Annotated in this window: 123 protein-coding genes and 1 tRNA gene (2 of these 124 running past the window's edge); 66 read left to right on the top strand and 58 right to left on the bottom strand. The window is 74.4% G+C overall.

Going from position 1 to position 110,023, the window contains the following annotated elements:
* Positions 1–459 carry the 3' portion of a bifunctional DNA primase/polymerase gene (locus ACYX4T_RS17535; RefSeq protein WP_476010578.1) on the top strand. The gene continues 186 nt to the left of window position 1, outside the view, so 459 of the gene's 645 nt are visible here — the last part of the coding sequence; the start codon falls outside the window, past its left edge; its stop codon occupies positions 457–459.
* 494 nt (positions 460–953) lie between these two features.
* Here the strand turns inward: ACYX4T_RS17535 and ACYX4T_RS17530 are convergent, their stop codons facing one another.
* Positions 954–3,296, bottom strand: a complete 2,343-nt coding sequence (locus ACYX4T_RS17530) for a DEAD/DEAH box helicase (protein WP_476010577.1) — start codon at positions 3,294–3,296, stop codon at positions 954–956.
* A 222-nt stretch (positions 3,297–3,518) separates the two neighbouring features.
* Here ACYX4T_RS17530 and ACYX4T_RS17525 point away from each other — a divergent pair, with 222 nt between their 5' ends.
* The 3 genes from ACYX4T_RS17525 (at position 3,519) to topA (ending at position 10,207) form a co-directional block, all read left to right on the top strand.
* On the top strand, positions 3,519–5,837 hold the full coding sequence (locus ACYX4T_RS17525; RefSeq protein ID WP_476010576.1) for a sodium-translocating pyrophosphatase: 2,319 nt from the start codon (positions 3,519–3,521) through the stop codon (positions 5,835–5,837).
* A 136-nt stretch (positions 5,838–5,973) separates the two neighbouring features.
* Positions 5,974–6,936 carry a hypothetical protein gene (locus ACYX4T_RS17520; RefSeq protein WP_476010575.1) on the top strand — a complete coding sequence of 321 codons (963 nt, stop codon included), beginning with the start codon at positions 5,974–5,976 and terminating at the stop codon, positions 6,934–6,936.
* A gap of 205 nt (positions 6,937–7,141) precedes the next feature.
* A complete protein-coding gene (gene topA, locus ACYX4T_RS17515; RefSeq protein ID WP_476010574.1) occupies positions 7,142–10,207 on the top strand; it encodes a type I DNA topoisomerase in 3,066 nt (1,021 codons plus the stop codon).
* Positions 10,208–10,258: 51 nt separating this feature from the next.
* Here the strand turns inward: topA and ACYX4T_RS17510 are convergent, their stop codons facing one another.
* Positions 10,259–10,918 carry an FMN-dependent NADH-azoreductase gene (locus ACYX4T_RS17510; protein ID WP_476010573.1) on the bottom strand — a complete coding sequence of 220 codons (660 nt, stop codon included), beginning with the start codon at positions 10,916–10,918 and terminating at the stop codon, positions 10,259–10,261.
* A 100-nt stretch (positions 10,919–11,018) separates the two neighbouring features.
* On the opposite strand from ACYX4T_RS17510, the gene ACYX4T_RS17505 reads away from it, so the two are divergent.
* The 3 genes from ACYX4T_RS17505 (at position 11,019) to ACYX4T_RS17495 (ending at position 14,892) form a co-directional block, all read left to right on the top strand.
* A complete protein-coding gene (locus tag ACYX4T_RS17505) occupies positions 11,019–11,507 on the top strand; it encodes a MarR family winged helix-turn-helix transcriptional regulator (protein WP_476010572.1) in 489 nt (162 codons plus the stop codon).
* 202 nt (positions 11,508–11,709) lie between these two features.
* Positions 11,710–13,641, top strand: a complete 1,932-nt coding sequence (locus ACYX4T_RS17500; RefSeq protein ID WP_476010571.1) for a bifunctional MFS transporter/dTMP kinase — start codon at positions 11,710–11,712, stop codon at positions 13,639–13,641.
* A gap of 51 nt (positions 13,642–13,692) precedes the next feature.
* Positions 13,693–14,892 (top strand): DNA polymerase III subunit delta', encoded by a 1,200-nt coding sequence (locus tag ACYX4T_RS17495; protein ID WP_476010570.1) that lies wholly within the window; start codon positions 13,693–13,695, stop codon positions 14,890–14,892.
* A 110-nt stretch (positions 14,893–15,002) separates the two neighbouring features.
* Here the strand turns inward: ACYX4T_RS17495 and ACYX4T_RS17490 are convergent, their stop codons facing one another.
* Positions 15,003–15,857 carry a hypothetical protein gene (locus ACYX4T_RS17490; RefSeq protein WP_476010569.1) on the bottom strand — a complete coding sequence of 285 codons (855 nt, stop codon included), beginning with the start codon at positions 15,855–15,857 and terminating at the stop codon, positions 15,003–15,005.
* Between the two features lie 48 nt (positions 15,858–15,905).
* The gene (locus ACYX4T_RS17485) at positions 15,906–16,445 is read right to left on the bottom strand and encodes a CGNR zinc finger domain-containing protein (protein WP_476010568.1); all 540 of its coding nucleotides are present in this window, start codon (positions 16,443–16,445) and stop codon (positions 15,906–15,908) included.
* 88 nt (positions 16,446–16,533) lie between these two features.
* On the opposite strand from ACYX4T_RS17485, the gene ACYX4T_RS17480 reads away from it, so the two are divergent.
* Complete coding sequence (locus ACYX4T_RS17480; RefSeq protein WP_476010567.1) at positions 16,534–17,364, top strand: alpha/beta fold hydrolase; 831 nt, start codon at positions 16,534–16,536, stop codon at positions 17,362–17,364.
* Between the two features lie 125 nt (positions 17,365–17,489).
* Positions 17,490–17,846, top strand: coding sequence for a hypothetical protein (locus ACYX4T_RS17475; RefSeq protein ID WP_476010566.1), 357 nt, complete (start codon positions 17,490–17,492; stop codon positions 17,844–17,846).
* Positions 17,847–17,853: 7 nt separating this feature from the next.
* On the opposite strand, the gene ACYX4T_RS17470 is transcribed toward ACYX4T_RS17475, so the two are convergent.
* A complete protein-coding gene (locus ACYX4T_RS17470) occupies positions 17,854–18,642 on the bottom strand; it encodes a carbon-nitrogen hydrolase family protein (RefSeq protein WP_476010565.1) in 789 nt (262 codons plus the stop codon).
* 20 nt (positions 18,643–18,662) lie between these two features.
* Between ACYX4T_RS17470 and ACYX4T_RS17465 the strand changes: the two genes are divergently transcribed.
* The 3 genes from ACYX4T_RS17465 (at position 18,663) to ACYX4T_RS17455 (ending at position 19,987) form a co-directional block, all read left to right on the top strand.
* Positions 18,663–19,412 (top strand): arylamine N-acetyltransferase family protein, encoded by a 750-nt coding sequence (locus tag ACYX4T_RS17465; RefSeq protein ID WP_476010564.1) that lies wholly within the window; start codon positions 18,663–18,665, stop codon positions 19,410–19,412.
* 34 nt (positions 19,413–19,446) lie between these two features.
* On the top strand, positions 19,447–19,863 hold the full coding sequence (locus ACYX4T_RS17460) for a hypothetical protein (protein ID WP_476010563.1): 417 nt from the start codon (positions 19,447–19,449) through the stop codon (positions 19,861–19,863).
* A 47-nt stretch (positions 19,864–19,910) separates the two neighbouring features.
* Positions 19,911–19,987 (top strand) — tRNA-Thr (locus tag ACYX4T_RS17455).
* Between the two features lie 22 nt (positions 19,988–20,009).
* On the opposite strand, the gene ACYX4T_RS17450 is transcribed toward ACYX4T_RS17455, so the two are convergent.
* From ACYX4T_RS17450 to ACYX4T_RS17415, 8 genes are read right to left on the bottom strand one after another with little or no spacing between them, the layout of a single operon-like run.
* Positions 20,010–20,345, bottom strand: coding sequence for a hypothetical protein (locus tag ACYX4T_RS17450; protein WP_476010562.1), 336 nt, complete (start codon positions 20,343–20,345; stop codon positions 20,010–20,012).
* Positions 20,338–21,591 carry a tyrosine-type recombinase/integrase gene (locus ACYX4T_RS17445; protein WP_476010561.1) on the bottom strand — a complete coding sequence of 418 codons (1,254 nt, stop codon included), beginning with the start codon at positions 21,589–21,591 and terminating at the stop codon, positions 20,338–20,340. The genes ACYX4T_RS17450 and ACYX4T_RS17445 overlap by 8 nt, the downstream gene beginning before the upstream one ends.
* Positions 21,588–22,127 (bottom strand): helix-turn-helix domain-containing protein, encoded by a 540-nt coding sequence (locus ACYX4T_RS17440; protein ID WP_476010560.1) that lies wholly within the window; start codon positions 22,125–22,127, stop codon positions 21,588–21,590. Before ACYX4T_RS17440 ends, ACYX4T_RS17445 begins: the two co-directional genes overlap by 4 nt.
* Positions 22,124–22,348: a hypothetical protein gene (locus ACYX4T_RS17435; protein WP_476010559.1), complete on the bottom strand. Its 225-nt coding sequence runs from the start codon at positions 22,346–22,348 to the stop codon at positions 22,124–22,126. Before ACYX4T_RS17435 ends, ACYX4T_RS17440 begins: the two co-directional genes overlap by 4 nt.
* Positions 22,345–23,592, bottom strand: a complete 1,248-nt coding sequence (locus tag ACYX4T_RS17430; RefSeq protein ID WP_476010558.1) for a hypothetical protein — start codon at positions 23,590–23,592, stop codon at positions 22,345–22,347. The genes ACYX4T_RS17435 and ACYX4T_RS17430 overlap by 4 nt, the downstream gene beginning before the upstream one ends.
* Complete coding sequence (locus tag ACYX4T_RS17425; RefSeq protein ID WP_476010557.1) at positions 23,589–23,945, bottom strand: WhiB family transcriptional regulator; 357 nt, start codon at positions 23,943–23,945, stop codon at positions 23,589–23,591. Before ACYX4T_RS17425 ends, ACYX4T_RS17430 begins: the two co-directional genes overlap by 4 nt.
* A complete protein-coding gene (locus tag ACYX4T_RS17420) occupies positions 23,942–24,355 on the bottom strand; it encodes a hypothetical protein (RefSeq protein WP_476010556.1) in 414 nt (137 codons plus the stop codon). The genes ACYX4T_RS17425 and ACYX4T_RS17420 overlap by 4 nt, the downstream gene beginning before the upstream one ends.
* Positions 24,356–24,374: 19 nt before the next feature.
* Positions 24,375–24,713, bottom strand: coding sequence for a hypothetical protein (locus ACYX4T_RS17415; RefSeq protein ID WP_476010555.1), 339 nt, complete (start codon positions 24,711–24,713; stop codon positions 24,375–24,377).
* A gap of 245 nt (positions 24,714–24,958) precedes the next feature.
* Between ACYX4T_RS17415 and ACYX4T_RS17410 the strand changes: the two genes are divergently transcribed.
* From ACYX4T_RS17410 to ACYX4T_RS17400, 3 genes are read left to right on the top strand one after another with little or no spacing between them, the layout of a single operon-like run.
* Positions 24,959–25,756 (top strand): GntR family transcriptional regulator, encoded by a 798-nt coding sequence (locus ACYX4T_RS17410; protein WP_476010554.1) that lies wholly within the window; start codon positions 24,959–24,961, stop codon positions 25,754–25,756.
* Complete coding sequence (locus ACYX4T_RS17405) at positions 25,753–26,559, top strand: PP2C family serine/threonine-protein phosphatase (protein WP_476010553.1); 807 nt, start codon at positions 25,753–25,755, stop codon at positions 26,557–26,559. Before ACYX4T_RS17410 ends, ACYX4T_RS17405 begins: the two co-directional genes overlap by 4 nt.
* A complete protein-coding gene (locus ACYX4T_RS17400; protein WP_476010552.1) occupies positions 26,556–26,987 on the top strand; it encodes an NUDIX hydrolase in 432 nt (143 codons plus the stop codon). Before ACYX4T_RS17405 ends, ACYX4T_RS17400 begins: the two co-directional genes overlap by 4 nt.
* 43 nt (positions 26,988–27,030) lie before the next feature.
* On the opposite strand, the gene ACYX4T_RS17395 is transcribed toward ACYX4T_RS17400, so the two are convergent.
* The 5 genes from ACYX4T_RS17395 to ppk2 form a co-directional block, all read right to left on the bottom strand.
* A complete protein-coding gene (locus ACYX4T_RS17395; RefSeq protein WP_476010551.1) occupies positions 27,031–27,954 on the bottom strand; it encodes a hypothetical protein in 924 nt (307 codons plus the stop codon).
* The gene (locus ACYX4T_RS17390; RefSeq protein WP_476010550.1) at positions 27,954–29,039 is read right to left on the bottom strand and encodes a DUF3696 domain-containing protein; all 1,086 of its coding nucleotides are present in this window, start codon (positions 29,037–29,039) and stop codon (positions 27,954–27,956) included. The genes ACYX4T_RS17395 and ACYX4T_RS17390 overlap by 1 nt, the downstream gene beginning before the upstream one ends.
* Positions 29,036–30,193, bottom strand: a complete 1,158-nt coding sequence (locus ACYX4T_RS17385) for a GmrSD restriction endonuclease domain-containing protein (RefSeq protein WP_476010549.1) — start codon at positions 30,191–30,193, stop codon at positions 29,036–29,038. Before ACYX4T_RS17385 ends, ACYX4T_RS17390 begins: the two co-directional genes overlap by 4 nt.
* A 96-nt stretch (positions 30,194–30,289) precedes the next feature.
* On the bottom strand, positions 30,290–31,282 hold the full coding sequence (locus ACYX4T_RS17380) for a rolling circle replication-associated protein (RefSeq protein ID WP_476010548.1): 993 nt from the start codon (positions 31,280–31,282) through the stop codon (positions 30,290–30,292).
* A 1,176-nt stretch (positions 31,283–32,458) separates the two neighbouring features.
* Positions 32,459–33,211, bottom strand: a complete 753-nt coding sequence (gene ppk2 / locus ACYX4T_RS17375; protein ID WP_476010547.1) for a polyphosphate kinase 2 — start codon at positions 33,209–33,211, stop codon at positions 32,459–32,461.
* 137 nt (positions 33,212–33,348) lie between these two features.
* Here ppk2 and ACYX4T_RS17370 point away from each other — a divergent pair, with 137 nt between their 5' ends.
* Positions 33,349–34,290, top strand: coding sequence for an NADP-dependent oxidoreductase (locus tag ACYX4T_RS17370; RefSeq protein WP_476010546.1), 942 nt, complete (start codon positions 33,349–33,351; stop codon positions 34,288–34,290).
* Here the strand turns inward: ACYX4T_RS17370 and ACYX4T_RS17365 are convergent, their stop codons facing one another.
* The gene (locus ACYX4T_RS17365; protein ID WP_476010545.1) at positions 34,291–34,716 is read right to left on the bottom strand and encodes a winged helix-turn-helix transcriptional regulator; all 426 of its coding nucleotides are present in this window, start codon (positions 34,714–34,716) and stop codon (positions 34,291–34,293) included.
* 93 nt (positions 34,717–34,809) lie between these two features.
* On the opposite strand from ACYX4T_RS17365, the gene ACYX4T_RS17360 reads away from it, so the two are divergent.
* Positions 34,810–35,403, top strand: coding sequence for a TetR/AcrR family transcriptional regulator (locus ACYX4T_RS17360; protein WP_476010544.1), 594 nt, complete (start codon positions 34,810–34,812; stop codon positions 35,401–35,403).
* A 57-nt stretch (positions 35,404–35,460) separates the two neighbouring features.
* A complete protein-coding gene (locus ACYX4T_RS17355) occupies positions 35,461–35,832 on the top strand; it encodes a DoxX family protein (protein WP_476010543.1) in 372 nt (123 codons plus the stop codon).
* Here ACYX4T_RS17355 and ACYX4T_RS17350 read toward each other — a convergent pair.
* Positions 35,823–37,112 (bottom strand): hypothetical protein, encoded by a 1,290-nt coding sequence (locus tag ACYX4T_RS17350; protein WP_476010542.1) that lies wholly within the window; start codon positions 37,110–37,112, stop codon positions 35,823–35,825. The two genes, ACYX4T_RS17355 and ACYX4T_RS17350, sit on opposite strands and share 10 nt — an antisense overlap.
* A gap of 189 nt (positions 37,113–37,301) precedes the next feature.
* On the opposite strand from ACYX4T_RS17350, the gene ACYX4T_RS17345 reads away from it, so the two are divergent.
* From ACYX4T_RS17345 to ACYX4T_RS17325, 5 genes are all read left to right on the top strand, one after another.
* Positions 37,302–39,110 carry an L-lactate permease gene (locus tag ACYX4T_RS17345; protein ID WP_476010541.1) on the top strand — a complete coding sequence of 603 codons (1,809 nt, stop codon included), beginning with the start codon at positions 37,302–37,304 and terminating at the stop codon, positions 39,108–39,110.
* A gap of 154 nt (positions 39,111–39,264) precedes the next feature.
* Complete coding sequence (locus ACYX4T_RS17340; protein ID WP_476010540.1) at positions 39,265–39,687, top strand: DUF6069 family protein; 423 nt, start codon at positions 39,265–39,267, stop codon at positions 39,685–39,687.
* A 30-nt stretch (positions 39,688–39,717) separates the two neighbouring features.
* On the top strand, positions 39,718–40,065 hold the full coding sequence (locus ACYX4T_RS17335) for a YciI family protein (RefSeq protein WP_476010539.1): 348 nt from the start codon (positions 39,718–39,720) through the stop codon (positions 40,063–40,065).
* A gap of 10 nt (positions 40,066–40,075) precedes the next feature.
* The gene (locus tag ACYX4T_RS17330; protein WP_476010538.1) at positions 40,076–41,269 is read left to right on the top strand and encodes an RNA polymerase sigma factor; all 1,194 of its coding nucleotides are present in this window, start codon (positions 40,076–40,078) and stop codon (positions 41,267–41,269) included.
* Positions 41,270–41,334: 65 nt separating this feature from the next.
* Positions 41,335–42,936, top strand: a complete 1,602-nt coding sequence (locus tag ACYX4T_RS17325) for an IS1182 family transposase (protein ID WP_476010294.1) — start codon at positions 41,335–41,337, stop codon at positions 42,934–42,936.
* A gap of 165 nt (positions 42,937–43,101) precedes the next feature.
* Here ACYX4T_RS17325 and ACYX4T_RS17320 read toward each other — a convergent pair whose 3' ends face one another.
* The gene (locus ACYX4T_RS17320; protein WP_476010537.1) at positions 43,102–44,529 is read right to left on the bottom strand and encodes an amidase; all 1,428 of its coding nucleotides are present in this window, start codon (positions 44,527–44,529) and stop codon (positions 43,102–43,104) included.
* Positions 44,530–44,683: 154 nt separating this feature from the next.
* Here ACYX4T_RS17320 and ACYX4T_RS17315 point away from each other — a divergent pair, with 154 nt between their 5' ends.
* On the top strand, positions 44,684–45,622 hold the full coding sequence (locus ACYX4T_RS17315; protein ID WP_476010536.1) for a helix-turn-helix transcriptional regulator: 939 nt from the start codon (positions 44,684–44,686) through the stop codon (positions 45,620–45,622).
* Here ACYX4T_RS17315 and ACYX4T_RS17310 read toward each other — a convergent pair.
* Complete coding sequence (locus tag ACYX4T_RS17310; protein ID WP_476010535.1) at positions 45,612–47,219, bottom strand: bile acid:sodium symporter family protein; 1,608 nt, start codon at positions 47,217–47,219, stop codon at positions 45,612–45,614. The genes ACYX4T_RS17315 and ACYX4T_RS17310 overlap by 11 nt on opposite strands.
* Positions 47,220–47,317: 98 nt before the next feature.
* Here ACYX4T_RS17310 and ACYX4T_RS17305 point away from each other — a divergent pair, with 98 nt between their 5' ends.
* From ACYX4T_RS17305 to ACYX4T_RS17290, 4 genes are all read left to right on the top strand, one after another.
* Positions 47,318–47,545 carry a hypothetical protein gene (locus tag ACYX4T_RS17305; RefSeq protein ID WP_476010534.1) on the top strand — a complete coding sequence of 76 codons (228 nt, stop codon included), beginning with the start codon at positions 47,318–47,320 and terminating at the stop codon, positions 47,543–47,545.
* A gap of 88 nt (positions 47,546–47,633) precedes the next feature.
* On the top strand, positions 47,634–48,341 hold the full coding sequence (locus ACYX4T_RS17300; protein ID WP_476010533.1) for a thermonuclease family protein: 708 nt from the start codon (positions 47,634–47,636) through the stop codon (positions 48,339–48,341).
* 1 nt (position 48,342) lies between these two features.
* Positions 48,343–48,699 (top strand): hypothetical protein, encoded by a 357-nt coding sequence (locus tag ACYX4T_RS17295; protein WP_476010532.1) that lies wholly within the window; start codon positions 48,343–48,345, stop codon positions 48,697–48,699.
* The gene (locus ACYX4T_RS17290; RefSeq protein ID WP_476010531.1) at positions 48,696–49,070 is read left to right on the top strand and encodes a hypothetical protein; all 375 of its coding nucleotides are present in this window, start codon (positions 48,696–48,698) and stop codon (positions 49,068–49,070) included. Before ACYX4T_RS17295 ends, ACYX4T_RS17290 begins: the two co-directional genes overlap by 4 nt.
* Positions 49,071–49,118: 48 nt before the next feature.
* Here the strand turns inward: ACYX4T_RS17290 and ACYX4T_RS17285 are convergent, their stop codons facing one another.
* The 4 genes from ACYX4T_RS17285 to ACYX4T_RS17270 form a co-directional block, all read right to left on the bottom strand.
* Positions 49,119–49,274, bottom strand: coding sequence for a DUF6131 family protein (locus ACYX4T_RS17285; protein ID WP_274203808.1), 156 nt, complete (start codon positions 49,272–49,274; stop codon positions 49,119–49,121).
* A gap of 131 nt (positions 49,275–49,405) precedes the next feature.
* Entirely contained in the window at positions 49,406–50,353 is a 948-nt protein-coding gene (locus tag ACYX4T_RS17280; protein WP_476015298.1) for an ATP-binding protein, read from the bottom strand.
* 2 nt (positions 50,354–50,355) lie between these two features.
* Positions 50,356–50,697 carry an STAS domain-containing protein gene (locus ACYX4T_RS17275; RefSeq protein ID WP_476010530.1) on the bottom strand — a complete coding sequence of 114 codons (342 nt, stop codon included), beginning with the start codon at positions 50,695–50,697 and terminating at the stop codon, positions 50,356–50,358.
* Positions 50,697–52,574: a SpoIIE family protein phosphatase gene (locus ACYX4T_RS17270; RefSeq protein WP_476010529.1), complete on the bottom strand. Its 1,878-nt coding sequence runs from the start codon at positions 52,572–52,574 to the stop codon at positions 50,697–50,699. The genes ACYX4T_RS17275 and ACYX4T_RS17270 overlap by 1 nt, the downstream gene beginning before the upstream one ends.
* A gap of 256 nt (positions 52,575–52,830) precedes the next feature.
* On the opposite strand from ACYX4T_RS17270, the gene ACYX4T_RS17265 reads away from it, so the two are divergent.
* Both ACYX4T_RS17265 and ACYX4T_RS17260 read left to right on the top strand, forming a co-directional pair.
* Positions 52,831–53,250 carry a YciI family protein gene (locus tag ACYX4T_RS17265; protein WP_274232927.1) on the top strand — a complete coding sequence of 140 codons (420 nt, stop codon included), beginning with the start codon at positions 52,831–52,833 and terminating at the stop codon, positions 53,248–53,250.
* A 48-nt stretch (positions 53,251–53,298) separates the two neighbouring features.
* Positions 53,299–54,588, top strand: coding sequence for an RNA polymerase sigma factor (locus tag ACYX4T_RS17260; protein WP_476015297.1), 1,290 nt, complete (start codon positions 53,299–53,301; stop codon positions 54,586–54,588).
* Between the two features lie 3 nt (positions 54,589–54,591).
* On the opposite strand, the gene ACYX4T_RS17255 is transcribed toward ACYX4T_RS17260, so the two are convergent.
* The 3 genes from ACYX4T_RS17255 to ACYX4T_RS17245 form a co-directional block, all read right to left on the bottom strand.
* Positions 54,592–55,632, bottom strand: a complete 1,041-nt coding sequence (locus tag ACYX4T_RS17255) for an oxygenase MpaB family protein (protein ID WP_476010528.1) — start codon at positions 55,630–55,632, stop codon at positions 54,592–54,594.
* Between the two features lie 101 nt (positions 55,633–55,733).
* A complete protein-coding gene (locus tag ACYX4T_RS17250; protein ID WP_476010527.1) occupies positions 55,734–56,075 on the bottom strand; it encodes a hypothetical protein in 342 nt (113 codons plus the stop codon).
* 188 nt (positions 56,076–56,263) lie between these two features.
* Complete coding sequence (locus ACYX4T_RS17245) at positions 56,264–57,811, bottom strand: long-chain-fatty-acid--CoA ligase (RefSeq protein ID WP_476010526.1); 1,548 nt, start codon at positions 57,809–57,811, stop codon at positions 56,264–56,266.
* 137 nt (positions 57,812–57,948) lie between these two features.
* Here ACYX4T_RS17245 and ACYX4T_RS17240 point away from each other — a divergent pair, with 137 nt between their 5' ends.
* Both ACYX4T_RS17240 and ACYX4T_RS17235 read left to right on the top strand, forming a co-directional pair.
* On the top strand, positions 57,949–58,776 hold the full coding sequence (locus ACYX4T_RS17240) for an enoyl-CoA hydratase-related protein (protein WP_476010525.1): 828 nt from the start codon (positions 57,949–57,951) through the stop codon (positions 58,774–58,776).
* Positions 58,773–59,924 carry a TetR/AcrR family transcriptional regulator gene (locus tag ACYX4T_RS17235; protein WP_476010524.1) on the top strand — a complete coding sequence of 384 codons (1,152 nt, stop codon included), beginning with the start codon at positions 58,773–58,775 and terminating at the stop codon, positions 59,922–59,924. Before ACYX4T_RS17240 ends, ACYX4T_RS17235 begins: the two co-directional genes overlap by 4 nt.
* 3 nt (positions 59,925–59,927) lie before the next feature.
* On the opposite strand, the gene ACYX4T_RS17230 is transcribed toward ACYX4T_RS17235, so the two are convergent.
* Positions 59,928–60,566, bottom strand: coding sequence for a LysE family translocator (locus ACYX4T_RS17230; RefSeq protein ID WP_476010523.1), 639 nt, complete (start codon positions 60,564–60,566; stop codon positions 59,928–59,930).
* 219 nt (positions 60,567–60,785) lie between these two features.
* Here ACYX4T_RS17230 and ACYX4T_RS17225 point away from each other — a divergent pair, with 219 nt between their 5' ends.
* The 3 genes from ACYX4T_RS17225 to ACYX4T_RS17215 all read left to right on the top strand — a co-directional run bounded on the left by ACYX4T_RS17225 (position 60,786) and on the right by ACYX4T_RS17215 (position 63,082).
* On the top strand, positions 60,786–61,136 hold the full coding sequence (locus tag ACYX4T_RS17225) for a DUF3099 domain-containing protein (protein WP_476010522.1): 351 nt from the start codon (positions 60,786–60,788) through the stop codon (positions 61,134–61,136).
* Positions 61,137–61,143: 7 nt separating this feature from the next.
* Positions 61,144–62,538 carry an MFS transporter gene (locus ACYX4T_RS17220; RefSeq protein ID WP_476010521.1) on the top strand — a complete coding sequence of 465 codons (1,395 nt, stop codon included), beginning with the start codon at positions 61,144–61,146 and terminating at the stop codon, positions 62,536–62,538.
* Positions 62,539–62,641: 103 nt separating this feature from the next.
* A complete protein-coding gene (locus ACYX4T_RS17215) occupies positions 62,642–63,082 on the top strand; it encodes a hypothetical protein (RefSeq protein WP_476010520.1) in 441 nt (146 codons plus the stop codon).
* Here the strand turns inward: ACYX4T_RS17215 and ACYX4T_RS17210 are convergent.
* Positions 63,069–63,434, bottom strand: coding sequence for a nuclear transport factor 2 family protein (locus ACYX4T_RS17210; RefSeq protein WP_476010519.1), 366 nt, complete (start codon positions 63,432–63,434; stop codon positions 63,069–63,071). The two genes, ACYX4T_RS17215 and ACYX4T_RS17210, sit on opposite strands and share 14 nt — an antisense overlap.
* Positions 63,435–63,529: 95 nt before the next feature.
* Between ACYX4T_RS17210 and ACYX4T_RS17205 the strand changes: the two genes are divergently transcribed.
* A complete protein-coding gene (locus tag ACYX4T_RS17205; protein ID WP_476010518.1) occupies positions 63,530–63,997 on the top strand; it encodes an ATP-binding protein in 468 nt (155 codons plus the stop codon).
* Between the two features lie 389 nt (positions 63,998–64,386).
* On the opposite strand, the gene ACYX4T_RS17200 is transcribed toward ACYX4T_RS17205, so the two are convergent.
* Positions 64,387–65,253, bottom strand: a complete 867-nt coding sequence (locus tag ACYX4T_RS17200; protein WP_476010517.1) for an NmrA family NAD(P)-binding protein — start codon at positions 65,251–65,253, stop codon at positions 64,387–64,389.
* A gap of 98 nt (positions 65,254–65,351) precedes the next feature.
* Here ACYX4T_RS17200 and ACYX4T_RS17195 point away from each other — a divergent pair, with 98 nt between their 5' ends.
* Entirely contained in the window at positions 65,352–66,185 is an 834-nt protein-coding gene (locus ACYX4T_RS17195; protein WP_476010516.1) for an alpha/beta fold hydrolase, read from the top strand.
* A gap of 73 nt (positions 66,186–66,258) precedes the next feature.
* Here the strand turns inward: ACYX4T_RS17195 and ACYX4T_RS17190 are convergent, their stop codons facing one another.
* Positions 66,259–66,663 carry a RidA family protein gene (locus ACYX4T_RS17190; protein ID WP_476010515.1) on the bottom strand — a complete coding sequence of 135 codons (405 nt, stop codon included), beginning with the start codon at positions 66,661–66,663 and terminating at the stop codon, positions 66,259–66,261.
* Between the two features lie 71 nt (positions 66,664–66,734).
* On the opposite strand from ACYX4T_RS17190, the gene ACYX4T_RS17185 reads away from it, so the two are divergent.
* The 9 genes from ACYX4T_RS17185 (at position 66,735) to ACYX4T_RS17145 (ending at position 73,597) form a co-directional block, all read left to right on the top strand.
* Positions 66,735–67,337: a TetR/AcrR family transcriptional regulator gene (locus tag ACYX4T_RS17185; RefSeq protein ID WP_476010514.1), complete on the top strand. Its 603-nt coding sequence runs from the start codon at positions 66,735–66,737 to the stop codon at positions 67,335–67,337.
* An 11-nt stretch (positions 67,338–67,348) separates the two neighbouring features.
* Positions 67,349–68,746, top strand: coding sequence for an amidase (locus tag ACYX4T_RS17180; RefSeq protein WP_476010513.1), 1,398 nt, complete (start codon positions 67,349–67,351; stop codon positions 68,744–68,746).
* A 188-nt stretch (positions 68,747–68,934) separates the two neighbouring features.
* Positions 68,935–69,891 carry an acyl-CoA dehydrogenase family protein gene (locus ACYX4T_RS17175; protein WP_476010512.1) on the top strand — a complete coding sequence of 319 codons (957 nt, stop codon included), beginning with the start codon at positions 68,935–68,937 and terminating at the stop codon, positions 69,889–69,891.
* A complete protein-coding gene (locus ACYX4T_RS17170; protein ID WP_476010511.1) occupies positions 69,888–70,631 on the top strand; it encodes a PIG-L deacetylase family protein in 744 nt (247 codons plus the stop codon). The genes ACYX4T_RS17175 and ACYX4T_RS17170 overlap by 4 nt, the downstream gene beginning before the upstream one ends.
* A complete protein-coding gene (locus ACYX4T_RS17165; protein WP_476010510.1) occupies positions 70,628–71,236 on the top strand; it encodes a class I SAM-dependent methyltransferase in 609 nt (202 codons plus the stop codon). Before ACYX4T_RS17170 ends, ACYX4T_RS17165 begins: the two co-directional genes overlap by 4 nt.
* Positions 71,233–72,042 carry a glycosyltransferase family 2 protein gene (locus ACYX4T_RS17160; RefSeq protein WP_476010509.1) on the top strand — a complete coding sequence of 270 codons (810 nt, stop codon included), beginning with the start codon at positions 71,233–71,235 and terminating at the stop codon, positions 72,040–72,042. Before ACYX4T_RS17165 ends, ACYX4T_RS17160 begins: the two co-directional genes overlap by 4 nt.
* Before the next feature lie 112 nt (positions 72,043–72,154).
* Entirely contained in the window at positions 72,155–72,391 is a 237-nt protein-coding gene (locus tag ACYX4T_RS17155) for a hypothetical protein (protein WP_476010508.1), read from the top strand.
* A gap of 145 nt (positions 72,392–72,536) precedes the next feature.
* Complete coding sequence (locus ACYX4T_RS17150; protein ID WP_476010507.1) at positions 72,537–72,998, top strand: STAS domain-containing protein; 462 nt, start codon at positions 72,537–72,539, stop codon at positions 72,996–72,998.
* Positions 72,999–73,027: 29 nt separating this feature from the next.
* Entirely contained in the window at positions 73,028–73,597 is a 570-nt protein-coding gene (locus tag ACYX4T_RS17145) for a nucleoside deaminase (RefSeq protein ID WP_476010506.1), read from the top strand.
* On the opposite strand, the gene ACYX4T_RS17140 is transcribed toward ACYX4T_RS17145, so the two are convergent.
* From ACYX4T_RS17140 to ACYX4T_RS17125, 4 genes are all read right to left on the bottom strand, one after another.
* Positions 73,561–73,899 (bottom strand): hypothetical protein, encoded by a 339-nt coding sequence (locus ACYX4T_RS17140; RefSeq protein ID WP_476010505.1) that lies wholly within the window; start codon positions 73,897–73,899, stop codon positions 73,561–73,563. The genes ACYX4T_RS17145 and ACYX4T_RS17140 overlap by 37 nt on opposite strands.
* A gap of 146 nt (positions 73,900–74,045) precedes the next feature.
* Positions 74,046–74,681, bottom strand: coding sequence for a DUF1707 SHOCT-like domain-containing protein (locus ACYX4T_RS17135; RefSeq protein WP_476010504.1), 636 nt, complete (start codon positions 74,679–74,681; stop codon positions 74,046–74,048).
* 38 nt (positions 74,682–74,719) lie between these two features.
* Positions 74,720–75,967 carry an RNA polymerase sigma factor gene (locus ACYX4T_RS17130; protein ID WP_476010503.1) on the bottom strand — a complete coding sequence of 416 codons (1,248 nt, stop codon included), beginning with the start codon at positions 75,965–75,967 and terminating at the stop codon, positions 74,720–74,722.
* Positions 75,964–76,344, bottom strand: coding sequence for a YciI family protein (locus ACYX4T_RS17125; protein ID WP_476010502.1), 381 nt, complete (start codon positions 76,342–76,344; stop codon positions 75,964–75,966). Before ACYX4T_RS17125 ends, ACYX4T_RS17130 begins: the two co-directional genes overlap by 4 nt.
* A 185-nt stretch (positions 76,345–76,529) precedes the next feature.
* On the opposite strand from ACYX4T_RS17125, the gene ACYX4T_RS17120 reads away from it, so the two are divergent.
* Positions 76,530–77,525 carry an LLM class flavin-dependent oxidoreductase gene (locus ACYX4T_RS17120; protein ID WP_476010501.1) on the top strand — a complete coding sequence of 332 codons (996 nt, stop codon included), beginning with the start codon at positions 76,530–76,532 and terminating at the stop codon, positions 77,523–77,525.
* Here the strand turns inward: ACYX4T_RS17120 and ACYX4T_RS17115 are convergent.
* On the bottom strand, positions 77,488–78,114 hold the full coding sequence (locus tag ACYX4T_RS17115) for a TetR/AcrR family transcriptional regulator (RefSeq protein ID WP_476010500.1): 627 nt from the start codon (positions 78,112–78,114) through the stop codon (positions 77,488–77,490). The two genes, ACYX4T_RS17120 and ACYX4T_RS17115, sit on opposite strands and share 38 nt — an antisense overlap.
* 70 nt (positions 78,115–78,184) lie before the next feature.
* On the opposite strand from ACYX4T_RS17115, the gene ACYX4T_RS17110 reads away from it, so the two are divergent.
* Positions 78,185–79,321 carry an acyl-CoA dehydrogenase family protein gene (locus ACYX4T_RS17110; protein WP_476010499.1) on the top strand — a complete coding sequence of 379 codons (1,137 nt, stop codon included), beginning with the start codon at positions 78,185–78,187 and terminating at the stop codon, positions 79,319–79,321.
* Positions 79,322–79,369: 48 nt separating this feature from the next.
* Here ACYX4T_RS17110 and ACYX4T_RS17105 read toward each other — a convergent pair whose 3' ends face one another.
* From ACYX4T_RS17105 to paaA, 9 genes are all read right to left on the bottom strand, one after another.
* A complete protein-coding gene (locus ACYX4T_RS17105) occupies positions 79,370–79,684 on the bottom strand; it encodes a DUF8129 domain-containing protein (RefSeq protein WP_476010498.1) in 315 nt (104 codons plus the stop codon).
* Positions 79,685–79,725: 41 nt separating this feature from the next.
* Positions 79,726–80,364, bottom strand: a complete 639-nt coding sequence (locus tag ACYX4T_RS17100) for a DedA family protein (RefSeq protein WP_476010497.1) — start codon at positions 80,362–80,364, stop codon at positions 79,726–79,728.
* A 99-nt stretch (positions 80,365–80,463) separates the two neighbouring features.
* Positions 80,464–80,871, bottom strand: a complete 408-nt coding sequence (paaI, locus tag ACYX4T_RS17095; protein WP_476010496.1) for a hydroxyphenylacetyl-CoA thioesterase PaaI — start codon at positions 80,869–80,871, stop codon at positions 80,464–80,466.
* Positions 80,864–82,909, bottom strand: coding sequence for a phenylacetic acid degradation bifunctional protein PaaZ (gene paaZ, locus ACYX4T_RS17090; RefSeq protein ID WP_476010495.1), 2,046 nt, complete (start codon positions 82,907–82,909; stop codon positions 80,864–80,866). Before paaZ ends, paaI begins: the two co-directional genes overlap by 8 nt.
* A gap of 10 nt (positions 82,910–82,919) precedes the next feature.
* Positions 82,920–84,032 carry a 1,2-phenylacetyl-CoA epoxidase subunit PaaE gene (gene paaE, locus ACYX4T_RS17085; protein WP_476010494.1) on the bottom strand — a complete coding sequence of 371 codons (1,113 nt, stop codon included), beginning with the start codon at positions 84,030–84,032 and terminating at the stop codon, positions 82,920–82,922.
* Entirely contained in the window at positions 84,032–84,541 is a 510-nt protein-coding gene (gene paaD / locus ACYX4T_RS17080) for a 1,2-phenylacetyl-CoA epoxidase subunit PaaD (protein WP_476010493.1), read from the bottom strand. The genes paaE and paaD overlap by 1 nt, the downstream gene beginning before the upstream one ends.
* Positions 84,538–85,470 (bottom strand): 1,2-phenylacetyl-CoA epoxidase subunit PaaC, encoded by a 933-nt coding sequence (gene paaC / locus ACYX4T_RS17075; RefSeq protein WP_476010492.1) that lies wholly within the window; start codon positions 85,468–85,470, stop codon positions 84,538–84,540. The genes paaD and paaC overlap by 4 nt, the downstream gene beginning before the upstream one ends.
* Positions 85,470–85,820 (bottom strand): 1,2-phenylacetyl-CoA epoxidase subunit PaaB, encoded by a 351-nt coding sequence (gene paaB / locus ACYX4T_RS17070; protein ID WP_476010491.1) that lies wholly within the window; start codon positions 85,818–85,820, stop codon positions 85,470–85,472. Before paaB ends, paaC begins: the two co-directional genes overlap by 1 nt.
* On the bottom strand, positions 85,817–86,791 hold the full coding sequence (gene paaA, locus ACYX4T_RS17065) for a 1,2-phenylacetyl-CoA epoxidase subunit PaaA (RefSeq protein WP_476010490.1): 975 nt from the start codon (positions 86,789–86,791) through the stop codon (positions 85,817–85,819). Before paaA ends, paaB begins: the two co-directional genes overlap by 4 nt.
* 631 nt (positions 86,792–87,422) lie before the next feature.
* Between paaA and ACYX4T_RS17060 the strand changes: the two genes are divergently transcribed.
* Entirely contained in the window at positions 87,423–87,917 is a 495-nt protein-coding gene (locus ACYX4T_RS17060) for an N-acetyltransferase family protein (RefSeq protein ID WP_476010489.1), read from the top strand.
* Here the strand turns inward: ACYX4T_RS17060 and ACYX4T_RS17055 are convergent.
* Both ACYX4T_RS17055 and ACYX4T_RS17050 read right to left on the bottom strand, forming a co-directional pair.
* Positions 87,889–88,110 carry a hypothetical protein gene (locus tag ACYX4T_RS17055; protein ID WP_274232969.1) on the bottom strand — a complete coding sequence of 74 codons (222 nt, stop codon included), beginning with the start codon at positions 88,108–88,110 and terminating at the stop codon, positions 87,889–87,891. The genes ACYX4T_RS17060 and ACYX4T_RS17055 overlap by 29 nt on opposite strands.
* Before the next feature lie 9 nt (positions 88,111–88,119).
* Entirely contained in the window at positions 88,120–88,773 is a 654-nt protein-coding gene (locus ACYX4T_RS17050) for a TetR/AcrR family transcriptional regulator (protein ID WP_476010488.1), read from the bottom strand.
* A gap of 202 nt (positions 88,774–88,975) precedes the next feature.
* On the opposite strand from ACYX4T_RS17050, the gene ACYX4T_RS17045 reads away from it, so the two are divergent.
* Positions 88,976–90,553, top strand: a complete 1,578-nt coding sequence (locus ACYX4T_RS17045) for a class I adenylate-forming enzyme family protein (protein WP_476010487.1) — start codon at positions 88,976–88,978, stop codon at positions 90,551–90,553.
* 62 nt (positions 90,554–90,615) lie between these two features.
* Here the strand turns inward: ACYX4T_RS17045 and ACYX4T_RS17040 are convergent, their stop codons facing one another.
* Together ACYX4T_RS17040 and ACYX4T_RS17035 are read right to left on the bottom strand one after the other, a co-directional pair.
* A complete protein-coding gene (locus ACYX4T_RS17040; RefSeq protein WP_476010486.1) occupies positions 90,616–91,413 on the bottom strand; it encodes an enoyl-CoA hydratase/isomerase family protein in 798 nt (265 codons plus the stop codon).
* Between the two features lie 137 nt (positions 91,414–91,550).
* Positions 91,551–92,336, bottom strand: a complete 786-nt coding sequence (locus ACYX4T_RS17035) for a class I SAM-dependent methyltransferase (RefSeq protein WP_476010485.1) — start codon at positions 92,334–92,336, stop codon at positions 91,551–91,553.
* A gap of 134 nt (positions 92,337–92,470) precedes the next feature.
* Between ACYX4T_RS17035 and ACYX4T_RS17030 the strand changes: the two genes are divergently transcribed.
* The 3 genes from ACYX4T_RS17030 to ACYX4T_RS17020 are packed head-to-tail and all read left to right on the top strand — an operon-like array spanning position 92,471 to position 95,019.
* Complete coding sequence (locus ACYX4T_RS17030) at positions 92,471–92,839, top strand: hypothetical protein (RefSeq protein ID WP_476010484.1); 369 nt, start codon at positions 92,471–92,473, stop codon at positions 92,837–92,839.
* Between the two features lie 48 nt (positions 92,840–92,887).
* Positions 92,888–93,598, top strand: a complete 711-nt coding sequence (locus tag ACYX4T_RS17025) for a response regulator transcription factor (RefSeq protein WP_476010483.1) — start codon at positions 92,888–92,890, stop codon at positions 93,596–93,598.
* Positions 93,595–95,019 carry a sensor histidine kinase gene (locus tag ACYX4T_RS17020; protein WP_476010482.1) on the top strand — a complete coding sequence of 475 codons (1,425 nt, stop codon included), beginning with the start codon at positions 93,595–93,597 and terminating at the stop codon, positions 95,017–95,019. Before ACYX4T_RS17025 ends, ACYX4T_RS17020 begins: the two co-directional genes overlap by 4 nt.
* Here ACYX4T_RS17020 and ACYX4T_RS17015 read toward each other — a convergent pair.
* Positions 94,985–95,266, bottom strand: coding sequence for a hypothetical protein (locus tag ACYX4T_RS17015; protein ID WP_476010481.1), 282 nt, complete (start codon positions 95,264–95,266; stop codon positions 94,985–94,987). The two genes, ACYX4T_RS17020 and ACYX4T_RS17015, sit on opposite strands and share 35 nt — an antisense overlap.
* 115 nt (positions 95,267–95,381) lie before the next feature.
* On the opposite strand from ACYX4T_RS17015, the gene ACYX4T_RS17010 reads away from it, so the two are divergent.
* Positions 95,382–95,564 carry a MerR family DNA-binding transcriptional regulator gene (locus tag ACYX4T_RS17010; protein ID WP_476010480.1) on the top strand — a complete coding sequence of 61 codons (183 nt, stop codon included), beginning with the start codon at positions 95,382–95,384 and terminating at the stop codon, positions 95,562–95,564.
* Positions 95,565–95,591: 27 nt separating this feature from the next.
* On the opposite strand, the gene ACYX4T_RS17005 is transcribed toward ACYX4T_RS17010, so the two are convergent.
* Positions 95,592–96,356: a DeoR/GlpR family DNA-binding transcription regulator gene (locus ACYX4T_RS17005; protein WP_476010479.1), complete on the bottom strand. Its 765-nt coding sequence runs from the start codon at positions 96,354–96,356 to the stop codon at positions 95,592–95,594.
* Between the two features lie 47 nt (positions 96,357–96,403).
* Between ACYX4T_RS17005 and ACYX4T_RS17000 the strand changes: the two genes are divergently transcribed.
* The 4 genes from ACYX4T_RS17000 to ACYX4T_RS16985 all read left to right on the top strand — a co-directional run bounded on the left by ACYX4T_RS17000 (position 96,404) and on the right by ACYX4T_RS16985 (position 100,034).
* Positions 96,404–97,048, top strand: coding sequence for a class II aldolase/adducin family protein (locus ACYX4T_RS17000; protein WP_476010478.1), 645 nt, complete (start codon positions 96,404–96,406; stop codon positions 97,046–97,048).
* A 41-nt stretch (positions 97,049–97,089) separates the two neighbouring features.
* On the top strand, positions 97,090–98,121 hold the full coding sequence (locus tag ACYX4T_RS16995) for a 2-hydroxyacid dehydrogenase (RefSeq protein WP_476010477.1): 1,032 nt from the start codon (positions 97,090–97,092) through the stop codon (positions 98,119–98,121).
* Positions 98,118–99,647: an FGGY family carbohydrate kinase gene (locus ACYX4T_RS16990; protein ID WP_476010476.1), complete on the top strand. Its 1,530-nt coding sequence runs from the start codon at positions 98,118–98,120 to the stop codon at positions 99,645–99,647. Before ACYX4T_RS16995 ends, ACYX4T_RS16990 begins: the two co-directional genes overlap by 4 nt.
* 84 nt (positions 99,648–99,731) lie before the next feature.
* Positions 99,732–100,034, top strand: coding sequence for a hypothetical protein (locus ACYX4T_RS16985; protein WP_476010475.1), 303 nt, complete (start codon positions 99,732–99,734; stop codon positions 100,032–100,034).
* On the opposite strand, the gene ACYX4T_RS16980 is transcribed toward ACYX4T_RS16985, so the two are convergent.
* From ACYX4T_RS16980 to ACYX4T_RS16970, 3 genes are all read right to left on the bottom strand, one after another.
* Complete coding sequence (locus ACYX4T_RS16980) at positions 100,018–100,746, bottom strand: HAD family hydrolase (protein WP_476010474.1); 729 nt, start codon at positions 100,744–100,746, stop codon at positions 100,018–100,020. The genes ACYX4T_RS16985 and ACYX4T_RS16980 overlap by 17 nt on opposite strands.
* A gap of 19 nt (positions 100,747–100,765) precedes the next feature.
* A complete protein-coding gene (locus ACYX4T_RS16975; RefSeq protein ID WP_476010473.1) occupies positions 100,766–101,680 on the bottom strand; it encodes a sulfite exporter TauE/SafE family protein in 915 nt (304 codons plus the stop codon).
* Between the two features lie 273 nt (positions 101,681–101,953).
* Positions 101,954–102,511, bottom strand: coding sequence for a hypothetical protein (locus ACYX4T_RS16970; RefSeq protein WP_476010472.1), 558 nt, complete (start codon positions 102,509–102,511; stop codon positions 101,954–101,956).
* A 127-nt stretch (positions 102,512–102,638) separates the two neighbouring features.
* Between ACYX4T_RS16970 and ACYX4T_RS16965 the strand changes: the two genes are divergently transcribed.
* Together ACYX4T_RS16965 and ACYX4T_RS16960 are read left to right on the top strand one after the other, a co-directional pair.
* The gene (locus ACYX4T_RS16965; RefSeq protein WP_476010471.1) at positions 102,639–103,334 is read left to right on the top strand and encodes a response regulator transcription factor; all 696 of its coding nucleotides are present in this window, start codon (positions 102,639–102,641) and stop codon (positions 103,332–103,334) included.
* The gene (locus ACYX4T_RS16960) at positions 103,331–104,746 is read left to right on the top strand and encodes an ATP-binding protein (RefSeq protein ID WP_476010470.1); all 1,416 of its coding nucleotides are present in this window, start codon (positions 103,331–103,333) and stop codon (positions 104,744–104,746) included. The genes ACYX4T_RS16965 and ACYX4T_RS16960 overlap by 4 nt, the downstream gene beginning before the upstream one ends.
* On the opposite strand, the gene ACYX4T_RS16955 is transcribed toward ACYX4T_RS16960, so the two are convergent.
* The gene (locus ACYX4T_RS16955) at positions 104,741–105,520 is read right to left on the bottom strand and encodes a PP2C family protein-serine/threonine phosphatase (RefSeq protein ID WP_476010469.1); all 780 of its coding nucleotides are present in this window, start codon (positions 105,518–105,520) and stop codon (positions 104,741–104,743) included. The genes ACYX4T_RS16960 and ACYX4T_RS16955 overlap by 6 nt on opposite strands.
* 404 nt (positions 105,521–105,924) lie before the next feature.
* On the opposite strand from ACYX4T_RS16955, the gene ACYX4T_RS16950 reads away from it, so the two are divergent.
* The 4 genes from ACYX4T_RS16950 (at position 105,925) to ACYX4T_RS16935 (ending at position 107,988) form a co-directional block, all read left to right on the top strand.
* The gene (locus tag ACYX4T_RS16950; RefSeq protein ID WP_476010468.1) at positions 105,925–106,233 is read left to right on the top strand and encodes a DUF4333 domain-containing protein; all 309 of its coding nucleotides are present in this window, start codon (positions 105,925–105,927) and stop codon (positions 106,231–106,233) included.
* Between the two features lie 57 nt (positions 106,234–106,290).
* Entirely contained in the window at positions 106,291–107,019 is a 729-nt protein-coding gene (locus ACYX4T_RS16945; protein ID WP_476010467.1) for a TSUP family transporter, read from the top strand.
* 145 nt (positions 107,020–107,164) lie between these two features.
* Positions 107,165–107,644: an STAS domain-containing protein gene (locus tag ACYX4T_RS16940; protein WP_476010466.1), complete on the top strand. Its 480-nt coding sequence runs from the start codon at positions 107,165–107,167 to the stop codon at positions 107,642–107,644.
* Complete coding sequence (locus ACYX4T_RS16935) at positions 107,641–107,988, top strand: hypothetical protein (RefSeq protein WP_476010465.1); 348 nt, start codon at positions 107,641–107,643, stop codon at positions 107,986–107,988. The genes ACYX4T_RS16940 and ACYX4T_RS16935 overlap by 4 nt, the downstream gene beginning before the upstream one ends.
* A gap of 7 nt (positions 107,989–107,995) precedes the next feature.
* Here ACYX4T_RS16935 and ACYX4T_RS16930 read toward each other — a convergent pair whose 3' ends face one another.
* Positions 107,996–108,628 (bottom strand): L-threonylcarbamoyladenylate synthase, encoded by a 633-nt coding sequence (locus ACYX4T_RS16930; RefSeq protein WP_476010464.1) that lies wholly within the window; start codon positions 108,626–108,628, stop codon positions 107,996–107,998.
* A gap of 174 nt (positions 108,629–108,802) precedes the next feature.
* Here ACYX4T_RS16930 and ACYX4T_RS16925 point away from each other — a divergent pair, with 174 nt between their 5' ends.
* Both ACYX4T_RS16925 and ACYX4T_RS16920 read left to right on the top strand, forming a co-directional pair.
* Positions 108,803–109,423, top strand: coding sequence for a hypothetical protein (locus ACYX4T_RS16925; protein ID WP_476010463.1), 621 nt, complete (start codon positions 108,803–108,805; stop codon positions 109,421–109,423).
* A gap of 16 nt (positions 109,424–109,439) precedes the next feature.
* A protein-coding gene (locus tag ACYX4T_RS16920; protein ID WP_476010462.1) for an amidase family protein crosses the window boundary here: on the top strand, positions 109,440–110,023 show its 5' end (the start). The gene runs 616 nt beyond the window's last position; only the first 584 of its 1,200 coding nucleotides appear in the window; it begins with the start codon at positions 109,440–109,442; its stop codon lies beyond the right edge, outside the window.

The following is a 110,023-nucleotide window of genomic DNA, read 5'->3' as shown; positions in this document are numbered from 1 at the left end:
TCCACCGACTGCGAGCAGATCGCGGAGTGGTGGACCGGCCTGCCCTACTCGATCCTCCTGCCGACCGGGCTGACGTTCGACGTGCTCGAGGTGCCGGCCACCGTCGGTCGCCGTGCCGCCGCGGTGCTCCGCGCGGTCGGGGTGCCGGTGCCGATCGCCGCGACGCCGACCGGCGAGTGGCTGTTCCCGGTGGGCGCGGGCGAGCCGCTGCGCCCGGATCTCGCCGAGCGCGCGGGGATCGTCCTGCACGGGCGCGGCAGCTGGTTCGCCGCGCCGCCCTCGACCTTCCCGCAGGGTTCGGTCCACTGGCGGGTCCGCCCGTCGGCGTGCGGCTGGAACCTGCCCGACCCGTTCCGGGTGCAGGACGCGCTGGCCGAGGCCGTCGCCCAGCGCCCGGCCGTCGCCGGCGGTGGGTCGACCTACCGCCTCGCGACCGTCGCGACCGGGGTGCGCTCCTAGCGCCCCACGCGACACCTCCACAACTCCAGAGAAACGGTCCCCCTCGGGGCGACGCCGGACCAGCGAGGCCACGCCGGCCGCGCGTCCGCCGCCCCACCGGACACTCCGTACGCCGACGCGCCGGTGCACCCGTCGCGACCGGCCGCCGCTCCGGGACAGGGAGGACCTCGCGGCGGTGGGCAGCGCAGCAGTGCGCGCCCACCGCCGCCCCGAACGGCGCCGCAGGCCGGGTCGACGATCTCCCCGGCCTGCGGCGTCCCAGACCTCGCCGCGGGTCGGGCCGGAGAACCCCCGACCCGCGGCGTAGCCCACCCCCTCGCTCCCCGGTGCAGCGAACGCGCTGTTCGCTGCCTCTACGCGCGCGAAGTCCCCGCTCACGGAGCCGAGCTTGCCGGGCCCGACGACACGAACGCGCCGTTCGCTGCTTCTAGCGCTACGAACAGCGCGTTCGCTGCGCCTGGGCCCCGCCGACCACCCCGGCAGCCCCCGAGGGCTCACCCCTCCGCCAGCCGCCCCAGCACCGCGTCGAGGACGAGGATCGCGCCGGCCTTGTCGAGCGGGTCGTTGCCGTTGCCGCACTTGGGCGACTGCACGCACGACGGGCAGCCCGAGGGGCACTCGCAGTCCGAGATCGCGTCGCGGGTGGCCGCGAGCCACTCGCGCAGGGCCTCGTGCGCCCGGTCGGCGAACCCCGCGCCCCCGGGGTGCCCGTCGTGCACGAACACCGTCGGGCGGCCCGTGTCGGGGTGCAGCGCGGTGGAGACGCCGCCGATGTCCCACCGGTCGCAGGTCGCGACGAGCGGCAGCAGCCCGATCGCCGCGTGCTCGGCGGCGTGCAGCGCGCCCGGCCACCGCGAGGGCGCCAGCCCCGCGGCCAGCAGGGCCCCCTCCGAGAGCGTGTACCAGACCGCGCGGGTCGACAGCGACCGCGCGGGCATGTCCAGCGGGTTCGAGTCCAGCACCCGCCCCGAGGGGAGTTTGCGCAGGTAGCCGACCACCTGCTCGGTCACCTCGACGCTCCCGAGGCACACCTGCAGGTCGCCGTACGTCGCGCACCGCTCGGTCTCGAGGACGGCGATGTCGATCACCGTGCGCGCCTGGGTCGTCCACTCCGGGTCCTCGGCGTGCAGGTGGGCGATGCCGTCGTCGAGGTCGAGGGTGTCGACGACGTAGCTCTCGCCCTGGTGGAGGTGCACGGCGCCGGGGTGCACGGTCGCGGGCGCGGTGCCGGGGTCGACGGTGCCGAGCATCCGGCCGGTGTCCGCCTCGACGAGCACGACCTGCTCGCCGCCCGACCCGCGGATGTCGACGCCGGCGTGCGGCCGGTCGGTGGGGTGCGACCAGAACCACCCCCCGCGCCGCCGGCGCAGCAGCCCTTCGGCGACCAGGTCGTCGACGACCGCCAGCGCCGCCGCCCCGCCCAGCGCCGCCACGTCGTCGCGCGTCAACGGGATCTCCGACGCTGCGCACGCCAGGTGCGGCGCGAGCACGTACGGGTTGGTGGGGTCGAGCACGCAGCGCTCCAGCGGAGCGCCGAGCATCGCCTGCGGGTGGTGCACGAGGTAGGTGTCCAGCGGGTCGTCCCGGGCGACGAGCACGACCAGCGCGTCGTCACCCGACCGCCCGGCCCGCCCTGCCTGCTGCCAGAACGACGCCCGCGTCCCGGGGAACCCGGCCACGACCACGGCGTCGAGGCCCGCGATGTCGACGCCGAGCTCGAGGGCGTTCGTCGTGGCCACCCCGCGCAGCGACCCGGACAGCAGCGCCTGCTCCAGGGCCCGCCGCTCCTCGGGCAGGTAGCCCGCCCGGTAGGCCGCGACCTGCTCGCCCAGCGCCGGGTCCACCTCGGAGAGCACGCGCCGCGCCCCGAGCGCCGTCAGCTCCGCCCCGCGCCGCGACCGGACGAAGGCGAGCGTGCGGGCACCCTCCACCACCAGGTCGGCCAGCATCCGTGACGTCTCCGCGCCCGCCGACCGGCGCACCGGCGCCCCGTTCTCGCCGGTGATCTCCTCGAGGAGTGGCGGTTCCCACAGCGCCACCGCCCGGGCCCCGCGCGGTGAGCCGTCGTCGGTGACCTCGGACACGTCCAGGCCGGTCAGCACCGACGCCGAGACCGCGGGCTCGGACACCGTCGCCGAGGCCAGCACGAACGTCGGGTGGGCGCCGTAGCGCGCGCAGACCCGCCGCAGCCGCCGCAGCAGCAGCGCGACGTGCGAGCCGAACAGGCCGCGGTAGGTGTGGCACTCGTCGATCACGACGTAGCGCAGGCGGCGCAGGAACGTCGTCCAGCGCCCGTGCCGCGGCAGGATCCCGCGGTGGAGCATGTCGGGGTTCGAGAACACCCAGGTCGCGTGCTGGCGGACCCAGTCGCGCTCCGGGATCGGCGTGTCACCGTCGTACGCCGCCGGCCGCACCCCGTCGACGCCGAGGTCGAGCACCGTGCGGAGCTGGTCGGCACCCAGCGCCTTGGTCGGCGAGAGGTAGAGGGCGGTCGCGCGCGGGTCGGTGTGCAGGCGGGTGAGCACCGGCAGCTGGTAGGCCAGCGACTTCCCCGACGCCGTGCCGGTCGAGACGACGACGTGCCGGCCCGCCCACGCGTGCTCGGCCGCGGCGACCTGGTGGCTCCACGGCCGCTCGACACCCCGGGCCAGGAACGGCGCGCGCACGGTCCCGGGCACCCAGTCGGGCCAGCCGGTCGTCGTGCCGTCGCGGGCGGGGACGAGCTCGGCGTGCGTCAGCGGGCTCTCGCCGTCAGGGGTGCCGGCGAGCACCCGGCGCAGGAGCTGGGCGCCGCGGCTGCCGCCCCGCAGCACGTCCTGCGCCCGTCCGTCGTCCACGCACGCCGAGCCTGACACAGGCCCTTCCCTCCTGCTCTCGTTCGAGAAAGAAGCACACCTCACAGGGCACGGGGGAACTGCCGTGCGACCGGGTGACGGCTACCTCCTACACTGCGGCACCTGTCCACCACCCGCCGTGCCGGGTCGTGGCCTGGATCATCACGCGCCGAGGGTCGCCGCACGGCCTGACCGGGCGCGTCGAAGTGCCAACCGGGAGGCTGGATGCAAGCGTCCGTCCTCGCCGCGGGGATCTCGTTCTCCAGCGGCGACAACATCGTGGTCGTCGTGGTGGCGGCGGTGGCCGTCATCGCGCTGATCGTCGGCTTCGTCCTGCGGCAGCAGGTCCTCGCCGCCGACGAGGGCACGCAGGGCATGCGTGACATCGGCCGCGCCGTGCAGGAGGGCGCGAGCGCCTTCCTCACCCGTCAGTTCAAGACGCTCGCGCCGTTCATCGTCGTGGTCTTCCTGGTGCTGTTCGCGCTGCCGGCCGCCAGTACGGGCGAGCTGATCGGGCGCTCGATCGCCTTCGTCGTCGGGGCCCTGTTCTCGATGGCCATCGGCGCGCTGGGCATGAACCTCGCGACCAAGGCCAACATCCGCGTCGCCGCGGCGGCCAACGAGCCCGGCGGGCGCGACAAGGGCGCCAGGATCGCGTTCCGCACCGGCGGCGTGGTCGGTATGGCCACCGTCGGCCTGGGCCTGCTCGGGGCCGCGGTCGTCGTGCTGATCTACGTCGAGGAGGCCCCGCGCGTCCTCGAGGGCTTCGGTCTCGGTGCGGCCCTGCTCGCCATGTTCATGCGTGTCGGCGGCGGCATCTTCACCAAGGCCGCCGACGTCGGTGCCGACCTCGTCGGCAAGGTCGAGCAGAACATCCCCGAGGACGATCCCCGCAACGCCGCCACGATCGCCGACAACGTGGGTGACAACGTCGGTGACTGCGCCGGCATGGCCGCGGACCTGTTCGAGTCCTACGCCGTCACGCTGGTCGCCGCGCTGATCCTCGGCTCGGTCGCCTTCGGCACGCTCGGCCTGACGTACCCGCTGATCATCCCGGCGATCGGCGTCGTCACCGCGATCATCGGGGTGTTCATCACCCGCACCCGCGAGGGCGAGAACGCGCTGCGCGCGATCAACCGCAGCTTCTACATCTCCGCGGTCATCTCGATCGTGGCCTGCTCGTTCGCGGCGTTCACCTACCTGCCGTCGAGCTTCGCCGAGCTGCCCGGCGTCGACGCCGCCCGCATCGGCGACCTCGCCGCGGCCGGCAACCCGCAGGTCATCGCGTTCGCCGCCGTCGCGATCGGCATCGTGCTCGCGATCGTCATCCTGTCGCTGACCGGCTACTACACCGGCACCGAGACCCAGCCGGTCAAGGACGTCGGCACGAGCTCGCTCACCGGTGCCGCCACGGTGATCCTCGCGGGCATCTCGGTCGGCTTCGAGTCGGCCGTGTACACCGCGCTCGTCATCGGCGCCGCGGTCTACGGCGCGTTCCTGCTCTCGGGCTCGGTGTTCGTCGCGCTGTTCGCCGTCGCCCTCGCCGGCACCGGCCTGCTGACCACCGTCGGCGTCATCGTCGCCATGGACACGTTCGGCCCCGTGTCGGACAACGCGCAGGGCATCGCCGAGATGTCCGGCGACGTCGAGGGTGCCGGTGCGGACATCCTCACCGAGCTCGACGCGGTCGGGAACACGACGAAGGCGATCACCAAGGGCATCGCCATCGCCACCGCGGTGCTCGCCGCGACGGCGCTGTTCGGGTCGTACAACGACGCGATCACGCAGGCCTACGCCGAGGCCGGGCAGACGCTGACCGACATCTACAACCTCACCGCCCCGAACGTGCTCGTCGGCGTCATCATCGGCGCGGCCGTCGTGTTCATGTTCTCGGGCCTCGCGGTCAACGCCGTGTCCCGCGCCGCCGGCGCGGTGGTGTTCGAGGTGCGCCGCCAGTTCAAGTCGATCCCCGGGATCATGCAGTACCGGGGCGGCGCGGGTGAGGGTCGTCCCGAGTACGGCAAGGTCGTCGACCTCTGCACCCGCGACGCGCTGCGCGAGCTGGCCACGCCCGGCCTGCTGGCGATCCTCGCCCCGATCGCCGTCGGCTTCGGCCTCGGCGTCGGTCCGCTCGCCGGCTACCTCGGCGGCGCGATCGCGGCCGGCACGCTGATGGCCGTGTTCCTGGCCAACTCCGGTGGTGCCTGGGACAACGCCAAGAAGCTGGTCGAGGACGGCAACCACGGCGGCAAGGGCTCCGACGCCCACGAGGCGACGATCATCGGCGACACCGTCGGTGACCCGTTCAAGGACACCGCCGGCCCGTCGATCAACCCGCTGATCAAGGTCATGAACCTGGTCTCGGTGCTCATCGCCCCGGCCGTCGTGACCCTGTCGGTCGGCGTGGACGCCAACCCGGCCGTCCGCATCACGATCGCCGTCGTCGCCCTCATCGGCATCGCGGTGGCGATCTTCGTGTCGAAGCGCCGCTCGACGGCCATCGCCGACTCCAACCAGGACACGGCGGCTCCCGCCCAGGCCTGAGCCGCACGGCAGGACGCAGCGTGGGGCCCCTTCGGTCGATCTACTCGACCGGAGGGGCCCTTCGCTCGTCCCGGGGCCGCACGTGGACCGTGTGGTTCCCACGTCCGTTCGAACGCGTGTTCTACGCTGCGCGGCCGTGGGGCAGCTGTCGTTCTGGTCGGCGGACGCCCACCCGCGCGCCCTGCGCGATCTCGAGGGCCTGCTCTGCGGGCCCGGACGCGCCGAGCTCTTCGGCCGCGGCTCGGCGGCGCGGCTGACGATCGTGCTGGGCCCGCCGCCGGAGCCGGAGTCCGAGGAGGACGAGCCCGAGGACGAGGCGGAGGACGCGGACGACGACGAGGGCGGGCGGGACGACGCGCCGCGTGCGAGCGATGCGGCGTCGCTGGCGTCCAGCGCCAGGATCGCCACATCCTCGTCGTCGCGACACCCCGAGGAGTCCCCGGACCGTGACGATCCCGGCCCGGAGCTCGACCCCGACGAGCTGGCCTTCCTGGACCTCGACCCCGAGGAGATCGTGGCCCGGCTCGGCCGACGCCCGCCACCGGCGGACGACGCCGGCGTGTCGTCGCCGCGAGGATGTGGCGATCCTGGCGATGAACGCCAGGAAAGCCGCATCGCTCGCACGGCCACGTGCGACCCCGACCCCGACCCCGTGACGAGGTGGCGGGCGCGCGCGGTGTGCTGCGCGCTGCGGAGCCGGGGGGTCCCGGCGGAGGTCGGTCGCGCCGGGGACGGGCGCCCGGAGGTCCGCACGGCCTTCCGCGCGGACCTCGTCGACCTCGCGCGGGCCTGGACGTCGGGCGGCGGAATGAAGAGCGTCCCGCCCGGGTTCGAGCTGGACGGGCCGCGCCTGCGGCTGTGGGTGCTGGCCGCCGGCACGCTCGACGGGCGCGCCTACACGCTCGGACTGGACCCCGACGCCCCGCTCGCCGGTGACGAGCTGCTCACGGCGAGTCATCGTGCCGGGCTCGGCGCGACCCTGGCCGGTGCGGCCGGCGCGCCGGTGCTGCGTATCGTCGGGCGGCGACGGCACGGTCGTCTGGGTGAGCTGGTGGGTCGCCCACCCCGCGATCTGGCCGACGGCGTCTGGCCGGTGTGAGCCCGGCGACACCGGCTCCGGGGCCACCCGGACGGCCCCGTCACCAGCATCGATCGGTCCAGCCCGCGGGGCGATCGGCGGCACCGCGCGCGGCCGTCACCACCCCGCTGCGGGGGCGGTGCCACCGGTCGCGCCTGGCGTGGGTGACACCGTGAGGCACACTGGCGGCGAGTGGCGGTCCGCCACCGGTACGACGAGACGAGGCATGCCCGTGGCATCGACGAAGGGCGCGACGACGGCACGCAGCGCGACGACCGACGCCCCGACCCCCTCCGAGAGCGGGCCGGCGGCGCGATCGAGCACGCGCGCGAAGTCCGGCGCGAAGTCCTCGGGGGGCGGCGGGAAGACTGGTCGCGGCGGCGCGACCCCGGCGGGCGACGGCGGCCGTCGCCTGGTGATCGTCGAGTCGCCGGCCAAGGCCCGCAAGATCGCGGACTTCCTCGGCTCGCGCTACATCGTCGAGTCCAGCCGCGGCCACATCCGCGACCTGCCGCGCGGCGCCGCCGACGTCCCCGCCAAGTACAAGGGCCAGTCCTGGGCGCGCCTGGGCGTCGACGTCGACAACGACTTCGAGCCGCTCTACATCGTCACGCCGGACAAGAAGTCGACGGTCACCGAGCTCAAGGACGCCCTCAAGGAGGTCGACGAGCTCTACCTCGCGACGGACGGCGACCGCGAGGGCGAGGCCATCGCCTGGCACCTGATGGAGACGCTCAAGCCCAAGGTGCCGGTCCGGCGCATGGTGTTCCACGAGATCACCGAGTCGGCCATCCAGGCCGCCGCGGCCAACCCGCGCGACCTCGACCAGGACCTCGTCGACGCGCAGGAGACCCGGCGCATCCTCGACCGCCTCTACGGCTACGAGGTCAGCCCCGTGCTGTGGAAGAAGGTCATGCCGAAGCTCTCGGCGGGCCGGGTGCAGTCGGTGGCCACGCGCGTCATCGTCGAGCGCGAGCGCGAGCGGATGGCGTTCGTGTCCGCGGGCTACTGGGGCATCGACGCCGTCCTGCGCACCGGCCAGCAGCAGGACACCGGCAACACGCCGACCTTCAAGGCGTCCCTGGTCGCGATCGGGGAGTCCCGGGTGGCCACGGGCCGCGACTTCGACGCCCGGGGTCAGCTCAAGAACACCGACGTGACGGCGCTCGACGAGGCCGAGGCCCGCCGGTTGGTCGAGGCCCTGGCGTCGAGCGAGTACACGGTCGACTCCGTCGAGGAGAAGCCGTACACGCGCAAGCCCTACGCGCCGTTCATGACCTCGACGCTGCAGCAGGAGGGCGGCCGCAAGCTGCGGTTCTCGTCCGAGCGGACGATGCGCACCGCGCAGCGGCTCTACGAGAACGGCTACATCACCTACATGCGCACGGACTCCACGACGCTGTCGGAGACCGCGATCAACGCCGCGCGCACCCAGGCCCGCGACCTCTACGGCGACGAGAACGTCGCGGAGAAGCCGCGCCAGTACACCCGCAAGGTGAAGAACGCCCAGGAGGCCCACGAGGCGATCCGGCCCGCGGGCGAGACGTTCCGGACCCCCGGCGAGGTCGGAGGAGAGCTGGGCGGCGACGAGTTCCGCCTCTACGAGCTCATCTGGCAGCGAACGATCGCCAGCCAGATGCGCGACGCGCGCGGGACGACGATGACCGTCCGGGCCTCGGCCCCGGCCGCCACCGGCGAGGTCTGCACCTTCTCCGCGTCCGGCCGCACGATCACGTTCCCGGGCTTCCTGCGGGCCTACGTCGAGACCGTCGACGAGCTCGAGGGCGGGCAGGCCGACGACGCCGAGTCCCGCCTGCCGCGTCTCGCGGAGGGCGAGTCGCTGAGCGCGGACAGCCTCGACCCGTCGGGTCACACGACGAGCCCGCCCGCCCGCTACACCGAGGCGAGCCTGGTGAAGACGCTGGAGGAGCGCGGCATCGGCCGGCCCTCCACCTACGCGTCGATCATCAACACCATCCAGGAGCGCGGCTACGTCTGGAAGAAGGGGCAGGCCCTGGTCCCCAGCTGGATCGCCTTCGCGGTGATCGGGCTGATGGAGCAGCACTTCGGGCGCCTCGTCGACTACGACTTCACCGCCGCCCTCGAGGACGAGCTCGACGCCATCGCCGCGGGCAACGCCCAGCGTGAGACCTGGCTGTCGCACTTCTACTTCGGCGCGCACGGCAACGGCAACGGCAACGGCAACGGCAACGGCAACGGTGACGGTGCGGCCGCCGGCAGCGCGGACGGCGTCGAGGCGTCGATGTCGAACCTGGGCGGGCTCAAGAAGCTCGTCGGCGACAAGCTCGAGGGCATCGACGCCCGCGAGGTCAACTCGCTGCGGATGTTCGCCGACGAGCAGGGCCGCGACGTCGTCGTGCGCGTCGGCCGCTACGGGCCCTACCTCGAGCGGATCGTCACCGCCGACGGCGAGGAGAAGTCGCAGCGGGCGAACCTGCCCGACGACCTCCCACCCGACGAGCTCGACCTGGCGCTGGCCGAGGAGCTCTTCGCGACCCCGCAGGAGGGGCGCTCGCTGGGCACCGACCCGGAGAGCGGGCACGAGATCCTCGCCAAGGAGGGCCGCTTCGGGCCCTACGTCACCGAGGTGCTGCCCGAGGGCGCCAAGGAGAAGCCCCGCACCGGGTCGCTGTTCAAGTCGATGACGCTCTCGGAGATCACGCTCGACGACGCGCTGAAGCTGCTCAGCCTGCCTCGCGTGGTCGGCACGGACCCCGAGTCGGGCGTCGAGATCACCGCTCAGAACGGCCGGTACGGGCCCTACATCAAGAAGGACAAGGACTCCCGGTCGCTCGACAGCGAGGACAAGCTGTTCACTGTCACCCTCGAGGAGGCCCAGCAGATCTTCGCCCAGCCCAAGCAGCGCGGGCGGGCCGCGGCCAAGCCGCCGCTCAAGGAGCTGGGCACCGACCCGGCGTCGGGCAACCCGATGGTCGTCAAGGACGGGCGCTTCGGGCCCTACGTCACCGACGGCGCGGGCGTGAACGCCTCGCTGCGCAAGGGCGACGCGGTCGAGAGCCTCACCGACGAGCGGGCCGCCGAGCTGCTGGCCGAGAAGCGCGCCAAGGACGGCACCAAGCCGACCAAGGCCGGGGCCAAGGCACCGGCGAAGAAGGCACCGGCGAAGAAGGCTCCGGCCAGGTCCGCGGGCTCCAAGGCGGCGGGCTCGAAGTCCACCGGCACGAAGTCCACGGGCGCGAAGTCCACCGGCGCGAAGAAGACGACGTCGACGTCGGGTTCGGGCTCGAAGCGCGGCACGCCGACGACCTGAGCCCGCGGCGGGACCGTGCTCCGAGGGGCACGGCTCCGCCCCGCAGGTCGCTCAGCCCACCGGTACCGACACGACGATCCGCGCCATCGACCGGCCGGCGTCGCCGGCGAGCTCGTGGGCCCGGGCGCGCACCTGGTCGGCGAGCGGGCGCAGCTCGGCCATCGCCGGCACGGTGTCGGCGAGCGTCAGCTCGGCCTCCACGAGGGTGACGTCGCCGCCCCAGACGTCGCGCAGGATGCGCACGAGCCAGCCGGTGGCGTGGTCCCAGCCCTCCCGCGGGGTGCCCTCGCCGTAGCCGCCGCCGCGGGCGACGACGAGCGTGACCGGCTTGCCGGCCAGCGGCGAGGTGCCCGGCGCGAAGCGGGGGTCGGTGATGAGCAGGTCGACCCACGTCTTGACGTGCTGGGACACGCCGAAGTTGTAGAGCGGGGTGGCGACGACGAGCGCGTCCGCGCCGTCGACCTCGTCGGCCAGGGCGCGTGCCAGGTCGACGGCGGCGCGCTGCTCGTCGCTGCGCTGGTCCTCCGGGGTGAAGCCGGCGAGCGCGGCGGTGCTCCAGGCGTCGGCGGGGACCGGGTCGGTGCGCAGGTCGCGGCGCACGACGCTGTCGTCGGGGTGGTGCTCGAGGTAGGCCCGCTCGAGGGTGTCGGCGACCTCGCGGCTCACCGAGCCCTCGGTGCGGATGCTGCTGTCGAGGCGGAACAGGGTCACGGGGGTCCTCCGGAGGGAGCGGTACGAGCTGTCGAGGAGATGTTCTGTCGAAAAGAACTTCTTGTCAACAGACGTGTTCGCAGGGCGCTAGTCTGTGTCCATGACCACCCCGCGTGTCGAGGCCGACCTGGGCTGGGCGCTGGGACGGGTCACGCGGGCCCACATGCGCACCGCGCAGGACGTCGTGTCGGACCTGCCGGGCGGGCCGCGCGGTTACCACGTCCTCGCCGGCATCGCGGAGGGTCCGCCGCGCACGCAGCTCGCGCTGGCGCGCAGCCTCGGCGTCGACCGCACGGTGATGACCTACCTGCTCGACGAGCTCGAGGGCGCCGGTCTCGTCGCCCGCCGGCCCGACCCGGCGGACCGCCGCGCGCGCCAGGTCCTGCTCACCGACCTCGGGCGCGAGCGGCTCTGCGCGCTCGAGCGCCGGCTGCGCGAGGCGGAGGACGAGCTGCTCGCCCCGCTGGAGCCCGCCGAGCGCGACCAGCTGCGCACGCTCCTGCAGCGGCTCGCCACGGGCGGCGACGGGGCGAACGCCTGCCAGGTCGCCGCCGAGCTCCAGGAGATGCAGGGCGACGGCACCTGCTGAGGGTCGTGAAGGCCGCGGTCCGGCGCCGATATCCTGCAGGGACGCTCGGGGCCGACGCGAGGGGTGATGCGGGATCGACGAGCAACCCGCCGGTGGTGGTCGCCGTGCCGCCCCCGATGCTGCCCCCGACGCCGCCCCGGACACCACTGCCGAGACCGCTGCCGACGCCGGGGCGCCCTCCGCGACGCACCGGATCCGCAGCGTGCTCGCGATCCGGCCGTTCCGCCGGCTCTGGGCGGTCACCGCGGTCGCGAGCTTCGGCGACTGGCTCTCCCTGCTCGCCCTCACCGCGCTCGCCACGCAGCTGACCAGCGGCTACCAGGCCCAGAGCTTCGCGCTCGGCGGCGTCGTCGCCACCAAGCTCCTGCCCGCGCTGTTCATGGCGCCGCTGGGCGGGGTGCTCGCCGACAAGTTCGACCGGCGCACGGTCATGGTCACCTGCGACGTCCTGCGCGCCGGGCTCTTCCTGTCGATCCCGCTGGTCGGGTCACTGTGGTGGCTGTTCGCGGCGACGTTCCTCATCGAGCTGTGCGCCCTGGTGTGGATCCCGGCGAAGGACTCGTCGGTCCCGAACCTGCTGCGGCGCAAGGACCAGGTGGAGACGGCCAACCAGCTGTCCCTGGTCATGACCTACGGCGTCTCGGTGATCAGCGCCGCGGGCGTGTTCGCCCTGATCTCGAAGTCCGGCAACATCCCGGGCTGGGACCCGAGCCCGACCACCACCGCGTACCTCGCGCTCGTGGGCAACGGCCTGGCCGCGCTGCTCATGGCCCTGACCGTGGCCTTCCGCATCCCCGAGATCTCCGGACGCAGCGCCGAGCGCCGCGAGGCCGCGCCGGGCCTGCTCGCGATGCTGCGCGACGGCGCCCAGTTCGTCTCGACCACGCCGCTGGTGCGCGGGCTCGTCGTCGGCATCGTCGGGGCGTTCGCCGGTGGCGGCGCCGTCATCGCCTCGGCCCGGCTCTACGCGGCGAGCCTCGGCGGCGGCGACGCGGCCTACTCGCTGCTGTTCATCGCCCTGTTCGCCGGCGTCGCGCTCGGCATGGCGGCGGTGCCCCGCATCGCCCGCCGGATGCCGCACCACCGGCTCTTCGGTGTCGCGATCGTCGGCGCCGGGCTCTCGCTGCTCGCCGTCGCCGTGGCCTGGCACCTCTACCTCGCGCTGGGCACCGTCGTGTTCGTCGGCTTCTTCGCCGGCACCGCGCTGCTCACCGGGCTGACGATCATCGGCGCCCAGGTCGAGGACGCCGTGCGCGGGCGCGTGGTGGCGTTCGTGCAGTCGATCGTGCGGGTGGACCTGCTGGCGTCGATGTCGGTGGTCCCGCTGCTGGTCGGGCTCGTGCAGTCACGGACGCTGACGCTGTTCGGGCAGACCGCGCAGGTGGACGGTACGCGGTTCGTGCTGTTCGGCGCGGGGATCGTCGCCGCCGGCGTCGGCGTGCTCGCCTACCGCCAGATGGACGACCGCCGCGACCGCACGATCCTCGCCGACGTCAAGCGGGCCCTGCGCCGCAGCCGCCACGGCGAGCCCGGGCTGCTCGTCGCGGTCGAGGGCGCCTCCCGACACGACACCGCCGAGCAGAGCGAGCGGCTCGTGCGCTGGCTCGGCGAGCAGGGCGCCGACGTGGTGCTCGCCGGGCGCAGCGCCGCCGACGCGGCACGGGCCGCGGCCGCGGTCTCCGCGAGCGGGCTCGACGGCCAGCGCGCCCGAGCTCTCGTCGCCGCCGCGGTGCGCGCCGACGTGCTCGCCCACGAGGTGCTGCCCGCGCTGCGGGCCGGGCGGGTCGTCGTCATCGAGGGCGGCCTCGACTCGCCGCTGGCCCGGGTCGGCGACGAGCTCGACGCCGCCGACCTGCAACGCCTCGGCGCCTGGGCCACCGGTCCGGTGCGTCCCGACGTCACGGTCCTGCTCGACCGCGACCCGAGCCACGACCCGGCGCCGGTCACCGGCGGCATCGTCGACGCCTGGCAGGTGCAGCGGACGCTGACCGAGATGGCCGCCGCCGACCCCGGCCGCTACGTGCGCGTCGACGCCGACGGCGACCCCGCCGACGTCGCGGCCCGCGTGCGCGACCTGCTCGCGCCCCTGGTGGCCCGCGTGCTGCCGGCGCCCGAGAACGCCCGCGCCGGCTAGTGCCGCGACGGCCGTGACCCGCCGTCGGACCGCTGGGGCATCATCGACGGGGTGAGCGTCTGGTCGCAGGTCGTCGGTCAGCCCGCCGCGGTGGCCGAGCTGCAGGCCGCGGCGGCGCGCGCGGCGCGGGTGCGCTTCTCCGACGAGCTCGACGACGGCGCCCCCGGCGGCGCCGGCATGACGCACTCGTGGCTGTTCACGGGCCCGCCCGGCTCGGGCCGGTCGGTCGCCGCGCGAGCGTTCGCGGCGGCGCTGCAGTGCCCGGACCAGGGCTGCGGGTCGTGCACGGCGTGCCACACGGTCATGGCCGGCACCCACGCCGACGTGCGCGAGATCGTCCCCGAGGGCCTGTCGATCAGCGTCAAGGAGGTCCGCACGACCATCGACGTCGCCGCGCGCCGGCCCACCACCGCGCGCTGGCAGATCGTCATCGTCGAGGACGCCGACCGGCTCACCGAGCAGGCGTCGAACGCGCTGCTCAAGTCGGTCGAGGAGCCCGCCGAGCGCACGGTCTTCCTGCTCTGCTGCCCCTCGGAGCACCCCGACGACATCTCGGTGACCATCCGCTCCCGCTGCCGCGCGGTGCGCCTGCGCACGCCGGCGCCGGAGGCGATCGCCGCGGTGCTCGTCGAGCGCGACGGCATCCCGGAGGCCGACGCGACGTGGGCGGCGTCGGTGTGCGGCGGGCACATCGGGCGGGCCCGCCGCCTGGCGCGCGTGCCCGAGGCACGCGAGGAGCGCGACGCGGTGCTCGCCCTGCCCCGGGCGCTGCGCTCGGCCGCCGACGCCTTCGCCGCCTCGGACGCCATGGTCGGCGCCGCCGAGGCGGAGGCGGCCGCGCTCGCGGCGTCCCGCGACGAGGTCGAGCGCGAGGAGCTCGCGGTGTCCCTCGGAGCGGGCGGCACGGGCAAGGGCACCGCCCAGGCCCAGCGGTCGGCGCGCGCGGCGGAGAAGGACCTCGAGAAGCGCCAGCGCTCGCGCCTGACCCGCACGAAGCGCGACGCCCTCGACCGCGCGCTCGTCGACCTCGCCGGCTACTACCGCGACGTCCTCGCCCGCGGCCTCGGCGCCTCGGTCACGTCGACCCACCCCGACCGCGCGACCGAGGTCGGCACCGCCGCCCGCGACAGCACCCCCGAGGCGTCCCTGCGCCGCCTCGAGGCGATCCTGGCGTGCCGCGACGCCCTTGCCGCGAACGTGAAGCCCGAGATCGCGATCGACGCCCTGGTGACGGCGCTGCGGACGGGCTGAGCGGCCGGCACCTCCAGACAGGCCGCTGGAGCTATGCACAAGATCGCATCGAGTCCGACGGCCTGGTCGGTCGCTCTCGACGCGATCTTCCCCAGTCGTCGGCCCCACCACTACTCGATGAAGACCAGCGCGAGGGGGTCGGCCGTCAGTCGGACCTCGTCGCCCTCCTGCGTCACGAGGTCGGACAGGGTGGTGCGCCGGCCGTCGACCTCGACGGGGTCGTCGTCCTCGCCCTGGTCGGCGAGCCAGGCATCGAAGCTCTGCTCGCTGTCGGAGGCGAGGAAATCGGTGGCGCGGCGGAAGAGCTTGGGCAGCACGAGCGCGCCCTCGGGGCCGACGTCGGCCTGGGTGCGGAGGGTGAACCCGTCCGAGCGGTCGGCGGCCCACACCGGTCCGCCGCCGTCGCGCGCGGCCTGCCCGAGGGCGACGAAGCGGGCGCGGACACCTCCCGGTGTCGTCGAGTAGACGGTGATGTACGCGAGGCCGTTGCGCGCCTGCTCGGCGTTGACCGAGGCGTCCACCAGCGCGTCGTCGACCTCCACCGCGTCACCGTCCGAGAACCGCTCGGCGTCCGCGCCGTCGTAGAGCAGCGCGACCGGCCGGCCGTTGACCTCCACCAGCGACGACGCGATCGCGGCCGGCAGGTCGGCCGGTGTCGCGGCCTCGACGGTGTCGCCGTCGGTGAAGCGCAGGCCGGTGAAGCCGAGGCGTGCGACCAGCGCGTCCCGCGCCGGCAGCGCGAGCGGCTGGGCCTCGCCCTGATAGTCCTTCTCCGGCGAGTCGATCGCGTCGAGCCGCAGCTGCACCGACCCGTCGTCCTCGTTCGGCTCGAGCCGGTCGCCGTTCTCGAGCCCCCGCAGCGTCGCGAGCTCGTCGGGGACGAAGCGGACCGAGTCGCCGTCGGGGGCGTACCCGACGACGACGACGCGGCCGCGGACCCAGGTGTAGGCCGAGGGGTTCGACATGGTCAGCAGCGTGCCCCTCGCGGGTGGCCGTGGAGTGGACAGGCGAGGTCAGGACATCCCCCGGCCTCTCTGCCGTGCGCGGTAGGCCGCGACGTTGGCGCGGTTCCCGCACAGGTCGGGCATGCAGTACCGCCGCCGCCCCGGACGGCTGGTGTCGATGAAGACTCCCGAGCAGGTGTCCGACGCGCAGTCGCGGAACCGCTCGGGTCCCAGCGCGCGCAGCGCCCCGAGCACCCCGACGCCCGCGAGCAGTGCCAGCCGGTCGGCCAGGTCGGCGTCGGGGCGTGGCTGCGCGCACCACTGCCGGCGCCCGCGCTCGTCGGCCTCGAGGCCCACCGTGCCGAGGCCCCGCGCGACGAGGGCCGCGGCGCCGGCGGCGATCGCGTCGGCGTCCCGCTCGTCGAGCACCGACCGCAGGCGGTCGCGGACGTCGTGCACCGCGGGCAGGTCGTCCGTGCCCGGGTCGGCGGCCACCCCGTGCTCCGCCAGGAACGCCGCCAGCGCTGCGGCGTCGGGCAGCTGGTCCTCTCCGTGCCAGACGCCCGCCGAGGTGTTCACGAGCTCCGTCGCGAGGCCGGCCGCCGCCACGTAATCGTCAAAGAGCGCTTGCAACCCTTACGCACCTCTCCTACGGTAAGGCTCTCAGTCGAACTATAGACCTGTCAGAGGAGGAGTCGTGCCGACCGCTCTCACGACCTGGGCGCTGCGCGACCGCGTCGCCCTGCCGACCGGCACCATCGCCGTCGACGTCCTCGGCGCCGACCGTCCGGGGACCCCCGTCGTCCTCACCCACGGGACGCCGTCGTGGTCCTACCTGTGGCGCCGCGTCGCCCCGGCCCTCGCCGCGGAACGTCCCGTGCACCTGTGGGACCTGCCGACCTACGGCGACTCGACCGGCACCCGTCCCTCGGTGCGGACCCACGCCCGGACCCTCGCCGCCCTCGTCGAGCACTGGGGCCTCACGGCGCCGGTCCTCGTCGGCCACGACATCGGCGCCGCGGCCGTCCTGCGCGCCCACCTCGTCGAACGAACGCCCGCGAGTGCCCTCGTCCTCGCCGACGCGGCGGTGCTCTCGCCGTGGGTCACAGCGACCGCCGCGCACATGCAGGAGCACCTCGGCGTCTACCGGACGATGCCGAACGCCGCGTTCACCGCACTGATCACCGCACACCTCCGCACCACCGTCACCGGCACCCTCCCCGCCGACGCCGAGCGCGCCTACCTCGACCGCTACGCCGGTCCCGAGGGCCAGCAGCGTTACCTCGACCAGGTCGCCGGCTTCAGCGAGGACGACACCCGCGCCGTCGTCGCCCGCCTCGGCGAGATCACGGTGCCCACCGACGTCGTCTGGGGCGCCGAGGACACCTGGCTCCCGGCGACGGCGGCGACGACCCTGCAGGACGCGATCCCCGGCGCCCGCCGGCACACGATCCCCGGCGCCGGTCACTTCCTCACCGAGGACGCCCCGGAGGCCGTCCTCGAGGTCCTCGCCGGGGTCCTGTCATGAGGAGCCACGGGGAGGTACGGATCACCGTGGACGGCAGGAAACCAACGAAGATCACGAGCGTCATACGAGATGTCACACCCACGCGTCGTCGCCGACGGGCGACGACCGACCTGGAGCACTGCCCGATGAGCACGCCCACCCGTCCCGCTCGCACCGACGCCACCGTCCCCGCCACCAGTCAGGCCGACGAGCCCCGGGTGCTCGTCGTCGCCGCCCGCCCCGACGCCCGCGGTCTCGCCGCGGCCCAGGTCCGGGCCGACCGTCTCGGCGGCGTCGCCGCGCACTCCCGGGACGCCGACCTCGACCGCAAGCTCCGCAGCGCCTCCCGGGTCATCGTGCTCGACCCCGGCGCCGTGCGGGCCCGCCTGACCCGCGACCAGGCCTTCACCGCCCCGGCGGACCCGGCCGCGCGTCGCGACCTGCTCAGCCGTCTCGCGCCGTTCCAGGACCGCGTGCGCTGGGAGACCCGCCCGGCCGCCTGAGCCCGGTCTAGAGCCGGCGGTTCGCGAGCACCGGCAGGCTCGCGCGGACGTCGGGGACCTGCTCGGGGTCGACGTCGACCACGAGCAGCCCCGGCTCCGCGCCGAGCTCGTCGAGCGTCACCCCGAACGGCGACGCCGCCAGGGTGTGCCCGACGCCGCGCGGCGCCTTCCCGGCGTCGATGCCGCGGCTCGCGGGGTCGGCCTGGTCGGCGGCGAGCACGAACGTCGTGGCGTCCAGCGCGCGGGCACGGACCAGCAGCTGCCACTGCTCGACCTTCCCCGGCCCGGCGCCCCAGCTCGCGGGCAGCAGCGTCACGGTGGCGCCCTGATCGGCGAGCGCGCGGAAGAGCTCGGGGAAGCGGATGTCGTAGCAGGTCGCGAGCCCGAGCGTCGTGCCGTCGACGGTGACCGTGGTCGGCTTGGTGCCGGCCGCGACGGTGTCGGACTCGGCGAAGCCGAACGCGTCGTACAGGTGGATCTTGTCGTAGGCGGTGTCGACCCCGCGGCCGGTGACGAGCAGCGTGTTGGTGACGCGGCCGTCGTCGGTGGGGGTGAACATGCCGGCGACGACGAGCACGCCGTGCTGCGCGGCGATCTCGCGCACCCGCGTCGCCCACGGCCCGTCCAGCGGCTCGGCGACGGGCTTCAGCGACACCCCGAACCGACACATCGTCGCCTCGGGGAACACGACGACCGTCGCGCCCTGCTGCGCGGCGAGCGCGGTGTGGTCGGCGACGAGCTCGAGGTTCGCCGTCGGGTCCTCGGTGGCGAGGATCTGGGCCAGGGCGACGCGCATGACCCGTGTATACCGGGCCCGTGGACGCGACGGCCTACCTGGCGCGGATCGGCGCCGACGCCGACGACCCGCTCGAGGCGCTCATGGCGCGCCACCTCGAGACGGTGCCCTTCGAGAACCTGTCGATCCACGAGCGCGACCACGTGCCGCTGGAGGACCCGGCGCTGGTGGAGAAGGTCGTCGACCGGGGCCGCGGCGGGTTCTGCTACGAGCTCAACGGGGCCTTCGCCTGGCTGCTCGGCGAGCTCGGGTGGGACGTGACGCGGTGCTCGGCGCGGGTGGCGACGCCCGACGGGTTCTCGTTCCCCGGCGACCACATGGCCCTGATCGTCGACGGCCGCACCCTGGTCGACGTGGGCTTCGGCCGTTTCGCCGTCGGACCGCTCGACCTGCACTCCCGCGACGCGCAGTCCGACCGAGCGGGCGTGTTCACCGTGACCGACGCCCCCGACGGCGAGCTCGACGTGTCCTGGGACGGCCGGGCGCAGTACCGCGTCGACCCGCGGGTGCGCTCGCTCTCCGACTTCGTGCCGATGGCGTGGTGGCACCGCACGTCGCCGACCTCGCCCTTCACCGCGTCGCTGCTGGCGTCCCGGCTGACCCCGACGGCGCGGGTGACGCTCTCGGGCGACCAGTTCATCGAGACCCCCGACCACGGCGAGCGCAGCGAGCGCACGCTGTCGACCGACGAGCAGCTCGCGACCTACCGCGACGTCTTCGGCCTCGCGCTCGGCGCCGTGCCGCCGGCGCTGCACCCGCGGCAGCCCTGAACCCGCCGCGTGCCTGCGCGGTATACCGGGGCGCATGGCGGTGGCGACGGCGGCGACGTTCGTGTGGCTCGGGATGGTGCTGGCGATCTCGTTCCTCGAGGCGCCGCTGAAGTTCCGGGCGCCGGGCGTCACGACGGTGATCGGGCTCGGCATCGGACGGCTCGTGTTCCGGGCGCTGAACGTCGCCGAGCTGGTCCTGGCGGTGGTGGCGATCGTCGGTGTGGTGCTGGCCGGGCTGCCGCTCGGCCCGGGCGTGGCGCTCGGCGTGCTCGTGGTGCTGCTGGCGGTGCAGCTCGGGGTGGTGCGGCCGGGCTTGAACCGGCGGTCGGACCGCGTGCTGGCGGGCGAGGACGCGCCCAGGTCGCGGGCGCACCTGGTCTACATCGGGCTCGAGGCGGCCAAGGTCGTGGCCCTGGTCGTGCTCGGGATCCTGCTGCTCAGCGGGGCCTGACCCGCCTCGCGGTCACGCGGGAGCCCTGCCCTACACTCGTCAACACTGCCGCCTTAGCTCAGTCGGCCAGAGCAACGCACTCGTAATGCGTAGGTCGTCGGTTCGATTCCGACAGGCGGCTCCACCCTGACCAGCAGGTTTCCCCTCTAGGAAGCCTGCTCCCGGTCGGCGTCGTTGCAGTTGTCGTTGCAGTTCCGTTCACGGGCGGCCTCGACGCCGGCGGCGTAGGACCGGCGCATCAGCGCCGCGAGCGTGGCGACCATGTGCGTCTCCCACGCCGCGACCCACGTCAGGCAGCGGCGCTCGTAGCCGCTCAGCTCGACCTCGGCGAGTGCCTCGAGCAGGACCGCGGTCTTGCGCTTCCGGAGGCGGTTGCGGTGGGTGTCGGCGTTCTCCCAGCGCTGCCGGAACAGCGAGCGGTCCTCGCGGTCGTAGGGCGGCGTGAGTCGCAGCGGCGGCTCCTCGATCGGACGCTCAGGCATCGTCGCCCCACAGCGCCGTGTCCATCCGCCGCGCCGCGTCCCGGGCGACCTCGGAGCCGATGTGCGTGTAGCCCTGCGTGGTTCGCACGTCGGAGTGGCCGAGGATTTCCTGCACCGCGCGGATGTGCACGCCCTGGGCGACCAGCAGCGTCCCGGCGGTGTGGCGCATGTCGTGGACGCGGACCTCGCGCACGCCGGCCTCGCGCAGGATCGTCTTCCACTCCTCCCAGTCGCGGCGCGGGTCGACGGGGCGGCCGAGCTCGGTGGCGAACACGAGGTCCTGGTCGTGCCAGCTCTCGCCGGCGCGTTCCCGCTCGAGGTCCTGGGCCGCCTTGTGCTCGCGCAGGGCGTCGACGAGGCGGGTCGGCAGGGTGACCGTGCGTCGGCTCTTTCCCTTGGGTCGGCGGAAGACGAGCCCGCCGCCGTAGCGCTGCGGGCAGGCGGTGGCGTGGCGCCGGCAGTCCTTCGGGCAGGTGAGCCGGTGCAGCCGCTCGCCGCACACGTGCGGGTCGTCGCAGCCGTGGCGCCAGCGGTTGCGCTGGAGCTGCCACCAGACCTTGACGTCGCCGGTGTCGAGGTCGACGTACTCCCAGCGCAGCCCGAGCGCCTCGCCCTGACGCAGACCCGCCGAGAGCGCCACCGACCAGCGGGTCCCGTTCCGGAGATCGGCCGTGGCCGCGAGGACCTGGCGTGCCTCGGCGAGGGTGAGCTGCTGCTGCTCGATCTCGGGCGACGACGGCGGGTCGACCAGCAGCGCGACGTTGCGGTTCACGTGCCCGCGCCGGTGGGCGATCTTGAGTGCGCGGGACAGGATGCGGTGGGTCTTGAGCACCATCGACGGCGCCCGGCCGGCGTCGAGCATCAGCGCGTAGAGCCGGTCCAGGTGCTCGGGCGCGAGACGGTCGAGCCGGTGCCGGCCGAGGTTCGGGATGATCCAGTTCGTGGCCTGCGACCAGTAGGCGTCCAGCGTCTTGGGCGTGACTCGCTGCGGGGCGATCGTGTCCAGGTAGGTGGTCATCCAGGCCGCGACGGTCGGCGCGCGGCCGGCCTTCCTGGTCTCGCCGCGCTCCCGGTCCTGCTCGAGCTTGCGGACCCGCTTGGTCACCCCTGCCTCGGTGGTGGCCTGCAGGTGCCGGCGGTCGAGCCGGCCGTCGGGCTTGTGCCCGACGGTCACGTAGCCGTGCCAGTAGCCGTCCGCGCCCTCGAAGATCGAGGAGCGCTGGTTGGGCTTGCGGGTGCCCGTCACGCCGCGCCCTCGGAGAGCCGGGCGACGTAGTCGCGGACGGCCTGGTCGGGGACGCGCCGGCTGCTGCCGATCTTCACCGACGCCAGCTCGCCGGCGTTCATCAGCCCGAAGACCCGCGAGCGGCAGATGCCCAGCAGTTCGGCGACCTCTTCGACGCGCCACAGGTACTTGGTGGTGTTCACGGTGCTGTCCTCCGGGTCGCGCGGGCTGAGGTGGCCGAGGTGGTTGTGGGCGCGTTCGAGTTGGCCGGCGAGCGCCTCGAAGACGTCGCGGGCGTCGTTCAGCGCGGCGCGGGCCTGGCGCAGCGCGTGGATCGGGTCGCTGCCGCGGTCGTCGCGGTAGTCGACGGGGTCGGCGGTGCGCAGCGGCCGGGCCACGTGCTCGAGGAGTTGCGGGAGCCGGTGCGCCAGGTCGGTCAGGGCCCCGACCACGGCGGAGGTCTCGGGTGCGGTGAGCGCGGCGCTCATCGCGGCGTGGTTGGCCGCTCGGACGGCGGAGGCCGCATTGCCGACCTGCTCGGCGACGGTCGTGGTCATCGGGTCTCCTCGGGGACGTCGGCGGCGCGGTCGGTGGCGGCGCCGAGCTGGTGGGCGAACTCGCCGGCGCTGCTGGACACCGCGGGCCCGAGGGTCGGGAAGGCGGCGAAGAGCAGCACGAGGGTCACGACGCCGGACACGAGCGCCGGTGCGGCACGGCGGCTCTTGATCAGCAGGGCGGTGACGAGGCCGGCGATGACGACGATCGCGAGCAGGTTCACGACTCGGCCCGCCGACCGAAGCGCTGGACGCGATCGACGTACTCGCCGTACTCACCGAGGTACGGGACGCGGATGCGCTGGCAGTCCCTGCCAAGTCCTGACAGGTAGGCGACGCCGGGATCAGCGTTGGCGTGCTCCTGGCCCAGCGTGCGGGCGTCAGTTCCGTGGAGCATCTCCAGCGAGTCGGCCGGAACCCTGAAGCTCAGCCTCAGGGCGAACTGGTCGCGGGCGTAGCCGCCGCCCACCGCCGTGGCCTCGAACCGCTGGGCCAGCATCAGGACCCGCAACGCGGCCTTGCGGCCCTCGCTCAGGAGCCGGAGCACGGCGGTCCGGATGCGGTCGCCGACCGGGACGCCCTCGCCGCGCTTGGGCTTCGGTAGCGCGTCCGCGGCGCGGAGCAGGCCGGGGAACTCCTCGAGCGCGACGAGCACCGTAGGGCACGCCGCCGAAGGCACGATCTTGTCGCGGCGTGGCGGGATCGTGGCGAGCCGACGGTCCATCTCGGCCACCAGGTCCTCGAGCAGCACCGCGTGCGCCGCGATGTCAGCGGTACCGGTGACCTGGTGGGCGCGGTGGATCGTGCCGTCCCAGGCGCGTCCGAGCAGGAGACCGGTGATGTCCGAGCCGGCGATCAGCACGTCGGGGGCGGCGGCGAGCTGGGCGAGCAGCCCATAAGTGAACACCGACTTCCCGGAGCCGTTCATGCCCTGCACGGCCACGTGCGCCGGGTCGGTGATCGCGTGGCCGAGCGTGGCGCCGTCCTCGGTGCGGCCCAGGACCACGGCCTCGGCACCGGAGTGAACGACGGCCGGCGGGAGTCCGAAGCCGTCGCGCAGCGGGTCGGCGTCGAGCAGGTGCAGCCGCACCCAGCGCCCGGCGATCGGCTCGACCCGCAGCCCGTGGGCGCCGAGGGTGTGCGCCAGCCGGGGCCCGTTCTCCTTGGCCGTGAAGTCGCCGGGCTCCTGCCCGGGCAGCAGCTCCACGGTCAGGGAGGTGGGCGGGCCGACGCGGACCTCCCCGACGCGCGGGGTGCGAATGGTGACGCCGGCGGCGACCTGCACGTAGTGGCAGATGCTCAGGCCCGTGCACGCCTCGCGGAACGCGCCCCGGACGACCTCGGCGTAGGCGACGATCGACGCCTCGTAGTCCCGGCGGGCCTGGCGCTCGCGGAGCCGCCCGACGAAGCGAGGCCCGGCTCTGCCACCTGACGCCCGCTCGAGGGCGTGGGTCTCGGACACGGTCACGCTCCCTTCTCCTGGCAGGTGGGGCAGAGCGACCCGTCCACCGCGGGGACGGGGAACAGCAGCGAGCACGCCGCGCACGCCGGCTCCCGGTCCGCGACCGGGTCGGGGACGCCGGCGAGCCGCTGGCGCCGGATGGCCCGGCGCTCGGTGGGTGTCGTGGCCGCCCAGATGCCGACGTCCTGGCCGGTGTCGAGCGCCCAGGTCAGGCACTCGGTCTGCACCGGGCAGCGCCCACACACCGGCCGCACCGCGGAGAGATGGCGGGCGACGACCGGCGCGGTGTCGTCGTCGGTGGGCGGGAAGAACAGCTCGGGGTCGGTGTCGCGGCAGGCCGCCCGCGTCTGCCAGCTCACGACGCCGCCGCCTCGGACTGAGTGGCCGCCTCATTCCGCCGCTGGCGCGGAGTCGTCGAGGCGAGAGCGCGGACCTCCTGGCACCGGTACCAGACCTGCGCGCCGGTGACGTTGCCGTTGCGGTCCTTCTTGTCCATGACGCCGATCTCGAAGCCGACCAGCTCGACGGGCGAGGCCGGCGCGAGGTCCTCGGCGGGCGGGCGCTCGGCGACAAGGCCGACCTTGATGATCTCGTTGGTGGCTCGACCGAACTGGCGGAAGCGGGCGACGAGCTGGGCCTCCCACTTGGGCAGGCCGTCCTTGGTGGTCTCCTGCCGGAACGCGTCGCCGAACGCGGTCTTGGGCTCGCAGGACAGGAACAGCAGCGACTCGAAGGTCGCGGCCTGGTCGATGGCGAAGTTCTGGATCATGTCTTCTCCTTGGGGTTGGTCAGGCGTGCACGGGTCGGTGGCCGAGGTGGGAGAGCGCGGCGTGGCCGCGTCCGAGCGCTCGTCCGGCGCCGAGCAGCCCGGCGTGGCCCTCGCCGAGCCAGGCGATGAACTCGACGAGGCGTTCGCCGGGGTCGCGGCCGGTGTCGTCGACGAGGCCGGCCGTGCCGTTGGCCATGGCGCAGCGCTGCGCGAACAGCACGACCTGCGGGAGCCGGTCGACCAGCGTCACGACGGAGCCGAGCGCTCCGTAGAGACCGACCACCTCGACGAGCCCGTCACGAGCTGCGCGGTTGGCCAGCCGCACCGCCTCGGCGCTGTCGTCCAGTGCGGCGATCAAGGGGTCGGTCCGTCGTGCTGCTTCCGGGCGGGGCACCAGTGGGCGGCCGGCTCCGGAGTCGTCATCTACCTGCACCGCGATCTCCTAACACATACGACGTCGGACGTCCGACGTCCTGTGTGTGGAAGGTAGCACGCGCCGAAGGCAACGCAAGTAGGACGTAGGACGTCCTGTCACTAGAGTGGTGAACTGACGGCCACTGATAGGCACTGGCCGGCACTGGTGAGCACGAGGAGGGACTGGCGGTGGCGCTCGAGGCGGCGAAATCGCAGTACCGACAGGTCGCCGACCTGCTGCGTCAGGGCATCGAGCGCGAGGACTACGCCCCGGGTTCGACGCTGCCGGCAGAGTCCGAGCTCGCCGCCGAGTACGGCGTCTCCCGCGTGACCATCAACCGGGCCGTGCAGCTGCTCCGCGGCGAGGGACTCGTCCGCGTCCTGCGGGGCCGGGGGACCGTCGTCCGGGCGATCCCGCCGATCCGGCGCAACAGCAGCCGCCGCTACGCGCGGACCGCTCGCGAGGAGGACGGCAGCCGCGGCGCCTTCGACTTCGAGATCAGGCGCCTCGGTCTCAAGCCGTCGACCAAGCTGGCCCAGCTCGGCCAGGTCGCACCACCGGAGACCGCCCGGAGCGTCCTCGGGCTCGAAGTCGGCGAGATGGTGCTCATCCGCAAGCGGGAGATGTTCGCCTCCGACGAGCCCGTCCTGCTCGCCACCTCGTACTTCCCGTGGGAGCTCGCCGAACAGGCCGGCGTGACAGACGTCGACACCGGCCCGGGCGGGACGTACTCACGCCTCGCCGAGATCGGCAAAGGACCAGTGCGGTTCACCGAGGACGTGCGAGTCCGGACGCCGTCAGCGGCGGAAGAGCGGTTCTTCGCGCTCTCCGAGACCCAGCAGGTCTACGAGATCGTCCACATCGCCTACCTCGAGGACGGCACCGCCGTGGAGTACCGCGAGGACGTGCTCCCGACCTATCAGTGGATCATGCACTTCGATTGGAACGCCGAGAACGACACCGCCGAGCAGGAGGCCCAGCAATGAGCCCCGCCGGCCTGCACGTCATCAGCGCCGAGCTCCCGGCAGGCGACGCCCCCAACGAGGATCGGGTCCGGGTCGGCACGAACGCGGTCGTCGTGCTCGACGGCGCCTCCGGCAGCGACACCCGAATCACCGTCGCGGACTACGTCGACCACCTCGCCGGCGCCCTCACCGACGTCCTCGACGCCGAACCGGACATGCCGCTGCCGCACGCTCTAGCCGACGCCATCCGCTTGACCGTCGCCACGCTACGACTCATGCCAGGGGAGTCGCCCTCCTCCACGGTCAGCATCGCCCGCCGGAGAGGCGACGAGATCGACCTCCTCGTTCTGGGCGACAGCCCCATCTATATCGGCCCCGACGGCGAACTGCTCACAGACGACCGGCTCGCCCGTCTCGACCTTCCCAGCAGGACGAAGGCATACGAGCGCCTGCGCCAGGGCGCCGGCTACGACGACGTACACCGCGACCTCGTCCGAGCCGTCCGCTCCGAGCAGCTACCACTGCTCAACGAGCCCGGCGGCTACTGGGTCGCCGAGGCCAGGCCGGAAGCCGGACACGAGGCAGTCACACGCACCGTGCCCGCGGGCCTGCCCTGGCTGGTGATCCTCACCGACGGCGTCGACAAGCCGCTCCGTCACCTGGGCATCCCGCTCACCGACCTTGTGCAGCGCAACCGCGGTGGGCTCGAGGACCTGCTCCGCGAGCTGCATCAGTGGGAAGAAGACAAGGACCCGATCGCCCTCGACCTCCCCCGTTTCAAGCCGCATGACGACAAGACCGTCGCTGTGGTGACTTCCGCATGATCAGCAGTCCACTCCACTCCGTCTCAGTGGCTGGCGTCGTGTTTGACGACCAAGGCCGCGTTCTGTTGATACGCCGTCGAGACAATGGTCAATGGCAGGCCCCTGGCGGTGTCCTAGAGCGTTCAGAGACATTCGAGGATGGCGTCCTAAGAGAAGTAAGAGAAGAGAGCGGTGTTGACGTCCAGGTCGAGCGGTTGACTGGGGTGTACAAGAATCAAACCCTTGCTGTTGTCGCTTTGGTGTATCGATGCTCATGGCAGGGCGGGATGCCAACACCTACTGACGAGAGCACCGAAGTGAAGTGGGTCCATCTCGAAGAAGCTATTCGCATGACGCCACCGGTCTTCGGAATACGCATCAGTGACGCTGCACGCGATCTTTCCTGCCCACCAGCAAGCCGAGTACACGACGGTATCAACCTGCTGTAGCTGTCCTTCGGTGACGAGTGAACGGTGCTCGGCTCTCGAGGGATCAGCCGGCAGTACGAAGGTGCTCCGTAAAGATGCCAATCAGTACAACTCGTCGGCTGCCATTGACCTGAATCGCCCGGAAGTGGATGCGGTTCCGGTCCGGTCGCAACTTCGAGTGGGATTCGCATCTATGTATTTCGCCCGCGTACTCAACGTCGCGATCTCGCATGATGCTATCGGAGGTACGATAAGAGCCTTCGTTGCTAATCGATATCCCCAAGCGGGTGCTGACAACGTCCAAGTCGCCAGACTCCTCGTCGTGCACCTCTAGGAAAGAGTCATTTAGGCGACATAGGTGTTCCGTCACCGTTTCCTTCAGCTCCTGAAAAGAACCGCGAAAGTGCCGAAACGACACCCGCTCCGCGAAGACCAGGCGAGGGAAGGCTTTCTCGGTCCACTCGAAGTATTGGGCCTCGTTCGCCGTCTCAAGTAGAAGACAGCGCCGGTAGACCAAAACCTCTTCGCCTTGCCTCGTAACAAAGGGAATTTCGGCCGCGTATTCGTCGTTCGATACTCGATGCAGGCCGGGCTCGATCGTTCCTACGACAGCAATGCAGCCGACCGCACGGCCATCCGCAGCCCAAGTCAGCGCTAGCGCGGCGCCGTAGCTGACATACTCGACTTCATCGAGAAGGACATCGGGCTCGACGTAGAGTTCGGGATCATCATCCCAGGGCTTACACTTGTCAAGGAGTGAGGCGGCGAGTCGTGCGTCGTCGCGAAGCTCGTTGGGCACTTCGTAAAGGAATTGGCCGAAGTCAGTGCCGTCAGCCAATTCGACCGCCGCCCAGCTACTGAGCACTCCCACTTCTTCGCCTGCTCGGCGTAGCGCCTTGAGCAGATCAGTGAGTGACCACAGTCGATCGTCGAGATGTTCGTCGATGGCTAGAGCGGCTAACGAGGCTTCGTCAAGAACGAAGCGCATTACCGGCCAGACCGCCTATTTCTTGAGATGGACGTCAGGTCGTTCTCGAGCTGGTCAAAGAAGTACTCAGGCCATGTCGATAGTCCTCCATGCCCCCGAACGCGGATTTCGGTTGACCCTTCGCGGCCGAAGAAATGAATCATGAGGTCCTCGTGTCGGAGCGCGCCTTCCACTGCCACTGCACGGCGTACACCGTTGAGCACATGGTCGCTATGCGTCTCAACGATCACTTGAACGCCATCACTGGCGACTCTAGCCAGGAACTCGCCCATCCATGATTGCCCAGCGGGATGCAAGTGGGCTTCCGGGTTTTCGATAAGTATCAGCTGGCCTCGATCGACCGTGAGTCCCGCGACGATGATCGGCAGCGCATACGACAGGCCGAAGCCCACGTTGCTCGGTCGCAACCAGTCCGACTCGACGAATGGCTCACGGAACCGAAGAGTGGTAAGGCTAGTGTCTGTAAGCCTCTGGACACGAAGCTGTATAGGCCGAACAATTGTGGAAAGCCATGCTTCGGACTGACTGCCAACAGTTTTGGGAGGCTCGGGCTCCCCCTCGGGAACTGGGCACCGTCGCGCCTCGTTAACGACCAGGCGCTCTCGGTCAGCGATCACTTGAGCGACGTACTGTCCTTGGTGTCCAATGCCAATCCCTTCCTCAGGAAGAGCGGAAACCTCAAGCGCATCGCGTGGCCCGAGTCTCTCCGCCGAGAGATAGGCACCCAAAGAACCATCAGGTGAGTACGGCGTGGACAACTCGTTCACCTTGAGCGCAAGCGGGTAGGTGTCGTCAAGTTCGAGAATTAGAGATTCATCGGCTTCCCCGAAGTGCTTAACGATGGTGATTAGACGCTCTTCGGCTTCACGGTAAAGTACGTCGAGGGCTTCTCCGAGTGCCAGGCCGTGGTGGCCAGACAGGGGGACTAAGCCATCCCCTCGACGGGCAATCTCCCAGAGTAGGAAGCTCTGAATAACCGTGCTCTTGCCGGCGCTGTTAAGTCCTGAGAGCAACGTGAGCGCTCCAAGCTGCAGCGACTTTCGCGCAAAACACTTGAAGTTGTGCAGCTCGATCTCAGTAATCATTCGTGGGCGCCATCGATGATCTTGCGGGCCTCCATGAAACGGGCGACGACTCGTTGGCGGTCACCCGTCGAGGAACTGATCGAGGCGACGTACCCTGCGTCGTGGAGCATGGCGTAACGGGTGTCTTCGCTGATCTTCCTCGCAGCGACCGCATCAATCTTTACTGAAGTTCGAGCGAGTTCGACCGTCCAGCTCTCGAATAGGGCACGGTTGAATGGCTTCAGTCTATCGTCCCCGAGGGGCCATTTCCTGAATGCGTGGTCACCGAAGATATAGGACGCGCGCGCGAGCCCGAGACGGAAGCTATCCGCGATCTCGTTAAGCTTGTCATCGTCTACGTGTCTAGGGTCATCTAGGAGCTCTGTCGTACGCCACAAGAACTCCTCCATAGTCTCATCGTAGTTCTCCACGCCGTGAATCCAAAAAGCGATGAAGCGAAGAGCCACCTCTCTATCGATCATCCGCCGTTGGTTTCGAAGCAGGCCGGCGGTGGCGTGATTAAATTCCTCTAGGCCCGTGAGACGTCGGAGAAATTTCCGGCTGCGGTCCCTGCTCATGCAGTGACGAATCTCTTGCGCGTTGAGTGGTGTGCCACCGGTGTTAATCCGCCGGAAGATATCGTACATAACAGGTGGGGGCGTGGTCGGATCGATCACGTGTGCAACAATTTGGGTGTTGTACAATCGTCGCTGCCACAGTGCGGGTAGATCGGCGAAAAACTTGCCCTCGAGATCGGCGATGTACTCTAGTCCGTTGAGGGGGAAAAGTCGGTCACCTTCGGTTCCGCCTCGGACGAAGTCGTTGATCGTGGACAGTCGCTGGACGCCGTCTACGACACGGAGGCGCCCGTCGTCGTCCTCTGCGAAGTAAAAGGCAGGTAGAGGGATTTGCAGTAGGATGGACTCGATGAGTTGGGCCTTCTGCTGGATCTTCCAGACGCGAAGGCGCTGAAAGTCAGGAGTAAGATCGAGGGAGTCTTCCGCGATCTGATCAAGCATGTTGCGCAGAGAGAAGGACTTCGTGCTAACCCGAATCTGGTCGGGGTTCCACGGTCGATCAATGTCGTGGAACTCCTCGCTGATCTCCGCCTCGACCCCTAGTGTGCCTTGGTCGTCGGTGAGCTCCCGAGGATCGAGCTCGGCGTCTGTGCTCAAATCCGCTCCTGAGTGAAGGTAAAGCCGCCAAGCGTAGACGGACGAACTAAACCACTTGAGGTCGAGACCGGTAGAGGAACAGCTGGCGGGACAAGCTTATAGCTGGGGCCAGCTGGTCGGCTCGGCGGCTGCCAGACAGCGTGAGAGCGCCGAGGCGAACACTGGCCCATGGTTGAGAGCAATCCAGCCGCGGTTGCCGTTGGTCATGAGGCGTACGCGGGAGCGGGACTTGCGGAGCCGGACGCGGCCGGTGCGGGAGCAGGTGCGCGGCTTCCAGGTCTGCTGCGCGCGGCGCTGGGCGCGGGCCCAGCGGCGGGCGATGCGGCCGGCCTGGACGCCGTCCTCGGGCCGGACAGCGATGGTGCGGGTGGCCCGCTCGAGGTTCCAAAGGCCCCAGAAGCGACCGGGGCCGTGACCGGGCTCGCGCCACTCCGCCGGGACCTCGTGCTGGTACTCCTTCGCCGCCATCAGCCCGTGCTTCGTGAAGTACGCCGCGACCCGACGCGGGTCAGTGGCACGCAGGCCCTCGGCGTAGTCCAGCGCCGTCCCGGCCAGCTCGTGGCGGCGACGCTGCTCCGGATCGGGATGGTCGACGACGCCGGCCCACGCCGACGAGAGCCAGACCGCGAAGCGCTCACCCGTGGTCTTCGCGAGCCCGTGCGGGGGAGTGCAGAGCATGTGCACGTGCGGCGCGCCCCGACGCTGGAACTCCAGCTTCCACACGCACGACCAGTCCTCGCCCCACGCGCGCAGGTAGCGCTTCCGCAGCGCCTTCATGTGCCGCTTCAGGTCCTGCCCCGTCGGGACGACGGTCAGCCAGTCGCCCGGATAGGTCAGCGTCACCATCGCCGGCAGCCGGCCGTCCCGGTAGAGCGGCGTGTAGTCCAGCTCGCACAGCCGGCGCGTCATCCGGTTCCGCGACTTCCGCGACCACGCCGTGATCGACGAGCGCGGCGGCGGCTTCTCCGGCCACTCGCCGGTCGCGAGGTGCGCCGCGACGTCCTGGTCCACGTCCTTCACGTGCGCGTGGTGCGCCCGCTCGCCCGTGCGCTCCCGGCGGGACCAGTCGTGGCAGGCGACCGCGAACATCCCCGGTCCGACCGTCAGCTCCCAGCGCGGACCCTCCGCAAGCGTCCCCGGCTCCTCGGTGACCGCGGGCAGCAGCGCGGCCGCGGCGTCGACGAGCTCGGGGGAGGGGAACCGAGGCGACCACAGCGACCCCGGGTCATCCGGAACGACCGGAGCCGGTTCCTGGGCCTCCCGGCCCGATATGGCACATAGAACAAGCCCGGGCGGCCGGCCCTCGGCTGGCGCCGGGGCAGCGGCCGGGTCGGACGCGGCCGGCTTCCGCCGGCCGCTCCTGTCTTCGACCCGCGCCGGCGGGCCGGCCTTGCCTCCCACGGCCGCCACCGACGACAGGGAGGGAGCGGGCGCCGGCGTGTACGTGCGCCACGGATCAGGCAGGGAGCGCCAGGACGACGGCCGGGTCATCGGACGCCGCCGGGACGCGTGGTGGTGCCCTGGTTCGTCCTCCGGAGGCCAGGCGCTCCGCCCTGGACCCGGGCACCACCAAGGGAGGGGTCGACGCGGACGGGCAGGCGTGCGGCGGGGAGGTGGTCGCGGCGGTGTCTCTCCCTCGCCGGCGCTTCCGGGGTCTGACAGCCCGGTCGCCCTCCCGCAAGGGCCACGGCGGAGCTCCAGGCGTCACCGAGGACGGACGGTGTGGCCCTTGCCCTCGCGCGCCCGACCTGTCCGAGGCGACCCCGCGCCGCCGAGGGAGAGCCCCCGAAGCGCAGGCGTGCGGTGAGCAGACGGTTGTCGTGCCGATGGAGAAGGTGGAACATGGCCGGCCTCTCGAGAAGGCCGACCGGGGCGCCGAAGCGGCGCGGTCAGGGCGTGCGGAATCGCCGGCGGGAGGGTCTCCCGTCGTTGCAGCAGTCGTTGCAGTTGTCCCGCGAACCGTCCTCGTTCAGGGGTGTAAACCGCGACAAGAACCCCAGCTCAGGGCCGGGATGGAACACCACGAGTGCGCCGAGCGGGTGCCTCGTAATGCGTAGGTCGTCGGTTCGATTCCGACAGGCGGCTCCACCCTGACCAGCAGGTTTCCCTCTCAGGAAGCCTGCTCCCGGTCGGCGTCGTGGCCGGAGTCGTTGCGCTTCCGTGCCGCCGGCCGACAGCGGGCATCCGGCTCGCCGCTCAGGGGCCGTCGAGCAGCGTTGCCGCGTGGTCGGGGACGGCGCGGGCGAGCTCGCGGGGCGGGCGGACCTAGCCGTCACCCGGCGGGCGGGCCGGCAGCTTCAGGGTCGGCGGCTCGGTCCGCGTCCACGGGACCGTGTCGAGCAGGTGGGCGATCACGTTCAGTCGAGCACGGCGCTTGTCCTCCGACTCCACGATCGTCCACGGCGCGACGTCGGTGTCGGTCGCGGCGAGCATGTCGTCCCTGGCCCTGGAGTAGTCGTCCCAGCGGCTGATCGACTCCAGGTCCATCGGTGAGAGCTTCCAGCTCTTGAGCGGGTCGGCGAGGCGTTCGCGGAAGCGGCGCTCCTGCTCGTCGGGGCTGACCGAGAACCAGTACTTTCTCAGCACGATCCCGTCGTCGATCAGCATCTCCTCGAAGATCGGGCACTGCCGCAGGAAGCGGTCGTACTCCGCCGGCGTGCAGAAGCCCATCACGCGCTCGACGCCGGCGCGGTTGTACCAGGAGCGGTCCAGCAGCACGATCTCCCCGGCCGCCGGGAGGTGCGCGACGTAGCGCTGGAAGTACCACTGCGTGCGCTCGCGCTCGGTCGGCGTGGGCAGGGCGACGATGCGCGCGACGCGGGGGTTCAGGTTCTCCACCACGCGCTGGATGGCGCCGCCCTTGCCGGCGGCGTCACGTCCCTCGAAGATCACGACGAGCCGCGCCCCGGACGCCTTGACCCACTCCTGCATCCGGACCAGCTCGCCCTGCAGGCGCACCAGCTCGGCCTCGTACAGCTTCTTGGGGAAGCGCTTCGGCCTCTCCGCAGACGTCGTCATCGCCCTGCCCCCAGATCTCGGATACCGGCACCATCGTGGGCCAGGTCGCGGCCGGCCACGTCTCGGACCTCCAGATGACCAGGGCACCTCGAGGTGCGCTCTGCCCCGTGGAGCCGGTCGTTCCTAGCGTCGTGGGCATGCTCTCCCTCATCGCCACGGGCTTCGGTGGTCCCGAGGTCCTCCAGGTCCTTGACCGGCCCGAACCCGACCTCGGTCGCCACGACGTCCGCGTCCGGGTGGCCGCCGCGACCGTCAACCCGATCGACCTGTCGACGCGCGCGGGCCGTCTCGTCGAGGCCGGCCTCGCGAGCCCCACGACCACCGTGGGCCTGGGGTGGGACCTCGCGGGGGAGGTCGTCGCCGTCGGCGCCGCTGCGGGCGACGTCACCGTCGGACAGGCGGTGATCGGCCTCCGGGACGTCCTCGTCGCCCCGGGCGCTCAGGCCGAGACCGTCACGGTGGACGGGTCCGCACTGGCGCCGGCCCCGCGCGGGTGGACCTGGGAGGAGAGCGCGACGCTCCCGCTGTGCGGGCTGGCGGCTCTCGGTGCGCTCGAGGACTCGGGTGTGCGGGCCGGCGACACCCTCCTGGTCACCGGCGCGGCAGGCGCCGTCGGCGGCTTCGTCCTCGAGCTCGCCCGCGACCGCGGCATCACCGTCGTCGCCGCCGTGCGGGCCGGACAGGTCGCGAGGGCTCGGGAGCTCGGCGCCCACGACGTCGTCGTGGTGCCGGACGAGACCGGCCGGCTCGGGATGGCGGTCAGGGATCGATGGCGCGGCGGCGTGGATGCCGTGGTCGACGCGGCGCTCCTCGGGATCGAGGCGCACGAGGCACTCCGGTCGGGCGGGACGTTCGTGACCCTGGTCCGACCGTTCTCCCCTCCGCCGATCCGCGGGACGCGGGTGGTGGTCCACGAGGTGAGAGCCGACGGGCGCGCCCTCTCGGGGCTCCGCCGTCTCGCCGACCTCGGCCGGTTGTCGACCCGTGTCGCGCAGTCGCTGCCCCTGACCGAGGCCGCCCGGGCCCACGAACTCCTCGAGGCCGGTGGTCTCGACGGGAGGGTCGTCCTGTATCCGTGATCAGTCCCGGAACGCGGGGCCATCCGCGGAGGCCCCGGTGTCCCATGCTTCCCTGGCTGCCGCCACCTCGGAGGCGTGCCGTTCCGCCCAGGCGAGCACCTCCCGCTGCAGGGCGAGGAACGATCGGCCGAGCGGGGTCAGCCGGTAGTCGACCCTCACCGGGTTCGCGAGGACGCTCCGTCGCTCGACCAGGCCGTCGCGGCGCAGCCGGCGCAGGGTCTCGACGAGCACCTTGCGCGTGATCCCCGGGAGCCGGCGTGAGAGCTCGCCGGGGCGCAGGGCCCCGTCGGCGAGCGCCTCCACCACCAGCGTGGTCCACCGGCCGCCGAGCAGGGCCAGGACCTGGTGGCCCGGGCACTCGGCCAGCTCGGCGAGGTAGGCCTCGGCGGCCCGCCGCCGACGCTCGACGGCATCGATGGTCGTCACGTGTGGGGCCTCCCCCGTCATCACGGAGCGCGGTCAACGCTGTTGACATCCACCACTGTCGTCGCGAACGTGGACGCGCACAAGGAGGGCGACGTGGGCGAACCGGGGAGACGCAGCCGGTCGGCCGCCGACACGCGTGACCGCATCCGTGCCGCGGCCGTCCGTCGTTTCGCGTCCGACGGCTACCGGGGCACGACGGTGCGTGCGGTCGCGGCCGACGCCGGCATCGACCCCGCTCTGGTGGTGCGCTACTTCGGCTCGAAGGACGGGCTCTTCGCCGCGGTGACCGAGGTCGACCTCCGGATCCCGGACCTGGGTGCGGTCGACCGGACCGAGGTGGGGTCGGTGCTCGTGCGGGCGTTCCTCGTGCGCTGGGGCCCCGACGAGGAGGGACGCGCCCTCCTGCACCTGCTCCGGGCCGCGGTCCACGACGAGCGCGTGGCCGCGCGGGCCCGCGAGGTGTTCGACACGCAGGTCGCCGAGGCCCTCGGCGCGGTCGTCGAGGACCCCGCCGAACGCCGCATCCGTGCGGCGCTGGTGACCAGCCAGTTGCTGGGCCTCCTGCTCTGCCGGTCGGTGCTCGGCCTCACCGAGCTCGTCGGCACCCCGCCGGAACGCCTCGTGGAGCTCGTCGCCCCCACCGTGCAACGCCAGCTCACCGGTCCCCTGGTCGCGAGCGACGGATGACCGTCGCCGAGGTCCACAGCGGCCGCCCCGGTCCGAACCGTTCCACCTGGACGACCCATGACCCCTGATCCCGTCTGGCCGGTGCTGATCCTCGCCGCCGTCCAGCTCGGCGACGCGGCCCTGTGCCGGCGGCCCGTCGCCTTCGTCGCTCGATGCCTGATCGACGTCGGCTTCCCACGTCGGTGGTGGTTCGTCCTCACGCCGCTGAAGACCGCCGCGGCGCTCGGGCTGCTCGCGGGCCTCGTCGTGCCGTGGTTGGCCCTGGTGACGTGCCTCTGTCTGGTCAGCTACTTCGTCGTCGCCATCGTCATGCACGTCCGGGCCGCCGACCTGGGGCGCAACCTGTTCCTCAACGCGAGCGGCATGCTGGTGCTCTGCGCCGCCGTGACCGCCCTGTCCTTCGGTCCGTGGACGTCGAGCTACTGGTAGGTGACGAACACCGGCGGCGGGGACAGGCCGAGGGTCTGTTCCGGGCTGAGCATCGGGGTGTCCTCGTCGTAGAACAGCTTGAAGCCGGGGTGGAGGTGCTGGGGACGTTGCAGCTCGCCGTACTTGGCGAGCTTGTCCGGCGGCGCCCCGAACCCGTCGATGTGCTGGACGACGGCGAGCTCGGGCGGGGTCGCGATCGTGTCCGGGTCCCCGATCATGTCCGGGGTGAACTGGTGGAGCACGAACATCTTCTGCGGCAGGTGGTTGGCGCGCACCAGCTCGGCGAGCCAGGTGGACACCTGGTTGATCTCCGCGGCGGTGACGCTGCCGATGACCTGACCCGGCACCTCGCCGGGCGCCATCCGCCACTCCGGGTCGAGCGCGAGGCTCACGTCGGGTTCGGCGAGGAACGGCTCCCAGCGCTTCGCGACGGTCAGGAAGTCGCTGCTGCCGGGCTGGAGGTCCAGCACGACCAGCTGCCCGTGGGCCCGTGCGACGTCGATGTAGCGGCGCACGGCGGCCGGGTCGACGTCGTGGGAGTAGTTGCCGTCCGGCCCCGGCGCGCCGTCGGCGACCGTCGCGATGATCTCCATCGCGGGCTGGACCTCCCGATCCGGCGTCGCGAACGCCGCGGCGGCCCGGTCGAGCCGGTCGGCGGCCTGCTCGGGGGTGCCCTCCCCGAGGACGCCGAGCAGGTCGGTGTCGGGGGTGCCGTAGAAGGCGACGACCCGGTGTCGCGGGAAGATCGTCGTGCCGCCACCGGGGAGCTCGAGCTGCGCCCGGCCCGCCGCCGGGAGGGGCCCGCGGTCCGCCGGCCCCGAGCCCGCCGCCGCCGATGCGGGTCCGTCGTCCCCGCCCGTCACGGTGATGACGACGGCCACCAGGACCGCGACCAGCAGGGCGGCCAGGACGACCACGACTCGCCGGCCGACCAGGACCGGCCGGTGCTCCGGCGGCGCCGCCGCGGGCTCCGGCGACGCTGCCTCGCCTGCCTCGCCCGGACGCGCGGCTCCGGCCGTCGTCAGCTCATCGTCGTGCTGCTCGTCGGCATCGGGCTCGTCGGGCTCGGGCTCGTCGGGGTCGGGCTCGTCGGCATCGAGGTCCTCGACCTCGGGGGACGGGCTGCTCGCCTCCGCGACCTCCGCGGACGCCGACGCGGCCCCGGGGGAGGGACCGACCGTCACGCTCGCGGGCCCGCCCCAATCCCCGGAGCCGGGGCGGGCGCCCGGGGCCACCGAGCCGAGGACGCGACCGGCCGTGGCGCGGAGCAGCTCTGCCACCGCGTGTCCCCCTGCCGGCAACCGACGCCCTCCCACTCGGGCGCAGGCGCGCCTCGTCGGATCTCACGGTAGGTCGGGGAGCACTCGATCGTGTGACGCCACGCGCGAGCAGCTCGATCGCTCCCGATCTGACGATACGTCCCTTTTCTGCCACGATCTCCGGTCACGACGACGTGAAGGGTGGGGCACGTGGACAATCTCGGCGTACTCAGCGTGCTCGCTCTGGCGCCCATCCTGGTGGTCGCGGTCCTCCTGGTGGGTTTCCGGTTGCCGGCGAAGTACGCGATGCCCTTCGGGTTCGTGGTCGCCGCCCTGGTCGGCGCGTTCGCCTGGCAGATGCCGGGGGTCGCGATCCTCGCGTCGGCCATCGAGGGCCTGATCATCGCGCTCGGCCTGCTCTTCATCATCTTCGGCGCCCTGCTGCTCCTCCAGACGCTGACGCAGAGCGGGGCGCTCGCCACCATCCGCGCCGGCTTCACCAGCATCAGCCCCGACCGGCGCGTCCAGGCGATCATCATCGGCTGGCTCTTCGGGTCGTTCATCGAGGGCGCTTCCGGGTTCGGGACGCCGGCCGCGGTGGTCGCGCCGCTGCTGCTCGCCCTGGGCTTCCCGGCCCTGGGCGCCGTGCTGGTCGGGATGGTCATCCAGTCCACGCCGGTCAGCTTCGGCGCGGCCGGCACGCCCGTGCTCACCGGCGTCGGTGAGGGGCTCGCCGGGGATCCCCAGGTCGCGGCCCGCACCGCGGAGCTCGGGGTGGACGCCGAGGGGTACCTCGCGCAGATCGGGTTCCAGGTCGCGGCGCTGCACGCCGTGGCCGGCACGCTGATCCCGCTGTTCATGGTCTGCCTGCTCACCCGCTTCTTCGGTGAGCGGCGCAGCTTCGCCGACGGCCTGGGCGTGGCGCCGTTCGCGATCTACGCGGCGTTCGCGATGACCGTGCCCTACGTCGTGGTCGCGGCCCTCCTCGGGCCGGAGTTCCCCGCGCTGCTCGGGGGACTGATCGGGCTCGCGCTGGTGATGTTCACGTCGAGCCGCGGGTTCCTCATGCCGAAGGAGGTCTGGGACTTCCCGCCGCGCGAGCGCTGGCTGGACCGGTGGATCGGCACGATCGAGCCCGACACCTCGGTCGCGGACTCGCGGATGTCGATCGTGCGGGCCTGGACGCCGTACGTGCTCGTGGCGCTGCTGCTCGTGCTCTCGCGGACCATCGAGCCGATCAAGGACGGGCTGCAGTCGATCGCGGTGGGTCCGTCGGACATCCTCGGCACCGGCATCAGCGAGGAGCTGGAGGTCCTCTACTCGCCGGGCGCGGTGTTCCTGGTCGTCTGCCTCATCACCTACGCCCTGCACCGCATGAGCGGGCGCCAGATCGCGACCTCGTGGTCGGTCTCGGGCCGCCAGCTCCTGGGCGCCGCGGTCGCGCTGCTGTTCGCGCTGCCGCTCGTCCGCATCCTGATCAACTCCGGACCCGAGTACAACACCTCGGGCCTGGAGAGCATGCCGCAGACCCTGGCGCTCGGCGCCGCCACCGTCGCGGGCGGGGCGTGGCCGCTGTTCGCGCCCTGGATCGGCGCGCTGGGGGCGTTCGTCGCCGGCAGCAACACCGTCTCCAACCTGACGTTCTCGCTGTTCCAGTTCGCGACGGCGCAGAACATCGGCGTGGTCCCGGAGACCGTCGTCGCCGCCCAGGCCGTCGGCGGCGCCGCCGGGAACATGATCACCGTGCACAACGTCGTCGCGGCCTCCGCGACGGTCGGTCTGCTCGGGCGCGAGGGCGACGTCATCCGGATGACGATCATCCCGATGACGTACTACTGCCTGCTCGCCGGCGGGTTGGCGTACGTCGTGCTCTACGGCGTCGGGTTCAACGTCGGCACCCTGGTGCTCCTGCTGGTCATCGCGACGCTGGTGGCCGCGGTCGTCGCGGGTCGTCGACGACGGGTGCCGACGACCGAGCACGAGGTGGGCGCCGGGTCGAGCCGGTCGGAGGACGCGTAGACGCGACGTGCTCGACGAGCAGCCGGCGGGGCGCGCCACTGCTCCCGCGACCGCCCAAGATTTTCTCCGGGACGTGTCGAAAAGCGGTCGGCCCCGTTCGTCGCGGAGGTGAGGGACCGGCACCGGGCCGGTCACCGCACCACCGGAGGCCGCCATGTCCGTCACCACCGCCGCCCACGCCGCCACGACCGACACCCGGGCCGTCGAGAAGACGCCCCTGGTCGTCGACGGCCTGAAGGCCGCCGCCGTCGCCGGCGCGGCGACCACGACCGTCGCCGCCGCGGCCGACGCCCTCGGGATGAGCCCGGTCGTCGGCGGCGCGCCGATCCCCGCGTTCGGCTTCGCCGTCCTGACCGTGATCTTCTCGGTGGTGGGCCTGATCCTCGCTCTCGTCCTCGCGGTCGCGGCGCGTCGCCCCCGCACGGTGTTCGTGCGGACGACGATCGTGCTCACCGTGCTGTCGCTGGTCCCGGACGTCACCGCGGACGCGACCACGACGACGAAGGTGCTGCTGATGCTGACCCACGTCGTCGCGGCCGCCATCGTGATCCCGGCGATCGCCCGCCGCCTGTCCTGACCAGGAGCCGACGAGACCGAGGAGCGAGACGTGCACTACCTGATGGGTGTCCGGCTCGACGAGAGCGTGCCCCAGCCGACCGGCGCCGAGCTCGACGAGCAGATGGCCCGGATCGACGTGGTCAACGACGAGATGAAGGCGGCCGGGGTCTGGGTGTTCGGCGGCGGGCTGCTGTCGTCGGACAGCACCACGGTCGTGCGCGTGGAGAACGGCGGCACCACCGTCACCGACGGGCCGTTCGCCGAGACGAAGGAGCAGCTCGGCGGGTTCTACGTCATCGAGGTCGACGACCTCGACCAGGCGCTCCGCTGGGCCGAGAAGGCCGCCGAGGCGTGCGGGGTCCCCATCGAGGTGCGCCCCTTCGGCGGCATCGCCTGAGTGCGGACCCGTGGACGCCACCGACCTCACGAGCGTCTACCGCGCCGAGTACGGCCGGTGCGTGGCGACGCTGACGCGCCTGCTCGGGGACCTCGGGCTCGCCGAGGAGGCCGTCCAGGACGCGTTCGCGACGGCGGTCGACACCTGGGGCGACGCGCCCCCGAGGAACCCGGGCGCCTGGATCGTCACGACCGCCCGGAACCGGGCGATCGACCGCCTGCGCCGCGAGTCGACGCGGGAGGCCCGGCACGCCCAGTCGCTGCTGCTGCGCGAGGCCGACGACGAGGAGGTGGGACCGGTGCGCGACGACCAGCTCCGCCTGATCTTCACGTGCTGCCACCCGGCCCTGTCGCCGCTCGCGCAGACCGCGCTCACCCTGCGGTTGCTCGGCGGGCTGGAGGTGCCCGAGATCGCGCGGGCGTACCTGGTGGGCGAAGCGACGATCTCTCAGCGGATTGTGCGCGCCAAGAAGAAGATCCGCGACGCCGGCATCCCCTACCGTGTGCCCGAGGCCGCGGAGCTCCCCGCCCGCCTGGCGCCGGTGCTCGCGGTGCTCTACCTCGTCTTCAACGAGGGCTACACCGCGACCTCGGGCGAGCTGGTGCGGACCGACCTCAGCCGCGAGGCGATCCGCCTGGCCCGCGCGCTGGCCGAGCTGATGCCCGACGAGCCCGAGGTCATCGGCCTGTTCGCCCTGCTCCTGCTCGTCGAGGCCCGGCGACCGGCGCGGGTGGGGCCGTCGGGCGAGCTGGTGGTGCTCGCCGAGCAGGACCGCTCGCTCTGGGACCGGGAGCTCATCGCCGAGGGCCACGAGCTCGTGCGCCGCTGCCTGCGCCGCGCCCAGCCGGGGCCCTACCAGTTGCAGGCCGCCATCAACGCCGTGCACACCGACGGCCCGGCGACCGACTGGACGCAGGTGCTCGCCCTGTACGACCAGCTGCTCGAGCTCCAGCCGACCCCGGTCGTCGCGCTCAACCGGGCGGTCGCCGTCGCCGAGGTGCACGGGCCGGGGCCGGCCCTGGCCCTCGTCGACGAGCTGGACCTCCCGGACTACCACCTGCTCCCCGCCACCCGCGCCGACCTCCTCGCCCGCCTCGACCGCGCCGCCGAGGCCGCGACCGCCTACGACGAGGCCATCGCGCTGGCCACCAACGACACCGAGCGCGCCTTCCTCGAGGGCCGGCGGGCGCGTCTCGAGACCTAGGAGACTGCTGAAGAAGTCAGCGCGTCGAGGCTGGTGGTCGGCGGGTGGGCTGGGATCCTTGTCGGGTGCAGGGTCGCTCTGATGATCAGCGTGAGTTGCTGGATGTGGAGTCGGTCGCCGGGCATTTGCTGAAGCCGGGCAGCGTGTTCGCGTTCCTGGCCGCGCATCGGGCCCGGCTGTTCGCCCCGGAGCTGTTCGCCGACCTGTTTCCCACCCGCCGCGGCCGGCCGAGTGTGCCGCCGGAGGTGGTGGCCACGGTGCTGGTTCTGCAGGCCCTGCACGGCCTGTCGGACCGGGAAGCTGTCGAGGCACTCACGTTCGATCTGCGGTGGAAAGCCGCCTGCGGGCTGGCGATCACCGACACCGCGTTCGACGCCTCGACGCTGACCTACTGGCGACGCCGGCTGGCCGCCTCGAACAGCCCGAACCGCATCTTCGAGACCGTCGCCGCGGTGGTCGCCGAGACTGGTGCGGTGGCGGGGAAGACCCGCCGGGCGCTGGACTCGACGATTCTGGATGACGCGGTGGCCCGCCAGGACACCGTGACCCAGCTGATCGCCGCGATCCGCCGGGTCGCCCGCGACGTCGGTGCCGGCGCCGAGGTCGTCACGGCGGTCACCACGAGCGGGCATGACTACTCCCACCCGGGCAAGCCGCAGATCGCCTGGGACGACCCCGCGGCCCGTGACGAGCTGGTCTCCGCGTTGGTCAACGACGCGTTGGCGGTACTCGCCGAGCTGGAGACGCGCCACCCCGGCGGGGCCGGGCTCGACGAGCGCGCCAGTCAGGCGGTGGCGTTGTTGGCGCTGGTCGCCGGGCAGGACGTCGAGCCTGCCGAGGGCTCCGATGGCACCGACGGGCGCTGGCGCATCGCGACCAAGGTGGCCCCGGACCGGGTGATCTCCACCGTCGATCCCGACACCCGCCACGCGCACAAGTCCCGGGAGCGCCGCCAGGACGGCTACCGCGCGCACGTGGTGGTCGAGCCCGACACCGGGCTGATCACCAACACCAGGCTCACCCAAGCCTCGGGCCCGGACAACAGCGACGCCACTGTCGGTATCGCCCTGCTCACCGGCGACCCCAACCTCGAGGCCGCCGCCAGCGAGCCGGGCGAGGCGCTGGAGGTGCTGGCCGACTCGGCCTACGGCACCGGCGACGCCCTGGCCGCGCTCGCCGCGGCCGGGCACACCGCGGTGATCAAGCCGTGGCCGCTGCGCCCGACCGTCCCCGGCGGGTTCACCATCGACGACTTCACCCACGATCCGGCCGCGAGCACCATGACCTGCCCGAACGGGATCACCCGCCCGATCACTGCGAGCGGAGCAGCGATCTTCGGGGCGCACTGCCGCGACTGCCCACTGCGCGCGCAATGCACCACCGCCACCTACGGGCGCACCCTGCACCTCGGGCCGCACCACGCGCTGCAACGAGCACACCGCGCCCGGGCGAGCACCCCCGAGCACCTCGAGTCCTACCGTCGGCACCGGCCCATGGTCGAGCGCTCCATCGCCTGGCTGACCCGCGGCAACCGGCGCGTCCCCCACCGCGGCGTGGTCAAGAACAACGCCTGGCTGCACACCCGCGTCGCCGCGCTCAACCTCCGCCGAATGATCACCTTCGGACTGCACCTCGACCACGGCCGATGGGCCCTGGCCGCAAGCTGATCCGAGGACCCAGCCGACTACCGGCCCGGCTACGGCCTCGACAGCCCATCAACAACCCGCCACTATCAGCGCCGGGCGGAGCGACCTCTTGTCGCACCCACGGGTGCTGACCGCAGCACGACTGCCGAGGCGCCCCGCCCACCAACCCACTTCTTCAGCGGGCTCCTAGAGCGCCGGGCGGCGGTCGGCCCAGGGGCGAGCCTGCTCGAGGTTCCCGGCGACCCGCAGGAGCAGGGCGTCCTGGTGGTGCCGGGCCGCGATCTGCAGGCCGACCGGTCGCCCGTCGGCCGTCGTACCGGCGGGCACGGTGATCGCCGGGTTGTTGAGCATGTTGTAGGGATAGGTCAGGAGCCAGTCCAGCAGCTGCTCGCGCAGCGACGCGCCGTCGAGCCACTCCGGGGCGAACTGCTCCAGGGGGAACGTGGCGCTGCACAGCGTGGGCGAGACGAGGACGTCGTAGTCGTCCATGAACGTCGTCCAGGTGTCCCACATGGCGCCGCGGAAGACGTCCGCGCGCCCCACGTCGACGCCGCGCAGCTCCTCGCCCTCCCGCATCAGCGTGATGAGGTTGTCGTCGACCTGGCCGCGCAGCGACTCCCAGTCGAGCAGGTCGTGCTCGGAGGCGAAGCCCGGCACCCAGATGCCGTGCCACATCGCCGTCGAGGCCTCGGCGGCCGTTCCCCAGCCGGGTGAGGCCTCGGTGACGGTGGCGCCGAGTCCCTCGAGGGCGGGCAGCGCGTCGCGGCAGACGGCCAGGACCTCGGGGTCGACGTGGCAGCCCAGGCCGAGGTCGGGGGAGAACGCGACGCGCAGACCGCGGACGTCGCCCTGGCCCGCGGTGACGTAGGACGACTCGACGCGGGGGATCGAGAGCGGGTCGGCGTGGTCGGCGCCCGCGACGACGTCGAGCATCAGCGCGTTGTCGGCGACGGTCCGCGTGATCGGGCCGTGGTAGGCCCAGGTGTAGTAACGGCCGGCGAGGATGGTCTGCGGGATGATCCCGGTGGTCGGCTTGAGCCCGACCACGCCGCACAGCGAGGCGGGGATGCGCACGGACCCCGCGCCGTCGCTGCCCTCGGCGAGCGGTCCGAGCCCGGCCGCGACGGCGGCTGCGGCGCCGCCGCTGGAGCCGCCGGCGGAGTGGCCGTGCTTCCAGGGGTTGTGGGTCGGGCCGAAGAGGTGGTTGTCGGTGCCGCCGTAGTAGCCACTCTCCGGGGTGTTGGTCTTGCCGAGGAACAGGCCCCCGGCCGCGCGCATCCGCCGGACGAACACGGCGTCGTCGGTGGCGACGTTGTCCTTCAGCGGCACCATCCCGAAGGTCGTCGGCAGGCCGGCGACGTTCGTCAGGTCCTTGATCGTGTACGGCACGCCGTGCAGCGGGCCGAGGTCCTCGCCCCGCGAGACGGCGGCCGTCAGTGCCGCGGCGTCGCGCTCGACCTGCTCGCGGTCGATGTTGATGATCGCGTTGAGCTGCGGGTTGGTCTGGTCGACGCGGTCGAGCACCGCCGTCGCGATCTCGGTCGGCGACAGCTCACCGGCGCGGACCTTCGCGGCCAGTTCCGTCGCCGGCAGCCAGCTGATTTCCTCGGACACGACGCCTCCCGCACCTCGTGGCCGCAGGGACGGCATCCCTGCGCTCGTCACCGGGACGGTAGGAACGCCGCGGCGCGCGGACATCGGTCGTTCGACAGATGCGGCCGATCGACCCACTCCCGTCCCGGTCACCGGCGGGCTAGCGTCGCGGTGCATGAGTGGGCTGCGGGCGGCGCGCGACCTGCGCGCCTTCCTGCGCCGATACGGCAGCCGCACGCCCGGCTCCGCAACCACGGTCGTGGCGGCCCTGCAGACGATCGTGCCGTCCGACTGCCTCGCCCTCTCGTCCTGGGACCCGGCGGCGCGTCGCCACCGCACGCTCGCGTCGACGTATCCGGCCGCCATGACGTCGTTCTTCGACCACGAGTGGCACCGCGACCCGCTGTTCCTGCTGCCGCGCCGCCGGCGGCAACCGGTGCGCATCCGCGACCTCGCCGTTCGCGAGCGCCACGGCGCGGTGTTCGACCGGCTCATCACGCCGTCGGGGTTCCGGGCGGGGATGACGCAGTGCCTGTACGCCGCCGACGGCCGCTACGTCGGGATGATCAACGCGAACGCGGTCGACGATCGGCTCGACGACGACGTCGTGCACCTCGTCGACCTGCTCTCGGCCGACCTCGCCGCCTCCGTCGACCCGGTCGTCGCGCCCGTGGCGCCAACGGCGCGTCTCGCCGACGGCGAGACCGAGGGCTTCCTCGTCGCCGACGACGGCACGGTGCGCCCGCTCTCGCCCGGGGCGCGTCCGGACCTGGGGCACGCGGTCCTCCCGCGCTCGACCGTCGCCCCGGGGGTGACGCGGCACCTCGTGGAGGGCGCCGACGTCCTCGCCGTCGACACGACGCGCAGCGGCGCCGGGACGGTCGTCCTCCACCGGTACGTCCCGCCGCCGGCGGGTCTGACGATCCGCGAGCTGCACGTCCTCGCCGCGGTCGCGGACGGCCTGAGCAACGCCGAGATCGGCCGCCGGTGCGGGATCAGCGCGCGGACCGTCGGCTCCCACGTCGAGCACATCCTGCGCAAGACCGGCACCCGCAACCGTGCCGAGGCCGCCGCGCGGGCCGTCGGGCTGGGGCTGGCGATCGTCAGGCCGTGACCGACGGCTCCCGCGTCGGGGCCCGCCGCGCGAGCACCCAGCCCGCCGCGGCGGCGAGCGGGAACATGACCACGCCGTACACCGCCGCCGGCACTGCGAGCCGCTCGTCGCCGAGCACCGTGAGCGCCACCGTGATCGCGAGCGTGCTGTTGTGGATCCCGACCTCGAACGCCGAGGCCACCGCCTGCCGGTACCCGACGCCGAACAGCCGCGGCACCGCGAACCCCGCGGCGAGGCTGCACAGGCAGAACAGGGTGGTGACGACGCCGACGTCGGCGAGGTAGGTGCCCAGGTTCTCCCGCTCGGCGAGCAGCGCACCGGCGATGACGAGGACGAGGACGACCGCGGAGAGGATGCGCACCGGCCGGTCGGCGCGGTCCGCCACCGCGGGCGCGAGCCGCCGCACGATCATCCCGAGGACCACCGGCACCAGCACGATCGCGAAGACCTGCAGGAGCTTGCCGAACTGCAGCCCGACCGAGCCGCTCTCGAGCGGGGGCCGGAACCAGGCGACGGCGAGGTCGACGATCACGGGCAGCGTGACGACGGCGAGCACCGAGTTGACCGCGGTCAGGGTGATGTTGAGGGCGACGTCGCCGCGGAAGAGGTGGCTGAAGAGGTTCGCCGTCGTGCCGCCCGGCGACGCGGCGAGCAGCAGCATGCCGACGGCCAGCACGGGCGCCAGACCGAGGGCGAGCACCAGCGCGACGCACACCGCGGGCAGCAGCACGATCTGGGTGACGAGCGCGACCGCGACGGCGCGGGGCTCGCGGCCGATGCGGGCGAAGTCGCCGACGGTCAGCGAGAGGCCGAGCCCGAACATGACGACCGCGAGGGCGAGGGGCAGGCCCACGGTGACCAGCGCGGTGTCCATCGGGCCTCCCGGGCGCAGCGACGTCGGTGTCGTCGGGGGAGATGCTCGGGCAATCCGGACGAGGCGGACAAGGGCCGGGGCGGTAAAGGCGTCGCGGGGCGCGGTGTCCCGGCCGACGATGGGCAGGTGCCGACCGACGACCTCGACCAGCAGCTCGCGCGCTGCGACGCGCTGAGCGTGGCCCGGCTGCTCGGGCGCGAGGCCCCGCACGCCGGCGACCCGGTGGGCTTCACGGCGACGCGGGTGCGGATCGCGGCCCTGCTGCTCGCCGCCTGGGCCACCGACCCCGAGATCCGGGACGCGCTGCGCCTCGTGTTCGAGGCCGCGGTGCCCGACCAGCGCGCCCTGCTCGCCCTCGGCGACATCGACACCTGGGACCGCGACGGCCGCCCCGCGCGGCGCTGGTGGGCGCAGGCGGCCGCCGGCCCGGACCCCGACCTCGCCGCCCTCGGGGCCTGGCGCGCCGCCCGCGCCGACGTGCGCGGCGGGCGCCGGGGCGAGGCGCTTCCGCTGCTCGAGCAGGCGAGCCTCGCCGGCATCGCCGAGGCGCCGGTGCTGCTCGGACGGCTCCTCGAACAGGAGGGCGACCACGAGGGCGCGGCCGCGGCCTCCCGGCGCTCGCGGACCGGGGAGGGCCTGCTGCGCCTCGCCGAGGAACGCCTGCGCGCCGACGACCTCGACGGCGCCGAACGCGAGCTCGCCGGCTTCCGCGCGGGGCCGCACCGTCCGACGTCGCCGACCAGCGCGCCTGGGAGCACGCGATCCGCGGGGAGATCGCGTTCGGCCGCGGCGACCTCGACCGGGCGCGCGGGCACTTCGAGGTGGCCGGGTGCGCGCCGGGCGGGTGGGACCGGCACGTCGGGCTGCGGCTCGCGCAGATCGCGGTGGCGGACGCCGACCCGGAGCTCGCCCACCACTGGACGAGCGAGATCGCCGAGGGGAACGACGCCGCGGCCGAGCAGGCCCGCCTGCTCCGCGCGCTCCACCGCGACCTGGTGGACGAGGGCGCGCGCCGCCTCGAGCAGGGATGCGACGAGGAGGAGGACTGACGGTGAGGGTGGGCCCGCCGCCGTAACGCCCCGGTCGTGGGCGGCGATCCGTCAGCACACGATCGACGCGGATCTCGGGGGGAGCACGGTGCGGCAGGCGCACAAGGTCTGGCTGGGGATCGCCGCGGCGGTGTTCGTCCTGGTCGCGGCCGTCGACCTCTCCTCCGGGACGTCGTCGACGCCCACCCGGGCGTCGTCGAGCTCGGTCACGGCCCCGACGACCACCACGGCGACCACCCGGCCGACCACCCGGCCGAGCGCACCACCGACCGCCGCCGCCCCGCCCACCACGTCGAGCGCGCCGGCGGGCGACAGCACGACGGTCACCGACGTGATCGACGGCGACACCATCGAGGTCTCCGGCGGCGAGCGGGTCCGGCTCCTCGGGATCGACGCCTGCGAGATGGGCACCCGTGGCGGGCGCGAGGCCAAGGACCTCCTCGAGGGCTTCGTCAGCAGCGGGCGGGTGCGGCTCGTCGCCGACGGCGCGCGCGACCGGGACACCCACGGCCGCCTCCTGCGGCGCGTCGAGACCTCCCCTGGCGGCTCGGACCTGGGCGAGCTGATGGTCATCGACCCGACGGTCGGGGTCTACGAGGGCCGCAACGACGCCACCCCGGAGTACCTCGCCGGGCTCCGCGCCGCCGACCAGGGCGAACGGCGCTGCGCCGGCACGCCGACCACGACGAGCAGCAGCGGCAGCGACGTCGAGGTGGAGATCGAGGACGACGACGACCGCGGCCTGCCCGACGGCGCGCTCACCGGCGGGTACTGCGCGCGCAAGTGGTGGTGCTGACGTGGCCCGGCGTCCGGACGCCGGCCCGGCGGCGGTGGTCGTCGCGGCGATCCTCGTGATCGGCGTGGCCCTGCTGATCGTGAAGTGGTTGCTGATCACCGCGGCGATCCTCGCCGTGCCCTTCGGCCTGTGGTGGGCGTGGGACCGCGCCCGGCAGGACCGGGACCGGCGGGACGCCGAGGCGCTCGCGGCGCGCCGCCGGGACGTCGAGTCGCGCGCGGTCCTCGACGCCGCCGGTGGGTGCGGGTGGTGCGGGATGCCGCGCGGGCACCGCGACCACCGCACCGGTGCGCGCGTCCCGCCCCGGGCCTACCACCGGCACGAGATCGAGCAGACCCTCGCCACGATCACGCAGTGAGCAGACGTCCGGTGCCGGCGACGACCCACGATCTGGTCGGCGGGAACATCCCGGTGCCCGCGGACCGTCCCAGGGACATGCAGCACCGCACCCCGCCGGCCCCGGCCGGCCTGGCCGACATCGCCGAGCTCGGCGAGCCGTGGGCCTCCGCCGCCTGGCACCACGCCGTCGCGATCGCGGCGGGCTGGCGGGGCGAGGCCCCGACCTGGACGCCGTGGGGCTACCCGCCGCCGGCGCCCGCGGCGTACCCGGCGCCCGTACCGCAGCACCCGGTGGTGCCGGCGCCGCGCCGCCCGGAGCCGGTGCACCGCGCCGTGGCGGCGCGGCCGGGGTGGACGCCCCCGCTCGGGGCGCTCCCGGTCCGGACATGACGACGCCGGCGCCCCCGGGAGGGGACGCCGGCGTCGGTGGGTCGAGCGTCAGAAGTACGTCTTGCGACCACCCACGCCGCGACCGGCGGCCCCCAGGAGGGTGAGCACGAGGCCGACGACGAGCAGGATCGCGCCGATCGTGTAGAGGATGGAGATCCCGAGCACGTAGCCCAGGATGATGAGGATGACGCCGAGGATGATCACTTCGGTCTCCTTGCTGGCGCGGGGCGCGTAGCCCGGCGCCGGCCGGGGCGGGGGCGCGGTCGCCGGCTACTCGACGACCGCCGCGCCGAGGAGACCGCACGGCGGGCGGAATGGGTGGGAGGTTCCGGGAACTAGTTCCCGAGTTCCACCCGGACGTGGGTCCCGTCCACCCCGGTCCAGAGGTGCAGCACGTCCGACAGCTGCCGGGCGAGCCACACCCCCCGGCCGCGCACCGAACGCACCGCCGGGCGGCGCAGTCCCGGCGTCGTCGTCGTCATGTGCCCGGTGTCGTCGATCTGCGCGACGACCTGGCCCGGCCGCGTCCACCACGAGACCGTCCCGGACCCGGGGCCGTGCTCGATGCTGTTGCTGGCGAGCTCGCCGACCGTCATGACACAGCCCTCGACCCGCTCCTCGTCCAGGCCTGCGCCGCGGGCCTGGGCCTTCGCCGTACGGCGGACCTCGCGCAGGGCGGCCACCCCCGCGAACGTCGTCTCCAGGTCGGCGGGCCCGAGCGCGGGTGCAGGGGGCGCGGGCACCGAGGCGAGCACGTCCTGCGGGGCGCGGTAGCGCGTGTTCGGGGTGGCGGTGGGCCCGCTGAACACCTCGGCGTGGTTCCACGCGAGGTAGCGGTCGGCGTCGTCGGAGGTCGTGGCGGTGTCGCTGAGACAGACGAGCGTGGCGGGCAGCCCGGCCAGGGCGAGGGTGGTGCTCGCGTCGACGATGCTCCACGCGTCCGCGGACCCGGCCGTGCTCCGGTCGCCGACGATGAGCGCCCCGCGGCCGTCGTCGGCCAGGGCACGCAGCCCCTCGGCCCGGCGCGAGGCCGTCGTCTGCCCGCTCCAGCTGTAGGGCCGGGCGGGGTCGTTGACGACGAGGCCGTCGTCCGTCCCCAGGTAGTCCTCGGCGAGCGTGCGGACGCGGTCGTCGGCGACCCACACCGCGTCGCCCCGGACCCGCGCGGCGTCGAGCAGCGGCGCGAGCGCGGCGACCAGCTCCTCGTCGTCGCGGTACACGACGCCGACGTGGCGGAACGGGTCGGGCGCCTCCGTCGGCGGGGCGGAGCGCTTGGGCGTCATGGTCACGGCGCCTCGCCGGCGTCGAGGACCTCGAGGCGGTCCGTGATCCCGAGGACGTCGAACACCCGGCGCGTGCGCCCGTGCCCGAGCCGCACCGCGAGCCGTCGGCCCGCCTCCCCGGCGCCCTGCTGGGCGAGCAGCACGAGACGCACCCCGCAGGAGTCGACGTACTCGAGCCGTGTCAGGTCCAGGACCAGGCACGGCGGGCCGTCCGCCTCGGCCGCGGCGACCTGGTCCTGCGCGATCGGCAGCGTCTCGTTGTCGAGCTCGCCGTGCAACGCGAGCTCGAGGTGGTCCGGGTGGGACGTGCGGTCGACGCGCAGCAGCGCCCCGGGCTCGGTCATCACGGCGCCGTCACCGCGAGCAGGGCCACGTCGTCGCGCAGGCGGCCGTCCTGGAAGTCGGAGACGGCCGCGAGGATGCCGTCGACGACCTCGTCGGCCGACGCGCCGGCGAGCGACGCGACGAGGTCGGCCAGCCGCTCGGGGCCGAAGAAGCCGTCGCGGCCGCGGGCCTCGGTGACGCCGTCGGTGTAGAGCAGCAGGAGGTCGCCGGGCGCGAGCCGCACCTCGGTCTCGGTGAGGTCGATGTCGGGGTAGACGCCGACCAGCGTGCCGGGCACGTCGACCCACGCCACCCGGTCGCCCCGCAGCACGAGCCCCGGCGGGTGCCCGCCGTTGACCAACGTGACCGTCACGCCGTCCGGGTCGACGGTCAGCGCGCCGTGGGCGACGGTCGCGAAGCGGGCGCGCGTGTCGCCCTGCTGGCGGCGCATCGCGGCGTTGAGCCGCCGCAGCACCGCCGCCGGCCCCAGACCGTGGCGCACCTCCGCGGCGATCGTGTGCCGGACGAACGCGGTCAGCGCGGCCGCCTCCGGACCCTTGCCGCAGACGTCGGCGACGGTCAGCGCCCAGCGGCCGCGCTCGGGGTCCTCGTGGACGTCGTAGAGGTCGCCGCCCACGAAGACCTCGGTGAGGTCCGGGCTCGGCGGGCGGTAGCGCCCGGCGCACGACACCCCGGGCACGGTCGGCAGCTCACCGGGCAGCAGCGCGCTCTGCAGGGTGCTTGCGACGAGGCGCTGCTGCTCGTAGAGCGCGGCGTTGTCGAGCGCGATCGCGGCGGTGGCGGCGAGCTGGCCGACGAACGTCAGGTCCTCGACGCCGAAGGTCTCGCCGGACTCGGCGTGCACCAACGTCAGCGCGCCCAGGCTGCGCCCGCGCACCAGCAGCGGCACGACGATCACCGAGCGCATCCCGAGGCCGCGGATCAGCGCGAGGTGGGTCGCGTCCACCGAGGCGGCGGCGAGCAGCTCGTCGGGGACCTCCGGCAGCACGACCGGCACGCCGGAGCGGGCGACGTCGACGGCGGAGTCGTGCTCGTCGGCGGTGCGCGGGTAGCGGCGCTCGAGCTCCTCGACGAGCTCGAGCTTCGCGGGGTCGGGGTGCGCCACGGCGACCTTCTCGACGCGCGAGCCGCGCACGAGGTGCACGGCCGACCAGTCGGCGATCGCGGGCACGGCGAGGTCCGCGAGCCGGCGCAGGCGCTCCTCCACCGACAGCGGGGCCTCCATCAGCCGGCTCGCCCGCGCCAGGAACGCCATGCGGTCGCGCTCGCGCTCGGCGGCCGCGCGGGCCTCGTGCTCGGCGGCGTAGAGGCGCGCGCGGTCGAGGGCCTGGGCGCACAGCGCGGCGACGGCGACGAGGAACTCGCGCTCGTCGTGGTCGAACGGCCGGGGCCGGTAGAAGCTGAAGACGACGGCGCCGAGGTCGCGGTCCTCGACGCGCAGCGGCAGGCAGGCGGTCGCCTCGTGGCCCTCGGACACCCCGTACGGCGCCATCTCCGGGTACCGCGCGTGCCACTGCCCGGCGTCCTCGAGCCACACCGGTTCGCCGGCGAGCACCGCGTCCGACATCGGACGGCCGCGCTGCAGGGACACCCGGGCGAAGCGCCGCGGCAGGTCGCCCGGGAACCCGCTGACGTGCAGCGCGTCCAGCACGTCCTCGCCGTCGCTTCGGGCGTAGGCGGCGCACCCGTCCGCGCCGATGAACGCGGCCGCCGTCGTCGCGGTGAGCCGGCCGATGTCGGCGGGCGTCAGGGCGCGGGAGAGCTGCTCGGTCAGCTGCTGGAAGCCGGCCGCGCGGGTGCGGGCGAGGGCCTCGGCGGTCTCGGCCCTCGCGGCCCGGCGTCGCGGCCGGGGCAGGCGGACCGGCGCGTCACCCATCCCGGGCCCCGCGCGGGAGCCGGGTCGCGACGGGGAGCACGCCGCCCGCGGCTACTCGCCGTGGGTCCTGCGTGGTCCCTGTCACCCCGGTGACCCTAGCGGCCGAGCCGATCCCCGACGCAAGAGGCGAAGCGGTGACGGACGGTGAAGCAGAGGTCCTCGAGATTTTTCCGGCGTCGTGTCGATCCGGGGGACCGCCGCTCGACCTGTGGCTGCCAGGGTCCGCTGCGGGACCCGAGAACCCAGGGAGACGACCGTGAAGTACATGCTGATCATGCGGGCGACGGACGAGGCCTACGCCGCGATGGCGGACGTGAGCATGGACGAGATGATCGAGCTGATGGGCCGGTTCCAGGAGGAGATGCTCCGGGCCGGCGTCCTGCTCGCCGCGGAGGGCCTCGAGGACCCGGCGGAGACCGTCGTCGTCGACCACGGCTCCGAGCCGCCGGTGGTCACCGACGGCCCCTACGGCGAGACCAAGGAGCTGTTCGGCGGCTTCTACCTGCTCGACGTGGCCTCGCGCGAGGAGGCCGTCGAGTGGGCCAAGCGTGCGCCGGGGACGGGGCCGGGCTTCAAGACCGAGATCCGCCGCGTCTCGTCGATCGACGAGTTCCCGCAGGACAACCCGTGGATCCAGAAAGAGCGGGCCTGGCGCGAGGCGACGGGGCAGCTGTGAGCGGGGAGCGCGGAGGCCGCGGAGAGCACGGAGACCATGGAGAGCGCGGTGGCCGACCCGACCGGCCGTGACGCCGTCGCCGCGGTCTGGCGCATCGAGTCGGCGCGGATCGTCGGTGCGCTCGCCCGCTACACCGGCGACCTCGCGCTCGCCGAGGACCTCGCCCAGGAGGCTCTCGCGGAGGCCCTCGTGAGCTGGCCGCGCGACGGGGTGCCGGGCGAGCCCGCGGGATGGCTGCTGACGGTCGGCCGGCGGCGCGCCATCGACGCGTTCCGCCGGCGCTCGGCGCGCGACGAGCGCTACGCCGCCCTCGCCCACCGGCTGGGCGAGGGCGGCGCGGTCACCGGGGCCGACCCCTCCCCGGAGCCGGACGACGTCCTGTGGGACCCGGACCGCATCGACGACGACGTCCTCGCGCTGATCTTCACCTCGTGCCACCCGGTGCTCTCCCGCGAGGCGCGGGTGGCGCTGACGCTGCGGGTGGTCGGCGGCCTGACCAGCGACGAGATCGCGCGGGCGTTCCTCGTCCCCACCGCGACCGTCCAGGCGCGGATCACCCGCGCCAAGAAGACCCTCGGCGCGGCCCGCGTGCCCTTCGCGGTGCCGCCGGTCGAGGAGCGCGCCGAGCGCCTGGGGTCGGTGCTGGGCGTCATCTACCTGATCTTCACCGAGGGGTCGACGGCGAGCTCCGGCGACGACCTCCTGCGCCCCGACCTCGCCGCCGAGGCCCAGCGCCTGGCGCGGGTGCTGGCGCGGCTCGTCGGTGACCGGCCCGGCGACCAGCCCGACGTGCACGGCCTGGTCGCCCTGCTCGAGCTCACCGCGGCCCGCTTCCCGGCCCGCACCGGGCCGGACGGCGAGCCGGTGCTGCTCGAGCACCAGGACCGCCGGCGGTGGGACGTCACCGCGATCGGCCGCGGGCGCGCCGCCCTCGCCCGCGCCGCAGGGCTCGGGCGGGGCCTCGGCGCCTACGGTCTGCAGGCCGCGATCGCCGAGTGCCACGCGGTCGCCCCGTCGGTACCCGAGACCGACTGGGAGCGCATCGTCCTGCTCTACGAGGCCCTCGGGCGGATCGCGCCGTCGCCGGTGGTCGATCTCAACCGGGCGGTGGCGGTGTCGATGGCCCGCGGACCCGCCGCGGCCCTGGCCATCGTCGACGAGCTCGAGGACTCGCCGACGCTCGCGTCGTCGCACCTGCTGCCGAGCGTGCGCGGCGAGCTGCTCACCCGGCTGGGTCGTCCGGACGAGGCGCGCCGGGCCCTGGAGCTGGCCGTCGCGCGCTGCGGCAACGAGCGCGAGCGGGACCTGCTGCGGCGCAAGATCGTCGATCTCGCGTAGGCGCTAGGCGAAGTCGAGCAGCGGCTCGCGGTGGCCCGCCGGGTAGGGCGCCGGGCCCTGCCGACGGGCGCGGGCCTCGAGCAGCGCGGTGTACTGCTCGCGGGGCGTCGGGCCGTGCGCGGCGTAGGCCTCGGCCGGCGTCGACACCACGGGCCGGCGCGCGGGCGTGCCGCGCAGCACCGGCTCGAGCACCGGCACCGTGCGGGGCGAGGCCGCGCGCAGCACCGCGAGCTGCACCGCCGTGCTCCGCGCGACCAGGCGGATCACCGGCCGCGTCACGGCGATCGCGAGGGCGTCGACGACCCGGGGCTGCGGCGTGCCGCCGAGGCGGCGCATCCACCGGGGCAGCGTGGCCACGACCGCCCGGCGGGTCACGGCGGTGAACAGCCGCCGCAGCGGCGCCGGGAGTTCGGGCGGCAGCACGATCGCGTCGGCGTCGAGGAGGAAGTCCATCATCCGCTGGGCGTTCTCGGACGCGATGAGGCGCGGGCGGTAGGACGCGAAGTACGCGCGGATGCCGTCGCGGCTGCGCGGGACGTCGGCGGGGTCGATCGTCTGGAACTCCGCGGCGCGCGCACACTCCTCCCAGTACTGGGCCTCCTCGGCGGCGGACAGCTTGCCCGGCCCGAACACCTCGTAGGTGTAGAGGATCGAGTGCCACGCCGTGAGGTGGATCCACAGCTGGGAGTCGGGGTCGTTGGCGTCGTACTGCCGCCCGGTGACCGGGTCGGTGCCGACGGCCCGCGCGTGGATCTTCATCAGCGTGTCCGCGGCCGCCAGCACGGACGCGGTGTCGCCGAACTTGATCGTCGCGAAGTACTGCATCGTCCGGTCGTAGCGCAGCCGTGGACGGGCGACGACCTGCCCGGACTGCTCCACCGAGGCCAGCAGGAACGGGTCGAGCTCCTCGACGACCACGGCGCGCAGGAAGCCCAGCGCGAGCGAGGTCGGGTACGACCAGACCTTCCACGTCACCGATCCGGGCCCGAAGAACCCGTGGTCGGCGTGCTGCGCGCCCGTGCGCAGTGGCCGCACGACACCCATCGCGGACTCCCTCCGTCAGCCTGCGACGGAAGGTAACAGTTACCAGAGGTAGGGGATACGTCGTGTCCGCGAAAGTTCCGTGCGACCACCGCGTCGGGTGATCAGGCCGGGCGGGACGGCGTCCGCTCGTCGCGCTTGCGCAGGGCGATCGGCACGCCGGCCAGGTCCTCCTCGTTGCAGAGGACCTTCAGGTCGTAGTACGGCGAGCCCTTGGCGTCGTCGTAGTCGAGGTGGACGGCGATGACGTCGATGGGCTCGCCGAGCCACTGCTCGACCTCGCGCAGCCACGCCGCCGAGCGCTCGAGGGCACTCGGCAGGTCGTCGTCGAGGAACTGGACGGGGCGGTAGGGGACGCCCTGGATCTGGTCCCCGCCCGACGGCCTCGGGAGGGCGGCAGCCACGCCGAGGTCGTCGAGCTCCAGGTGGGTCGCGTTCTCGCTCACGCCGTCGAGCCTGGTGGGACGGCCCGGCGGCCGCAAGCGCGCCACCCCGGCGGCGCGGCGGCCGGGCGTCCGGAGCTCGTCGGCGGAGGGTGCGGGGGCTCGCAAGGGCGAAGATCAGCAGAACCCCACGCCCCGCACGCAGCCGCGCGAGGTGCGTGGCGTCCTCCTGAGCTTCCGGACGCGGGCCGTCAGGAGACGCCGCGGTCGCTCGCGGACCAGTGCTCGGCGCGCAGGTCGCGCTTGAGGATCTTCCCCGCGCCGGAGATGGGCAGGGCGTCGCGGAACTCCACCGAGCGCGGGGCCTTGTAGCCCGCGATGAGGCCCTTGACGTGCTCGCGCAGCGCGTCGACCGACGGGGCGGCGCCGGCCGCCGGCACGACCACCGCGTGCACGCGCTCGCCCCACTCGTCGTCGGGCACCCCGATCACCGCGCAGGACGCGACGTCGGGGTGCTTGGCCAGGGCGTTCTCGACCTCGACCGAGTACACGTTCTCCCCGCCCGACACGATCATGTCCTTGATCCGGTCGACGACGTAGACGTAGCCGTGCTCGTCCATGCGCCCGCCGTCGCCGGTGTGCATCCAGCCGCCGCGCAGCGCGGTGGCGGTCTCCTCGGGGCGGTTCCAGTAGCCGAGCATGACGTGCGGGCCGCGCGAGACGATCTCGCCGACCGTGCCGCGCGGGACCTCGCGGTCCTCCTCGTCGACGATCCGCACCTCGGCGTGCGGTGCCGCGCGCCCGGCCGAGCGCCGGAGGTGCTCGACGGCGTGGTCGGCGGGCTGGAGCAGGGTCGCGACCGGCGACAGCTCGGTCATCCCGTAGGCCTGCGTGAACTCGGCGGCCGGGAGGCGCTTCGCGGCGCGCTCGAGCACGGCCTCGGAGATCGGCGAGGCGCCGTAGATCAGGTGGCGCAGGCTCGTGAGGTCGGCGTCGGCGGCCTCCGGGGCGTCGACCAGCATCTGGATCATGGTCGGCACGAGCAGGACGTCGGTGACCTCGTGCTCCGCGATGGCCGACGCGACGCCCGCCGGGGTGAACATCGGGACGATCACGTGGGTGCCGCCGACGACGTTGCGCGCGCCCCACGCGGCGCCGTCCGCGAGGTGGAACATCGGCGCGGCGTGCAGGTAGCGCCCGCCCGGCGTCATGAACGACCCCGCGGCGGTGCTCCCGAGCGCCGACGCGAGGAGGTTCGCGTGGCTCAGGACGACGCCCTTCGGCGTGCCCGTCGTCCCGCCGGTGTAGTAGATGCCGTAGGGCTCGGCGCCGCCGCGGCGGGCGTCGTCGACCGGCTCGTGGCCGGCGACCAGGTCCTCGAAGCCCAGCATCCCGTCGGGCACCGCCCCGTCGCCGGCGTAGACCACCGTGCGGACCACCGGCGCCGCCTCGCGGATCGCGGGCACCGCCGGCGTGAACGCGTCGTCGACGACCAGGACCGCCGCGCCCGCGTCCTCCAGCGAGAACGCGATCTCCGCCGGGCTCCAGCGGATGTTCACCGGGGTGACGACGCCACCGGCCCACGGCACCGCGAACAGGTACTCGTGGAAGCGGTCGGAGTTCAGCGCGAGCATGGCCACCCGATCGCCGGCCCCGACGCCGAGCTCCTGCAGCGCGGCCGCCAGCCGGGCCACGCGGTCGCGGCACTCGGCCCAGGTCCGCACGCGCCCGCCGACGATCGTCGCGGGCAGGTCGGGCGTCTGCTGCGCCGCGCGGTGCAGCGCCTGGGTGATCTCCACGGCCGTCGCTCCTGGCTCGGTTGTCGCACGATGTGAACCGTGATTAGCTCCACCAACAGTGAAGCACGTCACTCCGGGCGGCGGAAGTGTCCGGTTCACGGTGCTCGCGCGGCACCGCAGGCGAGGAGGATGGGCACGTGCGAACGGTCGTTCACGACGGGACGGTCCATCGCGAGGTGTCCGACGGCGTCGCGGTGCTCGTGCTCGACCGGCCGCCCCGCAACGCGCTCACCCCCGGGTTCGCCGACGCCCTCGTCGCCGCGCTGGACGCGTGCGGGCAGGACGAGCGGGTGCGGGCGGTCGTGCTCACCGGTGCCGGCGGGGTGTTCAGCGCCGGCGCCGACCTCTCCGACGGGCCGGACGCGCTGCGGCGTCTCGTCGACGCCGACGGCGGCGAGCGGCCCGGCTACCGCGAGCCGGCGGGGCGGATCACGGCGGCGATGGGGCGGCTCGACGTCCCCGTGGTCGCGGCGCTGACCGGCGACGCCGTCGGCGGGGGAGCGACCGTCGCGCTCGGCGCCGACGTGCGCCTCGCCGCGACCGGGACGCGCGTCGGCTTCCCGTTCACGCGCCTGGGCGTCTCCCCGGAGGGCGCCTCGACCCACCATCTCCCGCGCGTCGTGGGCCCGGGTCGCGCGGCCGACTGGCTGCTCTCCGGCCGGCTGGTCGAGGCGCCCGAGGCCCTCGCCGCGGGGTTCCTCAGCGCCGTCCACCCGCCCGACGACGTCCTGCGGGTCGCGCGGGACTGGGCCGTCGAGGTCGCGCGGCGCACCTCACCGGCGGCCGTCGCCGCGACCCGGGCGCTGCTGCGCGCCGCCCCGGCCGACCACGACACCGCGGCGGCGGCCGAGTCCCGCACGCTCGTCGAGCTCGTCCGGGGCCCGGACTGCGCCGAGGGCATCGCCGCCTTCCTCGAGCGCCGCCCGCCCCGCTTCGCGCCGCGGTCCGTCGGGGGCGATCCGTGACCGCGCCGGTGCGCCGGCGGCCGCGGGACCGGCGCGCGCAGATCCTCGCCGCCGCCGCGGCCCGGTTCTGGTCGGAGGGCTACCACCGGGTCGGCATGGCGGACGTCGCGACGGCGGTCGGCATCGCCCCGAGCGCGCTCTACCGGCACGTCCGCGGGAAGCAGGAGCTGCTGCTCGCGATCCTCGACGAGCACCTCACGCGGATCGAGGGCCTGGTCGCCGGGTCCGTCGCGGCCCCCGACGGCGACCTCGTCGACGGCCTCGCGGCCCTGGCCCTGGAGCGCCGCGAGTTCGGGCTGCTCTGGGAGCGCGAGGCCGGGCACCTGCCCGCCGAGGCGAGCCGCGCGATCCGCCACCGCCTGCGCGGGGTGGCCGGAGCGCTGGCGGTCGCCGCGCCCGCCCCCACCGACGCGGCGGACCTCCGGTCGTGGGCGGCGCTGTCGGTGCTCGACAGCCCGTCGCACCACCGCTGGGTCCTCGACGGCGACCGCTTCGGCGCGCTGCTGGCGGGTGCGGCCCGGGCGGTGCTGACGGCGTCCCTGCCGCCGGCGACCGGCGCGTCCGCGGCGCCGGAGCGCTCCGCCGGCCTCGTGCCCGCGTCGCGGCGCGAGGCGCTGCTCGCCGCGGCCACGCGACTGTTCGGGGAGCAGGGCTACCCGGCGGTGGGGCTCGCCGAGATCGGCGCGGCGGCCGGCATCGCCGGCCCGAGCGTCTACCGGTACTTCGCCACGAAGACCGACCTGCTCCTCGCCGCCCTGCACCGCGGCAACGAGGTGCTCTGGCTCGGCCTGCACCACGCCCTCGCGGGCGCCGACGACGCCGGCGACGCCCTCGCGCGCCTCGCCGCCGACTACACGTCCTTCGTCGCCGAGAACCCCGAGCTGATCAGCGTGCTGGTCTCGCAGACGATCCACCTGCCCGCGCCCCACCGCGACGACCTGCGCCGTTCGCAGCGCGCCTACCTCGCCGAGTGGGTCGCGCTGCTGGTCGCCGCGCGCCCGGACCTGCCGGCGGACGAGGCGCGGGTGCTCGTCCACGCCGCGCTCGCGCTGGTCAACGGCCTGGGGCGCGTCCACCACCTCGCGGTCGAGCCCGGGGCCCGCGCGCGCACGGCGGCGCTGGCGGGAGCGGTGCTCGGGGCAACCTGATCGTCAGGCCGCCCGGGACGTCGTCGCGAGGCCGGCGCCGAGCCCGATCATCGCGACGCCGCCCGCCCCGCCGAGCACCGAGAGCCGTCGCGGCGACCGGGCGAACCACGCGCGGGCCGTCCCGGCGCCGAGCGCCCAGGCGCTGTCGAACGTCAGCCCGATCGAGGTCATGACGACGCCGAGCACGACGATCTGCGGGAGCGCCGGCTGCGCCGGGTTGACGAACTGCGGCAGGAACGCGACGAGGAAGAGCGCGCTCTTGGGGTTGAGCAGCCCGACGACGAGGCCGTCGAGGGTCGAGCGCCACCAGCCGGGCAGGGCCGGGGTGGCGCGGGGCGTCGCGAGGGCGGCGGCGGTGCCGTGCCGGTGGCGGATGGCGCCGATCCCGAGGACGACGAGGTACGCGGCGCCGGCGAACTTGACGACGGTGAACGCCAGGGCCGAGCGCTCGATCACCGCCCCGAGTCCGACGCCGACGGCGAGCACCTGGAGCCCGATGCCCAGCGAGTTGCCGAGCACCGAGCACAGCGCCCGCCGCCGCCCGGCCGCGAGCGCGCGCCCGACCGCGAACACCACGCTCGGGCCCGGGATGACGATGACGATCGCGCAGGCGACGACGAAGGCGAGCAGGCGATCGGGCACGGCGGCAGCCTCGCTCGCCCGGCGCCGCCCGGTCCAGCGGTTTCGGGTGCGCTCACGTGCCCGGAGGGCACCGGGTGACGGGAGCCACCGGCCGCGGGCGGGGCCGACCGGATGTGGGTGGGGACCCGCGGTGTTGAACAGGATGCCGGTCCGAAACCGCGCCGAGATCGACGCGAGCGGGACCGCGTTCCGGACATCGGGGTCCGGAGAGGAGCCGTCGTGCGACGTCGCGAGACCAGTCCAGTCCTGATCACCGGTGCGGCCGTCTCCCCCGCGGAGGAGTTCGCGGCCCGCAAGCGCCGCTACTCCCTGATCATGTCGCTGCGCATCCCGTGCCTCGTCGTCGCCGGGGTGCTGGCCATCGGGTTCGGGTGGACGATCGCCGCCGCGGTGCTCGTGGCCCTGTCGGTGCCGCTGCCCTGGGTGGCCGTGCTCATCGCCAACGACGGCCCGCCGCGCAAGGCCGAGAAGGTCGCGCGCTACCGCAGCGACCGCGTCCTCGAGACCCGCGAGACCCGGGCGCTCGAGGCCGGGCAGGTCATCGACGTGCCCACCGACCGCGCGGCCTGAGCGGGTCGTGGGCGAGGCGGGGTCCTGGGCGCAGCTGCTGACACGCGAGCACCGCGGTGCGGTCGGGGTGCTCGCGGGCGGCACGCTGATGTTCGCGATCGACACCTACGTGACCGCGAGCCTCCTGCCCTCCGCCGTCGCCGAGATCGGCGGCCAGGCCTTCTACGCCTGGCCGACCACCCTCTTCCTGCTCGCGGCCGTGGTCGCGTCCTCGCTGACCAGCCGCGTGCTCGCCACCGTGTCCCCGGGCCGCGCCTACCTCGTCGCGCTCGCCGTCTTCGCGGTCGGGGCGCTCGTCGACGCCGTCGCCCCGTCGATGGCGGTCCTCCTGCTCGGGCGCGTCGTGCAGGGGGCGGGCGGCGGCCTGCTCGCCGGCATGGGCTACGCGCTCATCCGCATCGCCCTGCCCCGCACGCTCTGGACGCGCGGCAGCGCGGTGATCGCGGCGATGTGGGGCGTCGCGCTGATCGTCGGCCCCGGGCTCGGGGGCCTGCTCGCCGAGGTCGGCCTGTGGCGCTGGGCGTTCGGCGCGCTCGTCGTCGGCAGTCTGGTGATCGCCGCCATCGTCCCCGCGGCCCTGCACCGCGCGCGGGCGAGGACGTCGCCGGGGCCGTTCCCGGTCGGCTCGGTGCTGCTGGTCGGCGCGGCCGCGGCGGTGCTGTCGGTCGCGGGCCTCGCCGCCGACGTGCTGGCCGCGGGCGTCGGGCTGCTCGTCGCCGCCGTGCTGCTCGTGGGGTTCGTCGTCCACGAGCAGCGGACGAGCGCGGCGGTTCTCCCGCGCGCCACCTTCCGGCCCGGCTCGCCGCTGCGCTGGATCTACGGGCTGAGCGCGGTGCTCGTCGGCGTCTCCGGGCTCGAGGCGTTCGTGCCCCTCGTGGGCCAGCGGGTCGCGGGCCTCACGCCGGTCACCGCCGGCTTCCTCGGCGTCGCGCTGGGCGCGGGCTGGGTGCTCGGCGAGATGGTCAGCGCCTCCGCGCGCCGCCCGCGTCCCCGGGTCCTCGTCGGGCCCGCGCTGCTCGCCGGGGGCACGGTGCTGGTCGCGGTCACGCTGCTCACGCTCGAGGGCCCGGTCGCCGCGGTGCTCTGGGCCGTCGGGCTCGTCGCGGGCGGCCTGGGGATCGGTACCGCCTGGCCGCACCTGGCCGCCGCTGCGATCGGGGGTGCCGAGCCCGAAGAGAGCCCCGCGGAGCAGGACGAGGGCGAGGCCGACAAGGCCTCCGCCGCCGTCACGACCGTCCAGATGCTCGCAGTCTCCGTCGGCACCGCGCTCGGCGGCGCGGGCCTCGCCCTCGGCGGTGCGGACCCCCTCGCCTCCGCGCGCTGGCTGTTCGCGACGTTCGCGGTCGTGGCGGTCCTCGGCGCGCTCACCGCGCGTCCGGCGGCCCGCGGCGTCGGGCGTTAGCGCAGGATCTCCACGAGCAGCACCCACGCGTTGACGAGGCCACCGAACAGGGCGAGCGCCACCGCGGCCGGGAGCCAGTAGAGCCCGCCGAGGGATCGATCCGGTGAGCAGCCCGATCGCGGCGAGCACGGGCGCGACGACCACCACCACCGACGGGAGCACGGTCGTCGCGGCCCACGACGGGACCGGATGCTCGGGGGCCCGGGCGCCGGGCCGCGCGAGCCGTGCCAGCCCGGGCGCGACGACCGCGGCGATCAGCATCAGCTCGATCGCGAGCGCGACGTCCGGCTGCCCGGGCACCAGGAGCGCCAGCGAGAAGAACACCGGCAGCGCGAGCAGGACGAGGGCCTGCGCGGCGCGTCCGGCGATGCCCCCGGCGAGGATCGTCTGGATGTTGATCGACACGGCGACGAACAGCAGGCCCGCGAGCGCGGCCGCCGCCCCGGCCATGCCGGCGGCGAAGTCGGACCACGGCTCGGCGTCGTACGCGGCGTCCACGGCGCGCAGTCTGCTCGGCGCGATCCGCCCGGTCACGTCCCGGTGAGCTGCTCCCGCATCGCCGCCGCCACGGCCTGCAGCGCCGACAGCGGCCGGATCATCACGGTCAGCCGGTCGATCGCCCCGCTCGGGTCGTGGTGGAGCAGGTCGATGCCCTCGAGCTCGCGGTCGCCGACGTGCGCGCGGAAGACGAGCAGGTGGTCGTCGCCGTCGTCCATCTCCGCGACGTAGCGGAAGTCCTCGAACACCGTCGCGACCGCGTGCAGGATCGGCGCCACGGCCTCGCGGCCCTGGTAGGGGCGGTGCACGACCGGGCTGTGGAACTCCACCTCGTCGGCGAGGAGCGCGACGGCGGCGGCCATGTCGCCGCTCTCGACGGCGGCGCGGAAGGTGGTCACGTGGTCCCCGAGATCGTGTAGAACGTGAACGGCCGAGTGCTGTGGGTCTCCTGCGGGCACACCCTAGGGGCCGGCAGCGTCGGGGGGAGGGCGTGGTGAACGAGCCCGTGGTCGAGTCCGAGGCCGAGTCCGAGGCCGAGGCCGCGGCGGAGATCGAGGCCGAGGAGCTGTTGCAGCTCGAGGCGCCCGCCGCCCCGGAGCACGTCGGGCGCCTGCGCCGCGCGGCACGCCGCTGGCTGCGCGAGGTGCTCGGTGACGACGACACCGTCGACAACCTCACCCTGGCCGTCAGCGAGGCGCTCGAGAACGCCGTCGAGCACGCCTACGCCGACCGTGACGAGCCCGGCACCATGACCCTCGCGGCCGGCCGCGACCCCGCGGACCCCCGCGTCCTCGTCGTCACCGTCGCCGACACCGGCCGCTGGCGCGCGCCGGCCGAGCGGGCGAGCTACCGCGGCCGCGGTCTGACGATGATCGAGCAGCTCGTCGACGGCTACACCGTGGACCCCGGGCCGACCGGCACCACGGTGACGCTGCGCCACGCGGAGCCGCGGGCCTCCTAGCGTGCCGCCCGCGCGCCGCGCGACGTCGAGCGGTGGTCCGTCGGCCGTGGCGTGCGGGTGCCGCGGGACGATGCCGACCGCGGGGCCGGCGGTGTGGCGGGCCGTGTGGGGGAGGTCGTCGGCGGTTCGACGAGCCCCAGGGCCGAGTCCGGGATGAGGGCCAGCTCCCGATTCTTGATCATGTCTGCCCCTTTCCTGCGGCCCGGACGCTCTGGCGGCCCGGGCGCCTACCCCCAGTGAACGCGGTCACGGGCTGTGGGACTCCGTGGCGGGCGACCGGATCGATCAGGCGGCGACATCCCGGCGGCAGATGGTCGAGCAGCGCCGACGAACGGCCCACCGGCGGCGGTCGCGCGCCCGGCCGGCCTCCCACCCGGCCCCGCACCCCCTCAGACGAGGGGCCGCAGGTGCGCGTGGGCCCAGCCGGCGAGGGTGCCCGGCGTGGTGGTCAGCGCGGTGCGGGGCTGCTCGGGCACGAAGCCCTCGCGCGTCCCCGCGGCCATCCCGACGATCGCCTCGACCTGGACCTCCGCCAGCCCGACCGCGCGCAGCCCGGCGCGCACCTCGTCGTCGGTCTGCTGCTCGGCGCGCACCGGCCGCCCGAGCACCGCGGTGAGGACCTCCGCGACCTCGCGGAACGAGAGGTCGCGCGGACCGTGGACGGCCTGCGCCCCGCGCGCCGTCCACGGCGCGAGCAGGCGGGCCGCGGCGACCTCGGCGATGTCGCGCGGGTCGACCCAGGGCTGGGGCAGATCGAGCGGCAGCGTGGTGCGCAGGACGCCGGCGCGCAGCCCGTCGAGGTCGAGCTCGAGGTTGGAGAAGAAGTAGCCGGGGCGCAGGTGCAGCACCGGGGCGCCGGTGGCGTCGAGGGCCTCCTCGACGCGGGCGAGGCCGTCGATCTCGCCGGCTCCGTTCCGCTTCTCCGCCCCGATGCTCGACAGGAACACGGTGCGGGCGATGCCGTTCTCGACGACCGCGCGCGCCACGTGGGCGCCCCGCCGGGCGTGGGCGGCGACGGGATCGCCGTCGTGCGCCGTCGGGCTCACCCACAGCAGGGCCTCGACCCCGCGGGTGGCGGCGACGACGGCGTCGCCGTCGTCCTGGTCGCAGCGCACGGCTTCGACGTGCCCGGACCACGCGGGCTCGAGGGCGGCAGGGTCGCGCAGGAGCAGCCGCGGCCGGACCCCGGCCGCGACGAGGATCCGCAGTACGTGGGACCCGACGTGCCCCCGCGGGGTGGTGATCGCGATGGTCATGGCGCCACCCTGACGCGGGGGACCGACAGTGCCGGGAATGCACGCGTCGGTAGGTCAGTTGCGACCGATTGCATCGCCCACGATGGAAGGACTGTGACATGCCCACGCTCACCGTCGCGAACGAGAACGGCAGCCCGGTCGACCTGTACTACGAGGACCACGGGGCCGGCCGCCCCGTCGTGCTCATCCACGGCTGGCCGCTGTCCGGCCGCTCCTGGGAGAAGCAGGTCCCGGCCCTCGTCGACGCCGGTCACCGCGTCGTGACCTACGACCGCCGGGGCTTCGGCTCGTCGTCACAGCCGTGGACCGGTTACGACTACGACACCTTCGCCGCCGACCTCGATGCCCTGCTGCGTCACCTCGACCTGCGCGACGTGACGCTGGTCGGCTTCTCCATGGGTGGCGGCGAGGTCGCGCGCTACCTCGGTCGCTACGGCAGCGAGCGCGTCGCGCAGGCCGTGTTCGCCGGCGCCGTGCCGCCGTACCTGTACAAGACCGACGACAACCCCGACGGCGGCCTCGACGACGCCACCATCCAGGGCTTCCTCGACGGTGTGACCGGCGACCGCGTGGCGTTCCTCGACGGCTTCGTCACGAACTTCTTCGCCGCCGGCGGCCGCACCGACCTCATCAGCGAGCCCTCGCGGCTCTACCACCGCGAGATCGCCGAGTTCGCGTCGCCGAAGGGCACGCTGGAGTGCATCAAGGCCTTCAGCTACACCGACTTCCGCGACGACCTCGGGAAGATCGACGTCCCGACGCTGGTCATCCACGGCGACTCGGACGCGATCGTGCCCTTCGAGGTCTCGGGCAAGCGCACCGCCGAGGCCGTCAAGGACAGCCGCACCGTCGTCGTCGAGGGCGGCCCGCACGGCTTCAACGCCACCCACGCCGAGGAGTTCAACCGCGCCCTGCTCGAGTTCGTGGGCTAGGTGCCCCTGCGGGCAGGTGAGCAGAAAAGAAGGGCTCCAGCACTTCTTTCTGCTCACCTGCGCGGAGCGCACCTCACGGGAGGACGGCCGTCGCCTCGACCTCGACGAGGAGGTCGGGCTCGCCGAGCGCGGTGACCCCGATCAGCGTGATGGCCGGCGTCGCCTGGCCCAGGTCGGCGGCGGCGCGCATCGCGCCCTCGCCGAACGCGCCCATCTTCTCCGGTGTCAGGTCGACGACGTAGACGGTCATCTTCGCGACGTCGGCGAACGTGGCCCCGACGGCGGCGAGGCCGGTGGCGACGTTGCGGTACGCCTGCTCGGTCTGGGCGGCGAGGTCGCCGGGGCCGACGGGCGTGCCGTCGGCGGTGCGCGCGACCTGGCCGGACAGGTAGACGGTGCGCGAGCCCGACGCGACGGCGACCTGGCGGTAGACGTCGGGCGCGGGCAGGCCGGCCGGGTTGAGCAGCTCGACGGTCACGGTGTCCTCCTGGAGCGCTATAACGTTGTTATGACTCGCTAGGTATAACAGGGTGATGGGACACTCGGCAAGTGCCCCGCTCGCCCGATCCCGCCGTGCGCACCGCCCTCGTCGAGCAGGCGGCGGCGATGCTCGTCGCCCGCGAGCCGGTGACCCTGCGCGCGCTCGCGACCCGGGTCGGGACGTCGACGATGGCGGTGTACACGCACTTCGACGGCATCGCGGGGCTCTGGGCGGCGGTCCGCCAGGAGGGGTTCGGGCGGCTCGCGACGCGGCTGGCGGACGTCGCGCCCACCGACGACCCCGTGCGTGACCTCGCCGCCCTCGGCGCCGCGTACGCCGCCCACGCCCTGGCGCACCCGGCGCTCTACCGGGCGATGTTCGACGCGGCTGCCGACCTGCCCGACCCGGAGGCGGCCGGGGCGGCGTTCACGGTGCTGGTCGACGCCGCGGCCCGGGCGCGCGACGCCGGGCGGATCGACGCCGATCCCCTCGCCGTCGCCACCCGGCAGTGGGCCGCGGGGCACGGGCTGATCCTGCTCGTGATCTCCGACGTGCTGCCCCGCGCGGCCCTCGCCGAGCACGCCCCGCCGCTGCTCACCGCGATCGTCTCCGCCGCGGGCGACGACCCCGGACGCTGCGCGGCGTCGGTGCGGGCGGGCTGGTCGGGCTAGGTTGCCGACCCGTGGACGCCGCCGCCCTCGTCACCCAGACCCCGCTCGTCCAGGCCGCCGCGCTGCGCGCCGGAACGGTGAGCGCCGTGGCGCTCGCGGAGGCGACGCTGCAGGCCGCGCGCGCCCTCGACGCCCGGGTCAACGCCTTCGCCGAGCTCGACGAGGACGGCGCGCACGCCGCGGCCGCCGAGGCCGACCGGCGGCGCGCCGCCGGCGAGGACGGCCCGCTGCTCGGCGTGCCGATCGCGCTCAAGGACGACCTCGACGCCGCCGGCCACGTGACGTCCTGGGGCACGCGGGCGCGCACCACCCCGGCCGCCGCCGACGGCACCGTGGTCACGACGCTGCGCGCGGCGGGCCTGGTGCCGATCGGGCGCACCACCCTGCCCGAGCTCGCGCTCTACGGGTTCACCGAGTCCGAGCGCTTCGGCGTCACCCGCAACCCGGTCGACCCGACCCGAACCTCCGGCGGCTCGTCGGGCGGATCGGCGGCGGCGGTCGCGGGCGGCGCGGTCGGGATCGCCACCGCCAGCGACGGGGCCGGCTCGATCCGCATCCCCGCGGCCTGCTGCGGGCTCGTCGGGATCAAGCCGGGCGCCGGGCGCACCCCGGGCGGCGGGTGGAACGGCCTGTCGGTCCAGGGCTGCCTGACGCGGCGCGTCGCCGACTCCGCGACCTACCTCGACCTGCTCGGCGACTTCCCCACCCCGCTCGCGGCCGCCGCGGCCCAGGAGCCGCCGGCGCTGCGCATCGGCGTCGACCTCGCCTCGCCCGTCGCCCCGGCACTGCCCCTGGACCCCGAGCTCGCCGCCGCCGTGCGCCGCACCGCCGACGCGCTCGCCGACCTCGGGCACGAGGTCCGCGACGTCCGGGTGCGCTACGGCGCCGCGCCCGCCGGGTTCGTCGCCCGCATGCTGCACGGCCTCGCGACGGCCGCGGGCGAGGTCGACGACCCGGCGCTGCTCGAGGCCCGCACCCGCGAGGTCGCGGCGATCGGGCGCCGCATCCCGGACGCCGCGATCGGCCGGGCGCGCCGCCAGGGCGAGGCGCGGGGCCGGCGGGTCCACGCCGACCTCGGGGTCGACGTCCTGCTCACCCCGCCCGCGCGCGGGCCGGCCGCGCCCGTCGGGCAGTGGGCGGGCCGGCGCGGGCTGCCGACGATGCTCGCGCTCGCCCGGCACTACGCGCACACGCCCGCCGCGAACCACCTCGGGCTCCCGGCGGCCGTGGTGCCGGTCGGGCACACCCGGGCGGGGCTCCCGCTGGCCGTCCAGTGCCTCGTCCCGCCCGGGCAGGACGCGCGGCTGGTGTCGCTCGCGGCGCAGGTGGAGCGCGCCGTGGAGCACGGGGCCGAGCACGGGGCCGAGCACACCGCGTCGCGGCCGGGGCCGGGCGTGGATCACGGGTGAGCCCGTCGGACGCCGGGTAGTCCCGGCCCGGTCCGTCGAGCCGCGGGCGCCGCCGAGGGCGGGGCCCGCCCTCCGTCCCGGGGTCCAGCCCCGCGCTCCGGGACGTCGCCGTCACGGCGGTCAGGTCCGACTGTGCCCGACTGCGCCCGACTGCGCCCGCCGCTGCCGCCGGCCCCCGAGGAGAGCCCGTGACGCCCTTCGACGCGCTCCGGCCCGTCCTCGCCCGGTTCACGACGTCGCCCTCGCCCCGCGGCGACGGGCGCACCCGGCACAACCTCGGCGTGCTCGCCGCCGCAGCCACCCAGGACCTCGACGTCGCGCGCCTCGCCGAGGCCCACCTGGACGCGCTGACGATCCTCGCCGAGCTCGACGGCCCGCCCGCCCCGCCGGACTCGTGCTGGGGCGTCTGGGCCGCCGAGCCGCCGGGCGTCGAGGTCCGCGCGCGCCGCGAGGGCGACGCCTGGTGCCTGGCCGGGCAGAAGCCCTTCTGCTCGGGCGCGGCGGGACCGTGCACCCACGCGCTGGTCACCGGGCACGCCGACGACGGCCGGCGGCTCTTCGCGATCGACCTCGCCGCGCCCGGGATCGAGGTCCGCGCGGGCGAGTGGCAGGCGCTGGGCATGCGCGGCAGCGCCGCGGCCACGGTCGACCTCACCGACGTCCCCGCCGTCGAGGTCGGCGGTGCGGAGGCCTATCTCGCACGCCCCGGGTTCTGGCACGGCGCGATCGCCGTGGCCGCCGCCTGGTACGGCGGCGCGGTCGGCGTGTCCGCGCCGCTGCGCCGCGCCGGGCGCGAGGGGCGGCTCGACGACCACGGCCTCGCGCACCTCGGCGCCGTCGACGCCGACCTCGCCGCCGCCCGGATGCTGCTGCGTGCCGCCGCCGCGGCCCTCGACGACGAGCCGCCCGGATCGTGGAGCGAGGAGCGGCGCCGGGCCCTGCGGGTGCGCGCGGTCGCCGAGACGGCCGTCGAGAGCGCGCTGCGCCGCACCGGGCGCGCCCTCGGCCCCGGCCCGCAGGCCCGCGACGCCGAGCACGCCCGCCGGGTCGCCGACCTCGAGGTCTACGTGCGCCAGAGCCACGCCGAGCGGGACCTGGCGACCCTCGGTGAGCTGGTCACCGACGACCGGGACCTCCTGCCGTGAGCGGCCCGTCGCTGAAGGGCCACGGGACGCCCGAGGACGTGTGGTGGGGCCCGGGCGGGCTGGGCACGGTGCCGGCCCGCGACCCGCTCGCCGTGCGCCCGCCCGGCCGGGTCGTCGTCGTCGCCCCGCACCCCGACGACGAGGTGCTCGGCGTCGGCGGCTCGCTGGCGGTGTGGGCGGCGCACGGCACGCCGCTGCTGGTCGTCGCGGTGACCGACGGGGAGGGCTCGCACCCCGGCAGCCCCACGCTCGCGCCCGCCGAGCTCGCCGAGCGGCGCGCCGAGGAGCGCCGCGCCGCGCTCGCGGTGCTCGGCGTCGAGGCCGCGGTCGACCGGCTCCGGCTCCCCGACGCCGCCGTCGTCGCCGACGACGTCACCGAGCGCCTCGTCCCCGTGCTCGACCCCGGCGACACCGTCCTCGTGCCCGTCGCCGGCGACGGCCATCCCGACCACGACGCCACCGCCCACGGCGGGGCCGCCGCCGCGGCGCAGGTCGGGGCCGCGTGCTGGCGCTACCCGGTGTGGCTGTGGCACTGGGCTCGCCCGGGCGACGTCACGCTCGAGGGCGCGCGGCGCCTGCAACTGCCCGGTACCGCGGTCGGCGCGAAGGGCGCGGCCATCGACCGGTTCACCACGCAGGTCGCGGCGCTGTCCGACGACCCGCGCGACGCCGCCGTCCTGTCGCCCGAGGTGCTGGCGCGCTTCCGGCGCGACGTCGAGATCGTCTGGGGGCCCGCGTGAGCCTGTCGTCCGAGTACTTCGACGAGCTCTACGCCGCCGACGCCGACCCGTGGGGCATCGAGCGCGGCTGGTACGAGGAGCGCAAGCGCGCGGTCGTGCTCGCCGCCCTGCCCCGTCCCCGCTACGCGCGGGCGTTCGAGCCCGGCTGCGCGGGCGGGGCCCTGTCGGTGCCGCTGGCCGCGCGCTGCGACGAGCTCGTCTGCTGGGACCCCGCGCAGCGCGCCGTCGACGCGACCCGGGCCCGGCTCGCCGACCGGCCGCACGTCCGCGTCGAGCAGGGCGCGCTGCCCCCACGGACGCCGGACGGGACGTTCGACCTGGTCGTGGCCTCCGAGGTCGTCTACTACCTCGACGACGCCGACCGTGCCGCGTTCTGGGACGCCGTGACCGGGTGCCTGCGCCCGGGCGGCCACCTGCTCGCCGTGCACTGGCTGCGGGAGGCGCCGGAGTACCCGGTCGAGGGCGGCGCGGTGCACGACGAGCTCGCCGACCGACCCGGGCTCGCCCGCGTCGTCCGCCACGACGAGGCCGACTTCCGCCTCGAGGTGTACGCGCGGACGCCCCCGGAGGCGCGGTCGGTGGCCCAGGAGACGGGCCTGCGGTGAGCCTGCCCCTGATCGGCGCCGTGGTGCCCGCCCACGACGAGGAGGCGCTGCTGGCCGACTGCCTCGACGGCCTGCGCGTGGCCGCCGGTGCGGTGGCCGGCCGCGCCCGGGTGCGCGTGCTCGTCGTCGCCGACGCCTGCACCGACGGCACCGCCGAGGTCGCCCGGGCGGGCGGGGCGGACGTGCTGCTGCTCGGCGCGCGCAACGTCGGGCGCGCGCGGGCGGCGGGGGCGGCCGCGCTGCTCTCGTCGCGCGAGCCCGCGGGGTGGCTGGCGACGACCGATGCGGACTCGGTGGTGCCGCGGGACTGGTTCGGCGCGCAGCTCCGGGCGTGGGCGGCGGGCGCCGGGGCGTGGGTCGGCACCGTCGAGGTCCTGGACTGGGCGGGCCTCCCGCAGGCGGTCCACGTGCGCTACCGCGCGCAGTACGACGACCACGGTGCGGGCGGCGCGGGCGGCGCGGGCGGCGCGGGCGGGGGGGGCGATGCGCACCGCCACGTGCACGGCGCGAGCCTCGGCGTCGCCGCGGGCGCCTACCGCGCGGTCGGGGGCTTCCCCCCGTTCGCCACCGGGGAGGACGTGGCCCTCGTGGCGCGCCTGGACCGGGCGGGGCTGCCCGTCGTCCGCGACGAGGCGCATCCCGTCGCGACGAGCGCCCGCACCGACGGCCGTGCCCCCGACGGGTTCGCCGGCCACTTGCGCGGGATCGTCCGGAGTGTGTTCACCACGCCATCGGGTAGTCCCCTCGCGACTCCGCGCCCGGAAACGTGGCACGGTGGCAGCGGCCCGGCGGCGCGCATCTCCTGACGCGGCGCCGGCCGTGACCCGACGATCCCTCGACCCGACCGCTCGAGCCCGGGGCGGTGCGCACTCACCCGTGTGCGCGCCGGCGGCGCGCACCGTCCCCCGGAGCCGCCCGATGACCGAGCGATCCCGTCCCTCCTCCGACACCGCCGCATGGCGCGCCCACGTCGACGCGGCCGTCGACCCGCGCTTCGAGCGGGCCTTCGCCATCCTCGACGCCCTGAAGGTCGAACAGCAGCGTCCGGCCGGTCACGGCAGCACCCGGATCCTGGCTCTGCGCCGGGAGCTCGTGCGCCTGCTCGCCGAGGTCGACGGCCTGCGTGACCGGCACGGACCGGGGGCGGAGCGGTGAACGCCGTGCGCACGGCTCGTGCTCATGGCGTTGCCGTGGGTAAACTCCGGATGACCGAGTCGGCGGTTGAGACCTCCACGCCGCGACGCGCGATGCACACCGTTCCCCCGGAACGGTGTCTCCGTGGCCGTCCGAGGGAGGCCCGATGACCATCGACACCGAGGCGCCGGCCCGCACCACCACCCCCATCCACGACGTCGACACCGACATCGACATCGACACCGACATCGATGTCGACGTCCCCGCCGACCTCGCCGATCGGCGGCGTCGGGCGGTGGCCGAGGCCGTCGCCCACGCCGAGCCCGCTGCCACCGGCAACCGGCGGGCCGCGGTCGGCATCCGCCGCTACGGCCCGGGCTGCGTGGCCCTGGCCCTGCGCGGGCGTTTCGACCGCACCGGCCGCGAGCGCCTGCGCGCCCTGGCCGCCGATGTCGAGCGCCAGGCCGGCACCGAGCTCGTCATCGACCTCTCGGGGCTCGACGGGTGCGACGCCGGCCTGGCCCGCGTGCTCGGGCGGCTGCGCATCCGGTGCCTGGCGCGGGAGGCCCGCGTCGAGCTGCACGATCCGCCCGAGGCGCTCGCCGCGGAGCTCGGCCACCGGCGCTGAGCCGGGCGTGGCGTGGCACGGTGCCCGGTGTGCCACCGACGTTCAGCGACGACGACCTCGCCCACCTGCGCCACGGCGTCGACCTCGCGCGGGAGGCGCTCGAGGCCGGCGACGAGCCGTTCGGCTCGGTGCTGGTGGGGCCGGGCGGGGACGTGCGCTTCGCCGACCGCAACCGCGTCGCGGGCGGGGACGCGACGCAGCACCCCGAGCTCGCGATCGCCCGCTGGTCGGCCGGGGCGATGACGCCGGAGGAGCGGGCGGCGAGCACGGTCTACACGTCCGGCGAGCACTGCCCGATGTGCGCGGCGGCCCACGCCTGGGTCGGGCTCGGGCCGATCGTCTACGCGAGCTCGTCGGAGCAGCTCGCGGCCTGGCGCGCCGAGCTCGGGGCCCCGCCCTCGCCGGTGCGCCCGCTCGCGATCACCGAGGTCGCGCCGGCCCTACGCGTCGCCGGCCCGGTGCCCCCGCTCGACGAGGAGGTCCGCGCTCCAGGCGCGGCTGGTCCAGGAACGCATGTGAGCACTTTCCGGGCCTATAGGCCCGGAAAGTGCTCACGTACGGATCAGAAGCCGTCGGGGTCGGTGGCGGTGGTCTCGTAGGTGCCGTCGGCGTCGGTGTCGACCGCGGCGCTGTCGAAGTCGCCGTCGCCGTCGGTGTCGACCACGACGGTCTCGCCGTAGCCGTCGCCGTCGGTGTCCACGACACCGGTCTCGAAGGAGCCGTTGTGGTCGGTGTCGGCGATGAGCGTGTCGACCGCGCCGTTGCCGTCCTCGTCGGTGGCCACGGCGTCGACGTTGCCCTGGGCGTCGACGTGGTAGCTGCCGGCCACGGAGCCGTCGGCGTTGTAGACGGTGCCGTCGGCGGCGAAGTAGCGGTCCCCGGCGGTGGTGTCGGTGCTCATGGTGTGCTCGCTCTCGGTGAGGATCGGTGCCCGGTGTGGGGGCGTTCGAACCTCTGACGGTGCGGGCGGACCCGGATGTTCCGCGTCGAGCAGGAATTTCTCTGTGCTGGCCAGCCGTCACCGACGGTGAGCGTCAGTCGTCGTCGTCATCGTCGTCCCGGTCGCCCATCACCCCGGGCCGCCTCGGCCGGGGTCACGACCTCCACCGAGCCGAAGGCGCCATTGGCCTCGACGAGGACCTCGGGCAGCGTCATCCCGTTCGGCGGCGACTGGCAGGCCGCCTCGCAGCGCGTGCTCCCGAAGATCATCGCCCCGCTGGTGCGGGCGACGGTGCCCGGCGGCACGACGACCTCGGTCCGCCCGAACAGGGTCGCGACCTCCACCTCGCCGGCGCCCTGGGTGACCTGCACGGTGCGGTTGCCGAAGACCGCGGCGCCGTCGTCGGCGGTGACGAGGTTGCCGCCGACGAACAGCGCGACGCCGGCGAGCACGATCGGCACGATCGCCCTGCCCACCCGCTCGTGGAAGGGCGTGTGCGCCACCGGGGCCGGGCGGTCCTCCGTCGTCGCCGGCGTCGCCGGGCTCGCGGTCGCCGTCCCCGGCGGCAGGTCGGCGACCAGGACGTCGAGCTCGCGCTGCGTGCGCGCCGCCCAGCACTGCTGCGTGCGCTCGTCGTACTCCACGAGCGTGAGCACCCCGTCGTCGAGGGCGGCGCGCAGGCGGTCGTCGGTGGCCCGTCGCTCGCGGTCACCGATCCGCATCTCCGGTGGCTCGGCGCTCATGGCCCCATCCTGCCCTCACCGACGGTGCGGACGAGGGCTCACCGACCGTCGCGTCGCGCCGTCAGCAGCGCCCGGTCGTCGGGGTCGTCGGTGCGGGCGAGGGCGGCGTCGAGGGCGGCGCGCGCCGCGTCGTCGCGGCCGAGCCGGCGCAGGAGGTCGGCGCGCACGGCGTGCAGCAGGTGGTAGCGGTCGAGGCGCTCGGCGAGCTGGTCGACGATGGCCAGCGCCGCGGCCGGCCCCGCGGTCTCGGCGACGGCCACCGCGCGGTTGAGGGCGACGGTCGGGCTCGGCGCGACGGCGAGCAGCTGGTCGTGGAGGGCGAGGATCTGGGTCCAGTCGGTGGCGGCCGTGTCGGGCGCCGAGGCGTGGACGGCGTTGATCGCCGCCTGGAGCTGGTAGGGCCCGGGACGGTGGCGCCGCAGGCAGCGGCGGACGAGGTCGAGGCCCTCGGCGACGAGGTCGGCGTCCCAGCGCGTCCGGTCCTGGTCGGCGAGCAGCACCCGCGACCCGTCCGCCGCCCGGCGCGCGGGGCGGCGCGCCTCGGTGAGCAGCATGAGCGCGAGCAGGCCCAGCACCTCGGGCTCGTCGGGCATCAGCTCGGCGAGCAGCCGGCCCAGCCGGATCGCCTCGGCGGCGAGGTCCTCGCGGGTGGCGGTCGCGTGCCCCTCGGTGAAGACGAGGTAGACGACGGCGAGCACGCCCGGCAGGCGGTCCGGCAGGTCCGCGTCGTGCGGCACGCGGTAGGGGATGCGCGCGGCCCGGATCTTGTTCTTCGCGCGGACGATCCGCTGGGCCATGGTGGCCTCGCCGACGAGGAAGGCGCGGGCGATCTCCGCGGTCTCCAGGCCGCCGAGCAGCCGCAGCGTCAGCGCCACCCGCGCGGGCAGGGCCAGCGCGGGGTGGCAGCAGGTGAAGACCATGCGGAGGCGGTCGTCTCGCACCGGTCCCTCCTCGCGATCATCGGGATCGTCGGGGTCGTCCTCGTCCGGCGGGGGCTCCTCGCGGGCCGCGCGGGCCTCCTTGTCGCGGCCGACCGCGTCGCGGCGCAGGCGGTCGAGCGCGCGGCGCCGCGCGGTGGTCACGAGCCAGCCGCCCGGGTTGGGCGGGACGCCGTCGGCGGGCCAGCGGGTCAGCGCCACGGTGAGCGCGTCCTGCACCGCGTCCTCGGCGAGGTCGATGTCGCCGAGGACGCGGGTCAGCGTCGCCACCAAGCGCCCGTACTCCTCGGCGACGATGCTGGTGATCGCCGCCGAGGACGGGGTGCCGGTCACGGGGCCATCGCTCACGGCGCCCAGTGGAACGGCCGCACCTCGATGGGCAGGCCGACCGCCTCGGTGGAGCGCCTGCCCCAGTGCAGGGCGGCGTCGAGGTCCGGGGCGTCGATGATCGTCAGGCCGCCGACGTACTCCTTGAGCTCGACGAACGGGCCGTCGGTGACCAGCACGTCGTCGCCGCTGCGGGACAGGACCGTCGCGGTGTCGGGCGCCTCGAGGCCGCCGGAGAAGACCCAGACGCCGGCGGACTGCATGTCCTGCTGGAGCTGGGCGACGCGCCCCATGATCTCCTGCATCTCGGTGTCCGACGGCGGCTCGCCCTCGGCGGGCGTGATGACGCTGAGCAGGTAGTGGGCCACCGGGTCCTCCTCGGTCCGCTGCGCGGGCACCGTGCCCGCGCACCCCTCCACGAACGGCCGCGGGCCCGATCGACAGGTCCGGCCGAGATTTTCCCGAGCCCCGTCGCGGCGCGGTGACGACGTCAGGTCGATGGTGCACGACCTCCTCGCGGCGGGCGTCGGAGGTGCGGAAGCGTGGATGACCTGGCTCACACCCGGCGAGGAGGCCGTTCACCATGAAGCTCGCTCTCTACCTGCCGAACTTCCGTACCGAGGTGACGATCAAGGAGCTCGAGGACCTCACGGACCTCGCCGAGGAGCTCGACTTCGACTCCGTGTGGACGCTCGACCGGATCGTGGTCCCGGAGGCGTCGGACCGCGAGGAGCTCCAGCACACCTTCGGCATGATGGACGGGCTGCCCCACGCCCTGCCGGTCCAGGCGCGCGGCCAGTGGTTCCAGGGCTATCCGCTGCTCCCGTGGCTCGCCGCGCGGACGTCGAAGGTCCGCATCGGGCAGAGCATCATCGACGCGCCGTTCCGCGCGCTTGGCGTGCTGGCCGCGGAGCTGGCCACCATCGACCACCTCTCGGGCGGGCGCCTCAACGTCGGCCTCGGGGCGGGCTGGATGCCCGAGGAGTTCGCCGCCGCGAGCGCCGCGAACATCTTCCCGAAGCGGCACAAGCACGTCCGCGAGACGATCGAGGTCCTCCAGGGCATCTGGGGCAACGACCTCTTCGAGTACCACGGCGAGTTCGCCGACTTCGAGCGCTGCGGCTTCGGCGCCAAGCCGCTCCAGCAGCCGCGGCCGCCGATGTTCATGAGCGGCCTCAAGGACCCGCTGCGCTCGGCGAAGCGCATCACCACGTACGACCTCGACGGCTGGATCGGCATCCAGGACTCGCCGGAGGGCCTCGCGAAGTGGCTCACCGCGATCGACGAGCAGTTCGAGGAGATCGGCAGCCCCAAGCGGTCGAAGGACCTCGAGATCTGCAGCATGATCTGGACGGTCATCACCGAGGAGGAGACCGACCAGAGCACCGCGGGCGGTGTCGCGTCGAACCTGCTGGTCGGCACCGAGAAGCAGCTCACCGACCGGCTCAAGGCCTACCGGGAGGCCGGGCTGACCATGCCGTTGATCTGGCCGCCGTTCACCGACGTCCCGGTGTCGAAGACCCTCGACGACCTCAAGCGGATCAGGAACGACATCCTGCCGAAGGTCGAGGCGGTCTGACGGGGTCGCGCGCCAGCCCGTGCAGCAGCAGCGTCGCCAGGGCCTCGTAGGCCTCGGCGTCGGCGAGCCCGGTGGCGTCGGCGACGCGGCGCTGCTGGATCGCCAGCATCGTCGCGGTCACCATCTCGGCGGCGAAGGACACCGGCACGTCGCGGAAGTCGCCGGCCGTGACGCCCTCGTCGATGAGCTCACCGACCCGCCGGGCGGCGGCGGTGGTGTTGCGCGCGTAGACCTCGGCGGCGGGCGGGAAGGCCGCCATGTCGTCGACGAAGCGCGCCGAGGCGGGCGCGAGCTCGGCGGCGACGGCGCGCAGGTAGGCCGCGACGCGGTCGGCGGGCGCGGCGCACGCGGCGACGGCGGCCTCGACGCGCTCGGTGGCGCGCGCGAAGAAGCGCACGACGGCCGCGCGGACCAGCTGCTCCTTCGACCCGGCGAGCGCGTAGAGGGTGCGCTTCGAGCAGCGCAGGCGGGCCGCGACGTCGTCGAGGGTGAGGTGCGCGAAGCCCTCGGCCAGCAGCAGGTCGACCAGCGCGTCGAAGAGCTCCGAGTGGCGCGCGGCGCCGCGGCGCGCGGGGCTCGGGGCGGCCATGGCCCTACCCTAGCGCTCCTCTCAGCGGTACTCTAGGACCGTCGTCAGTACCGATAGGAGCGTGTGCCCGATGGCCGTCGACCGGTTGCTGCCCACCCAGGAGGCCGAGGACCTGCTGGAGCTGACCCGGGACATCGCCGACAAGGAGCTCGCGACCCGGGTCGAGGAGCACGAGCGGGCGGAGACCTACCCCGAGGGCCTGTTCTCGACCCTCGGTGAGGCCGGGCTGCTCGGCCTGCCCTACCCCGAGGAGGTCGGCGGGGGAGGGCAGCCGTACGAGGTCTACCTGCAGGTGCTCGAGGAGCTCGCGGCCCGGTGGGCGGCGGTCGCCGTCGCGACGAGCGTGCACTCGCTGTCGTGCTTCCCGCTGTTCACGTTCGGGACCGAGGAGCAGAAGCAGCGACTGCCCGAGATGCTCGGCGGCACGCAGATCGGCGGTTACTCGCTCTCGGAGCCGCAGGCCGGGTCCGACGCCGCGGCGCTGCGGTGCAAGGCGGAGAAGACCGAGGCCGGATACCGCATCACCGGCACCAAGGCGTGGATCACCCACGGCGGCCGCGCCGACTTCTACGCCCTGTTCGCCCGCACCGGCGAGGGCTCCCGCGGCGTGTCGTGCTTCCTCGCGCCCGGGCAGGCCGAGGGCCTGACCTGGGGGAGGCCCGAGGAGAAGATGGGGCTGCACGCGGTCCCGACGACGACGGCGAACTGGGACGGCGCGGTCCTCGACGCCGACCGGCTGATCGGCCGCGAGGGCCAGGGTCTGGAGATCGCGTTCTCCGCGCTCGACTCCGGGCGCCTCGGTATCGCGGCCTGCGCGGTCGGTCTGGCGCAGGGCGCGCTGGACGCGGCGGTCGCGTACGCGAACGAGCGGACGACGTTCGGGAAGAAGATCGTCGACCACCAGGGTCTGGGCTTCGTGCTCGCCGACATGGCCGCCGCCGTCGACTCGGCGCGCGCCACCTACCTCGACGCCGCGCGCCGGCGCGACCTCGGCCGGCCCTACTCGCGGCAGGCGAGCGCGGCGAAGCTCGTCGCCACCGACAACGCCATGCGGGTGACCACCGACGCGGTGCAGGTGTTCGGCGGCTACGGCTACACCCGCGACTTCCCGGTGGAGCGCTACATGCGCGAGGCCAAGATCATGCAGATCTTCGAGGGCACCAACCAGATCCAGCGCCTCGTCATCAGCCGGGGCTTCGCGCGGTAGCCATGTGAGCAGTTACCGGCCCTATAGGGCCGGTAACTGCTCACATGGTCAGCCGCCCCAGGTCACCTGGCGGAGGCCGTGGCGGTCGGGCGGGCCGGGCTGGGCGGCGCCGTCGGGGGAGACCGGCGAGCCGTGGGACGTGGCGCCCTCGCGTGCCTCCGACTGGTCGCCGCCGGAGGGCTCGGCGCCGGCGTCGAGCTCGGCGAGGCGGGTGCGCAGCACCTCGATCACCGGCATGCGCGACGAGTGCTCGCGCTCGTGGTCGAGCAGTCCGGCCACCTCGTCGCGGTCGAGCGAGCGGATGCGGTGCTTGACCGTCTCGACCGTGGCGTGGTCGAAGTCGGGGAACGGGGTGTCGGCCACGGAGACCTCCTCGGGGCGGGTGGGGTTCGAGGCCTACCCGCTCACGACGTCGCCGCACCCTCCTCCGGGGCGGTGAGCAGCCCGATCACCCGCTTCTTGACGAGGAACCCGACGACCAGGCCCACGACCAGCGCCACCGCCAAACCCGCCCAGGAGAAGCGCTTGAGCCAGGTCTCGGCCGCCACGCCGAGCGCGTAGACCAGGGCCGTGGTGCCGAAGGTCCAGAGCACCCCGCCGACGACGTTCGCCGGCATGAACTTCCGGTAGGGCATGCGCAGCGCGCCGGCCAGCGGTCCGGCGAGGATGCGGAGGATCGCGACGAACCGCCCGACGATCACCGTCAGCACGCCCCAGCGGTCGAACGCCCGCTCGGCGAGGGCGACGTGCGCCGGGCCGAAGTGCTTCGGGAACCGCCGTCCCGCCGCCGCGAGCAGCCCGATGCCGTAGCGCCGGCCCACGGCGAAGCCGATCGAGTCGCCGACGACCGCGCCGACCAGCGCGCACACCGCCACCCACACCGCCGAGACCGCGAGCTCCGGACGCGTCGCCATCAGCGTCGCGCTCACGAGCACGATCTCGCCGGGCAGGGGGATGCCGAAGCTCTCGATCCCGACCACGCCGAGGACGGTGAGGTACACCGCCAGCGGCGGGATCGTCGTCAACCAGTGCCCGATGCCCACGGCAGCGATGATGACCCACCGTGGCGTCGGTGGACACCACGACGTCAGGAGGACGACCGCAGATCGGGCTCCTCGTGACAGATGGTGACGATCCGGGCGCTAGCTGCTCCGCAACGTCCGGCTCCGGCCGCGGAACTCCGCGATGACCTGCCCGTCGCGGGGCCGCGTCACGGTCACGTCGTAGACGCCGCTGCGGCCGAAGGCGACCCGCTCGGTCGCGACGGCCTCGAGGACGTCGCCGGTCATCGCCGAGGCCACGAAGACGATGTCGGCCGCGGCCGCCACCGTCACCGGACCCGGCGAGTTGCAGGCGCACGCGAACGCGGAGTCGGCGAGCAGGAACAGGTAGCCGCCGTGGCACATGCCGTGGCCGTTGACCATCTCGTCGGTCACTGGCATCGACAGGCGCGCCCGCCCGTCGGCCGCCTCGTGCAGCTCCATCCCGAGCTTGCGCGAGGCGCCGTCGTCGTCCCACATGCGCCGGACGGACGCCGCGACGTCAGGCATCGGAGCCCTCGGAGCGCTTCGCCACCAGCGTCAGCACGTCGTACTTGGCCACGGGCTCGCCGTTCGCGTTGACCACCTCGGCATCCCACCGCACCTCCCCGTACGCCGCGGAGGCGCGGGGGGAGAGCTGCTTGGCGGTCAGCGTGATCGTCAGCTCGTCGTCGAAGCGCACCGGCGTCAGGAAGCGCAGATTGTCGACGCCGAAGTTCGCGAGCACCGGGCCCGGCGCCGGGTCGACGAACAGGCCCGCGGCGAACGACACCACGAGGTAGCCGTGGGCGACGCGCTCGCCGAAGAACGGGTTGGCGGCCGCGGCCTCGGCGTCGAGGTGGGCGTAGAACGTGTCGCCGGTGAACTCGGCGAAGTGCTCGACATCGGCCTCGGTGACCCGCCGCGGGCCGCCGACGACGGTGTCGCCGGGGCGCAGGTCCTCGAGGTGCTTGCGGAACGGGTGCTCGTCGGTGACGGTGCGCGCGCTGCCCCGGACCCAGCGTCCGGTGATCGCCGAGAGCATGTCCGGGCTGCCCTGCACCGCGGTGCGCGCCATGTGGTGGGCGACGCCGCGCAGCCCGCCCATCTCCTCGCCGCCGCCGGCGCGCCCCGGCCCGCCGTGCACGAGCTGTGGCATCGGCGAGCCGTGCCCGGTCGACTCCTTCGCGTCGGCGCGGTCGAGGACGAGCAGCCGCCCGTGCCACGGCGCCGCGCCCAGCACGACATCGCGGGCGAACTCCGGGTCGGCGGTGACCACCGAGCCCGCCAGCGAGCCCTGCCCGCGCGCGGCGAGCTCGACGACCTCGGCGGTCGACGAGTACGGCAGCACCGTCGCCACCGGCCCGAACGCCTCCACCTCGTGCACCGCGGCGCTGTCCGCCGACCCGCGCAGCAGCACCGGCGACAGGAACGCGCCCCGCTCGGCGTCGGCGCCGCGGACCTCGACGTGCTCGGGGTCGCCGAAGACCACCTCGGCGGCGTCGGTCAGCGACTTCAGCGAGCGGCGCACCTCCTCGCGCTGCTCCAGCCCCGCGAGCGCGCCCATGGTCACCTGCGGGTCCGCGGGGTCCCCGACGACCACGGCGGCCAGCTTCTCCCGCACCGCCTCGACCACCGCGTCGACCTGCGCCGACGGCACGAACGCCCGCCGGATCGCCGTGCACTTCTGCCCCGCCTTGACCGTCATCTCGGTGACGAGCTGGCCGACGTACAGGTCGAACTCCGGTGTCCCCGGCGTCGCGTCCGGACCGAGGATCGAGCAGTTCAGCGAGTCGGCCTCGGCGGTGAACCGCACCGCGCGCGCCGCGAGCACCGGGTGGGTGCGCAGCTGCCGCGCCGTGGACGCCGAGCCGGTGAAGGAGACGAGGTCCTGCTCGCCGAGGTGGTCGAACAGGTCGCCGGTCGAGCCCGCGAGGAACTGCACGGCGCCGTCGGGCAGCAGCCCCGACCCGACGATCAGCCGCACGAGCTCGGCGGTGAGGAACGCGGTGGGCGTCGCCGGCTTGATGATCGTCGGGACGCCGGCGAGGAACGCCGGGGCGAGCTTCTCCAGCGGGCCCCAGACGGGGAAGTTGTAGGCGTTGACCTGGACCGCGACCCCACGGCGCGGCGTGTAGACGTGCTGCCCGGCGAACGTGCCGCCCTTGCTCAGCGGGGCGAGGTCGCCGTCGAGCCACGGGCCCGACGCGGGCAGCTCCCGCTTGCCGAGCGACGCGTAGACACCGAGCACGCCGATGCCGCCGTCGACGTCGAACTTCGCGTCGCCGCGCGTCGCGCCCGTGCGCGTCGAGACGGCGTAGAGCTCGTCGCGGTGCTCGCGCAGGTACCCGGCGAGGGCCTTGAGCAGCGACGCGCGCTGGTGGAACGACAGCGCGCGCAGCGCGGGGCCGCCGGTGCGGCGCGCGTAGTCGGCGACGGCGGCCATGTCGATGCCGTCGGTGGCCAGGCGGCCGATCTCCTCGCCCGTGACCGCGTCGGTCATCGGGCGGCCCTCGACACCCTCGGGGGTGACCCACCCGCCGCGGACGTGGCTGGCAACGATGCTCATCCGTGAGCTCCTACACGTCGTAGTCGACCGTGACCTCGTCGGACACGGGCAGGGCCTGGCAGGTCAGCACGAACCCGGCCTCGACCTCCTCGGGCTCGAGCGCGAAGTTGCGCCGCATCCGGACCTCGCCGACCCTCACCTGCGCGCGGCACGTGCCGCAGACCCCGCCCTTGCAGGCGAAGGGCAGGTCGGAGCGGGTGCGCTGGGCGGCGTCGAGCACCGGCTCCGTGCGCGGCAGGGTCAGCACGCTCTCGCGGCCGTTGAGCACGACCGTCACCGTGGCTCCCGTGCCGTCGTCGACGACCTCGTCCTCGGCGCGGTGCACCTCGGGCGGCGGCTCGTCCACGTAGAACAGCTCGCGGTGGATCCGCGGGCGCGGGACGTCGAAGGCGCCGATCACGTCGGTCGCCGCCTCGACCATCCCGAGCGGCCCGCACAGCCACCAGTGCGCGACCTCGCCGACCGGCACGAGCGCGCCGATCAGGGTCCGCAGCCGGTCGGCGTCGAGGCGGCCGTTGAACAGGTCCGCCGCGGTGGGCTCGCGCGAGAGCACGTGCACCAGCGACAGTCGGGGGCCGTAGCGGTCCTTGAGGTCGGCGAGGTCCTCGCCGAACATCACCGTGTCGCTGCGGCGGTTGCCGTAGAGCAGCGTGACCTCGGTGTCGGGGTACGCGGCGAGCACGGTCGCGGCGATCGAGAGCACCGGCGTGATGCCCGAGCCCGCGGCGACGAGGACGTGGTGCTCGCCGGGCGCGACCTCGGGGGTGAAGCGGCCCTGCGGCGGCCCGACCTCGAGCGCGTCGCCGGCCGCGAGCCGGTCCACGAGCCTCGTCGAGAACAGCCCGTCGGCGACCCGGCGCACCCCGATCCGCGGCGCGGCACCCTCCGGGGCGCAGATCGAGTACGAGCGCCGCTCCTCGCCGGCCGGCGTCTCCTGGCGCAGCGTCAGGTACTGGCCGGCGCGGAAGGCGAAGTCGTCGCGCAGGTGGTCGGGGACGTCGAGGGTGACCGCGACGGCGTCCTCGGTCAGCCGCTCGACGTCGGCGACGCGCAGGCGGTGGAAGCCGGGGACGCTGCCGGCGGCGGGGTCCTCGGTGTCCCTGTCCTCGGTGGCGGCCGTCATCAGATCTCCTTGACGTGCTCGAACGGCTCGCCGCACACCCGGCAGCGGCGCAGCGCGGTGCAGGCGGTGGGGCCGAAGCGCGAGGTCTCCTCGGTGTCCGCGGCGCCGCACTGCGGGCAGGCGACGACGCGCGACGGCGCGTGCAGCGTCAGCGGCACCGGGCCGCCCGCGGGCCGCGGCCCGAGGCGGTCGGGCGGGGCGACGCCGGCCTCGGCGAGCTTGCGGCGGCCGTCGTCGGAGATCCAGTCGGTGGACCACGGCGGGCTGAAGGTCGTGCGGACCTCCACCTTCGCGTGGCCGGCCTCGTGCAGGGCGCGCCGCAGGTCGTCGCGCATCTCGTCGAGGGCCGGGCAGCCCGAGTAGGTCGGGGTGAGGGTGACGACGACCGTGCCGTCGGCGCCGGTCTCGACGCCGCGCAGGACGCCGAGGTCGGCGAGCGTGAGCATCGGCATCTCGGGGTCGACGACGGCCTCGGCGGCGGTCCGCGCGTCCGTGAGGGCTGAGGTCACCACGTCGCCTCCGGGTGGGCGCGGGCCAGGGACTGCATCACCGCGAGCACGGGGCCCAGCGCCTCGGTGTGCACGCCGTCGCGGCCCCCGCGCCCGCCGACGAGGCCGACGGCGGCGCGCTCGGGGCGCGTCAGCGTCGCGGCCGGGAGGACCTGGTCGAGGACGGCCTCGACCTCCCCGCGCAGCTCGGTCGGGTCGACGGCGACGCCGGCGTCGACGAGGCGGCGCTCGACGCTGTGGGCGGTGAAGAGCTCCTCGACGAACGGCCACACGGCCTCGAGGCCCGCCTGCATCCGCGCGTGCGAGAGGGCGGTGCCGTCACCGAGGCGCAGCACCCACTGGGCGGCGTAGTCGCGGTGGTAGGTCAGCTCCTTGACGGCCTTGCCCGCGACGGCGGCGAGCACCGGGTCGCGCGAGCCGGTGAGGCGCTGCAGCAGCGCGAGGCGCCAGGAGGCGAGGACGAGGATCCAGGCGACGGTCTGCGCGAAGTCGCCGAGGTCGGTCTCGACGAGGGTGACGTTGCGGAACGCGCGGTCGTCGCGGAAGTACGCCAGCACGTCCTCGTCGTCCTGCGGGCCACTGCGGAAGGACTCGGCGGCGCCGAGGTGCCCGGCGCGCGCGAGCAGCACGCGGGCCTGCCCGAGCAGGTCGAGCGCGATGTTCGCGAGCGCGACCTCCTCCTCGAGCTCCGGGGCCTTCGTCGTCCAGCCCGACAGGCGCTGCGACGCGACGAGCGCGTCGTCGGCGAGCATCAGGCAGTAGGTGGCCAGGTCGTCGCGGTCGACGCCGTCGGGCACCGGGGCGTCGATCGCCGAGAGCGCGGTGGGGCCGGCGTCGAACCCGGTGCCGAAGGCCCAGCGCCCGTCGTCGTCGGCGCCGGCCAGGGCGTCGTAGACGTTCTCGTCGTCGGTCTCGTCGTGGCTGTGCATCAGAGGTGGGGGACGTCGTCGGGGATCTCGTAGAACGTGGGGTGGCGGTAGACCTTGTCGCCGGACGGCGCGAAGAACGGGTCCTTCTCGTCCGGGCTCGACGCGGTGATCGCGTCGCCGCGCACGACCCAGATGCTCACGCCCTCGTTGCGCCGCGTGTAGAGGTTGCGCGCGTTGTGCAGGGCCATCGTGTCGTCGGGGGCGTGGAGCGACCCGACGTGCACGTGGTTGAGGCCCCGCTTGCCGCGGACGAAGACCTCGTAGAGCGGCCAGTGCGCCCGCGGCGGCGTCGAGCCGTCGAACCGCGGCTCGCCCTCGACGTGCGCGGTGGTGTCGTCGGCCATGCTCATGCCGCGGGCACCTCCTGCTTCGTCCTCTGCTGCGCCCCCTGCTTCGCGGCGTAGGCGGCGGCCGCGTCGCGGACCCACTGCCCGTCCTCGTGGGCGGCGCGGCGGTTGGCCAGGCGCTGGGCGTTGCACGGCCCGGCACCCTTGACCACCTGCGCGAACTCGTCCCAGTCGATCGCCCCGAAGTCGTGCGCCTGGCGCTCGGGGTTCCAGCGCAGCTCCGGGTCGGGCAGCGTGACGCCCAGGGCCGCCGCCTGCGGGACGGTCATGTCGACGTAGCGCTGGCGCAGCTCGTCGTTGGTGTGGCGCTTGATCCGCCACGCCATCGACTGCTGGGTGTTCGGCGAGTCGCCGTCGGCGGGGCCGAACATCATCAGCGACGGCCACCACCAGCGGTCCACGGCGTCCTGGACCATCGCGCGCTGGGCGTCGGTGCCGGCCATCAGCGTGCGCAGGAGCTCGAAGCCCTGGCGCTGGTGGAACGACTCCTCCTTGCAGATGCGCACCATGGCCCGCGCGTAGGGCCCGTAGCTCGAGCGGCACAGCGGGACCTGGTTGCAGATCGCCGCACCGTCGACGAGCCAGCCGATGACGCCGATGTCGGCGAACGTCAGCGTCGGGTAGTTGAAGATCGACGAGTACTTCTGCTTCGCGTCGATCAGCTTCTCGGTGAGCTCGGCACGGTCGACCCCGAGGGTCTCGGTGGCCGAGTAGAGGTAGAGCCCGTGGCCGGCCTCGTCCTGCACCTTCGCCAGCAGGATGGCCTTCCGGCGCAGGCTCGGGGCGCGGAGGATCCAGTTGCCCTCGGGCTGCATCCCGATGATCTCGGAGTGCGCGTGCTGGGCGATCTGCCGGACGAGCGTCCTGCGGTAGCCCTCGGGCATCCAGTCGCGCGGCTCGATGCGGCCCTCGGCGGCGACGGTGCGCTCGAAGTCCGCCTCGAGGTCGCGGGTGTCGTCCTCGGTCACCGTCATCGGCGCCCCACCTCCGTACCGAATGTTCGTTCGGTTGCGATGGTGACGCATCGGGGCGGGGGTCCGCAACCGTCGCGCCCGGCTCCGGCGGGGTGGGGTCGGCGGGACCTGTGGCGTTGATCGCGTCGAGAGCGACGGGCCGGGCGATCGCCGCCGGACGACGAGAGGTCGGCCGGGAGGGGCTGGCCCGCGACCTATGCCGTTGATCGCGTCGAGATCGCCGCGCGGGTACGCCGTTCTGCGCCGTGCCGGGCGCGCGCCGTGCCCGCCGCGGCGCGGCGCGGCACGTCGCAGCCGGGGTGGAGCGAGGGCGTCGTTCGCTGCTCCTGGGGGCGCGAGGCCGTCGTTCGCTGCTCCGGGGGGCGCGAGGCCGTCGTTCGATCCCGGGCCGCGGGGGCGGGTTCACCGCCCAGAGGAAGCGAACGCGTCGTTCGCTGCCTCGAGCGGTGCGAGGGCGTCGTTCACTGCGCGGGGCGCTGTCGTTCTCGACGCGATCTCGGGCATAGGTCGTCGGGGCGGCCCGTCGGGTGTGGAACGCCGCGCCGTCGGTGCGCCGGCGCGGCAGGGGGGCACGCGGTCTCGACGTGATCACGTGCGCAGGTCACCGACGACCTCGGTGAGGATGCACCGCATGGACGTGCTGGCGACGCTGCGGGACGGGGAGCTGACGGTGCGGCGGGCGCGGGCCGGGGACCTGCCGGACCTGGTCGCGCTGCTCGCCGCGGACCCGGTCAGCGCCGGGCGGGGCGACGCCGTCGACGACCTCGCGCCCTACGAGGTCGCGTTCGCCGAGATCGACGCCGACCCCGCCCACCTGCTGGTCTGCCTCGAGGACGCCGCGGGCCGGATCGTCGGCACCCTGCAGCTCTCGGTGCTCCCGAACCTCGGGCGGCGGGGGACGCGGCGGGCGCAGCTGGAGTCGGTGCACGTGGCCGCGGAGTGCCGAGGCCGGGGGTACGGGGCCGCGCTCGTCGGGTGGGCGGTGGCGGAGGCGCGCCGGCGGGGGTGCGGGCTGGTGCAGCTCACGAGCGACGTCTCCCGCGCCGACGCCCACCGGTTCTACGAGCGGCTGGGCTTCACCGCCACGCACCACGGGTTCAAGCAGGACCTGACGTCCCGTCGATGAGCTCGTCGAGCGTGACGTACAGGCCCGACCCGCCGGTGCGCTCGCTCCGCTCGACCGCGGCCCGGGCGCGGGCGGCGATGCGCGAGATCTCGTCCGCCGCGACCACGCGGGTCTGCAGGACGGTGCCGTCGCCGTCGGTCAGCGTCACGGCGACGAGGCCGGTGTCGGGCTGCTCGGAGAACTCCAGCGGCACGTGGCCAGCCTAGGCCCGACGTGCGTCGCCGGCAGGCCCCTGCGCGAGCAGCCCCTCGAAGGCCATGCGGTCGACCTCGGCGACGAGCTCGTCGACCGGCACGCGCCCGGGGCGGTACCACTCGACGAGCGAGTTCACGAGCCCCGAGAGCAGGCGGGCGTCGACGGCCGGGTCGAGGCCCGCGCGCAATTCCCCGGCGGCCGAGGCCTCGCGGACCAGCGACGCGATCGCGGCGTCGAACTCGCGGCGGCGTCCGAGGGCCCAGCGCTCGGTCTCGGTGTTGCCGCGCAGGCGCAGCAGCAGCGTGACGTGCGGCAGCTCGCCGACCAGCACCTCGACCTGGCGCCGCACGATGTGGCGCAGGCGGGTCAACGGGGTTCCGGTGGTCGCGGCCGGCTCGTCGAGGATGCCGAAGAGTCCGTCGAGCGCGCGCTCGAGCGCCGCGCGCAGCAGGGCCTCCTTGCCGCGCACGTGGTGGTAGAAGGACGACTTCGTGATGCCGGCGGCGGCGGAGAGGTCCTCCATGCTCGTGGCGTCGTAACCGCGCTCGTTGAACACCCGCGCCGCGACCTCGACGAGGCTCGCGTGGTCGTAGGCCGGTCGGGCCCGGCGGGCCCCCACGGGACGCTCGCCCTCGGGAGCGGGGGGACGGGTGCCGGTCACGCCGGGAAATCTACGTCCCGATCGTCGCCTCCTGGTGCGGGCGGCTGGATCCCGGCGTGCCAGCGATGCGGCATCGCTGGCGTCAGACGCCAGGGACGCCGCATCCTCGTCCTGGCCGCGTGGGGCGGGTCACTGCTACCTTCGCGGCCGACCGAACGATCGTTCGCCTGCGGTGCCCGCAGCGTGTCCCCCGAGGTGGTCGATGACGACGCTCGAGACCCTCCACGACCTCGCGCCGGCCTCGGACGCGGGCAACGCGACCCGCACGATGGGCGCACCCCTGCGCCGCGCGCTCGCGACGGCGCGGGACCGCACGGCGGTGGTGTGCGGCGAGCAGACCGTCACCTACGCCGAGCTCGCCGACCGTGTCGCGCGCCTCGGCACCGTCCTCACCCGCCTCGGCCTGCGCCCCGGTGACCGCGTCGGCGTCCTCGGCGCGAACTGTCACCGCTACCTCGAGCTCTACCTGGGCCTGCCCGGCCACGGGCTCGTCATCGTCCCGCTCAACGTCCGGCACACCGCCGCCGAGCGGACGTACGCGCTGCGCGACGCCGGGGCGCGCGTGCTGTTCGCGGACCGCGCGCTCGACGGTCTCGACCCCGACCTGCGCGTCGTCGACACCACGAGCGAGTACGAGACCCTGCTCGCCGAGGCGGAGCCGACCGCCCCGCTGCGCGAGCCCGCCGAGCACGACCTCGCCGGCATCTTCTACACCGGCGGCACCACGGGCGCGGCCAAGGGCGTCATGCTCACCCACGGCAACCTCGTCGCCAACGCGTTCCACTTCATGGCCTGCTGGCCGTTCACGCCCGACACGTCGTGGCTCGTCGTCGCGCCGATGTTCCACGCGGCCGGGACGATCGGCGCGCTGTCCACGGTCTGGGCCGGCGGCACGCAGGTGATGTGCTCGGCGTTCACCCCTGACGGCGTGCTCGACCTCGTCGAGCGCCACGGCGTCACGGCGACGCTGGTGGTGCCGACGATGATGGACGCGCTCGCCGCGGAGCAGACCGCGCGCCCGCGCCGGGTCTCCTCGCTGCGCTGGCTCTCGCACGGGTCGTCGCCGGCGGCGGTCGAGCTGCTGCGACGCACGCACGCCGCGTTCCCGGACGCCGAGATGCTGCACATCTACGGGCTGACCGAGACCTCGCCGATCGTCACGCTGCTGCCCGGCGAGCAGCACCTGCTCGACACCCCGCAGGCCCGGTCGTGCGGGCGGGCGGCGGTCGGGGTCGAGGTGGTGGTCGTCGACCCGGCCGACCGGACGCCGTTGCCGCCGGGGCTGGTCGGCGAGGTCCTGATCCGCGGCGCCAACGTTACCGCCGGCTACTGGAACAAGCCCGAGGAGACCGCCGCCGCGCTGCGCGACGGCTGGTTCGCGTCGGGCGACCTGGGACTGCTCGACGACGGCGGGCACCTGTTCCTCGTCGACCGCGCCAAGGACATGATCGTCTCGGGCGGCGAGAACGTGTACAGCGCCGAGGTCGAGAACGCGCTGTTCGCGCACCCGTCGGTGGTCGAGGTCGCGGTGTTCGGGGTGCCGCACGAGCGCTACGGCGAGTCGGTGCACGCCGTCGTCGTCCTGCGCTCGCCGCCCGACGACCCGGACGCCTTCGCCGAGGAGCTCGTGGCCCACTGCCGGGCGACGATCGCCGGCTACAAGGTCCCGCGGAGCATCGAGACGAGGACCGAGCCGCTGCCCAAGTCGGGGGCGGGGAAGATCCTCAAGCGCGAGCTGCGGGCGGTGTTCTGGAGCGAGCGAGAGTCGCAGCTGACCTGAGCCTGACGCAGCGAACGGGCTGTTCGCTGCTTCTACGCGCGCGAACTCCCCTTTCGCGCGCGTCAGTGCCCGGTGAACGTCGGCTTCTCCTTGGCCAGGAAGGCCTCGACGGCGTTGCGGTGGTCCTGGGTCGCGACGAGGCGGGACTGGGCGGCGCCCTCGTGCTCGAGCACCGTCGGCAGGGACGAGACGGTGCCGAGCGCGATGGCGGCCTTGATCTCCGCGTAGGCGGCGGTCGGGCCTGTCGCGAGGCGGCGGGCCAGGGCGAGGGCCTTGTCGTCGAGCTCCTCGGCCGCGACGACCTCGCGCACCACGCCCCAGTCGCGGGCCTGCTCGGCGGTGAAAGCGTCACCGAGCATGAGCAGGTCGGTGGCCCGGGAGGCGCCGACGGCGTGGGCCAGCGTGGCCGAGAGCCCGGAGTCGCCGCCGAACCCGATGCCGGCGAAGGCCGTCGCGAACCGCACCCCGCTCGCGGCCAGGCGCAGGTCGCAGGCGAGCGCGAAGCCCAGGCCCGCGCCGACACAGGTGCCGCCGACCGCGGCGATCGCCGGCTTCGGCATCGTCGCGAGCGCGGAGGTGATGCGGTTGTAGTGCTCGGGCACGGTGCGCATCGCGTCCGGGTCGCCCGAGCGCAGCACCTCGGCGTGCTCGCCGAGGTCCTGCCCGACACAGAACGCGGGGCCCGCCGCGGCGAGGACGACCGCACGCACGCTCGCGTCCTGGCCGACCTCCTCGAGCGCGTCGCGCAGCGCCACCTTGAGCTCGGTGGTGAGCGCGTTGCGGCGGTCCGGGCGGTTCATCCGCACGACCGCCACCGCGGCCTGGTCGTCCCGGGTCACCTCGACCGCGTCGCTCGTCATCGACCGCACTCCCATCCTCCGGCGTCAGCTCCGATCATGCTGCCCGCCCGGCCCCGGTCGTGACAGGGGGCGGGCCCGGGCCCGGCACCGGATACCGCGCGGACTCCGGACGCGTGCCCCCGGCGCCCGCCGGAGGCTCAGGGCACGCGGGCGACGAGGGTGATCACCGGCGGGCGGTAGGGGGCCATCACCGGGCGCACCGCCGCGACGGCCGCGGCCCGCAGCGCCGCCCGCTCGGCGTCGGGCATCGCGCCCAGCCAGGCGGCGACGTGGGCCTGGCCGAGCCGGTAGTCGACGAGGTCCTCGGCGCGCTCGACACCGACGTCGGCGGCGTGCTCGGTGACCGCGACGACGTCCAGCCCGGCGTCGCGGGCGGCCCGGCTCGCCGTGTCGACGTCGCCGAGCTGCGGGGACTGGACGGTCGTGAGGTGCGCGTGCCAGTCGGGCGGCACCCACCCGGCGTCGACGACGACCGCGTCGATCCGGTCCCGCGCCGCGCGGTGGCCGCTCGAGGCGGCCGGCAGCGACGCCAGCATCGCCCCTCCCGGACGCGTGACGCGGGCGAGCTCGCGCAGCGCGGCCGTCGGGTCGTCGACGTGGTTGAGCACGAACGCGGCGACGGTGTCGTCGACGCACCGGTCGCGCAGCGGCACCGCCTCCAGCGCGCCCGCGACGGCCGGCGGGCGCGACGCGGCGTCTCGGCCGAGCATCGCCGGCGAGCGGTCCAGCGCCACCGGCTGCGCGCCCACCGCCCGCAGCGCCGCCGACGCCAGGCCCGTCCCCGCGCCGGCGTCGAGCACCCGCCGGCCCGCGAGCGGGTGCGGCGCGGCGGACACGAGTTCCGCGGCCAGCGGCCCGTAGACCAGCGACGCGCCCGTCGCCCAGCCCGTCGCCGCCGCGGCGTACCGATCGACACCGTCCACCTCGTCTGCACCCACCCCGGACCTCACCGTTCCCTCAGAGACGCCACAGAGCTGCGTCACGACCGCCCACCAGAGTGATCACCGTGAGGCGGCCGCCCCCGACCGGCCGCCACGATCGTCGAGGAGATCGATCGATGGACAACCGCGCCCTGCCGATGCTCGCCGGACCGGTCCTGGCCGCACTGCTCGTCCTCGCCGGCTGCGCCGGCGCGCCCGACGCGGCGCCGACCGGCGGACCGGCCGCCGCACCCGCTCCCGTGGCCGCCACGGCGGGCACGGCCCCGGCCGGCAACGCCCAGGCACCGTGCACCACCCGCCTGCGGCCCGGCGCGAGCGGCGGGAGCCCGCTGACGCTCACCCCGGAGGCGCGCGCCGAGATCGAGCGGCTGCGCGGGCAGCCGGGGCCGCAGAGCGGGCAGGCCCCCGACCCGGCGCTCGCGTCCCGCCTCGCCGACATCAGCGAGCGCGTCGAGCGGGCCGCCCGCCCCTGCGCCGACCGCTGACGCCGCCGACGGCCGGCGACCACGACCGGAGCGGCAGAATCCGCGACCATGACCGAGCCGTCCCCCGACCTCCTGGTCGTCGACGACGACGCCGACGTCCGTGCCTCGCTGGAGCGGGGCCTGCGGCTGTCGGGGTTCGCGGTGCGCTCCGCGCAGGACGGGCCCGGCGCGCTGCGGGCGGTGCACGAGCGGGTCCCCGACGCCGTCGTCCTCGACCTCGGGCTGCCCGGGATGGACGGGGTGGCGGTCGTGTCCGCGCTGCGGGCGATGGACCACGACGTCCCGGTGTGCGTGCTCTCCGCGCGCGACACCGTCGACGACCGCGTCGTCGGCCTCGAGGCGGGCGCCGACGACTACATGGTCAAGCCGTTCGCGCTGACCGAGCTGGTGGCGCGGCTGCGGGCGCTGCTGCGGCGCGGGGCCCGGTCGGCCGCGGTCGCGGAGCCCGCCCTCGGCGAGGTGCTCACCACCGGCCCGCTGCGCATCGACCTGGCGCGGCGCGCCGTCGCGGTGGGCGAGCGGTCGGTGGACCTGACGAAGCGGGAGTACGAGCTGCTCGTCGTCCTCGCCCGCAACGCCGAGGTCGTGCTGACCCGCGAGCGGCTGCTCGAGATGGTCTGGGGCTACGACTTCGCCACCGACACCAACGTCGTCGACGTCTTCGTCGGCTACCTGCGCCGCAAGCTGGAGGCCGACGGCACGCCGCGGCTCGTGCACACCGTGCGCGGGGTCGGGTTCGTGCTGCGGGAGGGCGGGTGAGCGCTCCGGCACCGGCTCCCGCACCGGCTCCCGCACCGGCTCCGACGAGGCCCCGGCGGCGCTCGGCCTCCCTGCGCCTGCGCGTCGCGCTGGCCGCCGGGCTGGCGTCGACGGTGGTGGTCGTGCTCGTCGGCGTGCTGGCGTCGGTGCTGCTGACGCGCGAGCAGACCGAGCGCCTCGACCGCAGCCTCGTGCCCGGCTCGCCGGCGGTGCTCGGCTCGTTCGCCTCGACGCGCGCCGACCTCGCGGTGACCCTGCGGGCCCCGGACGGCACCGTGCGCCGCGTCAGCGGGCCCGAGCTGCCGCTGACCCCGCCGGGCATCCCGACCTCGGTCGACGTCGGCGGCGTCGCCTACCGCGTCCGCACCGCGCCCGGGCCGGCACCGGGCGCGCTGGTCACCGTCGGCGCCACCGAGGACGACACCCGGGCGCGGGTGGCGGAGCGGCAGCGCCTGGTCGTCGGGCTCGGCGTCGTGGCCGTCGCGCTGGCGGCGGGGCTCGGGTGGGTGTTCGCGGGCCGTGCGGTGCGCCCGATGCGCCGCCTCACCGACCGGGCCGCGACGCTGGGACCCGCCGCCGACCCCACCTCCGACCCCGCCGCCGACCCCGACGTGGCGCCGCCGGCCGTGCGCGCCGACGGCTCGCGGGAGTCCGAGGAGCTCGCCGACGCCCTGAACGCCATGCTCGCCCGGCTGCACGCCGAGCAGCAGCGCAGCACCGCCTCGCTGCACGCCGCCCGCGACTTCGCCGCGGCCGCACGCCACGAGCTGCGCACCCCCTTGACCGCCATGCGCACCGACCTCGAGGTCCTCGCGGCCCACCCCGACCTGCCCGAGCGCGACGAGGTCCTCGCCGACGTCCTGCGCGCCCAGGCCCGCGTGGAGGCCACGCTGACCGCGCTCGGGCAGCTCGCCGCAGGCGACCTCCCGGATGCGGGTGGTCCGGACGGCGGCGACCCGGTCGCGGTGGCGGACCTGCTGCGCCTGGCCGCGGAGGACGCCCGGCGCGCGCACCCGGGGCTGGAGGTCGTCGCCGAGGAACCGGCGGGCTCGGTCCGGGGCCTCGTCCGAAGCTCGGTCCGGGGCTCGCCGGAGGGCCTGCGGATGGCGCTGGCGAACGCCGTCGTCAACGCCGTCCGGCACGGGGGAGCGGGGTGCGTGCGGCTCGGGGCCCACGCCGGGGAGGACGGCGGGGTCGTGCTCACCGTCGACGACGACGGCCGGGGGCTGCCCGCCGCCGAGCGGGAGGCGGCGCTCGGGCGCTTCGTGCGCGGCAGCACGGCGGGGACACCCGGGTCGGGGTTGGGCCTGGCGCTCGTCGCGCAGCAGGCTGCGCGCCACGACGGGAACGTGCGCCTGGAGGACGCGCCGGGCGGGGGGCTGCGCGTCAGCCTCGCGATCGGTCCGGGTCGAACTGGGTGACCAGCCGCAGGTCCCAGGCCTCCGGCCACGGCACGGAACGCCGGACCCGCTCGTAGATCCAGGCGGTGAAGCCCTCGGCCACGAGGGTGCGCGCGAGCTCGACCAGCGGGGCGAGGTCGTCGGACTCGTGCTGCTCGTGGTCGTTGCGGGCCGGGGTGTGCAGCGGTCCGCGGAAACGGCGGGCGTCGAGCCGGTAGCGCCGTGGCCCGCCCGTCCCCGGTAAGGAACTGTCGCCGGTGTCGCTCATGTCGCCGACTCTAGCGCCTCGGACGGCATCGGCGACAGGGGCGACATCGGAGAAAGCGGCGTCGATGGCGCCGGAGACGTCGTTCGGACGACAGCGGCGACATAGGGTGACCGGCATGCCGCCGTCCGAACTGGTGTCGACGCCCGAGGCCGCGAAGGCGCTCGGGGTCAGCGCGCGCACGCTCCAGCGCTACGTCACGCAAGGGCAGGTCACGCCCGAGATCACGCTGCCGTCGGGCCAGTACCGCTGGAACATCCCCAAGCTGCGCCGTCAGATCGGGATGGCCGACGAGGAGTAGGGCGTCGTCACATCACCCGTGTGAACATCACACAGGAGCGACGGTGACAGCCGTGTGCTCGCGCAGCTCGAGCAGGACGTCGTCGGCGACGCCGTCGTCGACGACGAGCGCGTCGAAGTCCGCGACCGGGCACAGCTGGTGCAGCGCCCGCCGCGGCACCTTGGCCGAGTCGACGAGCAGCACGGTCGTCGCGGCCGCCTCGAGCATGGCCCGCTTGACCAGGACGACGTCCTGCTCCTGGTGGTAGGTCATGGCGCCCGTGAGCGCCGAGGTCGAGACGAACGCCGCGTCGACCGAGATCGCGGCCAGGGAGCCGGTGCAGGTGATGCCGCCGAAGGAGTCGTGGGTGCGCGAGTAGTCGCCGCCCAGGGCGATCAGCCGCACCTCGGGCATCTCCCGGAGCCGCTCGAGCGCCGGCAGGTAGTTGGTGACGACGGTCAGCGGCCCGACCTCGGGGAGCAGCTCGACCAGGGCCAGCGTGGTCGAGGAGTCGTCCACCATGATCGACGACCCGGGCTCGACCATCGGCAGTGCCGCGCGCGCGATCGCCGCCTTCTCCGCGCGACGCCGGGTGCGCCGGTACTCGGAGTGGGCCTCGAACACCGAGGTCGGCTGGGCCGAGACGCCGCCGCGGTACTTCCGCACCAGGCCGCGCCGGACCAGCTCGTCGACGTCGCGGTGCACGGTCATCAGGCTCACCCCGGTGAGCTCCACCAGTTCCGCCGCGCTCGCCGAGCCGGCCGCGAGCACGTGCTCGGCGATCCGCTGCTGGCGGAGGGTTTTCCCGATCACATTCCGAATGTTAACTTCACACGGCCCCGGCGAAGAGGAGTGATCCCGTGCTGCTGGAGCAGGAACGCAACGAGCTGGTGGACTACTGCCGGCGGATGCAGGCCGACGACCTGACCGTCGGCACGTCCGGCAACATCAGCGTCCGACAGGGCGACCACGTGGCGATCACGCCCAGCGGCGCCCCCTACGAGGACCTGACGCCCGCGTCGATCTCGGTGATCACGGTCGACGGCGAGCAGGTGGACGGCGACCTCGAGCCGTCGTCCGAGGTCCCGATGCACACCGCGGTGTACCGGCGCACCGACGCCGTCGCCGTGGTCCACACGCACCCGCTCTACGCCAGCACCCTCTCGGTGCTGATCGACGAGCTCCCGCCCGTGCACTACATGATCGCGCTGCTCGGCGGTCCGGTGCGCGTGGCGCCCTACGCCACCTACGGCAGCCCCGAGCTGGCCGAGAACAGCGTGACGGCGATGGCGGGCCGCTTCGGGGCTCTGCTCCAGAACCACGGGGCCACGACGTACGGCGAGAGCCTGGCCAAGGCCTACACCCGCAGCGTGTACCTGGAGTGGGTCTGCCGGATGTACCACCAGGCCCGCCTGGTCGGTGAGCCGCACGTGCTCGCCGAGGACGAGATCGCGCGCGTCGCGGCGAAGCTGGACAGCTACGGCCAGTCCGTCCCGTCGCGCTGACGCCGCCCCGCCGTCCGGGGCCCCGACCGAGGGAGGTCGACATGCACGTGCTGTGCGCCGGGGACGACTTCATCACGCCGACGACGTTCGTGGACGCGCTGCGCCCGGTGCTCGATCCGGGCACGGAGTTCACCACGCACGCGAGCCGGTGGCCCACCGAGCCGTGGTACGCCACCTCGGAGATCGCCGAGGCCGCCGGCGACGAGGACGAGATCGCCGACGCCGTGCGCGACGCCGACGTGCTCGTCACGCACCTCGCGCCCGTCACCACGCGGGTGCTGAGCGGCGCCGACCGGCTGCGGCTGGTCGCGACGCCGCGCGGCGGTCCGACGAACGTCGACCTCGAGGCCGCGACCAAGCACGGCGTGGCCGTCGTCAACCTGCCCGGACGCAACGCCCGGGCCGTCGCCGAGTTCACCGTGGGCGTCCTCATCGCGGGCCGCCGCAACATCGCGCGCAGCCACGCGCGGATGCGCGACGGCGACTGGACCGGCGACCTCTACCGCTACGACGAGGCCGGCCCCGAGCTCGCCGGCACGACGGTCGGGCTGGTCGGCCTCGGGCAGGTCGGCTCGCGGGTCGCCGACCTGCTGCGCGCCTTCGGCGTGCACCTGCTCGCGTCGGACCCCTACGTCGACCCGGACGTCGCCGCCGAGCGGGGCGTCGAGCTGGTCGGGCTCGACGAGCTCGCGGGGCGCAGCGACGTCGTCAGCCTCCACGCCCGGCTCACCGACGAGACGCGCGGCATGATCGACGCGGACGTGCTCGGCCGGGTCAAGCCGGGCGCCTACCTCGTCAACACCGCCCGCGGCGAGCTGCTCGACGAGGACGCGCTGGTCGAGGCGCTGCGATCGGGCCGGCTGTCCGGGGCCGCGCTCGACGTCTACGTCACCGAACCGCCGCCGCCGGACCACCCGCTGCTGGGCCTGCCGCAGGTGCTCACCGTGTCGCACCTCGCGGGCGCGTCCACCGACGTCGCGCACCGCGCGGCCCGGCGGATGGCCGACGAGGTGCGCCGATTCGTCGACGGCGAGCAGTTGGCGCACTGCCTGAACCCGGAGGTGCTGCGGTGATCGTCGGGGTGGATGTCGGTACGTCGATGACGAAGGCCGACGCGTACGACGAGCAGGGGAACAAGCTGGCCTCCGCGGAGCGGGCCTCGCGGCTGGGACAGTTCCCGGACGGACGGGTGGAGCAGGACCTCGAGGACGTCATCGGCACGGTCGCGGACGTCGTGCGGCGGGTCGTCGCGGAGGCGGGGGGCCGGGAGGTGCGCGCGCTCGCGCTCACCGGCCAGGGCGACGGCATGTGGCTGCGCGACGAGCAGGGCGCCGCCGTGCGCCCGCCGATCTCGTGGCTCGACGACCGGGGTGCCGACGTCGTGCGGGCCTGGCAGGACGACGGCACGCTCGCCGAGGTCTACCGGCGCACCGGCGCCGGCCTGTTCCCCGGCTGCCACGCCCCGCTGCTGGTCGCCCTCGAGCGCGACGAACCGGAGGCGCTCGAGCGCGCGACCGTCGCGGGCTACTGCGTCGACGCGCTCGTGCAGCGGCTCACCGGCGTCGTCACCGTCGACGCCTCGGACGCCTCGCTGCCCTTCCTCGACGTCGTCGCGCGCCGCTACGACGAGGCGGCGCTGGAGGCCTGCGGCGTCGCCGGGCACCGCGGTCTGCTGGCCGAGCCGGCGCCGTCGGGCGCGGTCTTCGCCCTCGACGAGCGCGGTGCGGACATCGTCGGGCTGCCCGTCGGCACGCCCGTCACCGGAGGGCCGTTCGACCTGCCCGCCTGCGCGGTCGGGGCCGGGCTGTCGTCGCCGGGCGACGGTCTGGTGATCATCGGGACGACGCTGGCCTGCGAGGTCTTCACCGACCGCGTCGCGCCGGACGACCCCGACGACCCGGGCCACCCGGCCGGCCCCGAGCCCGCCGGGATGTGGCTGTGCACCCCGCAGGACGGGCTGTGGCTGCGGGCGATGCCGGCGATGGTCGGCACGGCCGGCCTCGACTGGCTGCTCGACTTCCTCGGCGTCGGCATCGACGCCCTCCCCGAGCTGCTCGAGGGCACCGCGCCGGGCGCGGGAGGCGTCTCGGCACTGCCGTTCCTCGCGGCGTCGGGGGAGCGCGCCCCGTTCGTCGACACGCGCGCCCGGGGCCAGATGGAGGGCATCACGCTCTCGACGAGCCGCGGCGACGTCGTCCGCGCGGTGTGCGAGGGCATCGCCTACACCGCCAAGCACTGCCTCGAGCGCGCCGCCTCGTCGGTCGACCGGCAGGGGACGCTCGTGGCGTGCGGCGGGGGTTCCCGGTCGGACCCGTGGGCGCAGATCTTCGCCGACGTCCTCGAGCGCCCCCTCGTCGTGCCCGACGACCCGGGTCTCGGGACCCGCGGGGCGGCGATCACCGCGGCCCGCGCGCTCGGCGACGACGTCGACCCCGCCGCATGGGCGGCGCCGTCGCGCACCGTCGAGCCGTCCGCCGACGCTCACGCCTGCTACGCCGACGGCTACCTGCGCTACCGCGCGCACGTCGACACGGCCCGCAGCTTCTGGGCGCGGCAGGCCCAGGGTTTCCGGCGCGGGCCCACGCCGGCGCGCCCCTGATCGCCGCCGCGGCCCCGGCCCGACGCCCGCGCGGTGTCGGTGGGCACCTCTAGCGTCGGCCCCGTCCACCGAGAGGGGTTCGCCATGAGCAGTCGTCAGCCGGTGTCGTCGGGGCCGTTCGAGGTCGAGCCGTTCGACCTCGGGCGGCGCCTCGCCGCGGGAGCCGCCGGGGACGAGGTGGTGCGGCGCAGCGAGCGCTGGCTGGTCGGCGTCCTCGACGACGCCGACGTCGAGCTCGGCGCGGCCGACCGCGAGATCGCGGCCCTGGTGGCGGAGGAGGGCTGGTCGGTCGTCCAGGTGGTCGGCGGGTGGGTGCGACGTGCGGGCGGCGCGCCGCCGGGCGGGGTGCGCGAGCTGGTCGCGCCCGGCGTCACGCGCGTGCGCTGATCAGCGCGAGCACGTCGCCGAGCCCGCGCTCGCGCTCCCGCTGCTCGCCGGCCAGCACGAACGCCCGCAGGCCGGCGGCGACGGCGCCCCCGTCGCGCCGCGGGTTGTCGCCGACCATGAGGGTGCGACGCGGTTCGACGCCGAGGCGCTCGCAGGCGGTGCGGAACAGCTCCGGGGCCGGCTTCTCGCGCCCCTCCTCGCAGGAGAGCACCCAGGTGCCGACGAGGTCCTCGAGCCCGGCGGCGCGTGCGTGGCCGCGGATGTCCCAGCCGATGTCACTGACGACGCCGACGCGGACGCCGTCGCCGGCCAGGGCGCGGAGGAACGAGCCGGTGTCGGCGTAGGGCACCCACGAGTCCTCGGCGACCACGCGCTGCCGCGCCGCCTCCTCGATGCCCGCCAGCCACGGCACGCGCGCGAACCACGCCAGCATCGCCCGGCGGTGGGCCGCGACGTCGAGGTCCCGGCCCTCCTGCGCCGCGATCACCTCGGGCTCGGCGGCCGCCGCGTCGAGCTGGGCGAGCACGGCGGCCGGGTCGTCGAGCGCGCGCCCGGTGTCGGCGGCGATCCGGGCGAGCCACGTGTCGGTGGGGACCATGCGGAACAGCGTGTTGCTGAAGTCGCAGAGCACCGCCTCCAGCGGCGGCACCGGCGAGACCCGGTCGTCGTCGCTCGGGCGGTAGGCGGCGGGGAGGTCGAACAGCGCGCGCACCCCGCCATGATCGCGCGCCTCAGGTCTGGGCGGCCGGGGTGCCGTCGTCCTCGGTCACCGCGTTCTCGTGCAGCGCGCGCTCCCGGCGGGCAGTGCGCACCGCGAGCACGGTCGCCACGACCCACAGCACCGCCAGCACCAGCAGCACGATCGTCACGGTCGTGCCCGGGGCGTCGATCCCGTTCAGCAACGTGCGGGTGTTCGTGAGGATGATCAGACCGCCGGCCGCGGTGCCCAGGACGCGGGCGGGCAGCAGCCGGACGATGTAGGCCGCGAACGGGGCGGCGATCACGCCGCCGACCATCAGGGCCAGCACGACCGTGAGGTCGATCTCCTGCGACGACAGCGCGACCAGGAACCCGATGCTCGCGGCCAGCGCGACGACGAACTCCGAGGTGTCGACGGACCCCACCACCTTGCGGGGCTCCAGCCGCCCGGAGGCCAGGAGGCTCGACGTGGCCACCGGGCCCCAGCCGCCACCGCCGGACGCGTCGAGGAACCCGGCGACCAGGCCGAGCGGGCCGAGGAACCGGCCGCCCGGTCGCGGTCCGGACACCACGCGCTGCGCGACCGCCCGCGAGCTGAACCGCAGCAGCACGTAGACCCCGAGCAGCAGCAGCACCAGCGCCATGTAGGGCTCGGCGTTCTCGGTGAGGTTGACCAGCACGTAGGCGCCGACCACGGCCCCGATCGCGCCGGGCAGCGCGAGGATGCCAACGACGCGCCAGTCGACGTTGCCGAAGCGCCAGTGCGACGCCCCGGACGCGAGGCTGGTGCCGACCTCGGCGAGGTGGACCGAGGCGGAGGCCACGGCGGGCGCCGTACCCGCCGCGAGCAGGACCGACGTCGACGTGACGCCGTAGGCCATGCCCAGCGAGCCGTCGACCAGCTGGGCGATCAGACCCGCGAGGGCGAAGAGCAGGAACGTGCGCACAGGGCTTCCTCGGAGGGTGGGGCGAGCACGAGCGCCCGTGACGCGGGCACGTCGGCGCGCCCGGCCGGGGATCGGACCCGCGACCGGACGAGACGTGGACGGTCAGCGGCGGGGCGTGCGACACCCGGCCGAGGAGACGCGGAGGAGATCCACGTGCGCGCGGCGCACGAGGAGGAGACCCGCGTCGGACATGGCTCTCATGCTCACACGCCGGCGTGGCGGGCGGCAGCGGTGAGCGACACCGCTGTGATCGCCGCCACGCCGGCGTGTCGATCAGCCGGGCAGGGGCGCCCCGCGGGGCTGGGCCGGCTGCGCGGGCTGGGTCGGCTGGGCCGGCTGGGCCGGCTGCGCGGGCTGGGTCGGCTGGCCCGGCTGGGCCGCCGTTCCCGGCACCGTCTGCACGGTCGCCCCGGGCGCCACCTGCACCGTCGCGCCCGGCTGCACCTGCACCACGATCGACCCGGACGCCGCGTCACCACGCGGGGCGCGGGCGTCACGGCCCTCATGGCCGTCACCGCGGTCGTGGCCGCGCTCCAGGGCGCTCGTCCCGGGCCCCATCGGCGGACGGTCGCGCGGCCCGTCACCGGAGCCGCCGGGCCCGCCGGGCCCGCCCAGGGTCGCGGCCAGGACGGCGCCGGTGAGCAGCACGCCGAGCACGAGCCCGGCGATGCCGGCCACGGCGACCGCGGTCCGGCGGGTCCAGGAGGACGGGCGGGTGGTGCGCTGCCAGCGCGTCGGGGGACCCGACCCGGCGCCGGCGGGTGTGCCCGTCGCGGTCGGCCGCGTCGCCGGGTCGTCGTCCGGGATGCCGGCCTGCGGGGTGTCGCTCATCGTTCGCTCTCCGATCGTCGGCGGGGAGCACCGACAGTGGGCACCGCGGCTGAACCGGACCTGAAGCACCCGCCCGCGCGCCGGGTCTTCAGCGACGGTTCAGCAGCGGCAGGCCACCATCGACACCGTGGGGACCCGGGGAGCGGCGGCACGCGTGCTCGTCGTCGAGGACGAGGCGGCCATCCGCGAGTCGGTGGTCGACGCGCTGGCCGACGCCGGCTTCCGCGCCCTCGGCCGCGACGACGGCACCGGCTTCGAGGAGCTGCTCGACGGCTTCCGCCCCGATCTCGTCGTCCTCGACGTCATGCTGCCCGGCCGCGACGGCTTCGCCCTGCTGCGGGTGGCGCGCGAGCGCAGCGACGCCGGCCTGGTCCTGCTCACCGCCCGCGACGCGCTCGCCGACCGTCTCCACGGCCTCGACGGCGGCGCCGACGACTACGTCGTCAAGCCGTTCCTGCTCGCCGAGCTCGTGTCGCGGGTGCGCGCGGTGCTGCGCCGCCGCGGCCGGGTCCCGACGGCGCTCGCCGTCGGCGACCTCGTCGTCGACGAGGAGGCCGGTACCGCCACCCGCGCCGGCACGGTCCTCGACCTCACCGCCACCGAGCTGCGCCTGCTGCGCTACCTCGTCGAGCAGCGCGGCCGGACCGTCACCAAGAACCAGATCCTCACGCAGGTGTGGGGCTACGACGCCTACGACCCGAACCTCGTCGAGGTCCACGTGTCGGCGCTGCGGCGCAAGCTCGAGGCGCACGGCCCGCGGATCGTCCACACCGTCCGCGGGCTGGGCTACGCGCTGCGGCCCGCGCCGGGGGAGGCGACGTGACGGGGGGCCTGCGCGCCCGCTGGACCTCCGGGCGCTCGCTGCGCTTCCGCGTCACCGCGCTGGTGCTGGTCGTGGTGGCGCTGGCGCTCGTGGTCATCGGGGTGGCGGTCGACCTGTCGCTCGACGCCCAGCTGCGCCGCGACCAGCAGAGCCGCCTCGACGACCGCGCCACCCGGGCCGGCCTGCTCGTCGCGGCGGGCACGACCGGGGTGCCGCTTGTCGAGGCCGTCGACGGGCAGGGCATCCGCGCGGTGCTGCTCGACGCCGCGGGCCGTACGGTGGCGGGGTCGGTCGACGGCCCGCCGGGACGGCCGCCGCCGCGCGACCGGCCCCGCCGCCCCGACCGCCCGCCCCGCGACGGGGACGTCACGCGGACGGTCGTCGTGCCCGACGGCACCCGCCTCGTGCTCGCGGCCGACCCGGGCGAGAACGACGACGTGCTGGCGCGGCTGCGTGCGGTGATGATCGGGGTCGGGGCGCTCGGGCTCGCGGCCGTCGCCCTCGCCCTGCTCGCGGTGGTGCGGGTGGCGCTGCGCCCGCTCGACGACATGACGGCGCTGGCCCGCGACATCGCCGGCGGCGAGCGGGGCCGGCGGCTGCGCCCCGAGCGCACGGACACCGAGCTCGGGCGCACCGCGGCGGCCTTCGACGACATGCTCGACGCGCTCGAGGACGCCCAGGGCCGCGCCGAGGACGCGGCCGCCGAGGCGCGCCACTCGGAGGTGCGCACGCGCCGCTTCCTCTCCGACGCCGCCCACGAGCTGCGCACGCCCGTGACCGGCGTGCAGACCCTCGCCGAGTCGCTCGTGCGCCAGCCCGACGCGGACCTGGCGCGCCGGGAGCGGATCGCCACCACGCTGGTGCGCGAGACCCGCCGCGCCGGCGCGCTCGTCGCCGACATGCTCGAGCTCGCCCGCATCGAGGACGGCGCCCCGCTCGACCGGCGCGAGGTCGACCTCGCCGAGCTCGCCGCCGCCGAGGCCGAGCGCACCGCGCTGCTCGCGCCCGGAACGACGGTGCAGGTGGTCGGGCCGGCGACCCGGGTGAACGCGGACCCCGGACGGGTCGCGCAGATCCTCGCCAACCTGCTGGAGAACGCCCGCCGGCACGGCCCGGTCGACGGCACGGTGCGGATCGAGGTGTCGGGCGACGGGGCGCAGGCGGTGGTCGACGTCGTCGACGAGGGGCCCGGGATCCCGCCGGCCGACCGGGAGCGGGTCTTCGACCGGCTCGTGCGCCTCGACGACGCCCGCTCCCGCGACGCCGGCGGCGCCGGTCTCGGCCTGCCGATCGCCCGCGCCCTCGCCCGGGCGCACGGCGGGGAGCTGCAGGTGGTCGACACCGAGCGCGGCGCGCGGCTGCGCCTGACGCTGGGTGCACTCCGCGCAGGTGAGCAGACAGAAGGGCTATAGCCCTTCTTTCTGCTCACCTGGCGAAGCCACCAGCGCTGTCGCGTTGTCGGTGGTCCCGGCGTCGGCGGCGAGGGCGAGGACGCGCTCCGCCTGCGCCGCCGGGCTCCCGCCGGCCGCGAGGGCGGCGGCGAGCGCCGGCGTCGGCACGCTGCGGTGCACGCCGTCGCTGACCAGCAGCAGGGTCCCGGGGTCGTCGACCACGGCGACGCCGACCTCGGGCGGGCGCACGGTGCGCACGCTCGTCGTCAGGACGTTCTCCAGGCGCGGGTGGACGTGCACGCCGCGGGCGCGCATGGCGGCGGCGACGGTGTGGTCGGCGGTGAGGGTGCGCAGCGAGCGCCCGTCCCACGCGAGCGCCCGGCAGTCGCCGACCCACGCGAGCCGCCAGCGCGGATCGCCGGCGCCGGGCGACAGGGCGACGACCGCGGCGGCGTCGCCGGGCACGAGGTCCTGGGTGCTCTCGAGCAGGTCGTGGGCCGCGAGGAGGGCGAGGTCGGGCCGGCCCTCGAGCACCGCGACGCGCACCGCGTGGTCGGCGACGAGGCGCGCGGCGAACCCCGCGGCCTCGGAGTCGCCCACCCCGTCGACGACGGCGACGGCGAGGCGCCCGGTCGTGCCGCGGTGGGTGGCGGCCGCGTCGGCGTGGTGCCGGCGGGGCCCCCGCCGCTCCGCCCACGCGACGGGGCCGTCGCACCGCCTGCCGCCACCGGCGACGACGGCGACCCGCGGCCGGACGTCCAGCGGCACGGCATCCACGGCATGCACGGTGTCCACCGGCCCTCCTCGCCCGGCGCCGAGCCTCGGCGTCTCCCTCGGCGTCCTCCACACCACCGTGGGTCGTGAGCCTGAGCGTGAGCTGTGAGGCGGGTGAGCGCGGGAGGTGGAGTGCCGCTTCCTTGGCGAGATCGTGAGATAACTCTGATGGCCTAGTAAAGACCATTGCTCGTCGCTCTCCGTGTTCTATGCTCCTCGTACCCGCCGGGCGTCAGACCGAGGTCCGGGCCGGGAGTCGATCACCCCCCGCACGCCCGTCACCTCGAGGACCTCCCATGTCGCAGCAGGCCCCGCCGCCCCCCGCCGGTTTCCCGCACCCGCCGATGCCGCCCGGGCCGGCCGGGATGCCCCACGGCGGCCCACTCCCCGTTCAGGGCTACGGCGGTTACCCTCCGCCACCTCCCGTGCGCAAGAGCTCGGTCGGGAAGATCCTCGGCATCGTCGTCGTCGCGATCGTCGCGCTCCTGGCGGGGCTGTTCGCGCTGCTCGTGGTGTTCGGCAACCCGACCGTGACGGCCGACCAGGTCGAGCAGCAGATCGCCCAGCAGTACGGCGTCGAGGCGAGCCAGGTCAGCTGCCCGTCGTCGCTGGAGGGCGAGGTCGGCGCGACGATCACCTGCACCGGCACGGACGCGGGCGTCACCACCCCGCTGCTGGTGCAGGTCACCGGCGTCGAGGGTGACGTCGTGAACTTCAGCATCACGCCCCAGTGAGCCGGGCGGTCATGATGACCGCATGACGCCGTCGACGCCGCCGTCCCCGCCGCACCGTTGAGTGCGGCGGGGACGGCGGCGCTGGTCGTGGCGCCGGTCCTGCTCGGCGCGCTGACCCAGCGCACGACGGGTCTCGGCCTCGCGCTGGTCGGGGGCCCCTTCCTCGTCGCCCTCCTGGGCCCGCGCGACGGCGTCTCGTTCGGCAACGCGCTGCAGGTCGTGCTCTGCCTGGTGGTGCTCGTGCGCACCCGCCACGGCGTGGACGTCCGCGCCGCCGCGCTGCTGCTCGCGGGCGCGGTCGTGGTGATCCCGCTCGGGGCGGTCGTCGTCGGCCTGCTGCCCGAGGGACCGCTGCTGGTCGTCGTCGGCGCGCTCGCCCTCGCCGCCGTGCTGCTCTCGCTGGTCCCGCGCCTGGGCCGCCGGCTGCGGGGCACCGTCGGCGCGCTGGTCGCGGGGGCGGTCGCGGGGTTCGTCAACGTCACCGCCGGGGTCGGCGGCCCCGCCATCTCGGCCTTCGCGCTGGCCCGGCGCTGGAGCACCGAGGTGCTCGTCCCGACCGCGCAGGTGGTCCTGCTCGTCATCAACCTCGTCGCGCTGCTGAGCAAGGGCCTGCCGCGCCTCGACGGCGTCGTGTGGGGCGCGGGCCTCGCCGGGATCGCGGTCGGGGTCGTGCTCGGCGGGGTCGTGCACGACCGGCTGAGGCCCGGGACGGCCCGTCGGGTCGTCATCCTGCTGGCGCTCGCGGGCGCCGTCGCGACGCTGGTCAGGGGCCTGCTGACCCTCTGAGCGCGGCCGGTGGTGGCCGCCGGGCGGTCACGTCCGGGTGGACAGCATCGCGGCACCGGGGCACAGTGGTGGTCGCCACCCGCGGCTTCACCCTCTCGAGGCAGGCGGTTCTCCACCCCAGCCCGAGGAAGAGGTGGCTCCTCTCATGATGGCGCCTCGTGAACGCGCCGGTCGGCCGTCCGTCGTCGAGGACATCGGCCGCGATGCCGGCACCGACACCGCACACGGCGGCCTCACCGTCGCCCCCACCCAGCCGCGGCCGGGTCTCGTGCTCGTGCGGGTCATCGGGGAGGTCGACATGCTGACCGCCCGACACCTGTCCGACGTCCTGCACGGGTCGGTCGCCACGGTGGCCGACGACCGCGACGCCGCCGGCCGCGCGACCGGGACGCCGTCCGTGGTGGCCGACCTCGAGGGCGTGACGTTCCTCGGGGCGTCCGGCCTGGACGTGCTCGCCGCCGTCCAGGGCGCGGCGACCGCCCGCGACGTCCGCCTCGTCCTCGTCGCGACCCACCGCACGGTGCTGCACCCGATCCGGCTCACCGCCCTCGACCGGTGCCTCGCGCTCGCCGACACCGATCCGGCGCTCGGCCGCGGTGCGTCGCCCGGCTGGACCGACCGGTGACCGCGACGGTGCGCCGCGACGGCGCCGCCCGGGACGGGGCGGAGTCGCCGCCCGAGCTCGCCGCCGCCATCCGGGCGGCCATCGGCTACCTCGGCGACCTCGTCGACCCGCCCCCCGCGGTGCTCGACGGGCGGCTCGACCGGATGCTGCGGTCGGCCGTCGCCGCGCACACCCACCACCACGGTCGTTCGCGCGGCGACGGCGACGGCGACGGCCGGCTGGCCATGGACGAGGCGGCCGCGGCCGTGCGCACCGCCTGCGCGCACCTCGCCGCCCACGAGCTCGAGGACGCCTACCTCGCGCTCCGCGCGGCCGCCGACCGCGTCCCGCGCCCCACGGCCTGAGACCCGCTCACCACGAGAACCCCTGGCCGGCGCCCTGCCGCACGAGCACCGGCTCGTCGGAGGACAGGTCGACGACCGTCGTCGGCTCGGTCCCGCACTCCCCGGAGTCGAGGACCGCGTCCACCTGGTGCCCGAGGCGCTCGTGGATGTCCCACCCACTGGTCAGGGGCTCCTCGGTGTCGGGCAGCAGCAGCGTCGAGGACAGCAGCGGCTCGTCCAGCTCGGCGAGCAGGGCGTCGACCACGGGGTGCGCCGGAATGCGGACCCCCACCGTGCGCTTGCGGGGGTGCAGCAGGCGACGCGGCACCTCCTTGGTGGCCGGGAGGATGAACGTGTAGCAGCCGGGCGTGGCCGCCTTCACCGCCCGGAACACCGGCGTCGAGATGCGCACGAACTGCCCGAGCTGGGCGAAGTCGCGGCACACCAGCGTGAAGTGGTGCCGCGCGTCGAGCCGGCGGATCGTCCGGATCCGCTCGAGGCCCTCGCGGTTGCCGACGGTGCAGCCCAGCGCGAAGCACGAGTCGGTCGGGTAGGCGATGAGCCCGCCCTCGCGCAGCAGCTCGACGGTCTGCAGGACCGACCGGCGCTGGGGGTTGCGCGGGTGCATCTCGACGTAGCGCGCCGTGCTCGTCACCGCCATCGCCGCAGAGTAGGAGCCCCGGGCCTCGGAGAGGAACCGCTCCGAGGGGATTGGGGACGCCACGGGTGGGGCACTCACGGCTGTGCCGTGACCGCAACGAGACCTACAAGAGGCGCGTCCGCGACGTCATTGCCCCGGACGGGTGCAAGTGGCCGCGCAGGAGGAGGAACTCGGATGGGCACCCACCGCATCGACTCCCGCATCGACTCCCGCATCAACCACCGCACGACCGCGCGCCCCGGCCTGCGGCGCCTCGCCGGCCGCGGAGCCGTGGCCACGTCCGCCGCGCTCGCGCTGGCCGGTTCCGGGGCAGGCCTCGCGGCCGCGACGCCGGGTCACGACGACGGCGAGGGCCGGGGGAGCTCCTCCTCCCACAGCAACGGGCACGGCAACGGGCACGGCAACGGACACGCGTACGGCCACGGCAACGCCGACGGCCACCGCAACCTGGACGACTCCTCCCGGTACCGCACCGCCGCCGACTGCGAGGGCCCGTCCAGCTCGTCCAGCTCCTCCGGCACCTCCGGTGATGGCCTCGTCGGCGGCCTGCTCGGCGACCTCGGGCTCCCGAGCGGTGCGGACCGGCAGAGCTGCGACACGGGGTCGTCCTCCTCCTCGACGTCCTCCTCGTCCTCCACCGACGGCTCGGCCGGGGACGGCTCGTCGGCCGACGCGTCCAGCGCCACCGGCTCGGGTACCGGCACCCAGCAGGTCGCCCGGCGCACGCCGCAGGCCAACCCGATCAACGAGCCGCCCGAGCTCGGCGAGACCACCTCCATCCCGATCCGGATGTAGGCGCACACTCGTCGCCGTGGACCTGGTGGCTCCCTGGCGACTCGTCGATGCGCGGCGACCCGATGCGGTGGACACGGCCCGGCGTCGGATCGACGAGGTGGACGACCGGGTGCGTGCCTGGGTCGAGCTCGTCGTCCCGGACGCGGGCGGTGACGGCCCGCTCGCCGGCGTGCCCGTGGGCGTCAAGGACATCGTCGACCTCGCGGGCGTGCCCACGCGGTGTGGTTCGTCCGCGCGCGCCGACGCCCCGCCCGCCACCGAGGACGCGGCGATCACGGCGCTGCTGCGCGCGGCGGGCGCGGTGGTCGTCGGGAAGACGGTGACCACCGAGTTCGCCTTCTTCGATCCCGGCCCCACCCGCAACCCGCACGACCCGACGCGCACGCCCGGCGGGTCGTCGAGCGGGTCCGCCGCCGCGGTCGCGGCCGGCATGGTGCCGCTCGCGGTGGGCTCGCAGACCGCCGGCTCGGTGGTGCGCCCGGCGTCGTACTGCGGGGTCGCGGGTCTCGCCGTCGCCCGCGGGTCGTTGCCGACGACGGGCGTGAACCCGCTGGCCCCGGGCCTGGACACCCTCGGGCTGTTCGCGGCCGGCGTCGAGGA

The organism is Actinomycetospora sp. ABD4_176 (genome assembly GCF_056311855.1).
The sequence above is the reverse complement of the archived record's forward strand: the minus strand, read 5'-3'. Positions and strand labels throughout refer to the sequence as shown.

Bases quoted from the DNA above. Each gene is read 5' to 3' on its own strand.
- ppk2 (WP_476010547.1), bottom strand. From the start codon at position 33,211: ATGACGACGTCTGCGGAGAGGCCGAAGCGCTTCCCCAAGAAGCTGTAC.
- paaC (WP_476010492.1), bottom strand. From the start codon at position 85,470: ATGCACAGCCACGACGAGACCGACGACGAGAACGTCTACGACGCCCTG.
- ACYX4T_RS16995 (WP_476010477.1), top strand. From the start codon at position 97,090: ATGCACGTGCTGTGCGCCGGGGACGACTTCATCACGCCGACGACGTTC.
- ACYX4T_RS16985 (WP_476010475.1), top strand. From the start codon at position 99,732: ATGAGCAGTCGTCAGCCGGTGTCGTCGGGGCCGTTCGAGGTCGAGCCG.
- ACYX4T_RS17135 (WP_476010504.1), bottom strand. From the start codon at position 74,681: ATGAGCGCCGAGCCACCGGAGATGCGGATCGGTGACCGCGAGCGACGG.
- ACYX4T_RS17060 (WP_476010489.1), top strand. From the start codon at position 87,423: ATGGACGTGCTGGCGACGCTGCGGGACGGGGAGCTGACGGTGCGGCGG.
- ACYX4T_RS17270 (WP_476010529.1), bottom strand. From the start codon at position 52,574: ATGGGTGACGCGCCGGTCCGCCTGCCCCGGCCGCGACGCCGGGCCGCG.
- ACYX4T_RS17420 (WP_476010556.1), bottom strand. From the start codon at position 24,355: ATGATCCAGAACTTCGCCATCGACCAGGCCGCGACCTTCGAGTCGCTG.
- ACYX4T_RS17150 (WP_476010507.1), top strand. From the start codon at position 72,537: ATGACCATCGACACCGAGGCGCCGGCCCGCACCACCACCCCCATCCAC.
- ACYX4T_RS16930 (WP_476010464.1), bottom strand. From the start codon at position 108,628: ATGGCGGTGACGAGCACGGCGCGCTACGTCGAGATGCACCCGCGCAAC.
- ACYX4T_RS17380 (WP_476010548.1), bottom strand. From the start codon at position 31,282: ATGTTCGCGGTCGCCTGCCACGACTGGTCCCGCCGGGAGCGCACGGGC.
- paaB (WP_476010491.1), bottom strand. From the start codon at position 85,820: ATGAGCATGGCCGACGACACCACCGCGCACGTCGAGGGCGAGCCGCGG.
- ACYX4T_RS17505 (WP_476010572.1), top strand. From the start codon at position 11,019: ATGACCACCCCGCGTGTCGAGGCCGACCTGGGCTGGGCGCTGGGACGG.
- ACYX4T_RS17195 (WP_476010516.1), top strand. From the start codon at position 65,352: ATGCCCACGCTCACCGTCGCGAACGAGAACGGCAGCCCGGTCGACCTG.
- ACYX4T_RS17140 (WP_476010505.1), bottom strand. From the start codon at position 73,899: ATGAGCACCGACACCACCGCCGGGGACCGCTACTTCGCCGCCGACGGC.
- ACYX4T_RS17450 (WP_476010562.1), bottom strand. From the start codon at position 20,345: ATGCCTGAGCGTCCGATCGAGGAGCCGCCGCTGCGACTCACGCCGCCC.
- paaE (WP_476010494.1), bottom strand. From the start codon at position 84,032: ATGACGGCCGCCACCGAGGACAGGGACACCGAGGACCCCGCCGCCGGC.
- ACYX4T_RS17405 (WP_476010553.1), top strand. From the start codon at position 25,753: ATGAGCCCCGCCGGCCTGCACGTCATCAGCGCCGAGCTCCCGGCAGGC.
- ACYX4T_RS17275 (WP_476010530.1), bottom strand. From the start codon at position 50,697: ATGACCGAGCCCGGGGCGCTGCTGCGCGTCGACCGCACGTCCCACCCG.
- paaI (WP_476010496.1), bottom strand. From the start codon at position 80,871: ATGCCTGACGTCGCGGCGTCCGTCCGGCGCATGTGGGACGACGACGGC.
- ACYX4T_RS17280 (WP_476015298.1), bottom strand. From the start codon at position 50,353: ATGACGCCCAAGCGCTCCGCCCCGCCGACGGAGGCGCCCGACCCGTTC.
- topA (WP_476010574.1), top strand. From the start codon at position 7,142: ATGCCCGTGGCATCGACGAAGGGCGCGACGACGGCACGCAGCGCGACG.
- ACYX4T_RS17460 (WP_476010563.1), top strand. From the start codon at position 19,447: ATGGCGGTGGCGACGGCGGCGACGTTCGTGTGGCTCGGGATGGTGCTG.
- ACYX4T_RS17355 (WP_476010543.1), top strand. From the start codon at position 35,461: ATGACCCCTGATCCCGTCTGGCCGGTGCTGATCCTCGCCGCCGTCCAG.
- ACYX4T_RS17200 (WP_476010517.1), bottom strand. From the start codon at position 65,253: ATGACCATCGCGATCACCACCCCGCGGGGGCACGTCGGGTCCCACGTA.
- ACYX4T_RS17400 (WP_476010552.1), top strand. From the start codon at position 26,556: ATGATCAGCAGTCCACTCCACTCCGTCTCAGTGGCTGGCGTCGTGTTT.
- ACYX4T_RS17340 (WP_476010540.1), top strand. From the start codon at position 39,265: ATGTCCGTCACCACCGCCGCCCACGCCGCCACGACCGACACCCGGGCC.
- ACYX4T_RS16925 (WP_476010463.1), top strand. From the start codon at position 108,803: ATGGGCACCCACCGCATCGACTCCCGCATCGACTCCCGCATCAACCAC.
- ACYX4T_RS17440 (WP_476010560.1), bottom strand. From the start codon at position 22,127: ATGACCACGACCGTCGCCGAGCAGGTCGGCAATGCGGCCTCCGCCGTC.
- ACYX4T_RS17040 (WP_476010486.1), bottom strand. From the start codon at position 91,413: ATGACGAGCGACGCGGTCGAGGTGACCCGGGACGACCAGGCCGCGGTG.
- ACYX4T_RS17470 (WP_476010565.1), bottom strand. From the start codon at position 18,642: ATGCGCGTCGCCCTGGCCCAGATCCTCGCCACCGAGGACCCGACGGCG.
- ACYX4T_RS17015 (WP_476010481.1), bottom strand. From the start codon at position 95,266: ATGAGCGACACCGGCGACAGTTCCTTACCGGGGACGGGCGGGCCACGG.
- paaA (WP_476010490.1), bottom strand. From the start codon at position 86,791: ATGACGGTGACCGAGGACGACACCCGCGACCTCGAGGCGGACTTCGAG.
- ACYX4T_RS16940 (WP_476010466.1), top strand. From the start codon at position 107,165: ATGATGGCGCCTCGTGAACGCGCCGGTCGGCCGTCCGTCGTCGAGGAC.
- ACYX4T_RS17315 (WP_476010536.1), top strand. From the start codon at position 44,684: ATGAGTGGGCTGCGGGCGGCGCGCGACCTGCGCGCCTTCCTGCGCCGA.
- ACYX4T_RS17045 (WP_476010487.1), top strand. From the start codon at position 88,976: ATGACGACGCTCGAGACCCTCCACGACCTCGCGCCGGCCTCGGACGCG.
- ACYX4T_RS17370 (WP_476010546.1), top strand. From the start codon at position 33,349: ATGCTCTCCCTCATCGCCACGGGCTTCGGTGGTCCCGAGGTCCTCCAG.
- ACYX4T_RS17475 (WP_476010566.1), top strand. From the start codon at position 17,490: ATGAGCACGCCCACCCGTCCCGCTCGCACCGACGCCACCGTCCCCGCC.
- ACYX4T_RS17115 (WP_476010500.1), bottom strand. From the start codon at position 78,114: ATGGCCGCCCCGAGCCCCGCGCGCCGCGGCGCCGCGCGCCACTCGGAG.
- ACYX4T_RS17155 (WP_476010508.1), top strand. From the start codon at position 72,155: ATGACCGAGCGATCCCGTCCCTCCTCCGACACCGCCGCATGGCGCGCC.
- ACYX4T_RS16970 (WP_476010472.1), bottom strand. From the start codon at position 102,511: ATGAGCGACACCCCGCAGGCCGGCATCCCGGACGACGACCCGGCGACG.
- ACYX4T_RS17030 (WP_476010484.1), top strand. From the start codon at position 92,471: ATGGACAACCGCGCCCTGCCGATGCTCGCCGGACCGGTCCTGGCCGCA.
- paaZ (WP_476010495.1), bottom strand. From the start codon at position 82,909: ATGAGCATCGTTGCCAGCCACGTCCGCGGCGGGTGGGTCACCCCCGAG.
- ACYX4T_RS17120 (WP_476010501.1), top strand. From the start codon at position 76,530: ATGAAGCTCGCTCTCTACCTGCCGAACTTCCGTACCGAGGTGACGATC.
- ACYX4T_RS17025 (WP_476010483.1), top strand. From the start codon at position 92,888: ATGACCGAGCCGTCCCCCGACCTCCTGGTCGTCGACGACGACGCCGAC.
- ACYX4T_RS17525 (WP_476010576.1), top strand. From the start codon at position 3,519: ATGCAAGCGTCCGTCCTCGCCGCGGGGATCTCGTTCTCCAGCGGCGAC.
- ACYX4T_RS17010 (WP_476010480.1), top strand. From the start codon at position 95,382: ATGCCGCCGTCCGAACTGGTGTCGACGCCCGAGGCCGCGAAGGCGCTC.
- ACYX4T_RS17255 (WP_476010528.1), bottom strand. From the start codon at position 55,632: ATGGGTGTCGTGCGGCCACTGCGCACGGGCGCGCAGCACGCCGACCAC.
- ACYX4T_RS17395 (WP_476010551.1), bottom strand. From the start codon at position 27,954: ATGCGCTTCGTTCTTGACGAAGCCTCGTTAGCCGCTCTAGCCATCGAC.
- ACYX4T_RS17110 (WP_476010499.1), top strand. From the start codon at position 78,185: ATGGCCGTCGACCGGTTGCTGCCCACCCAGGAGGCCGAGGACCTGCTG.
- ACYX4T_RS17490 (WP_476010569.1), bottom strand. From the start codon at position 15,857: ATGTCGAACCCCTCGGCCTACACCTGGGTCCGCGGCCGCGTCGTCGTC.
- ACYX4T_RS17390 (WP_476010550.1), bottom strand. From the start codon at position 29,039: ATGATTACTGAGATCGAGCTGCACAACTTCAAGTGTTTTGCGCGAAAG.